Genomic DNA, 111,191 nt, shown 5'->3' with positions numbered 1-111,191 from the left:
CTGGCCGAGGGCAAGCGCACGCTGCTAGTCGCGCTCGGCATGCAGTTCGGCGCCGATATATTGGATATCGCTCTGGGCAAGCCCGACCTCGACCTCGACACGGTCGAGGAGGTCCGGCGTGCGCTCGTGAAAGTCGGCGCCGTCGACGCCGTCGAGGAACGCATCGAGGAGCTGACGAAGAGCGCGCTGGCCGCCCTCGACGACGCTCCCGTGGCCGAACCGGCCGCCGCCAAGCTCGCCGACCTCGCGATCAGCTCGACCAGGCGCGTATTCTGAAGTTGATCACCTTCTCCCGTCCAGCGGGTTGATTAAGTCCACGTGACCAGTGTGGCCCGTTGCTTGCTGAGGCTTCGGCGCCTTGTGCAACGATGTTCGGGCGATGGCAGCAACTCCGTCCCTCCCCCGCACGAGCTCCGAGGCATCTCCACAGGAGCTTGATCCAGTCGTGCGCACGAACACCTACGCCATCCCCATCCGCACGACCATGCTCGGCCTGCTGGGCGTGGCGCTGATCGCGCTCGGGGGCATGGGTGCCGGCGCGATCCTCGAGCGCGACCCGCTGCTCGCCCAGGTCGGGCTGAGCTGGCTGCGCTACGGCCACGGCCGCGACCTCGCGAGCATGGTCCTGTACCTCGGGCTGGGCCTCGTCATCTGGGCGTGGATCCGGCTCGGCCGCCTCGTGCGGTGGGGCGAGATCGGCGACTTCGCGGTGCTGGTCGCGGTGACGGTCTGGACGTTGCCGCTGCTGTTCGCGCCGCCGCTGTTCAGCAAGGACATCTACAGCTACCTGGCGCAGGGCCAGCTGGCACTGAGCGGCTACGACCCGTACACGGTCGGGCCCGCCGTCCTGCAGAGCACCCTGTCCGAGAACGTCAGCTGGGTGTGGCAGCACACGCCGGCGCCGTACGGGCCGTTGTTCATCCTGGTCGCCAAGGCGATCGTGTGGGCCACGGACGCGAGCGTCATCCTCGGCGTCGTCGCCATGCGCTTCTCCCTCGCGGGCGGGCTGGTGCTGCTGTGCTGGGCGCTGCCGGGCCTGAGCAGGCACCTGGGCGGCAAGTCGGCGATCGCGCTGTGGCTGGTCGCCGCGAACCCGCTGGTGCTCGTCCACCTGATCGGCGGCGCGCACAACGACCTGCTGATGATCGGGCTGATGGCGGCCGGTGTGCTGCTGGTGCTCGACCGCAGGCACGTGCTCGGCTTCGTGCTGCTCGCCCTCGCGTTCTCGGTGAAGGCGACGGCGGTGGTGATCGTGCCGTTCCTCGTCTGGATCTGGGCTGCGCGCCTGGACGGCGACAAACGCGCCCAGTTCCGCAAGGCGCTGATCCCCGCCCTGGCCGCGTTCCTCGGGACGTTCGTCGTGTGCACGCTGGTCGCCGGGGTGAGCCTCGGCTGGATCCCTGCGCTGCGCAGCTCGTCGATGATCATCAACTGGTTGTCGCTGCCGAGCGCGGTCGGCGACTTCGTGCGCATGGTCGTGAACTGGTTCGTCTACGTCGACGGCGGCATCTTCATCGGCGTGGCGCGCGCGCTGGGCTCCGTGGTGCTGGTGTGGATCGCGTACACGCAGTGGTGGGCGTCCCGCGATGGCGAGGTGCGCAACGCCGTCCGGCGGGGCGCGCTGACGTTGCTGGCCGTGGCGCTGCTGTCCCCCGCGACGCTGCCCTGGTACTTCACCTGGGCGCTGGCATTGGCCGCCGCGTTCGCGTGGAGCACGGGCGCGCTGGTCACGGTGACGACCGCGTCGCTGTTCCTGCTGCTCGTGACGTTCCCGAACGGCGACACGGCGCTGTACTCGTGGGGCTACCTGTTCTTCGCGCTGGCGGTGTCCGCACTCGCGGCGCGGTCGCTGGTGAAGCCGGACCCGTTCGGCCTGTCCTCTCGTTACGAATGAGTCCGGGGACTGTGGACCTGGGCTCCGCCTATGCCGCCTGCCGCCGCGTGAACGCGCGGTACGGCAAGACGTTCTTCCTGGCCACGATGCTGCTGCGGCCCGAGCAACGGCCCGCGGTGCACGCGCTGTACGCGTTCGCGCGCTGGGCCGACGAGATCGTCGACGCAGCCGGGGTGGCCGACCGCGCCGGTGAGCTCGACCGGCTGGAACGACTCCTGGAGAAGGCCCCGTCGAACCCCGTCCTGCACGCGCTGGCGGACACGACGAACCGCTACGACATCGACAGGTCGCTGTTCACCGACTTCCTCGCGTCGATGCGGATGGACCTCGACGTGACCGAGTACGCGGACCTCGACGCGCTCGGCGTCTACATGCACGGCTCGGCGGAGGTCATCGGGCTGCAGATGCTGCCGGTGCTCGGCACCGTCGTGCCCCGCGAGGAGGCCGAGCCGTACGCGGCACGGCTGGGAACGGCGTTCCAGCTCACGAACTTCCTGCGCGACGTCGGCGAGGACCTCGACCGCGGCCGGGTGTACCTGCCGCAGGACGTCCTCGCGGCGCACGGCGTCGACCGCGACCTCTTGCAATGGTGTCGTTTGCATCGCCGCGCAAACGAGCGGGTGCAACGGGTTCTCGACGACCTCGTCGCGCACTCATATGCGATATATCAGTCTGCGGAGCCGGGCGTCGACATGCTGTCGGCGTCGTCGCGGCCCTGTGTGCGGACGGCGTACACGCTGTATCGCGACATCCTCGGGCTCGTCGGCTGCGAGGTGCTGTGGCGGCGTGTGGCCGTGCCGAACTGGCGGCGGCTCGCCGTGGCGGCACCTGGCGCCGCCCGCGCTCTCCTGGCTCGTGTGACGTCACCAGGGGCTTCGGGGTGAGCCCCGCTCTTTTAGCCTCACGCAGAGGCCCCAGACGTCCCTCACCTGCGGAGACGTCTGGAACCCCTGCGACTGGCGAACTAGAAGCCCATGGCCTGCGCGCGGCGCTTTACCTCACGCCCACGGTCTCCGCGCAATGCTTCGATCGGAGTGCCAGGGAGGCTTTCGTCCTCCGTGAAGAGCCAGCGCAGGATCTCGTCCGTGGAGTAGTTCTGGTCCCGCAGCACCGTGATGGTGCCGGGGAGACCCTTCACCACGCCTCCGGCAGCGAGGAACGCCTCGGGGACGACGAGAACGCCGGCCCGCCGCTCGGCGAGCAGTTGCCCGTCGCGCAACATTTGGTGGACCCGGGTGACCGGAAGTCCCATTCGGTCGGCCACCTCGGGGAGAGGAAGAACCTCCAGGTCGGCAGCCAATACATCCGCAGCGGCAGGAATCGCACTCACGGGGGTCACGATGCCATAACCGAACTGGGAACGCCCTTCCGCCAACCGGGTCATCCTGAGCTTTACCATCTCGCACTGTGGAGAGGTCGGTTTCGAACGTGATGGGTGGACTGCTCGAGCAGCGCTACCGGGTGGACTCCGTGCTCGCGCGCGGCGGCATGTCCACCGTCTATCGAGGTCGTGACACTCGCCTCGATCGCGATGTGGCCATCAAGGTGATGGATCCGCACCTGACGGCGGACCCGTCGTTCGTGCTGCGCTTCGAACGTGAGGCTCGCGCGGCGGCCCAGTTGCATCACCCGGCCGTGGTGTCCGTGCACGACCAGGGCGTCGACGGTGACCAGGTGTACCTGGTGATGGAGCTGATCGACGGCGGCAACCTCCGTGACCTGCTCAACCAGCGCGGCAAGCTCGCTCCCGCCGTCGCGTTGAGCGTTCTCGGACCGGTGCTGTCGGCGTTGGGCGCTGCCCATCGCGCCGGACTCGTGCACAGGGACGTGAAGCCGGAGAACGTGCTGATCGGACCCGGTGGCCAGGTCAAGGTCGCGGACTTCGGACTGGCCCGTGCGATCGGCGAGAACGGCGTCACGAGCGACAGCGAGATCCTGGGCACCGTCGCCTATCTATCACCCGAACAGGTGGAGACGGGTGCCGCGGACGCGCGCAGTGACGTCTACGCGGCCGGGATCGTGCTCTACGAGATGCTGGCGGGTCAGGCGCCCTATCGCGGCGAGACGGCCATCTCAGTGGCCTATCAGCACGTGAACTCGGACGTCCCGTCGGTTCCGGAGATCCCGCTGGCGCTCGACACTCTGGTGCGCAAGGCCACGCGACGCGACCCGGTGCTGCGTCCCGCGAACGCCGACGCGTTCCTGGGCGAACTCGAGCGCGTGGGCACGGACCTGGGCCTCACGCCGCAGCCGGTGCCCGTGCCCGGTTCGGCACCCGAGAACGACAGGACGGTCATCATGCGGCCGGTCCCCGTCGCTGTCGGCGCCACGCCGCCGTCCGCGGCCGAGCTGACCAGGCCGGTGGTGCCGAAGCCGTCGATGAACGCGGCGGCGATGACGACGGTGAACACGGGCCCGCCGACGCCGCCCCCCGGCATGGCCGGAACCCGCACGATGCAGCGGCCGGAGCCGCCGCGCCGCCGTCCCCCGCAGAAGCGCAAGCCGAAGGTCGACCCGGTCGAGGAAGAGCGCAAGAGGCGCAAGAAGCTCTTCACGATCTGGGGTTCCGTGGCCGTCGTGGTGGCGCTCCTCGTCGGGCTCTTCTCCTATTACGCCTCCGCGGGCCGCTACACGGAGATGCCGTCGGTGGCCGGGCAGTCCGAGCAGAACGCCATGCTCCTGCTCTCGAAGGCGGACCTGACCGGCCTGGTCGAGAAGGTGCCGTCCAACGACGTGCCCAACGGCACGGTCATCAGCGCCGACCCCGGTCCTGGCACGGAACTGCGCAAGAACGAGCAGGTGAAGCTCGTCGTGTCGCGCGGCAGGCCCGTGGTGCCGTTCATCACGGCCGGCGCCGAGGTGGCCGCCGCGACGAAGGAGATCCAGACCGCGGGCCTGAAGGTGGCCACGGACCCGACGAAGGACGCGTTCCACGACACCGTGCCGATCGGCAAGGTCGTGGGCCTCGACCCCCGTCCCGGCACGGCGCTCGCCCTCGACGCTCCGGTGACCCTCATCCTGAGCAAGGGACCGCCGCCGCGCCTGCCCGTGCCGAACGTGACGGGCAAGACGAAGGACGAGGCGACCGCTGAGCTGCAGCGCGCCGGCCTGGAGGCGGTCGACGCGAGCGGTGAGGACGCGCCGAAGAACGGTGGTTCGCGCGTGGTGCGGACGGATCCGCCCGCGGGCACGGTGCTGGACCCGACGCAGAACAAGCGCGTCACGCTCTTCTACCAGAACAACGAGGAGATCGAGGTCCCCGACGTCACCAGGCAGAAGGTGCGGGAGGCCAAGGAGCAGCTCGAACGGGCCGGCCTGAAGGTGCGGGTCGAGTTCAACAAGAGCAACAACGCGACCGTGGTCAACCAGTCGATCCCGCCGCGCTCGCGGGTGAAGCGAGGAACCGAGATCACGATCGTCGGCCTCTGATCAGCACAAAGCGAAGGGCCCCGCGTTCTCGACGCGGGGCCCTTCGCTCTTCAGCCGATCTTCAGGAACGCTGTTACGACCGGAGCATCTCGGCGACGAGGAACGCGAGCTCGAGCGACTGCTGCGTGTTCAGGCGCGGGTCGCACGCCGTCTCGTAGCGGCCGGCGAGGTCGTCGTCGGAGATCTCCTGGGCGCCGCCGAGGCACTCGGTGACGTCCTCACCCGTGAGCTCGATGTGGATGCCGCCGGGGTGCGTGCCGAGACGGCGGTGCACCTCGAAGAAGCCCTGGACCTCGTCGACGATGCGGTCGAAGTGCCGGGTCTTGTAGCCGGTCGACGACTCGTGCGTGTTGCCGTGCATCGGGTCGCACTGCCAGATGACCTTGTGGCCGCTGGCCTCGACCTTCTCGATGATGGCGGGCAGCACGTCGCGCACCTTCTGGTTGCCCATGCGCGAGATGAGCGTCAGGCGGCCCGGCTCGTTGCGCGGGTCGAGGCGCTCGACGTACTCGACGGCCATCTCCGGCGTCGTCGTCGGGCCGATCTTGAGACCGATCGGGTTCGACAGCATCTCGGCGAACGCGATGTGCGCGCCGTCGAGCTGACGGGTGCGCTCACCGATCCACACGAAGTGCGACGACAGGTCGTACAGGCGGGGCTCGTCGCGCGTCGTGTCGAGGCGCAGCAGCGCGCGCTCGTAGTCGAGGAGCAGCGCCTCGTGCGAGGCGAAGATCTCCGTGCCGTGCAACGACTGGTCGGTCACGCCGCACGCCGACATGAACTTCAGGCCGCGGTCGATCTCGCCGGCCAGGGCCTCGTAGCGCTCGCCAGCGGGCGAGGTGCGCACGAAGTCGCGGTTCCAGTCGTGCACGCGGTGCAGGTCGGCCAGACCCGCGCCGGTGAGGGCGCGCAGCAGGTTCATGGCCGCGCCGGCGTTCGCGTAGGCGCGGATCATGCGGCCGGGGTCGGCGACGCGGGCTTCGGGCGTCGCGACCAGGGAGTTGATGATGTCGCCGCGGTAGGACGGCAGGCCGAGGGCGTCGATGCCCGACGAACGCGGCTTGGCGTACTGGCCGGCGATGCGGCCGACCTTCACCACCGGAAGGCTCGCGCCGTAGGTCAGCACCACGGCCATCTGCAGCAGGGTCCGGATGTTCGCGCGGATGTGCGGCTCGGTGTTGTCAGCGAACGTCTCCGCGCAGTCACCGCCCTGCAGGAGAAATGCCTCACCGTTCGCGACCTGCGCCAGTTGCGTGTGCAGCCGGTCGATCTCGGCGGGCACGGTGATCGGCGGCACGCTCTCGAGCACGGTCCGCACGCGACGCACCTGTTCGGCGTCGGGCCAGTCGGGCTGCTGGGCTGCCGGGCGCGACAGTGCGTCGTCCAGGCGCTTGCGCATCTCGGGAGGCAGCGGCGGAAGCTCGGGAAGCGTGTCGATGGGCACGTCCACGGTCCAGTTCACGCTGCTCATCCTAGTTGTCCCACACTGAGAGACCGGGCCGGGCCTGTCAGCGGTTCCAGGCGCGCCGGCCAGGGCGGCATCCGGCGCAGGGCCCGCTACCTCCTGCGGGGTGAAGTCTGTTACTTGTCAACTACCGACCTCTGCCCTGTTGAGATGTCTCCCTGCATGATGTGGGCCATGAACGCCACCCGATTGGATGACAGCACCGCGACCCGGCTGCTGGGCGTCGCGGTCGACAACATCCAGCGCGACCACCCGGTGCACTGGTCGCACGTCATCGACGGCGACAACCGGCTGGTACCGCAGCGGGTGCTGCATCCCGTGTTCGCCGGGTCGTTCGACTGGCACTCGTGCGTGCACCAGACGTGGCTGGCCGTGCGCCTGCTGCGACTGCGCCCCTCGCTCGCCGGAGCGGACACGGCCCGCAACGCCCTCGACAAACTCATCACGCCCGACAACTGCGCCACCGAGGCCGCGTTCTTCGCCTCCCCTGCCGGAAGGCACTGGGAGCGGCCCTACGGCTGGGCGTGGCTGCTGCTGCTCGACGCCGAGCTGCGCACCTCCGGCCTGCCGTGGTCGGTGGCGCCGATCGCGGACGTGCTGCGCGACCGGTGGCTGGAGTGGGTCTCGGTGGCGCGCCTGCCGATCCGGACCGGCACGCACAGCAACACCGCGTTCGCGACCGGCCTGGTCTACGACGCCGCCCAGGCGACGGGCGACGCCGAACTGGCATCCGCGTGCGCCGAGGCGGCGCTGCGATGGCACCGGGGCGAGGTCGGATACGGCGGGTTCGAGCCGGACGCCGCCGACTTCCTCTCCCCCGCGCTGACGACGGCCGACCTGATGCGCCGTGCCCTGGGCACCGAGGAGTTCGCCGGCTGGCTCGACGCCTACCTGCCGGACCTCGAGTCGGAGCGGTGGCGCGTGCTGCGCGAGCCCTACCCGGTCGACGACCCCAGCGACCCCTACGGCTCGCACCTGGCCGGGCTCGCGTTGTCGCGCGCCTGGAACTGGGAGGCCATCGCGGAGGCGCTGCCTGCCGGGCACCGCTACGCGTCACTGGCCCGCACTGCGTCCTCGGCGCATCGCGACGCCGGGTGGACGTACGTGTTCGGTGGGCACGGCTACATGGCCGACCACTGGCTCGGCACGTTCGGCGCCTACCTCGACGTGAAGGCCTTCTGACCTGCGCTTACCCACCCCATTGCAAAAGACGTTTGCGGACGTCCGCAAACGTCTTTTGCATAACCGATATATCGGACGACTGATATATCGGATGTCAGGTGTCTGCCTCAGGAGCCGGCGGCCAGGCCCGCGCGCCGGATCAACGTCAGCGCGATGCCCGTCGCAGCCGCGTGCACCGACGCCGCGTGCGTGCGCGGATCGAACCGGGTGGTCGGCCCGGCGACGCTGACCGCGGCCACGACGGCGCCGTCGTGATCGAGCACCGGCGACGCCACGCAGGCGAGCCCGATCCTGGACTCCTCGAACTCGTAGGCCACGCCCGTCTGCCGGATCGTGGTGAGCTGGCGGCGGAGCATGCCGGGCGTGACGACGGTGCGGGGCGTGCGGCGGGCCAGCGGGGACCCGAGCACCTCGGTGCGCAGGGACGTCGAGGCGTGGGCGAGCAGGGCCTTGCCGATCGCGGTGGCGTGCAGGGGCATCCGACCGCCCAGGCGCGACGGGGAGGACGCCTGGCGGTGGCCGCCGATCTTGGCGGCGTAGACGACCTCGTGGCCCTCCAGGAGTCCCAGGTGGACGGTTTCGTGGGTGCGTTCGTAGAGGTCTTCGAGATACGGCGTGGACACCTCGACCAGGCGGCGTTCGACCGACGCGCGAATGCCCAGCTGGAACAGGTGGCCGCCCAGCCGGTAGCCGCGCGTGCCCCGGTCGAGCAGGCGGACCTCGGCCAGGTCGCCCAGGAGGCGGTGCAGCGTCGCCTTCGACAGGCCGGTGCGCCGGCCCAGTTCCGCGAAGCCGAGCTCGTCGTCGTCGGCCGCGAAGGCGTTCAGCACCGACATCACCTTGCCCAGCAGGGTGTTCGGCACCTCGGTCATCACCTGATCGTGCCACCGAGTTCCGGTGAGCGGAACTCCTGAGTGCCCACAACGCCGCGGGCACCGTCACGATGGGCGGCATGAACGAAGTCCTCATTGCAGCGGAGCGCCTGGCCACGGCGGCGCGCGAGAAGGTTCCGTGTGCGCCCGTGCGGGATCTCATCGGCGAGGCCGAGGCGTACGCGGTGCAGCAGCACAACGTCGCGCGGCGGGTCGCGGACGGCGCCGTCGTCGTCGGCCGCAAGATCGGCCTGACCTCGCCGGCGGTCCAGCGGCAGCTCGGCGTGGACCGGCCGGACTTCGGCGTGCTGCTCGACGACATGGCGTACGAGGACGGCGACGAACTGCCGGTGTCCGGGCTGCTGCAGCCGAAGATCGAGGCGGAGCTGGCGTTCGTGCTCAGGGCGGACCTCACCGAGGGCCCGTTCGACGAGGAGGTCGTCGCCAGGGCCGTCGGGCACGTCACGGCGTCGCTGGAGATCGTGGACAGCCGGATCAGCGGCTGGGACATCACCTTCGCCGACACGGTCGCGGACAACGCCTCGTCCGGGCTGTTCGTCCTCGGCACCGACCAGGTGGAGCTGGGCGAGGTCGTGCCGAAGGACGTGGAGATGGTGCTCAGCGTCAACGGCGTGGAGCGCTCGACGGGGACCGGCGCGGCGTGCCTGGGCGATCCGCTGACCGCGCTCGCGTGGCTCGCCACGACCGCCGCGGACCTCGGCGCCCCGTTGAAGGCGGGCGACGTCGTGCTCAGCGGCGCGCTCGGCCCCATGGTCGCGATCGAGGCGGGCGACCAGGTCGAGGCGACGATCACCGGACTCGGCACCGTGCGGGCCACGTTCGCGAAGGAGGGGTCGTGAAGGTCGCGATCATCGGGTCGGGCAACATCGGCACCGACCTCGTCATCAAGGTGCTCAAGCGGTCCACCACGCTGGAGGTGGCGGCGCTGGTCGGCATCGACCCCGCGTCGGACGGCCTCGCCAAAGCGAGAAAGCTCGGCGTTCCCACGATCGCGGACGGCATCGACGGACTCGTCGCGATGCCGGGGTTCGAGGACGTCGAGATCGTGTTCGACGCCACCTCCGCGGGCGCCCACGCGAAGCACGCCGAAATCCTGGCCGCACACGGGAAACGGGTCATCGACCTCACCCCGGCGGCGATCGGGCCGATGGTGGTGCCGACGGTCAACCTCGACGAACACCTGAGCGCGCCGAACGTCAACATGGTCACCTGCGGCGGCCAGGCCACGATCCCGATCGTCGCCGCCATCAACGCGGTCACCCCCGTGCCGTACGCGGAGATCGTCGCCTCGATCTCGTCGCGCAGCGCGGGTCCCGGCACGCGCGCGAACATCGACGAGTTCACCGAGACGACCTCGCAGGCCATCGTGGACGTGGGCGGCGCGCACCGCGGCAAAGCCGTCATCGTGCTCAACCCGGCCGACCCGCCGATCACCATGCGGGACACCGTGCTCGCCCTCGTCAACGCACCGGATCCCGAGACACAGCAACGGATCCACGCGTCCGTCGAGGACATGGTCACCCAGGTCGCGGCCTACGTCCCCGGCTACCGCCTCAAGCAGGCCGTGCAGATCGACCCGGTCGACCAGCCGCGCACGCTCACCGAGGAGCCGGTGACGCACCAGGTCACCGTGCTGCTGGAGGTCGAGGGCGCGGCCGACTACCTGCCTGCCTACGCGGGCAACCTGGACATCATGACCAGCGCGGCGCTGCGAGTCGCGGAGACCATGGCGGAGTCGGTGGTGCGCGCATGAAGATCTATCTCCAGGACGTGACGCTCAGGGACGGCATGCACGCCCTGCGGCATCGCATCGATCCCCAGAAGGTCACCGAGATCGCCAGGGCGCTGGACCAGGCCGGGGTCGACGCCGTCGAGGTCTCGCACGGCGACGGCCTCAGCGGCGGTTCGCTCGTCTACGGCCCCGGCAGCCACACCGACTGGGAATGGATCGAGGCGGCCGCGGAAGCGTTGACACAGGCCAAACTCACGACGCTGCTGCTGCCCGGCATCGGCACGCTCCACGACCTCAAGCGCGCCCACGGCCTTGGCGTGCAATCGGTCCGCATCGCCACGCACTGCACCGAGGCCGACATCTCGGCCCAGCACATCGCCGGCGCGCGCGACCTCGGTATGGACGTGTCCGGGTTCCTGATGATGAGCCACCTCGCCGAACCGCAGGAGCTCGCACGCCAGGCGAAGCTGATGGAGTCCTACGGCGCGAACTGCGTCTACGTGACGGATTCCGGCGGCCGGCTGCTCCCCCGCGACGTCCGCGACCGCATCCGCGCCTACCAGGACGTCCTCGACGAGAGCACCGAGATCGGCATCCACGCGCACGAGAACCTCTCGCTGTCCGTGGCGAACTCGATCACCGCGGTCGAGGAGGGCGCCACGCGGGTCGACGCCTCCCTGGCCGGACTCGGTGCCGGGGCGGGGAACTGCCCGATCGAACCGTTCGTCGCCGTCGCGAACCTCCAGGAATGGCAGCACAACGCCGACCTGTTCGCACTCCAGGACGCCGCGGACGACCTGGTCCGGCCGCTCATGGACCGCCCGGTCCGTGTCGACCGCGAGAGCCTCACGCTCGGCTACGCGGGCGTCTACGGCTCGTTCCTGCGCCACGCCGACACCGCCGCCCAACGCACGGGCGCCGACGTCCGGACCCTCCTGCTCGAGGCCGGACGCCGGCGCCTGGTGGGCGGTCAGGAGGACATGCTCACCGACATCGCCCTGGACCTCACGCGCTAGCCGTCACACGGGGAACGTGGTTCCGATGCCCATGCCGGTGATCCACTCCGGCACGGGCTCGTAACTCGTCCACACCAGCGGCAGGCCGACGGCGACCTGCCCGATGAGCCAGCAGCGGATCTCGTGCCCGCCGCTGCCGGCGTGGTCCTCCAGCGCCTCGTGCCCGATGGCGGCGATCTCACCGGCCGACCCCGCCGACAGCCGGTCGAGGAACCACCCGTCCCACACCGCGTTCACCTTCGCGTCCGGGTTGCCGCCCATCGCCTTCACCCGAGGCTCGCGCGCCGCGGCGAACTCCTTCGCGTAGGCCCGTCCCCTGATCAACGACTCGCGCCGCTCCCCCACCACGGACGGGTCGCGCGGGTCGTTGGACGGCAGCCAGTGCGACAACCCGCCGGAAGCGACCACCAGCACCCGTCCGGGAAACACCGACGACCGCAGCGCGGCACCCAACGCACGCCCCAGCTCCACGCACCGGTCCAGCGACGGCAACGGCGGCGCGGCCGTGTTGACCACCAGCGGCACCAACGGGAGCGTCGTGCCGCCGGTGATCATCTCGTAGCTCTGCACGATGCCGTGGTCGACGGTCAGCGAGTACGACAGCGACACGTCGAACCCCGCGTCCGCCAGCCCGCTGTGCGCCGACCAGGCCAGCGTCTGGGCCACCGGCAACGGCCCCGAGCTGCTGCCGAAGTCACCGAACCCCACCGCTTCCTCGACCCCGAGCACGAACGGCGGCATCACGTCGTAGAAGTTGGCGTGGAAGTGGTCCGGCCCGATCACGACGATCGCATCCGGTTCCAGCTTCTCCACGGCCAGCCGCACGCGGTCCGCGTCGCTCAGGAACACCGAGCCCGGCCCGTCCGAACCGTCCGGGGGCAGCAGCGTCGCGAACGGGCTGTGCGACATCCCCGCGAACCCGATGATCTCCGCCATCAGACCGGGTCCTTTCCGTGCAGCAACCAGGTGCGGTGCGTTTCGAGGAACTCCGAGACCTTCTCCCACTGCGGCCAGTGCCCCGCGTCGTCGATGACGTGCAACCGCGCGTCCGGCAGCCACTCCAGCAACATGTCGGCCTCGTCCAGCCCGCCCGTCGGGTCGTGGCTCGTCCACAGCAGCAGCGTCGGTGCCGCGACCTTGCCCACCCACGCCGGGTCCCACGCGAAGTCCTTGCGCACCACGGGGTCCTGCAGCACCAGCGTGTTGGTGATCGCCTGCACGAACCCCGGCCTCGAGTACACCTGACGGCGCAGGTTCACCAGCTCGTCGGTGACCATCTCCTTGTGGTGGAACAGGAACTCCACCCGCCGCCGCACGGTCTCCTCGCTCGGGTCGAGCACGGCGGCCATCGTGCTGTCCCGCATGCGTTGCATGACCTCGGGTTTGTTCGCGATGTTGCCCGGCGTGTTCAGCACGAGCCGGTCGACGCGCTCGGGGAAGTGCGCGGCGACCCACGCGACCACCCAGCCGCCCAGGGACTCACCGGACAGGTGCGCCTTCTCCACGCCCAGCGCGTCCAGCAGCCCGACGAGGTGCTCGGACAGCACGTCGATCGTGTACGGCAGGTCCGGCAGGTCGGACCAGCCGTGGCCGACCATGTCGTAGGCGGTGACGTGGAAGTCCTCCGCCAGTCCCGCGATGTCACGCGAGTAGGCCTCCAGGTGGCCGCCGGTGCCGTGCAGCAGCACGAGTTCCGGGCCGGAGCCCGCCTGCAGGATCCTGGTCCGCACGGTGTGGCCGCGCACGGGGACGTCGACGTGCCGCACGGTGTGGTCCACATGCGACAGTTCGCCCCAGATGCTGACGTGTTCGGGAATCACTGGTCCTCCCCAGATGTGGTGTCGAAACGGGCGCGGGCCTCGTCGAAGGTCGCGAGGCCGGCGCTCTGCCTGCGGGCGAGCCCGAACAGCGCGAGCAGTCGCGAGTTCTCGATCGTGAGGAACTCGACCGGCTCCGAGGTGGAGTCGTTGTAGTGGCGGTGCCAGGTCCACGGCGGCGTGTAGACGAACGAGCCGGAGGTCCACGTGACCGTCTCGAACTCCTCCTGCTCGGCGAGCTGGATCTCGCTGTGGCCGTCGCCGGAGATCACGAAGTGCACGGTCTCGTGGTAGTGCCGTTGCATGTCCGAGCTCTCCCCCGCCGGGATCACCTGGCGGAACAGCTCGAACGTCGACGTCGGCAGCCTGCCCGCGATCCGCAGCGTCGTCGGGTTCGGCACCGCGCCCGCCGGGATCGTCTCCAGCTCGTCGTCGTGCACGACCAGCGGACGCGCGCCGTCCGGCCGGACCGCGTGCGTGAGCGCCCCGAGGAAGTCGGTCATGGTGAAGTCGGGTCCTGAGGTGGCCAACGCGATCCCTTTCAGACGGAGAACTCGGTGCGGCCGCCGTCGACGGTCAGCACGGTGCCGTTGACGTACGAAGCCTGCGGTGATGCCAGGAACGCCACGGCGGCGGCGATCTCGGCGGGGTCGGCGGCGCGCCGGGCCGGGATGTCCGCCATGTCCTGGGCGGCCGCCGTCTCGAAGTCCACGCCCGCCGCCTCCGCCCTGCGCACCAGCACCTCCATCCGGCGAGGTGTCAGCGTCGCGCCGGGAGCGACGCAGTTGACCGTGACGCCGTCCGCCGCGAACTGCCGTGACGCCAGCTTCATCGCCGACGTCACGGCAGCGCGCAGCACAGTCGACGACGCCAAGCCGGGTTGCGGCTGCCGCACGGCCGTCGAGGTGATCGTGATGGCCCGCCCGAACCCGCGCCCTGCCATCGCCGGCAACGCCTCGCGCAGCAACGCGAGCGGGCCGAGCAACAACAGGTCGAGGTCTCGGTGCCACTGCGCGTCCGGGACCTCGAGAAGCCCGCCCGGCGACGGCCCGCCCGCGTTCACGACCAGCACGTCGAGCGACCCGAACCGGCGGGTGACCTCGCCCGTCACCGCGGTGGCCTCGGCCGGATCGGCGAGGTCGCAGACGACGTGGTCCGCGCCGAGGCGCGCGGCGGTCTCCTTCAGCGTCGACTCGGTGCGTCCGGCCAGCACGACGAGGTGCCCGCTCTCGACGAGCGCCGCGGCCGTCGCCGCACCGATTCCGCCGGCGCCGCCCCCGACGAGCGCGACCCGCGTGGTGTTTGCGTCCATGAGCTCCTACAGTCGCCGTGTGCGAATGGTTGACCAAGGATGAGTCCCAGTGACCGGGACTCGCAGTCGGGCGAGCCGAGCGGTTCACTCGAACGCGCGGCGGCGATCCTGGACGCCTTCGACGTCACGCACCGCGAGCTGGGTCTCGCCGAACTGGTGCGCAGGTCCGGGCTTCCGCGCTCGACGGTGCACCGGACGGCGGCGCGCATGATCGAGCTCGGCTGGCTCGACAAGCCGCACGACCGCTACCGGATCAGCACCGGCCTGTTCAAGCTCTCCGGCCTGGTGCCCGTGCGGCACGAGCTGCGCGAGGCCGTGATGCCGTTCCTGCAGGACCTCTACGCGGCCGCCCGCGTCACGGTCCAGCTCGGCGTGCTCGACGGCACCAGGGTGCTGGTCGTGGACAAGATCACCGGGCACCGGCCGATGCCGATGCTCGACCAGGTCGGCGGCGTGATCCCGGCGCACTGCTCAGGACTGGGCCGCGCCATGCTCGCCTACTCCGACCCGTCCACTGTGGACGCGGTGATCGCCGCCGGCCTGGAACGTCGCACACCCCGCACCATCACCAGTCCGACCACGTTGCGCCGTGAGCTCGCCGCCATCCCCGACCGGGGCTGGGCCTACGACCGCGAGGAGGGCATCGTCGGCATCAGCTGCATCGCGGCCCCGATCTTCAGTGCCGGTGGTGCGGTCGCCGCGGCGTTGTCCGTGACCGGCCCGAGTGCGGCGGTGCGGCCGGAACGGATCGGCCCCGCCGTGCGGATGGCCGCCTCGGCGGCGACACGCGCCTACTCGACGCGGCGCTGGGAGTCCCACTAGCCGGGACTTCTGGTTGGCCGCCGACACGGGGGCGCTCCACAGTGTGGTCCGTCACGTCCTCACCGAGGAGGCCCAGGATGCGAGTCGCGATCATCGGCGCCGGAGTCGCCGGCCTCACCACCGCGAAGGTGTTGCTGCAGGCAGGGCACGAGGTCGAGGTGTTCGACCGGACACCGGACGTCGGCGGCGTGTGGAGCCGCACCCGGCGCTACCCCGGTCTCACCACGCAGAGCCCGAAGGCCCAGTACTCGTTCTCCGACTTCCCGATGCCGAAGGACCTGCCGGAGTGGCCGACCGGCGAGCAGGTGCAGGCATACCTGGAGGCGTACACGTGGCACTTCGGTGTCGACGCGTGCCTGCGCCTGGAGACCACGGTGACGTCCGTCGTGCCCGTCGGCGGCGCATGGGAGCTGACCACGCACACGGGCACGACCTACCGCTACGACCGCGTCGTCGTGGCCAACGGCGTCTTCTGCGAACCCTCCGTGCCGGACTTCCCCGGCCGTGACGAGTTCGAGGCAGCGGGCGGGCGCGTGCTCGCGGGCACCGAGTTCCTCGACGTCGAGGAGGCGCGCGGCAAACACGCGCTCGTCGTCGGGTACGGCAAGTCGGCGTGCGACGTGACGGTGCCGATCAGCGGTGTCGCCGCGAGCACCGACATCATCGCGCGGCAGCTGCTGTGGAAGGTCCCGCGCAAGATCGGCGGTGTCGTCAACTTCAAGATGCTGCTGCTGACCCGCATGGGCGAGGCGCTGTTCCGCTACCGGTGGCTGCGCGGGTTCGAGAAGTTCCTGCACGGCCCGGCGAATCGGGTGCGGCGCTCGATGCTCAACTCGCTGGGGTCGGTGTCGGTGCGGCAGTTCGGGCTCGCGAGGCACGACCTGGTGCCGTCCGGGCAGATGGAGGACATCGTCAAGGGCGCGATCGGCCTTGCCACCGAAGGGTTCTTCGAGGGCGTCGAGTCTGGCGAGATCCGCGTGCACCGCGACAGGACCATCGCACGGCTCAAGGCCGGTGGCGCGGAGCTCTCGGACGGCGCGGTGCTGCCCGCCGACTTGATCGTGTGCGCCACCGGGTTCACCCAGGGCGTGCCGTTCCTGCCTTCCGAGGTGCAGGAGCGGTTGTTCGACGAACGCGGCAACTTCGCGCTGTACCGCCAGATCCAGCCGATCGGCGTGCCGGGCCTGTACTTCAACGGCTACAACTCGTCGTTCTTCAGCCCTCTCAACGCGGAGATGGCGGCGCTGTGGATCGCGGCCGACATCGTGGGAGCGCTCTCGCTGCCGGACGACCAGACGCGCCAGGCGGACGTGGCAGCACAGCTCGCGTTCATGGACGGCGCGACGAACACGCACCACTGCCGCGGCACGAAGATCATCCCGTTCTCGCTGAAGAACGCCGACGAGGTGCTGTCGGACCTCGGCCTGCAGATCGGCCGGATGACCCGCGCGTCGCACTGGCTCAACCCGGTGGCGCCCTCGGCGTACCGCAAGGTCACGCCCCAACTGCTCGCCCGTCTCAGTCGAATCGAGGTTGGAGACCATGGAAACCCCCGTGAAGCATCACGTCTACCGCAGCGGTGAGGGCGCGAACGTCGGCGCGATCGGCCTGGGCATCTACACCCGGCTGACCGGCGCGGACACCAAGGGCGCCTACTCGCTGTTCGAGTACGTGGTGCCGCCGAACCTCGGCGGGCCGCCCACGCACATCCACTCCCGCGAGGACGAGCTGTTCACGTGCGTGCAGGGACGGGTCGTCGTCGAACTGGACGGCGAGGAGCACGTGCTGGCGGCTGGCGACTCGCTGTTGATGCCGCGCGGGGTGCCGCACATGTTCCACAACCCCTTCGACGAGGAGACGCGCGTGGTGGCCGTCGTGTCGCCGCCGGGGCTGGAGAACTACTACCAGGCGTTGTCCGAGCTGCCGCCGGGGCCGCGGGACATGAAGCTGGTCGCGGAGATCATGGTGCAGCACGGTCTTTCGCTGCAGAGGAAGCCATGACGCGCCCTGCTGTTGACCGCACCGACATGGTGCGGCAGATGTGTGCCGCGGTCGACTCCGGTGACGCTGAGGCTTTCGGCGCTTGGTTCGCTGCTGATGCCACTTACGTCTTCGGCAACAACGAACCGTTGATCGGCCGTGCCGCTGTCGTTGCGGCGACGGCGGGTGCGGCCGGTGCGCTGCCGTGGGTGCGGCACGTGGTCGACCAGGTCGCGGAGGTCGGCGACCAGTTGTTCTGCCGGTTCACCATCGAGACCGAGGCGCCGGACGGGAAGCCGCTCGCGTTGCCGTGCGTGACGGTGATCTGGATGTCCGGCGAGGAGATCGTGGACTATCGCGTGCACATGGACATATCGCCCGCGATGGCGTGAGAAAGGGGCCCGGTTCGCCGGGCCCCTTCTCGTCATGCCGCCTGGACCTGCTGCCTGGCCGGTCGGCGCACGGTCGCGAGGAACCGCCGGCAGGCCTCGAAGTCGAGCTCGTCACAGCGCCAGGCGACGTGGCCGTCCGGGCGGATCACGTACAGGGCCTGGGAATCGGGTTCGGTGAGACCGAAGTGCTCGAACACCTGCGGCGAGTCGGCCCGGTGCACGCGCTCGTCCTGCCTGGCCTCGACCCGTGCGACGAGGTGGCCCGGGACGCCGAGCCCGGCGAGACCTGCCGTGTGCTCGTTGATCTCGGCGGTGGTGAGGTGCTTGCGGGACAACGCGATGACGTGCAGCCGGTAGTCCCGCAGCAGATCGAACACCTGCTCGCGGTCGTTGATCCGGGCGTTCGGGACGCGCTGGCCGGCGAGCGGGCCTTTGAGGGAGTAGAGCAGCTCGTTGACGTTGATCTCGCTGGGCCGGTAGCCGAGGCTGATCTGCGAGAGGCGCTGGAACGACTTGCGGTGCGGGATCGGCGCCGCCGACATCCGTCCGATCAGGAACGGTCCCGCGGTGTCACGCAGCCACGCCTGCCAGCCGCGCAGGCCCGCCGCGACCCGGTAGAGGCGGTCGGTGAACTTCAGCAGCCTGATGCCCGCCGGGTGCCGTTCCGCGGAGTAGGTGTCGAGCAGGTCGACGTCCTCGTTGATCGCCGCCGCGAGCTTCCACGCCAGGTTGGCGGCGTCGTGCAGGCCCGTGTTCATGCCCTGGCCGCCCGCCGGGGAGTGGATGTGGGCGGCGTCGCCGACGAGGAAACCCCTGCCGCGCCGGTAGTCGTCGACTCCGCGCAGGTGGACCTGGTAGCGGCTGGTCCAGATCGGGGCGCTGAGGGTGACGGGCAGGTTCATCGCCCTGCGCAGCTCGTCCTGCAGCTGCCCGAGGTCGAACTCCGCTCCCTGCTCGCCGAAGTCGGTGACCATCACGCGTGAGGTCTCGGATCCGTTGAGCGGCAGGAACAGGCCGATGCGGTCGCGGTTCATGAACACCCGGAAGTGCGCGTGGTCGAGCGGCCACTCGACCTTGCAGTCGGCCAGGAGGTAGCGCTGGCCGTACTTGTCGCCGTCGAAGCGGAGCCCGAGCTGCTGCCGGACGGTGCTGTGGGCGCCGTCCGCGCCGACGACGTACTGGGCGGTGATCGTGCGCTCGCCGAGCACCGCGGTGACGGCGTCCTCGGTCTGGCGGAGTCCGGTGAGCCGGGTGCCCCGGCGGACCGTGACGCCGTGCCGCGCGAGGTCCTGGAGCAGCACCTCCTCCACTTCGGACTGCGGCGCCATCAGGATGAACTGGTACGGCGTCGTGGCCGCCCTGGCGCGGTCGAAGTCGAGGCCGCCGACGTGCCTGCCCCTGATGTGGAAGCGGATGCCGGTGGTGGCGATGCCGCGGCCGAGCAGCTCGTCGGCGAGTCCGATGCTCCTGAACAGCTCGATCGTGCGGGCTTGGACGGCGAACGCCCTCGACTCGGTGGCGGGACCGGCGTTGGCGTCGACCACGCACACCTTGACGCCCTGGCGGACCAGCAGTGCCGCCGTCATCAGGCCGCTCGGGCCGGCACCGACGACGAGCACGTCGCAGTCGTAGCGGGCCAGCCTCGGTCCGGCGTTCCTCGGTGGGGCGACCGTCGGTTTCGGGCGCGTCCTCGACTTGCCGAGGCGGGCCAGGAAACCGCTGCCGGGGCGCGCGGTGACCTGGGGCAGCGGGTTGCCGGTGAGCCTGCCCCACATCCTGCGGGTGAGCAGGAACAGCAGGGTGACGACGGCGAAGATCAGCAGACCCACGGTTCACCTCACCGCCGGCAGGTCGCTGGACATCCGCAGGAACTGCTGACGCAACGGGCCGTCGACCAGTGGCTGGATGGCGCGACGGAACTCGTGGACGTACGGCTCGGCGAGGTGCTTCTCGAGGTCCTGCTTCGACCGGAACATCTCGTAGATCACGAACTGCGACCGGTCGGCCCGGTCGCGGTGGACGTGGAACTCGATCGAGCCCTCTTCCGCGCGCAACGGCTCGACGAGACCGAGGATCAGCGCCTCGACCTCGTCCTCGTGGCCTGCCTTGGCCGTCGCGAAACCCAGGTGGGTGTAGGGCCCTGTCTCGTCGGCGTCCGGCTCGGGCAGGACGACTCGCGCGTCGCTCATGAGGTCTCCCTTGACTGCTCAACGGATGATGAATTCACCATCGCAGTCAGCGGGAGAGCGATCACAGCGAGAGTCCCAGCGAGCGGGACCACCCCTTATGCAAAAGACGTTTGCGGACGACCGCAAACGTCTTTTGCATAACTGATATATCGGATACTGGATATGAGCCCAGGACCAGGTCCCGGGATCAGGCCCAGAGATCAGGCCCAGAGATCAGGCACCGAAGAAGACCTCGGCCTCTTCGTAGCGCTCGGTCGGAACCGTCTTGAGCTCGGCCGTCGCCTCCGACAGCTTCACGCGGACGATGTCCGTGCCGCGCAGCGCGACCATGGTGCCGAAGTCGCCGGCGGCGACGGCGTCGACGGCGTGCAGGCCGAAGCGGGTCGCGAGGACGCGGTCGTAGGCGGTCGGCGTGCCACCGCGCTGGATGTGGCCGAGGATGGCCGCGCGGGACTCCTTGCCGGTGCGGTCCGCGATCTCCTCCGCGAGCCACTGGCCGACGCCACCGAGGCGGACGTGACCGAAGGCGTCGCGCTCACCGGAGTGCAGCATCTCGGCGCCGCCCTCGGGGATCGCGCCCTCGGCGACGACGATGATCGGCGCGAACTCGCTCTCGAAGCGGCGCTCGACCCAGCCGACGACCTTGTCGACGTTGAACGGGCGCTCCGGGACGAGGATGACGTTCGCGCCACCGGCGAGACCGGAGTGCAGCGCGATCCAGCCGGCGTGGCGGCCCATGACCTCGACGACGAGCGCGCGGTGGTGGGACTCGGCCGTGGTGCGCAGGCGGTCGATGGCCTCGGTCGCGATGTGCACGGCCGTGTCGAAGCCGAACGTGTAGTCCGTGGCGCCGAGGTCGTTGTCGATCGTCTTCGGCACACCCACGACGCCGATGCCGTCGTCGGTCAGGCGCTTCGCGACACCGAGGGTGTCCTCGCCGCCGATCGCGATGATGGCGTCGATGTTGTTCGCCGCGATGGTCTCGCGGATGCGGTCGACACCGCCCTCGACCTTGTAGGGGTTCGTGCGCGACGAGCCCAGGATGGTGCCACCGCGGGTGAGGATCTCCTCGACGTCCGCGAGGCCGATCTCCTTGGTGAGGTTCTCGATCGGGCCCTGCCACCCGTTGCGGAACCCGACGATCTCCCAGCCGTGTGCCTTGATGCCCTTGCGGACCACGGCCCGGATCACGGCGTTCAGACCGGGGCAGTCACCACCGCCAGTGAGCACACCGATGCGCATCTGCTTCCCCATCTCTCGTGTTCTGTGTCACGCAGACTTTCACGAGCTGTATCGGTGCAGCAACGCGGGTCTCACTTACCGGACAGGAAACCCGATTTTCCGCCGCTGCTCCTCGATCACCTTCCACCGTGCGAGGTTGTGCCGCGCGTCGGCGAGGGCGTCGTGCGCGTCCGCGGGCGGGGCCGGCAGCTTGGGGCGGCCGACGTCGTCCCAGCGTTGCCGCAGGTCGCGCGTGAAGCGGGGCAACGCGCGCGGCAACGCCGGCATCGCACCCCACAGCTGCGCCAGCGCCACGTGGTCGTAGGCGGCGAACCACGCCCACAGCTCGACCTCGTCACGCGCCGCGTTGCGGGCGCCGAGGAAGTCGAGCAGGTCCTCGCGGATGCGCTCGCGGCCGCGCCACGCCTTGTCCGCGGGCGAGGGCAGCTGGTTGAGGACGTTCTGCCGCACCCACGGACCCGCTCGATCGGGATCGAACTCGGTGGACACGGCGTAGAACTCGCGGCCTTCCTCGTCGACCACACCGATCGACACGAGGTCGATCGTCAGCCCGTCCTCGATGAACTCACAGTCGTAGAAAAACCGCACCGCGACACCCTAGGGGTGCGGTCAGCTCGCCTTCTTCTCGGGCACCCGGTCGTCCGGCTTGCCCTGCTTCGGCACGTCCGGCGTCTGCTCCTTGGCCTTCGCCGCGTAGACGTCGACGTACTCCTGGCCGGAGAGCTCCATCAACGCGTACATGATCTCGTCGGTGATCGAGCGCAGCACGAACCTGTCACCCGACAGGCCCTCGTAGCGGGAGAAGTCGAGCGGCTTCCCGATCTTGATGCGGATCGGGTACGGCTTCCACATCCGGGAGCCGATGGGGTTGGCCTTGTCCGTGCCGAACATCGCGACGGGGATGACCGGCGCACCGGACTCCAGCGCGATCCACGCGACACCGACCTTGCCCTTGTAGAGGCGGGCGTCGGGCGACCGCGTGCCCTCGGGGTAGATGCCGAGCAGCTTGCCCTCGCGCACGATCCGCACACCGGTGTCGAGCGCTCCCTGCGCGGCGGACGCGCTGGACCGGTCGATCGGCACCTGGCCGACGCCGGAGAAGAACCACTTCTGCAGCTTGCCCTTGATCCCCGTGCCGGTGAAGTACTCGATCTTCGCCGGGAACGTCACTCGCCGCGACAGCATCAGCGGCAGGAAGAACGAGTCGGAGACGGCGAGGTGGTTGCTCGCCAGGATGGCGCCACCGTCCTTCGGGATGTTCTCGGCGCCCTCGATGATCTTCGGCTGGAAGAACAGCCGCAGAATCGGCCCCAGGAGGACGTGCTTCATCAACCAGTACAGCACCTTGGGAAGCGCCTCCCTTAAGACCCCGCGAACCTTGATCCCGACAATCAGCCTACGGAGCCGACCGCACCTCACACAACGAGTCCCGGCTTAGTGCGTCACGGCCGTGACGCGAGAACCCGCCGACGACCGCCGCCGGAACGTCATGAGGGCCATCACTAGGCCGACCGCCGTAACCCGCAACACATCCCACCCGTGCAACGATGTGGGGTCAGAGGGTGGCGGCACGTGGGAGAGGCTCTGGATGAACGCCCGGCGCGACTCGACCGACGGACCGGAGAACGTCGACGAGCTCTTTGCCGAGATCGTCGCGGGTCTCGAACGGGACGGGGTCGGCAAGGACTGGCTCGACCTCGACGAGGCGGGCCCGCAAGACCCGGAACCACGCACGGTCGTGGCCGACGAACCGGAACCGGACCCCGCTGACGAGCCAGAAGCCAGGGATCCGGCCGACGAGGACCACTACGTCCCGCCGGAGCCACCGCCGTTCCCGGTGCTGCGCGCCTCCACGCTCGCGGCGCTCGGCCTGTTCGTGCTGGGCATCCTCCTGCTGGTCGCACCCGGCATCTTCGGACTGCAGGCACGCATCGGCACGCCGCTGTCGCTGGTCGCCCTGTGCGCGGGCGTCGGCTGGCTGATCCTGCGCATGCGCAACACCCCTCCGCCCGACTCGGGATGGGACGACGGCGCCCAGGTGTGACGCGTCACGTCTTACTTGGTAACGACGTGATAACGGCCACTCAAACCTTCAGATAACGATTCGGTCGTGCTTACCGTGTCGCCCATGGACCAGATGCAGCACCTGATGATGGCCCGCGCCATGGCGACCCTGAGCAAGAAGGACGCGGAGCGCGCCAAGCGCCGCCCGCGCATCCTGCGCCTGCTCGGCCGCTAGATCTGGGTCCGGTCCTTCGCGACCGGTCGTTGGAGCTGGATGTTCGCGGCGGGTGAACAACCCCGACACACCCGCCGCGACATTCCCCAACCGATATATCAGCCCCGCTGACCAGCACCTTTGCAACAGGTCTTTTGACTTCGTCCGCAAACGAGTTGGTGCAAAGCTGCCCGGCAGCAGGTCAGCCGGACGTCGAACGCCGGCGCAGCGCGGACGGCTTGTGCACCGCGTCCTTACCGCTCTTGGCACTACGCACGCGGTACTGCGGTTCGTCCTCGGAAGCCTTCACCTTGCGCCCGGCGGCGCGCGTCTCGCTGGTGATCTCCTCTTCGACCTCGCCGTGGGTCCGCGATCCGTGGCTCGACCACTCGACCTGATCACCCGGCTCGTACGGATGCTTCGTCATCGGAGCCTCCTCACGTCCGCTTCGCCGATCTCTGTCAGGTACCCGAGCCCGCGCCGCCCGACACCTCCCCGAACCCCTTTGCAATGAGTCTTTTGCGGACGAAGTCCAAAGAGTCATTGCTAAGCAGCAGGTCAGCGGCACCGCAGGAACTGATATATCGGCGCGGCCGGTATATCAGTGCGGGGATGCGGCAGCGGGTCAGGAGCGGCGCGAGTGGTTCTTGGCCGCCCGTGAGTTCGTCTGGGAGTTCGTTTGGGAGGCCGTCTGCGAAGTCATCGACGTGGCCATCTCGCGGGCCAGGGTCGCCGCGCCCACGATGCCCGCGTCGTCGCCGAGCTGGGCGGTGCGGATCCGGGCCAGCGGCCGATGGCCCGCTCCCGTCACCACGGCCGAGTAGCGCTCGCGGGCGTCGTCGAGGAACAGCGGCGCCGAGGTCGACACGCCTCCCCCGATGACGATCACCTCGGGGTCGTAGACGTCGGCGACGAGCGCCAGGCCCTCGCCGAGCCAGCGGGCCAGGTCGGCCATCGCGCGCTTGGCCAGCGGGTCGCCGTCGCGGGCGGCGCCTGCCACCCGGCGGCCGGTCACCGCGCGGGAGTCGCCGGCGGCCTCGCGGGCCAGGACGGTCGAGACGCCAGGGTGCTTGGCGAGCAGTTCGACGGCGGTGGCGCTCAGGGCCGTGCCGCTGCAGTAGCGCTCCCAGCAGCCGTTCTTGCCGCACGGGCAGGGGCGGCCGTCCGGCACGACGCGCAGGTGGCCCAGTTCGGGAGCCACGCCGTACGCGCCGCGGAAGACCTCGCCGTTGAGCAGCAGCGCGGCGCCGATGCCCGTGCCGATGGCGACGAGGACCGCGGTCTTGGCGCCTCGGGCCGCGCCGAAGCGGTGTTCGGCGAGGGCGGCGGCGTTCGCGTCGTGTTCCAGGACGACCGGCATGCCCAGGCGGTCGCTCATGCGGTCGGCGACGTCCGCCTGCCGCCACGCCAGGTGGGGTGCGAAACGGACCGTGCGGCGGTCCGAGGCGATGAAACCCGCCACGGCCAGGCCGACGGCGTTCACGGCGTGGCGGTCCGCCACCTCCTCCACGGCGGCGACGATCGCGTCCTCGAGCGCGCGTTCGCCCGCCGGGGTGGGGGCGCGTGAGGTGTCCAGCACCGAGCCGCGCGGGTCCACGACGCCCGCGCGCACGCTGGTGCCGCCGATGTCCACTCCGACCGTGAGCACTAGTCGGTCTTCCTGACGACCTTGATGTGCTGCACGCGCTGGCCGGCGTCGGTGGTCGGCTCCTCCGCGGCACTCGCGGGAGGCGGCGTGCCGGGCTCGCGCAGTGCCGCCCGCAGCACGGCGACGAGGCCTGCCGCGTGTTCGGCGGCCTTCGCGGCCAGTTCGGAGCGGTCGCCGCGCAGCAGCGCCACGCCGTTGCACAACGGGCACCAGCCGCACGTCTCGGGCGTGTGCGCGCCGTCGCCCGCCTCGGAGACGCGCTGCAGCCACGGCTGCATGCGCTCGGCGGCCGTGTCGATGAGCAGCCGCAGCTCCTCGGCGAGCTTGCCGGTGTTGTCCTGGGTCATCTACAAGCTCCTGATCAGCGCCCCGGTCAACGCCACAGTGAAGGGTCCGGGCGGAACCCCACCGTCACGCCACCCGAGTCCATCTCGGCACCGGTGACGATGCAGCGCCTCAACAACGACGGCAGCGCCACGAGCCGACGCCGGCCGTCCACGGTCAGCGCCAGGTCGTCGCCCACGCGCGCGAGGTCCAGCTCCGTGTCGTCGGTCAGCGGCAGCGCGATGCGCAGCGAGTATCGGGCGTCGAGCCCACGCCCGCTGCCCGACACCTCCAGCAACGACTCCGAGAGGGCCGCGCCCGGCAACGGGTCCGAGTCGCCGTAGAGCTGCTCGGCGACCTCCAGCAGCGCCGTCACGCCCACGGGCTCCGACGCGCGGTGGTCGACCGTGCGGATCTCACCGATCCCGGTCAGCTCGGCCAGCACCGCGTCCTGCTCCTGGCGACGCGTGCGCAGCCACGAGGCAGCGGCACCGCGCGCCGCACCGGGCGAGGGCACCAGGCGGTTCGCGATCACGCTGTCGACCCGGATCCTCTGCAACGCCAACGCGGTCAGCGTGCGCCGGGTCTCGGCGGCGACGACGCGTTCGGGCGTCAGCACCAGCCGCACCGAGCACGACGAGGAGTCCGCGAGCATCGAGCGCAACGCGTCCAGCCGCTCGGCGAGCCGGCTCAGCGCGTCGGCCGTGGCGTCCCACTTCTCGACGGTCCCGGTGCCCGCGACGCCCGCGAGGAGCCCGCGCACCACGCGCCGGTGGGTCGGGAAGAGCCGTTCGAGATAACCGGCGAACGCCTCGGGCAGCGACAGCAGCCGCAACGTCTCCGCGGTCGGCCCGCAGTCGACGACCACGACCTCCCACGGCCCGGACGCCGCGAGCCGCCGCACCTCCGCCAGCGCGAGGAGCTCCTCGACACCGGGCAGCACGGTCAGTTCCTCGGCGTCGAGCTCGTCGACACCGGCGCCCGCCAGCACGGTCCGCAGGTGCCCGCGCAGGTCGCCCCACGCCTCGTCGACGAGGCCGCGCGGGTCGATCTGGCAGGCGAACAGCCCGTCCGAACCGTCCACTTCGGACGGTTCGGCGCCGAGACGCACGTCGAGCGCGTCGCCCAGCGAGTGCGCGGGATCGGTGGAGACCACGAGCGCCTTGCGGCCGTGCGCGGCCAGCGAGGCCGCCGTGGCGGCCGACAGCGTCGTCTTGCCGACCCCGCCCTTGCCGGTGAAGAGCAGGACCCGGCTCAAGCCGCCTTCTCCGCGCGCTTCTTGAGTTCCTTGAGCGCGGTGTCGAGGATCATCTTCTCGGCCTTGCGGCGGAACAGGCCGATCATCGGGATGACCAGCTGCACCGACAGCGTGTAGGTGACCTTGGTGCCGGTGCCGGACGGCGCGAGCACGTAGCTGCCCTGCTGCGCCTTCTGCATGGTGCCCTTGACGAGCGCCCACTTCACCGACAGACCGTCGGCGGCCCAGTCGTACTTCAGGGTGTACTCGTCCTTCACGGGACCCTGGTCGATCGCGAACCGCACCTGCTCGGCACGGCCGTCGGGGAGGGAGTCGAGGACCTCGACTTCCTTCATCCCGTTCGCCCAGTCCGGGTACGACGGGAAGTCCGCGATGATCGCCATGATCTTCTCAGGCGGAGCGTCGATGACGATGGACTGAGTGGACTCGTCGGCCATGAGTGAGGAGGTTACTCGCGTCTTTACCAGTTGAGGACGTGAGGCTTGCCGCTGCGCTGGAAGTGCCCGACGTTGATGCACTCGGTGTAGCCGACGCGCACGCGCCTGGCCAACGGCTGGTGCACGTGCCCGAACACCGACCAGCGCGGCCGTTCGCGCTCGATCTTGTCCAGCGCGGCCCGTGATCCCCATTCGGGACGGCGCGCGACGACGTCGTAGGTCAGCTCCGGCACGAGCGGCGGGATGTGCGTGCACAGCACGTCGACCTGCCCCATCCGGTCCAGGGCGGAGGCCATGTCCTGCTCCGTGCGCAGGTACGGGAACCACGGCGCGTTGGGGTTGCGGACCAGCCCTGGCACCATCAGTCCACCGCCCGCGAAGCCGAACCTCAGCCCGCCGATCTCCGCGGCCTCGCCGTCGAGGACGTGCACGCCGTCTCCGGCGAACTGCGGCCACAGGTGCGGACTGTCCACATTGCCCGGTGTCGCGTACGTCGGCGCGGACATCGCGCTGAACAACGCGTGGTACTGCTCCAGCACCGCTTCCTCGACCACGGAACGGGCGTCGGCGAGCCCGTCCCACAGCGACCGGATGTAGCTCGCGGTGTCCGCGCGCCTGGTGCCGCGTCTCAGCTCGGCGAAGATCCCGACCTTCTCCGCGCCGAAGACGCGGCCGAGGATCCCCCTGGAGTGGTCGTGGTAGTCGACGAAGTCGATCAGGTCGCCGAGCACCACGAGGGCGTCCGCCCCCTCACCGGCGCGCGCCAGAGCCTCCGCGTTGCCGTGCACATCCGAGACCACGTGAACCCGCACGGTTCCAACCTAGTTGACGCCGCATGGGGGTGTTCCCCGAGACGGGCGTCGAGCAAGATCACCCTGCCGGCGGGCAGCCGGCCGGGCGACCGTCCTCCAGAGTCAGCTTGAGCCCCAGTGCGACGGACTTCGCGTCGAGCTGACGGCGCTGCACCTCACGGCGGGCGTTGCGCGGCGTGAGCGGCCCGGCGGGAGAATCAGCGCGGAGGAAGTAGTGCAGCACAGTGCCGTCGAGCATCGGTTCGAGCCAGATCTCCATCGTGCCGACGAGCGCGCCGCCGACCGTCCAGCGCAGGCCTTCTTCGCCCCTGTCGGCGTAGACGTCCAGGTCCAGATCAGGCCAGAACGCCCGCCACGACGAGGGCGGTGCGAAGGCGGCGGCGACCACTCCGGGTGGTACCGCCAGGAAAGTCTCGTCGACGACGTCCACGCTGGCCATGAGGACAAAAGGTAACGGAAGGGCGTACCGACCTTTGTATCGCCGGAATCACACGCTAAGTTTCCCCACCAGTAACAAATCACCGTACGGAGGTTGACGTGCGCGAGTTCAGCGTCCCCGCCACGGCCGCAGTGGCTCCGGAGGAGAACCTCACCGACATGGTGTGGGCCAACGCGGAGCGCTTCGGCAACGCCGTCAGCTTCCGCAGGCAGGTCGACGGCACCTGGGTCGACATCACCGCGCGTGACTTCGCCGCGCAGGTGATGGCAGTCGCGAAGGGCCTGGTAGCAGCAGGTCTGGAGCTCGGAGACCGGGTCGGCCTGGTGTCCAAGACGCGCTACGAGTGGTCGTTGCTCGACTTCGCCATCTGGGCGGCGGGCGGCGTCGTGGTGCCCATCTACGAGACGTCGTCGGCGGACCAGATCGAGTGGATCCTGTCCGACTCCGGCGCGAAGGCGGTGTTCGTCGAGGCGTCGTCGCACCGCGCGATGGTCGACGACGTCGTCGGCACGCTGCCCGAGCTGCGCCACGTGTGGCAGATCGACGGCCCGGCAGCCGCGGTCGACGAGCTGACCGCGCTGGGTGCCGAGATCACCGACGAGCAGGTCCACGAGCGCCGCGGGCAGGCGAAGGCCGACCAGACGGCGACGCTGGTCTACACGTCCGGCACCACCGGCCGTCCCAAGGGCTGCACGCTGACGCACCGCAACCTGCTGTCCGAGGTGCGTTCGGCGCTGTCGCGGTTCCCCGAGATCCTCACCTCGGGCAACTCGCTGCTGCTGTTCCTGCCGCTGGCGCACATCCTGGCGCGTGCCCTGGCGCTGGCGTGCGTGTACTCGCGGGTGACCGTGGGGCACACGGCGGACGTGAAGAACCTCGTCGAGGACCTCGGCCAGTTCCGCCCGACGTTCGTCGTCGCGGTGCCGCGCGTGTTCGAGAAGGTCTACAACGGCGCGAAGCAGAAGGCGCACGCCGGCGGCAAGGGCAAGATCTTCGACGCCGCCGAGGCCACGTCGGTCGAGTACAGCACGGCGCTCGACAACGGTGGTCCAGGCCTCGGCCTGCGGATCAAGCACGCGGTGTTCGACAAGCTGGTGTTCACGAAGCTGCGCGCCGCCCTCGGTGGCCGCGCGATCGCGGCGGTCTCCGGTGGCGCGCCGCTGGGTGACCGGCTGTCGCACTTCTTCCGCGGCGCGGGCATCCCGGTCTACGAGGGCTACGGCCTGACCGAGACGTCGGCGGCGGCGTGCGTGACGTTCCGCGGCCAGGAGAAGGTCGGCACGGTCGGCCTCCCGGTGCCCGGCACGTCGGTGAAGATCGCCGAGGACGGCGAGATCCTCATCAAGGGCGAGATCGTGTTCACCGGGTACTGGAACAACGAGGCCGCCACCAAGGAGGCCTTGGAGGACGGCTGGTTCCACACCGGTGACATCGGCGAGCTCGACGGCGACGGGTTCCTGAAGATCACGGGCCGCAAGAAGGAGATCATCGTCACCGCCGGTGGCAAGAACGTCTCCCCCGCGCAGCTCGAGGACCGGATCCGGGCGCACCCGCTGATCTCGCAGTGCATGGTCGTCGGTGACAAGCAGCCGTTCATCGGTGCGCTGATCACGATCGACCCGGAGTTCTTCCCGTCGTGGAAGGAGTCGCACGGCAAGCCGGCGTCGGCCGAGGTCCCCGACCTGATCGAGGACGCGGACCTGCTGGCCGAGATCCAGGCCGTGGTGGACGAGGCGAACAAGTCGGTGTCCAAGGCCGAGGCGATCCGCAAGTTCCGGGTGCTGCCGGTCGACTTCACCGAGGCGGGTGGCGAGATGACGCCGTCGCTGAAGCTGAAGCGCTCCGTCGTGGCGACGACCTACTCGTCCGACATCGACGCGATCTACGCCAAGTAACAGCAGGTGGAATGCGCGAAAGGCCCAGGAGCTGAGAGAGTGCTCCTGGGCCTTTCGACCCCCAGCGATCGTGATCCGCGGAGACTTCCGCAGAACCCGAGAAGTTTGTTGCCCCGGCCCCCCGACCGGGACATGAAGAAGATTGCCGTACGGCGCTGACGTATCGCTGACGCGCCGATGTCACCCGGCGACAGTGCGCCAATAGGCTGTCGGGTGGACGGGGAAGATCTGGCTCGCACGAGGGGTAGGCGATGGCTTCGGGTCCGCAGTTCCGGCTGCTCGGCCCGATGGAAGTACGCCTGGAGAGCTCCTCCGTCGTACTGCGGGCGGGCAAGCACAGGGCGTTGCTGGCGGCGTTGCTGCTGCGGCCGAACCGCGTCGTTCCCGTGACGGAACTCGTCGAGCACGTGTGGGGGGACACACCGCCTGCGCGCACGCGTGGGACGTTGCAGACGTACGTGATGAGGCTGCGGGCGGCGCTGGGTGATCCGTCGCTGATCCAGACGGCCGCTGACGGCTACCGGATGCGGGTGGACCCGCTGGCCGTGGACGCGCATCGGTTCGCTGACGCGGCGGCTCGCGGCCGTGCGGCTGCTTCCGTTGATGACCTGGCCACGGCGCGGAAGGCGTTCGCCGAGGCGTTGGAGCTGTGGCGCGGGCCGGTGCTGTCGGACGTGCCCTCCGAGACTCTGTACGCCGAACACGCGCCGCGGCTGACCGAGCTGCTGATGACGGTGCACGAGCAGCGGATCGACGCGGAGCTCGCGCTGGGCAACCACGCGGACCTGGTGCCGGAGCTGTTCGCGCTGACGCGGGACCATCCGTTGCGGGAGCGGTTCTGGGCTCAGCTGATGCTCGCGCTGTACCGCTGCAGCAGGCAGGCGGAGGCGCTGGAGGCGTTCCGGCAGCTCGACCGGACGCTGGACGAGCAGCTGGGCATCGACCCGACGCTGGAGCTGCGGTCGTTGCACCAGGCGATCCTGGTGGGGGCGCCGGAGCTGGCGGCGCCGGTGGTGGCACGGGAGCCGGAACGCGCGCCGTCGTCGCCGATGCGGCTGCCGGACGACATCGCGGACTTCACCGGGCGGTCGTGGCACGTGGAGCGGGTCTCCGGGCTGATCACGGGCGGGTCGGTGCCGATCGTGACGCTGGCGGGGCCGCCGGGGGTGGGCAAGACGACGCTGGCGGTGCACACCGCGCACCTGCTGCGGGACCGGTTCCCGGACGGGCAGCTCTACGTCGACCTGCGCGGGTACGCCCTGAGGGCGCCGGCGGACGGGGTGGACGTGCTGTCGCGGTTCCTGCGGGCGCTGGGCGTGCCGCCGGACGAGATCCCGCCGGACGCGGACGAGCAGAGCACGATGCTGCGGTCGTTGCTGTCGGGCCGCCGGATGCTGCTGGTGCTGGACAACGCCTCCGCGCCGGACCAGGTGCGGCCGTTGCTGCCGGGGACGGCGTCGTGCCGGGTGATCGTGACGTCGCGGGACGACCTGCGCGGGCTGATCGCGATGAACGGCGCGCGGACCGTGCCGGTGGACGTGTTCCCGGCGGCGGAGTCGGCGTCGTTGCTGGCGAAGCTGCTCGGACCTGGTGACCACGCGGAGCTGGCGGCGCAGTGCGGGCACCTGCCGCTGGCGTTGCGGGTGGCGGCGGCGTACCTGGCCGGGCGGGACGACGTGACGATCTCCGGTTCGCCGATCGAGCTCGCCTACGCCGCGCTGCCTCCCGCGCCGCAGCGGTTGTTCCGGCTGTTGTCGCTGGTGCCGGGGCCGGACTTCACGCCGGAGGCCGCCTCCGCGCTGGCCGACGTCGATGCCGAGGGCCTGCTGACGGTGCTGGCGATCGCGCGCCTGGTCGTGCAGTCGGTGCCCGGTCGCTACCGGTTCCACGACGAGCTGGTCCGCTACGCCGCCGCGTTGAGCGAGGAGGCGGACAGCCCGTCCGAGCAGCAGACGTCGTGGGCGGCGCTGCTCAACCACTACCTGCGCGGCGTCGAACGCTGCGCCGAACTGCTCTACCCCGGCATCGTGCGCCTGCCGTCACCGGCCACCGGCCCGGCGCCGCGGATCGCGACCTCGGCCGAGGCGCTGGCGTGGCTCGACGCGGAACGCCCGAACCTGATCGCCGCCATCCGTCACGCCGCCGAGCACGGCCCCGCGGTGATGGCCTGGCAGCTCGCCGACGCGCTGCGCGGCTACCTCTGGATCGGCCAGCACGTCGGTGAGTGGCTCGCGACGGCGCACCACGGCCTGCAGGCCGCGCAGAAGTCCGCGCACCGCCCGGCCGAGGCCGCGATGCACGCGAACCTCGGCACCCTGTACCTGCGGCTGGGCGAGTACGCGCGCTCCGTCGAGCACCACGACCAGGCCGTCGAGCTGTACCGGGCGCTGGGCGACAAGGACGCCGAGGCGGGCGTGCTGAACAACCTCAGCCTCGTGCACCGCCGCTCGGGAGACCTGGTCGCCGCGAAGGACACGCTGCTGCGCTGCCTGGAAATGCTGCGCTCGGCCTCGGCCGACAGCGTCAGCACCGGCCTGTACAACCTCGGCCAGCTGGCCGTGGAACTCGGTGAGATCGACGACGCGGTCGACCACTTCTCGCAGGCACTGGCCCTTGCCCCGAACGCCGACAGTCACACCTACCTCGGCATGGCCCTGCGCCTGCAGGGCCGCCTCGACGAGGCCCGCACCCACCTCGAACGCGCCCTGGAGATCGGCAACGTCCCCGCCGGCGAGTCCGAGACCCTGGAGAACCTCGCCGCCCTCGAACTCGCCTCCGGCAACACCGACGCGGCCCTGTCCCTGGCGTCGCGCGCGCTGTCCCTCGTGGCCGACGGCGGCGACCAGCAGGTGGCGACGTCGGTCCTGATCACGCTCGGTGAGACCCGCCGCGCGCTGTCCGACTTCGACGCCGCCGCCGCGTTGTTCGAGCAGGCCCTCGCGACGGCCCGGCGGATCGGCTACGCCTCGGGCGAGGTCCGCGCGTTGATCGACCTGGCGGTGGTGCTGCGGGACCTCGGCCGTCACGCCGAATCCCAGGCCACCGCCGAGCAGGCCGTGCGGCGCGGCGCCGAGCTAGGACTGCGCGCCATGGAGAACCGGGCCCGCGAACTCGTCTGACCTGCGCCGATATCCACTTCACCAGCCCGCGATATCCCATATATCGCGGGCTCTGAACTACCGGTGTGCGCGCAGGGCGGCGGCGAGCCAGGTGAACGCGGGCACGCTGCGCGGCCCTGGTGGGCGATCGCCGATCAGGCCCAGCAGTTCCCAGTAGCGTTCGATGCGAGGCTCGGCCACCAGGTCCAGCCAGTCGAGCAGTGCCTGTGACTCGGTGTCGCCGAGATCGGCGGGAACGACGCGGTCGAGGATCGCACGGCCGGCGCCGGAGTCCGGTGGGATCTCCTTCTCGGCGGCCGGGCCCGCGTGCTCGAGAACAAGGGGCCCGACGTTGAGGCCGAACTCGATGCGGTCGCCAGATCCGCCGCGCTGCAGCATCTTCTGCATGGCACGTTGGAAGTCGCCGTCCGAGACGAGTTCGGCCAGCTCCACCCAGGCGTCCACCTGCGCCGAGGTCGGGTCGTCCGGCAGTTGTGGCATCTCCCGCATGAAGCCCGCGATGACCAGCGCATCCGCGTCTTCGACGCCGGCGAAGATCTTGTCGACGAAGCCGTCGATCAGGTCCTGCCGTTCCGGTGCCGGCAGCCGGGAGAGTTCGTGCATCAGGGACAGCCCTTCGGTCTTGGTGTCGCGGCAGATGGCGTGGTGAAGGACGGCACGGTTCAGCCGCAACATACGGATCTGGGCGTCCAGGGCTTCGACGTGGGCCGCGGCGACCTCGGCCAGCGTGGACTGCCGGTCGACCACCTTCCGCACCGAGTCCAGGCCGAGGCCGAGCTCGCGAAGTGTCCGGACCAGGCGCAGACGGCCGACCGCGTCCGCGCCGTAGACGCGGTAGCCACCTGAGTTCCGTTCCAAAGGCGGCACCACTCCGCTGTCAGACCAGAATCGGATCGTGCGCGCCGACAGCCCGGTGCGACGAGCCAGTTCCCCGATCGTGTAGCGGCCCATCTCTTCGTCCATGCCATCAACCTGCACCTTCCACCCGCTGGAAGGTCAAGCCGATTCCCATGGCCGCCGTGATGTACTGGATATCGGTCAGCCGATGAGGTTCTCGAGACGGTGAGCGAGCTGGTCCCAGCGCCAGTGGTCGCTGACCCACTCCCGGCCGGCGCGCCCCATCTTGGCCGCCGTCTCGGGATCGGCGAGCAACGAGGCGATGCGTGAGGCGACGTTCTCGACGTCGAGGCCGTCGACCACGTTGCCGGTGATGCCGTCCCGCACGGTCTCCGGAGCGCCACCGGACCGTCCGGCCACCACGGGCAGCCCGGTCGCCGAGGCCTCCAGGTAGACGATGCCGAGCCCCTCGACGTCGAGGCCGCGGCCGCGCGTGCGGCAGGGCATCGCGAAGACGTCGCCGGCGTTGTAGTGCGCGGGCAGTTCCTCCCACGGCACCGAGCCGGTCAGCACGATGTCACGCGACCCGCCGGCCAGCTTCTCGAGCGTCTTCCGGTACGGCCCGCCGCCGACGATGAGCAGGGCGGCGTCCGGCACCGAACGCTGGATCAGCGGCAGCGCGCGGATCAGCACGTCCTGCCCCTTGCGCGGCACCAGGCGTGACACGCACACGATCACCGGCCGCTCGCCCAGCCCGTACCGGCTGCGGATCTCGGCGCGCGCGGCGGGGTCAGGGCGATACTGCTCGGTGTCCACACCGGACGGAAGGTGTTCGAGCGCCGCCATCGGCCCGAACGCCGCCGCGAACCGCGAGCGGGTGTAGCGGCTGACGTAGGTCACGACGTCCACACCGGACCCGATCGCCCGCAGTGCCTGGCGCGCCACCGGCAGCATCGACCAGCCGACCTCGTGCCCGTGCGTGCACGCCACCGCGCGACTCAGTCCGAGCGACGGCGCCAGCAACGCCAGCGGTGCCGCCGCCCCGAACCACGCGGCCTCACACGACTCGGCGCGGGCGATGTCGCGGGCGCGGGCCAGGACGTCCGGCGTCGGCAGCATCAGCGACGTGGGGTGCCGCACCACCGGGAACGGCTGCGCGGCGTCGAACTCCTCCGCGCCCTTCCACTTCGGCGCGTATACGACGAGCGAGTCCGCAGGCAGTCGTGTCGCCAAAGCGTGCAGGTAGGACTGGATGCCACCGGGTCGGGGCGGGAAGTCGTTGGTCACCAGCAAGGTTCGGCGCACGAACTCAACGCTATCCGATGCTCGTTCTCAGGAACTCACGCCAGCCCGCCACGTCGACAGCACCCAAACCGGCGCCTGAGTCCACAGCAGACGTCGCCGCGTTCCGCAGGAAGAAGTCCACCACTCCCCGCTCCCCCAGCCCCGACTCTAGGTAGACCATGACCGAGTACGCCTGCTGGTACGCCAGATCACGCCCCGGCCCGCTGAAGTCGACCGGCAACGCCGACACGTCCGACGTCAGCAGCGGAGCGGCCTGACGAAGCGACAGCCCCATGCCGTGGAACGCCACCCAGTCCGCGAACCCCTCCACCAGCCACAGCGGGGCGGAGTCCGAGGTCAGGTCGCGCGTCGCGACGTGCGTGATCTCGTGCCGCAGCAGCACGCTCAGCTCCACGTCAGACAACGCCGAAGCGCGCACGCGGTTGATGACGACGCGCTGGCCGGATCCGTCGCGGATCGCGATGCCCGCCATGTCCGCGAACGCCGGCCCGACGAGCGACACGAGCTCGGTTTCCGAGGCCGGGACGACGATGTCGACCCGCCGACCCCACCCGATATCCAATATATCGGCCACCTCGCGCACCGAGGGGTCCACCAGCGCCACCACCCGCGACGCCAGCTCGCCATCACAGGAACTGCTGGTCACGGTGCCGAAAGCAGCCGTCAGCACGGTCTCATTGCAATGACGTGTTGCGGTCGGCGGCAACTCAACAGGCCGTAGTGCAACGCTGAGGCCCAGCACGAACGTCATGGCGACGGTGAGCGCCAGCAACGTCCGGAGGTGCCTCACCGGCGCAACGCTATCCCTCGATGCGCCGGATCACCGCGATGGGCCCGATGGCGTCGATCGGTGCGATCTTCACCGGCTGCCCCTCGGTGGAGGCGTGCACCGCCCGCGCGTTGTCGACGGCCATGGCGACGTGCGACCGGCTCGAGTAGTAGACGATCAGGTCGCCCGCACGGACCTCGCCGCGCGACACGGCACGCCCGACCCCGGCCTGTCCGCCCGACGTGCGCGGAATCGCGAACCCGGCGGCCGCGTAGGCCTTCATCGTCAGCCCGGCGCAGTCCCACGAGTTCGGCCCGGTCGCGCCGTACTGGTAGTCGTCCCCGCGCTGCCCCAGCGCGAAGTTCAGCGCGAGACCCGCTGCCCCGGAAGGCACGCTGACCTGCGAGCGGTCGCCAGGGTCGCGCAGCTTGTTCACGACGGGGGCAGGCAGCCGCGTCAGGGCCGTCCGCACCTCGGTGATCTGCGCCTGCAACGCCTGGTTGCGCCCGTCGAGGTCGCTCTTCAGCTTCTCGGCCGCCGCGGTGGTCTCCGCGGCGCGAGCGCGCGCGTTCTCCGCCACCTGATGCGCCTGCCGGGCCTTCTCCACCGCGCCGGACAGCCGCGCGAGCGACTCCGCCTTGTCGGAGGCCAGCACCCGCATCATCTCGAGGCGGTTCAGGAAGTCCTGCTGCGAGTCCGCCACGAGCAGCGCCGACAGCTGGTTGAACCGGGCACCCTCGAAGGACGCCTGGGCGATGAGGTCGACCTGCCCCTGGAAGTCGTCCTCGTCGTGCTTGGCCTGCCGCTCGATCTGCTGCGCCGCCGCCACTGTCGCGGTCGCGCGGTCGAGCTCGGCCCTGCGCTGGACGAGATCCTCCTGCGCGCGCAGGACTTCCTCGTTGAGCTTCGTCGCCTGTGCTGTCAGGTCCGCGTAGGCGCGCGCCGGATCGGCCGGCTGCGCGGCTGAAGACACGGCCGGAGCGACCGGAAGCAGCAGCAGGAGAACCACAAATACACGGGTGAAGTTGCGCGACATGAGGTCGCCGATCCCCTTCGCCAGAACATGCCCGTCAAGATCGACGGCGTCAGGCTACCGGGTGATCAAACACGCCCGAGACGGGCCAGCAACACTGCCGACGGCACCGGGTGCGCACCACGGCGACGCACCGAATCCGCGACCGCGCGATCCGACGTCACCACCACCACGGGCCGGCCTTCAGGCTCTGCTGTGACCAGCGCACGGATCACGTCATCGGCCAGAACACCGGGGTCGCTGAAGAGCACGCGCACGCCCCGAGGAGCCGCCGCGGGCACTGCCACCACTCCAGCGCCGTCGAACACCAACGTCACCTCGGCACCCGTGCGCGCGGCCAGCACCGCGAGCTGATGCACGAGCCGATCGCGTTGATCCGACAGCGACAACTCCGGATAGCCGGTCTTCGTGACGTTGTAGCCGTCCACCACCAGGTGCACCGCCGGCAACGCCAGCAGCCGGTCCAAGGCAGCCGGGTCCTCGACCCGTCCCACGGCCCCCTGCGACGCGCTGGCGCCCCGCACGAGGTCGGCGGGACGCGGCCCGGAGCCTTCCCCCAGGGCCAGCTCCCGGCGCAGACCGCTCACCGCACCGTGCAGGGTGTCCACGAGCAACGCGAGCCGCACCTCGTCGGCCTGCCTGGCCTCCCGTGCGGACTGCCGCGCCACCTCGGCGTCCGCGATGGCCCGCTGTGCCTTGCCGCGCTCGGTCTCGGCGCGGTCCCGCTCCCGGTCGCGTTCGGCGGACAGGCGCTTGACCTCGTCCGCGGTGCGTTCCTGGATCTTGTCGACCTCGGCGGCCGCGGCCTCGGCGGCGTCCTTCGCCTCGCGCAGCTTCACGCCCTGCTCGCGCAACCGCTTGCGCAGGCGTTCCAGCTCGACCTCGGCATCCGCGCGGACGCGTTCGGCGGCGCCGTCGAGCTGGGTGCGTTCGGCCCGCAGCCGCTCCAGCTCGCTTTCCAGGCGTTCCGCGCGCACGACGGCCGCGTCCCGTTCGGCCCGCAGCGACGCGTCGCCCACCCGCCGCGAGACCAGTTCCACGTAGTGCAGCGCGACGTCGTCACCGGTCAGCACCGCCGCCGCGGCCGCGGTCACCGGGTCCGGCGAGGTCACCTCCAGCGTCGACGGCCTGTTCTTGCGCAGCCACTCGACCACGGCGGTGCGGAAGTTCGCCGAGTTCCGCAGGCCCGCCACGACCTGCGCGCCACCCAGCCGGGCGCGTTTCGTCGGGGCGAACTTCGCCACCGGACGCAGGTTCTGCGGCACGTCGACCTTCGCCATCTCGCCCAGCGCGTCCGCGCCCAGTTCCGCGAGCCTCACCCTCAGCGGCTCCGGCAGCGCCGACCAGTCCACAGCAGATTCCTCTGAGGATTCCTCCGCGGACTCACCTGCCTCTTCTGCAGGCTGGTCGATCTCGGGCTCGGGCATCGGGTCGGGCACCACCACAGGCTAGAGCCCTCGCGCTCGAGCAGCGCATGGACGTGTCCGCCCTTCGGAACAACGATCTGGAAAAGATCACCCGAAGATCACTCCAACGGAGCAACCGCAGGTCAGGACATCGCCGACAACGCCTCCGAAAAATTGTCAGACCCCGTCGCTAACGTCAGCCACGTGACCGGACAACTGTCCTTCGACGAGCTCGGGACGCCCCTGCGCGACACGACGTTCGTCGTCTTCGACCTGGAGACGACGGGCGGCAGCGCCGAGGAGGACGCCGTCACCGAGATCGGCGCGGTGAAGGTGCGCGGAGGCCAGGTCATCGGCGAGTTCGCCACCCTCGTCGACCCCGAGCGCGGCATCCCGCCGATGGTCGCGCAGCTGACCGGCATCACGCAGCTGATGGTGACGGGCGCGCCGACCATGAAGACGGTGCTGCCCGCGTTCCTCGAGTTCGCGGCCGGCTCGGTCCTGGTCGCGCACAACTCGGGCTTCGACGTCGGTTTCATGAAGGCCGCCTGCGAACGGCACGGCTACCGCTGGCCGAAGCCGTCGGTCGTGTGCACGGTGAAGCTCGCACGCAGGGTGCTCAGCCGCGACGAGGCGCCGTCGTGCCGGCTGTCGGCGCTCTCGGACCTGTTCCACACGGAGACCAAGCCGACGCACCGCGCGCTGGCCGACGCCCGCACGACCGTCGAGGTGCTGCACGCACTGCTGGAGCGCGTCGGCAACGTGGGCGTGCACTCGCTGGAGGAACTGCTGGCGTACCTGCCGGAGGTGACGCCGGAACAACGCCGCAAACGTTCCCTGGCCGCCCACCTGCCGTCCGCGCCGGGCGTGTACCTGTTCCGCGGCCCGAAGGAGGAGGTCCTCTACGTCGGCACGGCGTCAGACCTGCGCCGCCGGGTCCGCCAGTACTTCACGGCCAGCGAGGGCCGGCGCAGGCTCCGCGAGATGGTCGCCCTCGCGGTGCGCGTCGACGCCGTGGAGTGCTCCCACCCGCTGGAGGCCGAGGTCCGCGAGCTCCGTCTCTTACGTGCGCACCGCCCCGCCTACAACCGACGCTCGAAGAACCCCCACCACGCCTGGTGGCTGACGCTGACCGACGAGCCGTTCCCGCGGATCTCGCTGGTCAAGATCCCCCGGGACGGCGCGCTGGGCCCGTTCCGCACGCGCAAGGCAGCCGAGTCGGTCGCGGACGCGCTGCTCGACGCCGTGCCGCTGCGCTCCTGCACCATCAAGATCCCCGCGGCGAACCAGCGCGCCTCCCCGTGCGCGCTCGCCGAACTCGACCGTTGCAAGGCTCCCTGCGCGGGCCGGCAGTCCGTCGAGGAGTACTCCCCCGCCGTCGTGGCCGTGCAGGACCTGGTCGTCGGCCGCAGTGCAGACCCGTTGCGCACGCTCATCGACCAGCTGGGCGGCCTGGCCTCAGCCGAACGCTTCGAGGAGGCCGCCCGCCGCCGCGACCGCCTGGCGGGCCTGGTCCGGTCCCTGGACCGCGCCCAGCGCCTGGCAGCCCTCGCCGCGCTGCCCCAGCTCGTCGCCGCCCGGCCGGACCGCGAAGGCGGCTGGGAGTTCTCGGTCGTGCGCTACGGCCGCCTCGCCTCCGCCGGGGTCGCCCGCCGTGGCACCCGCCCGATGCCGGTGGTCGACGCACTCGTCGCCTCGGCCGAAACGGTCATCCCGACGCCCGGCCCGTTGCGCGGCGCACCGCCGGAGGAAACCGGGGTCGTCCTGCGCTGGCTCGACCAGCCGGGCACCCGCCTGGTCTACGCGGACGAGCCGTGGTCCTCCCCTGCCGGAGCCGCCGCCGCATGGGTGCCGTGGGCCGAACAGGCCGCCAGCGCCCGCCCGATCCACGACCACTGGAACTGACCCCGCACGCCCCCTTGCACCACCCTTATGCAAAAAACGTTTGCGGACGTCCGCAAACGTTTTTTGCATAAGGGGCGTAAGCGCAGGTCAGCATGGGCGGCCGCAACCGATATATCAGTTGGGATGTCGACAAGGCGACATGCGCGGGGTGTGCACGGCTCGTACGCCAGGAGCGGCGACGTCCTCACGCCGGTGATCAGGCGGTAGGGCAGACTACGGGTGCTTGAGACACCGGAGCCCAGACCCGAGGAGGACGCCGTGGTCACCGCCATCGTGCTGATCCAGGCCGCCGCCGAACGCATTCCCGAGGCCGCGCAGGAGATCGCCGACATCGACGGAGTCACCGAGGTGTACTCCTGTGCCGGTGACGTGGACCTGATCGCGCTGGTGCGGGTCAGCAAGCACGAGGACCTCGCGGCCCTGGTGCCCGGCAAGATCAGCAAGGTCCAGGGTGTGCTGAACACCGACACGCACATCGCGTTCCGCAGCTACTCCAAGCGCGACGACGAGGCCGCGTTCGCCATCGGCCTGGACGACGCCCAGTAGCCCTCAGCGCCGTCACAGCGTCAAGACAGCGAAAAGCCCCCGTGAGGTTCACGGGGGCTTTTCGGTGCTTCGAACCGGAGATCAGGCCTTCGGGTCGGCAGGCTTGCCCGCGAGCTCGGCCGACTTCTCCTCCGCACCGGACTCCAGCAGGTGGTGGTGCTTCGCGTTCTCCAGGGCCACGGTCTCCTCGACCGGGTCCGGGGACCACGTGCTGCCGGCGACCGGGTGCCCGGCCGAGCCGAGCTTGTTCATCTTCTTCGGCACCGACGCGCCCTGGTAGGCCAGCGGGATCGGGTGACCGTGCTCGTCCACCGGGCCCAGCGGCTGGTGGATCTCGATGAACTCGCCGTGCGGCAGACGCTTGATGATGCCGGTCTCGACACCGTGCTCGAGCACCTCACGGTCACCACGCTGCAGACCGATGCAGATCCGGTACGCCACGAAGTACGCGATCGGCGGCAGGACCAGCATGCCGATCCGGCCCATCCACGTCGTCAGGTTCAACGAGATGTCGAACTTGTAGGCGAAGATGTCGTTACCGCCCATGAGCAGCAGCACCATGAAGTACGTGATCGCCATCCACCCCAGCGCGGTGCGGACCGGGACGTCACGCGGGCGCTGCAGCAGGTTGTGATGCGCGTAGTCCTTGGTCATCTTCTTCTCGATCCACGGATACACCGCCGCGATCCCGGTCAGCAGCGGCAGACCCAGGATGAACGGCAGGAACGCACCGGGGATCGTGTAGTTGCCCAGGTAGAACTCCCACGCCGGCCAGATGCGGACCAGGCCGTCGGTCCAGCCCATGTACCAGTCCGGCTGCGAGCCCGCCGAGATCTGCGCGGGGTTGTACGGGCCGAAGTTCCAGATCGGGTTGATCTGGAACACCCCGCCCATGATCGCGATGACACCCACCACGATCGCGAAGAAGCCACCGCCCTTCGCCGCGAACACCGGCATGATCCGGACACCGACGACGTTGGTCTCCTTGCGGCCCACACCCGGGAACTGCGTGTGCTTCTGGTACCACACCAGCGCCAGGTGCGCCGCGATCAGACCCAGGATGATCGCCGGGATGATCAGGATGTGCGCGGTGTAGAGCATCGGGATGATGTTCGTGCCCGGGAACTCCCCGCCGAACATCAACCAGTTGATCCACGTACCCACCACCGGGAACGAGATCAACAGAGCCGCCATCACCCGCAGGCCCGTGCCGGAGAGCAGGTCGTCGGGCAGCGAGTACCCGAGGAAGCCCTCGATCGCGCCCAGCATGAACAGCACGATGCCGATGACCCAGTTGATCTCACGCGGCTTGCGGAACGCACCGGTGAAGAAGATCCGGAACATGTGCACCACGATCGCCGCCATGAACAGCAACGCCGCCCAGTGGTGCACCTGACGCACGAACAGGCCACCCCGCGTCTCGAACGAGATGTCCAGCGTGGACGCGAACGCCCGCGACATCTCGATCCCGCGCAGGTTCTCGAACGACCCGTTGTAGGTGACCTCCGTCATCGACGGGTCGAAGAACAACGCCAGGTACGTACCCGACAGCAACAACACGATGAAGCTGTAGAGCGCGATCTCACCGAGCAGGAACGACCAGTGCGTCGGGAAGACCTTGTTCAGCTGTTTGCGCAGGCCAGAGGCCGCGTGAAACCGCTCGTCGGCAGCGTTGGCCGCCGCCCCTGCGACGCGCGCGGCCGCGTTGGCCGGCTTCGTCGGCGTGGTGATGGCACTCATGACTTCCGCTCCCAGAACGCCGGACCCACAGCCTCGATGAAGTCGCTGCGGGCAACCAAGTATCCCTCTTCGTCCACAGTGATCGGAAGCTGGGGAAGAGGACGGGTCGCCGGGCCGAAACGCGGCTTGGCGTACTCGAACACGTCGAACTGCGACTGGTGGCACGGGCAGAGCAGCAGACCGGTCTGCTGCTCGAACAGCGACGTCGGGCAACCCAGGTGCGTGCAGATCTTGGAGTACGCGTAGAGGTCGCCGTAGTTGAAGTCTTCCTGACCAGCGCGCTTGGTGACCGCCTGGTTCGGGCGCATGCGGATGAGCATGACCGGCGCGTCGGCCCGCTTGAGGGCCGCGACCAGGGCGTGCTCGTCCTCGCGCTCGGACTCCCTGAACGGGAACACCGTCTCGAAGCCGCCCGGCTCGACGTCCTCGGGACGCACCAGGGAGACCTCGTGGAAGTTGCCGGTGTGGCGGCGCAGGTAGACCTTCTCGCCCTTTTCGGCCTTCCAGCCGGTGTGCCACAGCGAGTCCTTGGTCTCGCTGTCCGCGTGCGGGTTCTTGATGAGCGCGCCCAGCGGGACGGCCGCGACGCCCAGACCCAGCACGCCGGCGCCGAGGCCCGCGGTGCGCTTGATCAGGCTGCGGCGCGCGATGCCACTGCGCTCACCCGCGTCGGCGAGCTCCGCGACCAGGGTGGCGCGGTCGACCTCGGACGACGGGCCGTCGTGCCGCTGCTGCACCGCGAGCTCTTCGGGGATGAACTTCTTCGTGTAGAGCAGCGCGGCGACGCCCAGCGCCACCACCGACAGGCCCAGGAACAGGCCGATCAGCGGGTTGTAGAGCATGTGCAGCAGGTGGCCGTCGGTGTGCGGGGCCTCGTACTGCCACGGCCAGAACAGGAACACGCCGAGGAAGGCCAGTCCGGACAGCGCGGAGATCACGAACCAGAGCGCGACAACGCGCTCGGCGCGACGCTCGGCACGCGTGCCGGGGACCGGGAACCTCTCCTCGTAGTGGACGAGCTCGACGCCGTCCATCTTCGTGCCGAGCCTGACGAGGTCGTCCCGGCTCATCTCCGCGAGCTCTGCCTCGCTGGGCAGCTCGGTCGGCTTGTCGCCGCTCATGCCTTGGCTCCGATCCAGAGGGTGACGCCGATGAGCGCGGCGATACCCACGATGAACGCGATCAATCCCTCGGAGACGGGTCCGAACCCGCCCAGGGGGTTACCGCCGGAGTTGTTGTTTCCGTCGGTGACCGACTTGACGTACGCGATGATGTCTTTCTTCTCTTCCGGCGTGAGCTGGCGCTCGCCGAACTTCGGCATGTTCTGCGGGCCGGTCAGCATCGCCGTGTAGATCTGCTCCTCGGTCACACCGTCGAGCTCCGGCGCGAACTTGCCGGACGACAGCGCGCCGCCACGGCCCGTGAAGTTGTGGCAGCTGGCGCAGTTGAGGCGGAAGAGCTCGCCACCGCGTGCCGGGTTGTCGCCGCGCAGGGCCTCACCGGACTCGGAGGGCTTCTTCGGGCCTTCGCCACCGTTCGCGGTGATGTAGGCCATCAGCGCGTTGATGTCCTCGGGCGAGAGCTTCGCCGGCTTGCGGATGGCCTGCGCCTCCTGCCGCGCCATGGGCATGCGGCCGGAGGAAGTCTGGAAGTAGACCGCGGCGTCGCCGACGCCGATCAGGCTCGGCCCGCGGTCCTTGACACCTTCGAGGGACAGGCCGTGGCAGCCCGCGCAGGTGTTCAGGTAGATCTGCTCGCCCTGGCGGACCAGGGCGTCCTCCTGCTGCGCCTGGGCGGTCTGGGCCTGGGGCGCGAACGCGGCGAACAGCATGCCGGCGCTCAGCAGGGCGAAGCCCAGCGCGAGCAGGCCTGCAACCCGGCGGCGCAGCTTCGTGCGGGCGCCGCGCGGGCGTTTCGTCGTGGTGGTCATGGTGTGCGGCAACCCTTGCTGTCAGTTCGGGAGCTCGTGGCTTTGGAGCAGGTCAGGGCACGATGTAGATGATGGCGAACAGCCCGATCCACACGACGTCGACGAAGTGCCAGTAGTACGACACGACGATCGCGGAGGTGGCCTGTGCCGGAGTGAACTTGCTGAGCTTCGTCCGGATCAACAGGTAGACGAACGCGATCAGACCGCCGATGACGTGCAAGCCGTGGAAGCCGGTCGTCAGGTAGAAGACCGTGCCGTAAGCCGAGGACGGGATCGTGGTGCCGTGCTCGACCAGCTCGATGTACTCGCCTGCCTGCCCGCCGACGAAGATCGCCCCCATGATCAGCGTCACGATGTACCAGCGACGCAGCCCGAAGACGTCTCCGCGCTCAGCGGCGAACACGCCCCACTGACAGGTGAAGGACGACGCGACCAGGATGATCGTGAAGACCGCCGCGTAGGGGACGTTCAGGTGCGTGGGTGGCGGGGGCCAAGGTCCCTCGTTCTGGGCCTTCACCGTGAAGAACATGGCGAAGAGGCCAGCGAAGAACATGAGCTCGCTGGACAGCCAGACGATCGTGCCGACGCTGACCATGTTCGGGCGGTTCAGCGAGTGCACGCGCTGGCCGATTGAAGGCGCTGCCGTGGTCACGCGCAGCATTATTGCCTGCGGAATTTCCGTCCGCCCATCGGGTCCTGCGCGGATCATGGGTCGGCCGGGTCACACGGCGAGTGATCGCGAGGAGATCAACGAATGGGCTTGCTGGGCCGATTGCGGGACATGCTGCACCGACAGGACGAGCCGACGTTGTCGATCGACGACCCGGCGCTCGTCGTCGTGGTCGAGGTTTTCGACTTCGCGGAGGCCGATTCCGCCGCCCTGGCCCGGTCTCCGCAGTGGCGCGCCGACGAGCTCGCGGTGCTCCGGCATCACGTGCGCATCCCCGCTGACCAGGTAGAACGTGCGCGGGAGCTGCTCACGCCCGACGGCTGGACTGTGTCCGCTTCTGGAGTCGCTGGTGATATATCGCATATCAGTCGGGTGCAGAAGCTGGACGCGTTGCACTGCGCTCAGGAGCGGTCCCGGATGGCCTCGTTGGCGCAACGACTCGGCGGTGACGCCCTGGGGTGGGACGCCCTGCAGAAAGCACAGGAACCGGCCCGATAGCATCACGGCGACCTTGGTCACTTTCTTCAGGACCGCAGTCGGCAGTCGCAGCGGAGGATCCAGAGATGAGCACGCAGACCACGAAGATCCTGGTGTTCAGCCACCGGCCCGAGGTGCGTGAGACGATCATCACTGCGGTCGGCCGCCGTCCGGCGCCGGACCTCGCGCGGGTCGACTACGTCGAGGCCGCGACGATCGCGGACGTCCTCTACGAGGCGGACGCCGGCACCGTCGACCTGCTGATCCTCGACGGCGAGGCGCAGCCGACCGGTGGCATGGGCCTGTCCCGCCAGCTCAAGGACGAGATCACCAACTGCCCGCCGATCGTCGTCGCGGTGCGCCGCAAGGACGACAGGTGGCTCGCGACGTGGTCGCAGGCGGACGCGGTGCTGGTGCACCCGCTGGACCCGCTGGCCGCCGCCGAGACCGTGGCCGAGGTGCTGCGGGGCTCTGCTGTGCCCGTCGTCAAGGGCTGATCGCGCCATGAGCCAGCGCACCTGGCCCTCGCTGCTCAACCGGCTGCTCGACGGCGTCGACCTGACCGCGGACGACACGGCCTGGGGTATGGACCAGGTGATGTCCGGCGAGGCGACCGCGGCGCAGATCGCGGCGTTCGTCGTCGCGCTGCGCGCGAAGGGCGAGACGCCGGAGGAGGTCGACGGCCTCGCGACGATGATGCTCAACCACGCGAACCGGTTCACGGTGGACGTGCGGGCGGCCGACATCGTGGGCACCGGCGGTGACCATTCCGGTTCGGTGAACATCTCGACGATGGCCGCGATCATCACGGCGGCCGCGGGCGTGCCGGTGGTCAAGCACGGCAACCGCGCGGCGTCGTCGCAGTGCGGCACGGCCGATGTGCTGGAGGCGCTGGGCGTCGCGATCGACCTACCTGCCGCCGGCGTGCGGGAGACGGTGCGCGAACTGGGCATCGGTTTCTGCTTCGCGCCGGTGTTCCACCCCGGCTTCCGGCACGCGGGCCCTGTGCGCCGCGAGATCGGCATCCCGACGTCGTTCAACCTGCTCGGCCCGCTGACGAACCCGGCTCAGCCCACCGTCGGCCTGATCGGCTGCGCGCGGGCGGCGGCGGCACCGCTGATCGCCGGCGTGTTCGCGCGGCGCCGCAACACCGCGCTGGTGGTGCGGGGCGACGACGGCCTCGACGAGATCACCACGACCACGACGACGTCCGCGTGGCTCGCGCAGGACGGCGTGGTGCGCACGGAGACCATCGACCCGGCGGTGCTCGGCGTGAAGCCCGCGCGCGAAGAGGACCTGAAGGGCGGCGACTCGTCGCTCAACGCCCAGGTGGTCCGCGACCTCGTGGCCGGCAAGACGGGTTCGGTGCGGGACGCGGTGCTCGTGAACGCCGCGGGGGCCATCGCGGCGTACGGCGGGTTCTCCGACGACCTGCACGCCGACCTGAGCGCCTCGCTGAGCCGCGCGGCCGGCGCGATCGACTCAGGTGCCGCGTCGACCTTGCTGAACCGCTGGGTGGAGCTCTCACAGGCCCTGAAGGCGTCTCCGAAGTAGCAATCCAAAGGCTCGGAAGGTGGTTTCGGTCACGCGTCGTCGCCGACGCGTGACCCTGCTCGCACGGTGGCCGCATCGGCGTAGTCCGAGCGAGTGATGGGCCAGAGATGCGCACCACGTGGTAACGCCGTGGCAATCGCCACCTGGAATGCTGGTGACATGGCCCTCCTCTACCCGGTGATGAAGCACGTCGTCGCTCGCGCAGCCCGTCTGGTCTACCGCCCAGTGGTGGACGGTCTGGAGAACATCCCCACCGACGGCCCCGTCATCCTGGCGGCCAACCACCTCAGCTTCATCGACAGCGTCGTGATCCCGATGGTCGTGCCTCGCCGAGTGTCGTTCCTCGCGAAGGCCGAGTACTTCACGGGCACCGGCCTCAAAGGCTCGCTGTCGCGCTGGTTCTTCTCCTCGCTCGGCCACGTGCCGGTGCACCGCGGCAAGGGCCGTGACGCCCGCGCCGCGCTCGACACGGCGGCCGACATCCTGGCGCGCGGCGACGCGTTCGCGATCTACCCCGAGGGCACGCGCTCGCTCGACGGCAAGCTGCACCGCGGTCGCACCGGTGTGGCCCGCATGGCGCTCGAGTCCGGGGCCCCGGTGATCCCGGTCGGCATCGTCGGCACGGACAAGGTGCAGCCCGTCGGCAGCAGGTTCCCCAAGATCGTCCCGGTGACGGTCCGCTTCGGCGAGCCGCTCGACTTCAGCCGCTACGACGGCATGCAGGAGTCGCTGCCGGTGCTGCGCAGCGTCACCGACGAGATCATCTACCGCATCCTGGACCTGAGCGGCCAGGAGTACGTCGACGCGTACCAGAAGACGCCGGAGAAGGTTTCCGCCGCCGCTTAGAGCTTCCATCGGACGTTCAGAGGACCTGCGAAGAGCCCTTCCCACCAGCACGACGGGAAGGGCTCTTTCGCGTGCTGATATCCAGCATGTGACACATCGCATACTGGATATCGGTGCCGGAAACGTCGAAGGCCCTCTCCACGCGGGAGAGGGCCTTCGACGAGACTGCGTGATGTCCGATGTACCGGATATCGGATGTCAGTCGTGGTTGGGACCGGTGTGGTACTCGAACACCAGGCCGCCGACCATGATCAGCACCATGACGATGGCGATCACGAGCAGCCACACGTGCCAGAACGCCACCGCGACACCCGTGGTCGCCGCCGCCGCGGCGAGACCGACCGGCCAGTACGAGCCGGGGCTGAAGAAGCCCAGCTCACCGGCGCCGTCGGACACCTCGGCGTCGGGGTTGTCCTCCGGTCGCACCTCAATGCGGCGGGCGACGAACCGGAAGTAGGTGCCGGTGATGAGGGCCAGGCCGCCGGTCAGCGCGAGCGCCACCGTGCCGGTGGGCTCGACGTGGCCGGTCGCCAGGTGCGTCCAGTAGCCGTACACGACGGCCATCAGGAACGAGAAGGCCATCACCAGGTCGAATACGCGAGCTTCGATCTTCATCGCGAGGCGTTCCCTACTTCTGGCCCGCACCGGAGGCTTCGCGCGCCGTCCGGTCGGTGTTGAACGGGGTAGTCGTCGTGGCCAGCGGTGAGCACCACTTGTCACAGTTCACCTGAGAAAGGGCCTCGGCCGTGGTGTACGGCTTGCCCGTCTTCTCGTTGACCTGCTTGCGCAGCTCGATGTACTTCTCGAAGTCGGCTTCCTCCAGGGCGCGGACCTCGAAGTTCATCACCGCGTGGTACGAGCCGCAGAGCTCGGCGCAACGGCCGACGAACGCGCCAGGACGGTCGATCTGGTCGATCTGGAAGACGTTGTCCTGGTTGTTCTTCTCCGGCATCGGGAAGACGTCCCGCTTGAAGTGGAACTCCGGCACGAAGAACGAGTGGATGACGTCCGTCGAGCGCAACGTGAACTGGATGCGCTTGCCTGCCGGCAGCACCATGACCGGGACCTCACCCGAGGTGCCGACCGTGCTCACGACCTTGCCCTCTTCGGTCTTGTGGTCCGGGTACTGGAACTCCCAGTTCCACTGGAACGCGATCACGTCGACGTTCACGTCGGGCTTGCCCGACTTGTCCGTGACGTAGTTCTGCGTGACAGCGGTGAAGTAGAACAACACCGCCACGATCACCGTCGGCACGACGATGAGCACGATCTCCAGCGGGAGGTTGTACGCCGTCTGACGCGGCAGTTCCTCGGACTTCTTGCGGTGGAAAACCACCGACCACAGGATCAGACCCCACACGATGACGCCGACGACGAGCGCGGCGACCACGGACCAGGTCCAGAGCTCGCGCATCTTCTCGGCCTGCGGCGTGACGGCCTGCGGCCATCCGAAGCGCAGCACCTCGTCCGTGGAGCAACCGGTGGCCCCGATGCCGACCAGGCCTACCAGCCCAGCGGTCTTCACCAGCCGGGATGCCCTGGTGCCCTCCTTCAGGCCCACTGCTCGCCCGCCTCCTCGTTCCATGCCAACGGATCAAGCGGGAGCGTAGCCCAGCGCAACGGCGCTCACCCCTCGGGGGCACCGCCGCTGCGGTGCAGTTTCGGTCACACAGAGCGCCTTCGGCATACTGAGGACTTCCCCGTGGTCTTCCCCTTCGTGTTTCTTGAGAGGTGCGAGAGCCTTGTGCGGCCTGGCAGGACTTGTATGCCCTAGCGAGAACGAGGCCGAGAACGCGCGCCCGGCCGTGGAGGCGGCGCTGCGCTGCATGCGGCACCGCGGGCCGGACGAGAGCGGCACCAGGCGGGTCGACGAGGTCGTGTTCGGCTTCAACCGGCTCGCCATCATCGACATCGAGCACTCCCACCAGCCGTTGACCTGGGGTCCGGCGGAGTCGCCGAGCCGGTACACGATCAACTTCAACGGCGAGATCTACAACTACCTGGAGCTGCGGGCCGAGCTCACCGAGAAGCACGGCGCGGTCTTCCACACCGACGGCGACACCGAGACGATCGTCGCCGCGTACCACTACTACGGGCCTGCCGCGATCACGAAGCTGCGCGGCATGTTCGCCTTCATCATCTGGGACTCCGAGCGCGAGCTGCTGTTCGGCGGCCGCGACCCGTTCGGCATCAAGCCGCTGTACTGGGCGCAGGGCCAGAGCGGTGTCGCGTTCTCCAGCGAGAAGAAGATCCTGCTGGAGATCGCCTCCTCGATCGGCATCGCCCCGAAGATGAACGTCAAGGGGCTGCAGCACTACCTCACGCTGCAGTACGTGCCGGAGCCCGCCTCGCTGCACGACCAGATCTTCCGCGTCGAGTCCGGCCACTCGTTCACGCTGGTACCGGGCGAGTCGCCGAGGTTCGAGCGCTACTTCCCGGCGAACTTCAAGGTCCGCACGGTCCGCAGCGAGGGCGAGGCCGAGGCGCTCTACGACGAGATCACCGCCGCACTGCGCGACTCGGTCGCCAAGCACATGCGCGCGGACGTGACGGTCGGCTCGTTCCTGTCCGGCGGCATCGACTCGACGGTGGTCGCGGCGCTGGCCAAGGAGCACAACCCGGACCTGATCACGTTCACGACGGGCTTCGAGCGCCAGGGGTTCTCCGAGGTCGACGTGGCCGCGGAGTCGGCGGCGCTGATCGGCGTGAAGCACGTGGTCCGCACGGTGAGCGCGCAGGAGATGATGGACTCCCTGCCGCTGATCACCTGGTACCTCGACGACCCGGTGGCCGACCCGGCGCTGGTGCCGTTGTGGTTCATCGCACGTGAGGCGCGTCAGCACGTGAAGGTCGTGCTGTCCGGTGAGGGCGCGGACGAGCTCTTCGGCGGGTACACGATCTACCGCGAGCCGTTGTCGCTGGCGGGGTTCGAGAAGGTGCCGGGCGCGCTGCGCAAGGCCATGGGCAAGGTCTCCACGAAGATCCCGCACGGCGTGCGCGGCAAGGACCTGCTGCGGCGCGGGGCTTTGACGCTGGAGGAGCGCTACTACGGCAACGCGCGCATCTTCCTCGACGACCACCTGCAGCAGGTGTTGCGCACGTACGACCCGGCGGTGTCCCACATGGACGCGACGGCCCAGCCGTACCGGGAGTCGCGCAACTGGGACCCGGTGACGCGCATGCAGCACGTCGACCTGTTCACGTGGCTACGCGGGGACATCCTGGTCAAGGCGGACAAGATGACCATGGCGAACTCGCTGGAGCTGCGCGTCCCGTTCCTCGACCCCGAGGTCTTCAAGATCGCGTCGCAGATCCCGAGTGAGTTGAAGATCACGAAGGACACGACGAAGTTCGCGCTGCGCAAGGCGATCCGCGACATCGTGCCGGCGCACGTGCTGAACCGCCGCAAGCTCGGCTTCCCGGTGCCGATCCGGCACTGGCTCAAGGACGAGATGCACGACTGGGCCGTCGGCATCGTGCGCTCCTCGCAGACCGACCAGTACATCGACAAGACCGCGGTGCTGCGGCTGATCGAGGAGCACCGCTCCGGCGTGCTCGACCACAGCCGCCGCATCTGGGCGCTGCTGGTGTTCATGATCTGGCACGGCATCTTCGTCGAGTGCCGCATCCAGCCGGTGGTGCCGGAACCGCACTACCCGGTCAAGCTCTAGCGGAAAGGGCCCCTCTCCGGAGGGGCCCTTTCCCGTTACCGGCGACCCTGGGCACTGCAGATCGCGTACGAGCTGACGACGGTGTCCGGGGACGCCATCAGTTCCAGGTAGCGCGCGAACTCGTCGTCGGTGAGCGGGAGCTTCGGGCGCATCAGCCGCGCGGTCGCGGCCAGCAGGCGGCAGCCAGCCGACCCGCCCTCCCACTCCTGCACCTCACGGGAGCCGCTGACGTCGTTCAGCCCGACGTCGAGCAACGCCTTCTCGATGCGCGCGCCCCACGCCAGCTCGGCGCCCGCGTGGTCGAGCAGCGTCAGCAGGGCGTTCTTCACCCGCATGATCAGCTTCGCGTCCTCGGGCGTGCCGGAGGCTCCCACCGTGAGGACTTCGAGGGGGAGGCAGTCGAACTCGTCGAGCACGAGCCATCCGCCGGGACGCAGCGAGTCGCGCAGCTTGCGCAGGACGAGGTCGCGGGCGGGGAGGTAGAAGAGCACCAGGCGGGCGTGGACCAGGTCGAACGCGTTGCCGGGCAATATATTGGATACTACGTCGTGCTCCAGGACCGTGACGTTGTCGCGTTCCTCGAGCCTCGTGACGTCGATGTCGGTGACCGTCACGTGGCCGGACGGGGCGACGACGTCGGCCAGCCAGTTCGTCACCGATCCCCCGCCACCCCCGACCTCGAGGCAGCGCCAGCCATCCGCGACACCCAGCTGCTCGACGCGGGCGAACGTGCCCGCGTCGAGCAGAGAGCTCAGCGCGTCGAACTTCGGGTCGAGCGACTCACCGGTGTCGCCGAACAGGTACGTCCCCATTGTCCGATCATGGCAGGACGGGGGCGATCTCCTCAGCGGCTTCTGCACCAAACGCGCCACGAATGCGGGCGAGCGCCGACTCGCGCTCGATCACCCACTCCTGCGTGCCCACGGTCTCGAGCACCTCGACCGCGATGAACGAGCCGAGCTGCGCGGAGCGCTCGATGCTCAGACCCGAGGTCAGGCCGGCCAGGAACCCTGCGCGGAAGCCGTCACCGACACCGGTCGGGTCGGTCTTCGCGACCTCGGGGACGGCGGGGACGTGCAGCGCGAAGCCGTCGCGGTCGACGATCTCGACACCCTTGGCACCGAGCGTGGTGACGCGCTTGCCGACGCGGGCGAGGACGTCGGCCTCGGTCCAGCCGGTCTTCTGCAGCAGCAGTTCCCACTCGTAGTCGTTGCTGAAGAGGTACTCGGCGCCGTCGATGAACGCGCGCGCCTGCTCGCCGTCCATGCGGGCGAGCTGCTGCGACGGGTCGACCGCGAACTTGTAGCCGCGCTGACGGCACTCCTCGGCGTGACGGAGCATCGCCGCGGGGTCGTCCGGGCTGATGATGACGAGCTCGAGGTTCTCGACGCGGTTCGCGATCGGCGCGAGCTCGATGTTGCGCGACTCGGCCATCGCACCGGCGTAGAAGGAGGCGATCTGGCACATGTCGTCGTCCGTCGTGCAGACGAACCGCGCGGTGTGCGCGATCTCGGACACGTACACACCGGACGTGTCGACGCCGTGCCGCTCGAGCCACGAGCGGTAGTCGTCGAAGTCCTTGCCGACGGCACCGACGAGCACCGGCCGCACACCGAGCACACCGAGGCCGAACGCGATGTTCGCCCCGATGCCACCGCGACGGACTACGAGGTCGTCGACCAGGAAGCTCAGCGACACGCGGTCGAGACGCTCCGCGACCAGCTGGTCCGCGAAACGACCCGGGAAGTGCATCAGATGGTCGGTCGCGATGCTGCCGCACACGGCTAGGGGCACGTCGGCTCCTCTTTTCTTGTTGCGCTACGTGACTACTCACCCGGACGAGTACCGCTGTGAAGACTACTGTTTGGTAGGTCTACCGCAGGTCAGACCACCGTCATACGGTCGGAAGGTGACGATCCCAGAAGCGACCACGATGAGTGAACTGATCGAGGACTGCGCGCAGCTCCCCTTCGCTCTGACCCACCCCGAGCACCCCCTTCCCGCCCCGCGCGACGCCGCGCCCTGGCAGGTCGACGAGCGGTGCACCCACCAGGTCGAAGGTCTCGCCGAGTACGGCGTCTAGCCTCCGGTCCGGTTTCCCAGTCTGTCCGGGTGATACCTGGCAGATTTCCTGGTCCACACGCGGAGAGGCCGCGTTCCCGGCTATGCGGGAACGCGGCCTCTCCGCGTGTTCGCCTTAGTGGAACGAGTCGCCGCAGGCGCAGGACCCGCCGGCGTTCGGGTTGTCGATCGTGAAGCCCTGCTTCTCGATCGTGTCCACGAAGTCGATGACAGCACCTTCGACGTACGGGGCGCTCATGCGGTCGACGGCGACCTTCATGCCGTTGAAGTCGACCATCGCGTCACCGTCGAGCGCGCGCTCGTCGAAGAACAGCTGGTAACGAAGGCCGGCGCAGCCACCGGGCTGGACGGCGATGCGCAGGTGCATGTCATCGCGGCCCTCCTGGTCGAGCAGCGCCTTCGCCTTGACGGCGGCCGCATCGGTCAGCGTCACGCCGTGGCTGGGCGCCTCAGTGGTCGAAGCGGCATCCTGAGCGGTCGTCATGGCTCTCCTAAGAGGTCCTTTGCGGGCGGTTCACCCATCAACAACACGGGCGTTCCCCGCCTTGTTCCGCTTCCCATCGTCCCACAACGGCGGGCCGCACCGCCTCAAGTGTCGACTGTCACGTAGACCACGCTCAAGCCAACCGATATATCAGCTGGCCCCCAGCCATGTCACCGTCACGTCCCTGCCTCGACTCTGCGGTGACTCCTAGCGCGACCACTGGCCGGCCACGTGCCTGGCCGTTGCAATGAGACTTTTGCGGGCGTCCGCAATCGACTTTTGCACAGAGCCGACGTGTTCGGACACCGAGTAGGCGGCCTGGACGCCGGCGGCGCCCATCTCGCGGCGGCCGACGCTGACCTGGCCCGCGACGGCGATGCAGGGGATGCCGCGTTCGGCGGCGCCCCCGGCGACGGCGGTGATGAGCTTGCCGCGCAGTGACTGCCAGTCGAAGCTGCCTTCGCCGGTGATGACGACGTCGGCGTCGTCGAGGGCGGCGTCGAGGCCGGTGAGCTCGCGGACGAGGCCTGCGCCGGACGTCACCGTCGCGCCCAGTGAGAGGAGCGCGGCGCCCAGGCCGCCCGCCGCTCCCGCACCCGATATATCGGCTACGGGTGTGAGGACGTCCATGGCTGCGAGCTTTGCTTCGAGGCGTTCGACGGCTTCCGGGGACGCGCCCTTCTGCGGGCCGAACGTCCGCGCGGCGCCGTGCGGGCCGAGGAGCGGGTTCTCCACGTCGGACGCGGCCACGAGCGATATATCAGTCAGGTCGACGTGGGCGAGGGCGGCGAGCATGCCGGCGCCGCCGTCGGTCGTGCCGGAGCCGCCCAGGCCGATCGTGATGACATCGTTGTCAGCCGCCGCTGCCGCGATGAGCTCACCGACACCTCGTGTTGTCGCCGTCTCGCAGGACTCCACGCGGCGGTCCGCCGGGATGAGGTGCAGGCCGCACGCCTCGGCGGACTCGATGTATGCAACGCGTCGACCACCTGTGTGCGCCCCACCTGGTGGAAGGCTGAGCCAGCGGGCTTCCACGGGCGTGCCCAGCGGGCCGGTGACGGTGATACATCGGATATCGCCGCCGGCCGCGGCGTGCAGGACGTCGACGAAGCCGGGGCCTCCGTCGGCCAGCGGGCGTTGGACGACGACGTCGTCGGGCTTGGCCTCGTGCCAGCCGGTGGCGATGGCGTCAGCGGCCTCGCGGGCGGTCAGGGTGCCGCCGAAGCAGTCCGGAGCGATGAGTACGCGCACCTCGCGAAAGGTACAGAAGAACCACTGTCCTACCCTGTCGTCGTGAGGTTCCTGCGCCGCAACGCCGCCGACACCGATGCCCCGGCCACCGAGTCGACCGACGAGGTCGCCGACTCCGCCCGTTCCGCGGGCAAGGGCAGGCCGACGCCCAAGCGGCGTGAGGCGCAGGGCAGGCGTTCCGGCCCGGTGCCGCCGCCTCCCCGCACGCAGCGCGAGGCGTTCAAGCGCATGCGCGGCAACAAGGTGAGCAAGGAAGAGCGCCGTGCCGCGGCCACCGAGCGCCGTCAGCGCATGATGGCGGGCGACGACAAGTACCTGCTGCCGCGCGACCGCGGGCCGGTCAAGGCGTACATCCGCGACCTCGTCGACTCGCGGCGCAACCTCATGGGCCTGTTCATGCCGCTCGCGGTCCTCGTGTTCGTGGCGCTGCTGACGCCGTCGCTGGCCGTGCAGCGGTACGCGACGCTCGCGACGACGTTCATGCTGATCGCGATGGTCATCGAGGGCATCGTGCTCGGCCGCCTCGTGACGCGGAAGGTGCGGGCGAAGTTCCCGACCGAGCCGATCAAGGGCCTGTCGATCGGCTGGTACTCGTTCATCCGCGCGAGCCAGATCCGCAAGCTGCGCGTGCCCAAGCCGCGGGTCAAGCCGGGCGACGCCATCAAGTAGCGAGCGGTCCTTCGGGCGCGTTCCACGGTGTGGCACGCGCCCGAAGTTCATTAGCAGCACGAACGAGTTCGGGTTTAAGCTCCGATGTATGAAGTTCCGTCGACTCGGCCGCAGCGGCCTGTCCATCAGTGAGATCTCGTACGGCAACTGGCTCACCCACGGCTCCCAGGTCGAGGAGGAGCAGGCCCACGCCTGTGTGAAGGCGGCGCTGGAGTCGGGGATCACCACCTTCGACACAGCCGACGTCTACGCCAACACGGCCGCGGAGTCGGTGCTCGGCCGGGCGTTGCAGGGGCAGCGGCGCGAGTCGCTCGAGATCCTCACCAAGGTCTACTGGCCGACCGGTCCCGGCGGCCCCAACGACCGCGGGCTCGGCCGCAAGCACATCATGGAGTCGGCCAACGCGTCGCTGAAGCGCCTGCAGACCGACTACGTCGACCTGTACCAGGCCCACCGGTACGACTACAGCGTCCCGCTGGAAGAGACGATGCTGGCGTTCGCCGACCTCGTCCGCCAGGGCAAGGTCCTCTACGTCGGTGTCTCCGAGTGGACCGCCGAGCAGATCACCCGCGGTGCCGCGCTGGCCCGCGAGCTGAACGTCCCGTTCGTGTCGCACCAGCCGCAGTACTCGATGCTGTGGCGGGTCATCGAGCCGCAGGTCATCCCGGCGTGCGAGCGCGAGGGCCTGAGCCAGATCGTCTTCTCCCCCGTCGCGCAGGGCATCCTGACCGGCAAGTACCTGCCGGGCGCCGAGGTGCCCGAGGGCTCCCGCCTGGCCGACGCGCGTGGTTCGCAGATGATCGCGCGCTGGATGCGCGACGACGTGCTCAACGCCGTGCAGCAGCTCAAGCCGATCGCCGAGGAGGCGGGCATCACGCTCGCGCAGCTCGCTGTCGCGTGGGTGCTGAAGAACCCGAACGTCGCGTCCGCGATCATCGGCGCGTCGCGTCCGGAGCAGGTCTTCGAGAACGTCAAGGCGATCGACATCGAGCTCGGCGACGACGCGCTCACGCAGATCGACAAGGTCCTCGAAGGCGTCATCACCGACGACCCGAGGCTCACCGCCCAGGGCTGAGGCCCCTACTGGACCGGGTGCAGGCTCATCGGGCCGTACACCTCGGATTCCGAGCGCAGCAGCGTGACCTGTTCGACCCCGGCGTCGAGCAGGTCGCGCCACCCGGCGCTGAACCAGTCCTCGGCCTCGGTCTGGTCCGCGAACATCACATCCGGGCCCACGACATCGCGTCCCTGTGCATCCTGGTAACGCCAGCGGTATTCCACGGACGAAGGCTAACTCTCTTGTCATCTCGCACGCTCGTGCTCGGCGGAGCACGTTCGGGCAAGTCAGCGCATGCGGAAGGTCTGCTCACCGAAGCGACCGTGACCTACGTCGCAACCGCGCGCCGCTATCCCGACGACCCCGACTGGGATGCGCGCATCGCGCTGCACGTCGCGCGGCGTCCGTCCACTTGGCACACGGTCGAGGCGTCCTCGCCCGCCGATCTGCCCGCCCTGCTCACCGCGACGCAGTACGAGGACCCGCCGATCCTGGTGGACGACCTGTCGACGTGGCTGGTCGGTGTGCTCGACGACGCCGACGCGTGGGAGAACCCCGACGTGAACGTCATCGAACGCCACGCCGACCAGCTCGTGCGCTCGGTCGCCACGTGCCGGGCGCGGCTGGTGCTCGTGACGGCGGAGGTCGGCCTCGGCGTCATTCCGTCGACGCGCTCTGGCAGGCTCTTCCGCGATCACCTCGGTGCGCTCAACGCGCGCGTCGCCGAGGTGTGCGACGAGGTCACACTCCTCGTCGCCGGCATCCCGCTGAAGCTGCGCTGAAGAGCGACGCCGACAAACGACACTGAGACGACAGAGTTGAGGAGCGACCAGGTGAGCACCGAGTTCCCGCCGGTTGAACCGCCGGACGAAACCGTTCTGCGCGAGGCCGAGGCCCGGCACGCGGTGCTGACGAAGCCGGTCGGCTCGCTCGGGCGGCTCGAGGAGCTGGGCAACTGGATCGCGGCCTGCCAGGGTGTCGTGCCGCCGAAGCCGTTCGTGCGGCCGCGGGTCGTCGTGTTCGCGGGCGACCACGGCATCACCGCGCAGGGCGTGTCGGCGTTCCCGAGCGAGGTGACCGGCCAGATGGTCGCGAACTTCCTGACCGGCGGCGCCGCGGTGAACGTGCTCGCGCAGGTCGCGGGCGCCACGGTGCGCGTGGTCGACATGGCCGTCGACGCGGACACCCCGGCCGCGGTCAGCCAGCACAAGGTGCGGCGCTCGTCCGGGTCGATCGACCGCGAGGACGCGCTCACCCGTGAGCAGTGCGAGCTCGCGATCGCGGCCGGCCGTGCGATCGCCGACGAGGAGATCGACTCGGGTGCCGACGTGCTCGTCGCCGGCGACATGGGCATCGGCAACACGACGCCCGCCGCCGTGCTGATCGCGTCGCTGACCGGGTCTGAGCCCGTCTCGGTCGTCGGGCGCGGCACCGGCATCGACGACCAGGCGTGGATGCGCAAGACGGCGGCGATCCGGGACGCGCTGCGCCGGGCCCGCCTCGTGATCAGCGACCCGGTCGCCTTGCTCGCCACGGCCAGTGGCGCCGACATCGCCGCTATGGCCGGGTTCCTGGCGCAGGCCTCCGTGCGCAAGACGCCGGTCGTGCTCGACGGCGTCGTCGTCGGTGCGGCTGCTGTCGTCGCCGAGGAGCTGGCACCGGGTGCGCGCGAGTGGTGGGTGGCCGGGCACCAGTCGGCCGAGCCCGCGCACGCGATCGCGCTCGGGCACCTCAACCTCAAGCCGCTGCTGGAGTTCGACATGCGGCTCGGCGAGGGGTCCGGTGCCGTGGCGGCGCTGCCGTTGCTGATCTCGGCGGTGAAGGTGCTCGCGGAGATGGCGACGTTCGAGAGCGCCGGCATCACCAACCGAGAAGACGCGACTGGGTGAAGCTCGCGTTCTCCTGGCTCACCGTCCTGCCGCTGCGCGTCGACGACGTCGACCGCAAAGCGGCGGGGCGGGCCATTGCCTGGACACCGTTCGTCGGCGTCGTGCTCGGCGCGTTCGTCGTCGGTGTGCTCGAGCTGCTGGCGATATCCGATATATCGGCGCTCGTGGCCGGGTTCCTGGTCGTCGGCGTCGTCGCGTTGTCGACACGCGGTATGCACCTCGACGGGCTTGCCGACGTCGCCGACGGGCTCGGTTGTTACGGGCCGCCGGAGCGCGCGCTCAAGGTCATGAAGGACGGCGGCGCCGGGCCGTTCGGTGTGGTGTCGCTGATCGTGGTGCTGGGCGCGCAGGCCGCCGCGCTCCCCCACGCTCACTGGGGTGTCGTGCTGCTCGCGTTCGCGACGAGCCGGGCCGCGTTCGGCATCTGTTGCATGCGCGGTGTGCCCGCGGCACGGCCCGAGGGGCTGGGTGCGCTCGTTGCGGGCACACAGCATCCGTTGATGGTCATCGGCACGTGGGTGGTGCTCGCTGCCGCGGCGGTTCCGCTCGGGTGGCGCGCGGTCGTCGCCGTCGTCGTCGCGTTCGCGCTCGTGTGGGTGCTGGTGAAGCACACCGGAAAGCGTTTCGGCGGCATCACCGGTGATGTGCTCGGTACTGCCGCCGAAATCGCGCTTCTGGCCGTGCTGGTGATCGCCTAGGAACGAAGTGTCGTCATCCAGCCGTGGGTGTCGGCGACGTGGCCGTGCTGGAGGCCGGTCAGGCGCTCGCGCAGCTGCTTCGTCACCGAGCCGGTGCCGCCGTCGGCGATGTCGAACTCGCCACCGGCGTGCTTGACGTGGCCGACCGGCGTGATGACCGCCGCCGTGCCACAGGCGAAGACCTCGGTGAGCTCACCGGAGGCGTTGGCCTTCTCCCACTCCTCGGTCGAGATGCGACGCTCCTCGACGGACAGGCCGAGCTCGGAGGCGAGCTCCAGCAGCGAGCTGCGCGTGATGCCGGGGAGCAGCGTGCCGGTCAGCTCGGGCGTGATCACCTTGTCCCCGAAGACGAAGAACAGGTTCATGCCGCCCATCTCCTCGACCCAGCGGCGTTCCACCGCGTCGAGCCAGACGACCTGGTCGCAGCCCTTCTCGGCGGCCTGCGCCTGCGCCACGAGGGACGCGGCGTAGTTGCCGGCGAACTTGGCGGCGCCGGTGCCACCGGGAGCGGCGCGGACGTACTCGGTCGAGAGCCACACGCTCACCGGGCGGACGCCGCTCGCGAAGTAGGAGCCGGCGGGGGAGGCGATCAGCACGTAGAGGTACTCGGTCGCGGGTCGCACGCCGAGGCCCTTCTCCGTGGAGATCATGAACGGCCGCAGGTAGAGGGACTCCTCCTCGGCCGAGGGCACCCAGCGGTCGTCGACCGCGAGGATCTGCCGCACGGACTCCAGGAAGAGCTCGTCGGGGAGTTCGGGCATCGCCATGCGGCGGGCCGAGGCGCGGAAGCGCTCGGCGTTGGCCTCAGGGCGGAAGGACGCGATCGAACCGTCGGGCTGCCGGTAGGCCTTGAGCCCTTCGAAGATCGCCTGGCCGTAGTGCAGCACCATTGCCGCGGGGTCCAGTGCGAGGGTGGAGTACGGGCCGACCTCAGCGTCGTGCCAGCCCTGCTCGCGGTTCCAGCGGATCGTCACCATGTGGTCGGTGAAGTGCTGCCCGAAGCCCGGCTTGGCAAGTACCTCCGCTACGCGCTCCGGGGTCGCCGGGTGCGGGTGGGGAGTCCGGGTGAAAGGCAACGCGCTCGTCATGAGAGCACGGTAACCCGCAGGTGGGGATACGGAAAATCCTCTTCCCAAAACTCGGACGTCCTACTAAGTGAACCTCGATAGAGTCCCCGGCCATGACCGAGCCGCAACGATCTTCAACGGGTGCCGACGTCCGCACCGTCTTACAGGCAGCACTGCTCGTTCTGGGCACCGGCATGACGCTTCTCGACGGCTGGGTGCTCGGTGGCGTGGGCGGCGTCGTGGGGGCCGTGTTCGCCGCCGGGATCTTCCTGGTCTGCTACTGGGCGATCGCCAAGGAGAAGCCGTCCAGCAACGGCCGCATCATCGGGCTTGCGGTGTGTGTTGGCGTGACGCTGCTCGTCTTCCTCTCAGTGACGCTGTCAGGCCAATGAGCCCGGTGCCGATGCCGAGTCCCGCGATGGAGATCAGCATCGCGGGGATCGGCATGCTCATGGCGAGCAGCACCGAGAGCCCGAGCCCGAGGCAGGCCGTGCGCATGGGCCACGTGCGGTCGTTCTGCAGCAGCACCCGGGCCGACGCGTTCGTGAAGGCGTAGTAGAACAACGTCCCGCAGGCCGCGACCCCCAGCGCCGTGCCGAACGGCATGAGCACCAGGGCGAGCGCGGAGGCGACGACCACGACGAGTGACAGCGCGGCGGGCTTGAGGCGGGTCGGCAGGTCGCCGTCCTCGGCCAGCCCGGTCAGCGTGCGGTGTGCTGACGCGAGGACGAAGTGCAGCGCGGCTACTCCCGCCACCGCGGCGGCGATCTGCACCAGCGGCACCAGCGCCGCCGAGTCCGCCGCGACGAGCGCGTCCCGCAGCGGGGCGGGCGACAAGGCGAGGCGCGCGCTGCCGAGCTGACGGAGCACTCCGGCGCCCACGGCCAGGCTGACCACGAAGGACAGTCCGATCAGGACCGGAATCGCGATCCTCAGCACGGCCACCGGATGCGGCTGCTCACCTCGCTGCGGCGCGGTGATGCGTTCGAAGCCCGCGAACGCCATGAACATCAGGCCGGCGACGCCGACGAGCTCGTTGACCGTGCCCGCCTCCCCCGCCGACGGCACGGGTGCGATCGAGAAGCTCGCCGCGACCACGAGCGCCAGCACGCCGAGGACGATCACCGAAACGAGAACGCTGACGCCGGTGGTGAACCGGAACCCGGCCGCGCCGAGCAGCGCCGTCGCGACGACGAGGGCGAGCGCGCCGATCACCGGCTGGTCCGGCACCACGTACGCGCCGAACATCAACGCCACCGCGGCCGCCATGGCGGACCGGCCCAGCAGGTGTGCGCTCGCTGTCATCCGTGCGGGCCACACACCGAGCTGCGCGCGCACATATCCGTAACCACCGCCGACGTCCGGGTAGGCCCGTGACTGGTCGGCGGTCGAGAAGGCGGAGCACAGGGCTGCGATCGCGGAAATGGCCAGCGCCGGGAGCACCCACCAGCCCGCAAGGCTTGCGGCTGGGGCGAATCCGGCGAAGACCCCCGCTCCGAGCACCGCGGGAAGACCGAGCGCGACCGTCGTGACGATCTCGCGAGGCGTGTGGGTCACGGGGTACACGTTCTCAGATACGGCAACCGGCCGTAACCACCCGGTCGACTGATGCGTGAAACGGGCGAATCGCCACTGTGCGCAACTGTCAACGTCACGGATTGCGGCGAACGTGGCGGGGCTGGGCATTAGTGGGACAGTCCGACCTTTAGCATGGGTCACGATTCCGAGCCCCGCCCGCAACAACCCTGGAGCAGCACGTGACAGCCCCGAAGCTGGCCCTCACCGAGGGTGACCTGAGCACCACCGCCGCGGACGCAGTCGTCGTGGGCACCCTGCAGGGTGCGGACGGTCTGGAGCTCGCCCCCGGTGCCGAAGCTGTCGCCGCCGCGTTCGACGGCGCGCTGCTCGACGTGCTCGGCACGCTGCGCGCGTCCGGCAAGGCCGACGAGCTCGTGAAGGTGCCGACGTTCGGCAAGATCGCCGCCCCGCTCGTGCTGGCAGTCGGCCTCGGCAAGAGCGCCGAAAGCGGTCCCAGCGAGGAGCAGGTGCGCCGCGCGTCCGGTGTGGCCGCCCGCGCGCTGGGTGGCAAGAAGCGCGCGATCAACACGCTCGCCGCGCTGCACGTCGGTGCCGCCGCCGAGGGCACGCTGCTCGGCGCCTACTCGTTCACCGAGTACAAGTCCGACAAGGGCGAGGGCCCGGTCGCGAAGGTCGACCTGCACGCCGCCGGTTCCAAGGAGAACAAGGCAGCGCTGAAGGCCGCGGTCGCGATCGCCGAGTCCGTCGCCATCGCGCGTGACTTCATCAACACGCCGCCGAACGACCTCTACCCCGCCTCGTTCGCCGACCGCGCCGCCAAGCTCGCCACGGCCGCCGGTCTCGACGTCGAGATCCTCGACGAGAAGGCGCTGAAGAAGCAGGGCTTCGGCGGCATCCTGGGCGTCGGCGTCGGTTCGACGCGCCAGCCGCGCCTCGTGCGCATCTCGTACAAGGGCACGAAGGCCGTCAAGAAGGTCGCGCTCGTCGGCAAGGGCATCACGTTCGACACCGGCGGCATCTCGATCAAGCCGGCCGCGGGCATGGACGAGATGACCTCGGACATGTCGGGTGCCGCCGCGATCGTCGCCACGATGGTGCTCGCCGCGAAGCTCAAGTACCCGCTGGAGATCATCGCGTCGATCCCGATGGCGGAGAACATGCCGTCCGGTGACGCGTACCGCCCCGGCGACGTGCTGACCATGTACGGCGGCAAGACCGTCGAGGTGCTCAACACCGACGCCGAGGGCCGCCTGATCCTGTCCGACGCCATCGTGCGCGCGTGCGAGGACGGCCCGGACTACCTGATCGAGACCGCGACCCTGACCGGCGCGCAGGTCGTGGCGCTGGGCAAGCGCACCTCGGGTGTCATGGGCTCCGACGAGTTCCGCGACCGCGTGGCCGCGATCGGCACCGCCGTCGGCGAGTCGGCATGGCCGATGCCGCTGCCCGAGGAGCTGCGCGCGGACCTCGACTCGCGCCTCGCGGACCTCGCGAACGTCACCGGGCACCGCTGGGGCGGCATGCTCGCCGCCGGCCTCTTCCTCCGCGAGTTCGTGGCCGAGGGCGTGCAGTGGGCGCACATCGACATCGCGGGCCCGGCGTTCCACACGGGTGGCCCGTACGGCTACACCGCCAAGGGTGGCACCGGTGTTCCGGTGCGGACCATCGCGGCCGTGCTGGCGGACATCGCGGCCAACGGCTGAGTCCTGCTTTTCACCGAGCGGGCGGAGATCCTTCGGGGTCTCCGCCCGCTCGAGCTTTTCGCTCACTTTCTCTTGCGCATTTCCGGTGGTTTTCCGGGTATTCCACAGGGCGTTCTCAGTCACCATTTCCAGGCCACGGAAGAATGGTGAGCGTCGGCCATTGCTGACGCCATCTCGCTGTTTTCGTCTCGTAGACGTGCCGTGGAGCCAGCACGGGATTCGGGCGCACGACGAGATCGAACACGTCCGCCAAACCATGCGGTGCGTAGACCCGCCACCGTCCGCCATCGACCCTCACGCCGACGCAGCACGTCGTCGCGGCGAACGAGTCGATGGCCGACTCGGTGGAGTCGTGAGGCGGGCACGGGACGCCGAACTTCTGCTCGTACCAGAGGTGGACGCGGGCCTCGTTGCGGATCTCGACGGCCGCGGGCACGTCGGCGAAACGCGCTCGACCAGCCCGGATGACGGCGTCCTCCGCCTCCCAGGACAGGTCGGACGCGTCGAAGTAGAACAGGTCGTAGTCGAGGATTCCCTCGGTCGCGGGCCGGCCGGTCACGACGTTCCACACCGTCTGGACCACGCACCCGGCCGTCAGGTACCAGCCCGGCAGACGCAGGCCGGCCGCTCCGGCGAGGACGTCGTTCAGCACCTCGTTGCGCCCGAGGATCTCCCGCAACGCCTCGACCTGTTCGTCGATGTACAGCCGGCCAAGTCGCACGTTCGCTCCCTCACGTCGCCGCTCTCCGACGGCCTTTGCAATGGGTCGTTTGCGGACGAAGTCCAACGAGTCATTGCTAGGGCCCAGGCGGGGCGGCGTGTCGTCCGATATATCAGTTGGATGGGTGGGGAATGTGGTGAGGCTTCAGCGGATAAAGCGAATCGCTTTCACTTCGTGATTCTTGCCGGAGACGCGGACGGTGGGCGGCTGAACGGAGACGCGTGTCTCGCGGGGCTAGGTCCACCGGGCGGGTGAGAGGAGTATTTCCACATGGGGACGCATCAGTACGAGGCCGACGTCGCCTGGACCGGGAACACCGGGAGCGGGACCTCCGGGTACAAGTCCTACGAGCGTGCGCACGAGGTCCGGGTCGAGGGCAAGGAGACGATCCTCGGGTCGTCCGATCCGTCGTTCCGGGGTGATCGCGGCCGGTACAACCCCGAGGAGTTGCTCGTCGCGTCGCTGTCGCAGTGCCACATGCTCTGGTACCTGCATCTCGCGTCGACCAACGGCGTCGTCGTGACCGACTACCGCGACCACGCCACCGGCGTCATGGCCGAGCACTCCGACGGGTCCGGGCGGTTCACCGAGGTGGTGCTCAACCCCGTCGTGACCGTCGCCGATCCCGCCACCAAGGAGACGGCACAGGCGTTGCACGAGAAAGCGCATTCGATGTGCTTCATCGCGGCGAGCGTCAATTTCCCCGTCCGGCACGAACCGACCGTGCGGATTTAGAGTTCACCGGAAGCCTTTTTGCGCGCGGTGTAGTCGCGCATGCGCTTCGGGTAACCGACGATGCCCGCGTCGTAGATCGGCATGCCGAGTTTGCGTGCGAACGACCTCGCGGCGTCCGGCGAGGCGACCCTGCGGCGGGTCCACTCGCCGTCGTGGGCGACCAGGACCACAGTGGTTTCGGTCACCGTGGTCTTCGGCTCCACATAGGCCTCGACGCCGTGACGGCTCTTCGTCCACTGTTCGAGGTGGCTCGTGTCCTGGTTGGAGGCCGTCCTCAGCACCCCTGCGCGCGGCTTCCTGCGAAAACGGTCGAACAGCCCCATCGAGCACCTCCTGCGCTTCCCTCCACCATGGTGCCAGGTAAGGGTGTTATGAGTAGGTGAATGATCAGCACCGGGCGTGGTCTCCTATGCCGGATCACCGCGCTCGGGCAACTAGTGACAAGATGGCCGCGTACCTCGCGCGCACCCGCGCGTAGTAAGTAATCCCGAGGAGATCCGAAGTGACTTCGCCGGAACTGGAGTCGGCCACCAACGCCGATCTCGTCATCCTCGGCGGTGGTTCAGGAGGCTATGCCTGCGCGTTCCGCGCGGCCGAGCTCGGCCTGTCCGTCGTCCTGGTCGAGAAGGACAAGCTGGGTGGCACCTGCCTGCATCGCGGTTGCATCCCGACCAAGGCGCTGCTGCACGCGGCCGAGGTCGCGGACAACGCCCGCGAAGGCGACCAGTTCGGTGTGAAGAGCTCGCTCGAGGGCATCGACATCGCCGGTGTCAACTCGTACAAGGACGGCGTGATCTCCCGGCTCTACAAGGGCTTGCAGGGACTCGCGAAGGCGAACAAGGTCACCCTCGTCGAGGGTGCGGGCACCTTCGTCGGCCCGAACACCGTCGAGGTGAACGGCCGGCGCTACGTCGGCAAGAACGTGGTCCTCGCGACCGGTTCGTACGCCCGCAGCCTGCCCGGTCTGGAGATCGGCGACCGGGTCATCACCAGCGACCAGGCGCTCAACCTGGACTTCATCCCGGAGAAGGTCGTCGTCCTCGGTGGCGGCGTCATCGGCGTGGAGTTCGCGAGCGTGTGGCGTTCGTTCGGCGCCGACGTGACCATCGTCGAGGCCCTGCCCCGCCTGGTGCCCGCCGAGGACGAGTACGCGTCCAAGCAGCTGGAGCGCGCGTTCCGCAAGCGCGGCATCAAGTTCAAGACCGGCGTGAAGTTCACCGGCGCCACCCAGACCGACTCGAGCGTGTCGATCACGCTGGAGAACGGCGACGTCCTCGACGCCGACCTGCTGCTCGTCGCGGTCGGCCGTGGCCCGAACAGCGCTGGCCACGGCTACGAGGAGGCCGGCGTCAAGATCGACCGCGGCTTCGTCATCACCGACGAGCGCCTGCGCACGAACCTGCCGAACGTCTACGCCGTCGGCGACATCGTGCCGGGCCTGCAGCTCGCGCACCGCGGTTTCCAGCAGGGCATCTTCGTGGCCGAGGAGATCGCGGGCCAGAACCCGAAGGTGATCGACGAGGCGGGCATCCCGCGCGTCACGTACTGCAAGCCCGAGGTCGCCTCGGTCGGTCTCTCCGAGGCCGCGGCCAAGGAGAAGTACGGCTCTGCCGAGGTCTTCATCTACGACCTCGCGGGCAACGGCAAGAGCCAGATCCTCAAGACCGCCGGTGGCGTGAAGCTCGTGAAGGCCCCCGACGGCCCTGTCGTCGGCGTCACCATGGTCGGCGAACGCGTCGGCGAGCTCATCGGTGAAGCACAGCTGATCTACAGCTGGGAGGCTTACCCGGAGGACGTGGCTCCGCTGATCCACGCCCACCCGACCCAGACTGAAGCCCTCGGCGAGGCGTTCCTCGCCCTGGCCGGCAAGCCGCTGCACGTGCACGGCTGACCGTTCCCCACACAAAGTCAGCCACACGAGAGCACGAGGAGTCAGCGAACAATGGCCTTCTCCGTCCAGATGCCCGCACTCGGTGAGAGCGTCACCGAGGGCACGGTCACCCGGTGGTTGAAGCAGGAAGGCGACCGGGTGGAGGTGGACGAGCCGTTGCTCGAGGTGTCCACCGACAAGGTCGACACCGAGATCCCGTCCCCGGCGGCCGGCGTCCTGCAGAAGATCGTCGCGCAGGAGGACGACACCGTCGAGGTCGGTGGCGAGCTCGCGGTCATCGGTGACGGCGACGCCGCCCCCGCCGCCGCGCCCGCCCCCGAGCAGGAGGCTCCGGCGCCCGCGAAGGAAGAGGCTCCTGCCGCTCCCGCCCCGGCCCAGGAAGAGGCGCCCGCCGCCCCCGCACCGGCACAGTCCGGTGGTTCGGCGGAGGGCACCGACGTCACGATGCCCGCGCTCGGCGAGTCCGTCACCGAGGGCACCGTCACCCGCTGGCTCAAGCAGGTCGGCGACAGCGTCGAGGTCGACGAGCCGCTGCTCGAGGTCTCGACCGACAAGGTCGACACCGAGATCCCGTCGCCGGTCGCGGGCACGTTGCTCGAGATCAGCGCCGGTGAGGACGAGACCGTCGAGGTCGGCGGCAAGCTCGCCGTCATCGGTTCGGGCAGCCCCGCGCAGTCCGCGCCCGCCCCGGAGACCAAGCCCGAGCCGAAGCAGGAGGCGCCCCAGCAGGCGGCTCCGGCCCCGGCTCCGCAGCAGGCAGCCCCGGCGCCCGCTCCGGCTCCGGCCGCACCGGCTCCGCAGGCCGCTCCGGCCGCCGCGCCCGCCACGTCCTCGTCCGACGACGCGAACGGCTCGCCGTACGTCACCCCGCTCGTGCGCAAGCTCGCGTCGGAGAACAACATCGACCTGGGCTCGCTCAAGGGCACCGGCGTCGGTGGCCGCATCCGCAAGCAGGACGTGCTCGCCGCCGTCGAGGCCAAGAAGGCCCCGGCTCCGGCACCGGCCGCCGCTGCTGCTCCTGCCGCGCCCGCCGCTCGCACCGCTGCCCCGGTCGCGGTCGACAACTCGGGCAAGCGCGGCACCGTGCAGAAGCTCCCGCGCCTGCGTCAGATCGTCGCGCAGCGCACGCGTGAGTCGCTGCAGATGTCGGCCCAGCTCACCCAGGTGTTCGAGGTCGACGTGACCAAGATCGCCCGGCTGCGCAACCAGGCCAAGAAGGCGTTCGAGGCTCGTGAGGGCGCGAAGCTCACGTTCCTGCCGTTCTTCGCCAAGGCCGCCATCGAGGCCCTCAAGGCCCACCCGGTGCTCAACGCGTCGATCGACGAGGAGCGCAAGGAGGTCACCTACCACGGTGCCGAGCACCTCGGTCTGGCGATCGACACGGAGCGCGGCCTGCTCAACGCCGTGATCCACAACGCCGGTGACCTGAACCTGTCGGGCATCGCCCACAAGATCGGTGACCTGGCGGCGCGCGCCCGCTCGAACAAGCTCACGCCCGACGAGCTCGCCGGCGGCACGTTCTCGCTGACGAACCTCGGCAGCAACGGCGCCCTCTTCGACACCCCGATCATCCAGCAGCCGCAGGTCGGCATCCTGGGCGTCGGCGTGGTCAAGAAGCGCGCGGTCGTCATCACCGACGAGGACGGCGGCGACACCATCGCCATCCGCTCGATGATGTACCTCGCGCTCACCTACGACCACCGCCTGGTCGACGGTGCCGACGCGGGCCGTTTCCTCACGACGGTCAAGAACCGTCTCGAGGAAGGCGCGTTCGAGGCCGACCTCGGTCTCTGACAGCCGCTGAGCAGCACTGATATCCGATATATCGGATATCGACGCAACAGTGTGACCTGAAGGCCACTCCGGTTTGCCGGGGTGGCCTTCGGCACATCCTGGGTCCGGTATGCGAGTTATGGCTGTGCAGGCAATGACGCAGTGGGGAACGATCTAGGTATGCGGGTTGTCATCGCGGGATCGTCGGGCCTGATCGGAACGAGCCTGGTGGCGTCCATGCGCGCCGCCGGTCACGAGGTGCTGCGGCTGGTGCGCCGCAAAGCCGCCGCGCCCGACGAACGCGGCTGGGACCCGTACGCCGGACGGATCGACGAGGGGACGTTCGACGGCGTCGACGCCGTCATCAACCTGTGCGGCGCGGGCATCGGCGACAAGCGGTGGGACGACGCGCGCAAGCAGGTGCTGCACGACAGCCGGATCGTTCCGGCCGAGGTGCTGTCGGCCGCGGTCGTCGAGCACGGCGTGCCTGCGCTGGTGAGCTCGTCGGGCGCCCACTTCTACGGCGACACCGGGTCGCGCCTCGCGGACGAGGACGCGCCGGGCGGCCACTCGTTCATGTCGCGGCTGACCCAGGACTGGGAAGCGGCGACGTCCGCGGCCCAGGAAGGCGGCGTGCGTGTCGTACTAATGCGCACCGCTGTCGTCATCTCTCCCTCCGGTGGTGTGTTCGGCCGGTTGAAGCCGGTCTTCCAGTTCTTCCTCGGTGGCAAGCTCGGCTCCGGGGACCAGTTCTTCCCGTGGATCTCGCTCGACGACGTCGTGTCCGCGTACCGGTTCGTCGTCGAGCACGACGACATCCGCGGTCCGGTCAACGTCGCCGGTCCGACGCCGGTGACGAACGCCGAGTTCACCAAGGCCGTCGGCACCGCGCTGCACCGGCCGACGCCGTGGGCGGTGCCGGCGTTCGCGCTCAAGACGTTGCTCGGCGGTGAGATGGCGGAGGAGCTGCTGCTCAGCGGTCCCGGCCTGACACCGAAGGTGCTGGAGAGCCACGGCTTCCACTTCCTGCACCCGGCGCTGCCGGCCGCGCTCAACGCGGCGGTCGCGTGACCCGAGTCGTCGCAGCCCTGCTCCTGATCTCGTGGGTTCTCCTGGGACTCCCCGAGATGACCGGGCTCGACGTCTGGGTGCAGAACGGGCTGCCGCGCCCGGAGTGGCTGCAGACGGCGGCGTTCGCGGTGGGCCTGGTGCTCGGGCCGACGATCGGCTGGGCGTTCGCGGCGGTGTTGTTCGTGCTGGCCTGGCGGCGGCGAGACCCGCGGCTGTGGAAGGCGCTGGCGATGCACGGGTTGTGCTGCGCGACCGTGTTGACGAGGTTCCTGTTCGACCGCGTGCGGCCCATCGAGTACCACCTGCCGAGCTACCCGAGCGGGCACACGGTGGCGGTGGCGTCGACGGCGTTCACGCTGGTCGTGCTGCTGCGCCGGACCACCTGGCACGTCGCGTTGTGGGCGGTGCTGGCAGTGCTGGTGGGCGGCTTCGCCAGGGTCGTGCTGGAGATGCACTGGGTCACCGACGTCATCGGCGCGGTGCTGGGTGTGACGGGCGTTGGACTCGTGGCAGCACTCGCTCTGGGGTTGGTAACGTCGGGTCGTGAACTCGTGCCGCACCTCGTCAGACCCCGTCGTGATCCGTGAGCTGGGGCTCATCGACTACATGGCGGCGTGGGACCTCCAGAAGGAGATCGCGGAGGCACGCGCGGGCGGCACGAGCCCGGACACCCTGCTGCTGCTCGAACACCCGCCCGTCTACACCTGCGGCCGGCGCACCCTCGACGAGGAACGCCCGCGCGGCGGCAGCACCCCTGTCATCGACGTCGACCGCGGCGGCAAGATCACCTGGCACGGACCCGGCCAGCTGGTCGGCTACCCGATCGTCGCGCTGACCGAGCCGATGGACGTCGTCGACTACGTGCGGCGCATCGAGCAGGGCCTGATCGACGTCTGCGACCGGCTGGGCGTGCACACCGGCCGGATCGAGGGCCGCAGCGGCGTGTGGCTGCCCGCCGACGACCGCGGCCCGGAGCGCAAGGTCGCCGCCATCGGCATCCGCGTGCAGCGCGGTGTGACCATGCACGGCTTCGAGATCAACTGCAACGCGAGCCTCGACGCGTTCGGCGACATCATTCCCTGCGGCATCAAGGACGCGGGCGTCGCTTCCCTCTCGCACGAACTGGGCCGCGACGTCACCGTCGCCGAGGTGCTGCCGCTCGCCCGTGACGCTGTGCTCGCGGCGCTCGACGGCACGCTCCCCCTGTCGGACCGCACTTTGACCCGCACTGGCCCCGTCGCTCCGGGTATCACCTTCGCTAGCATTCCGTAGCTCCCCGGCGGGGACCTGTGGAGTTCCCTGGGGAAATTCGGAGGAGGGTGCGTCGTGAGGTTGTCCCGACGCCAGTTGTTCACGGCTGCCGGCATAACGGCGCTGGCAGGTGGAATCAGTTCGAACGGGACGGTGGCGGCGGCCGCGCCCGTTCGGACGTGGAGCGGTGAGATCCAGGTCAGCGACTGGGAGCAGTACTACCTCGGGCTGGATGGCGGAGCGCACCAGAAGGCGCTCAGCGCGTTGGACATCGCATATCGCGACGGCGTCCGCGCCGATGAGCAGTACCTGGTGGTGCCGGTCGAGTCAGTTCGTCGCGCTGCGTTGGAGTTCGGCGATCACGCGGCGGCCGATGTGTTGCGTGACCGCTTCGGCCTCGACTCGCCGTCGATGCTCGGACGCGGGTTGAAGCTGGTGTTCGGGCAGGACGGGCTGGAACGCCGCTATCTCGACGATCCCGCGCTGCAGCTCCGATATATCGGATATCGGCGGCGGTACGCGAACTACGTCATGCCGATGCCGGCGGCAGTGCGCAAAGCGCTCGCCTGATATCCAATATCCGATATACCGGACGCTGATATGCCAAATATCGGCGTTTTGGATATCGGATACTGGATATCAGGGCTGGCACTTCTCAGCGCTGGAACGTCCCAAGGGCCGCGATATATCAGCGCGGCGACATATCAGAGCTGGGGCGCGACGTCCGACGCGATCTCGGTGATGTGGTCGAGGTCGGCGAGGTCCAGCGTCTGCAGGTACACGCGCTGCACACCGGTCGCGTCCCGCCACGCGCCGATGCGGTCGACGACCTCGGCGGGGGTGCCGGCCAGGCCGTTCTCCTTGAGCTCGGAGACCTCGCGGCCGATCGCGGCGGCGCGGCGGGCGACGTCGGCGTCGGTGCGGCCGACGCACGCGACGAGGGCGACCGAGCGGATGATCTCCTTCGGGTCGCGGCCGGTCTCCTCGCAGGCGGCGTCGACACGGGCGAACTGCTCGACCGCGGCGTCGATGCCGACGAACGGCAGGTTGAACTCGGTGGCGTAGGACGCGGCCAGCGCGGGCGTGCGCTTGGCGCCCATGCCGCCGATCAGCAGCGGGACGCGCTCCTGCGCGGGCTTCGGCAGCGCGGGCGAGTCGACGAGCGTGTAGTGCTTGCCCTCGAACGAGAAGGTGCCGCCGACCGGGGTGTCCCACAGGCCGGTGATGATCGCGACCTGCTCCTCGTAGCGCTCGAAGCGCTCCCCCAGCGCCGGGAACGGGATGCCGTACGCGGTGTGCTCCGCCTCGTACCAGCCGGCGCCGATGCCGAACTCCACGCGGCCGCCGGACATCTGGTCGACCTGGGCGACGCTGATGGCCAGCGGTCCGGGGTGGCGGAACGTCGCGGCGGTCATCAGCGTGCCCAGGCGGATCGTGGACGTGTCGCGGGCCAGGCCGGCGAACGTGATCCACGGGTCGGTCGGGCCCGGCAGGCCGTCGGCCGAGCCCATCTGGAGGTAGTGGTCGGAGCGGAAGAAGGCGCCGTACCCGGCGTCCTCGGCCGTCCTGGCCACCCGGAGCAGGTCGTCGTAGCTCGCGCCCTGCTGGGGTTCGGTGAAGATTCGCAGTTCCACGAACGCAATCTAGTCCGCGGAAAAGCGCGGTGCAGGAACGGCCGCACCCTCCGCGGTGAACACCCCGCGGGCCATCAGGTGCGGGTGCGAGACCGCCTCCTCCAGGGTCAGCACCGGCGTCACGCAGGCGTCCGAGGCAACGAACACCTCCGACCACTCGTCGCGCGTCCGCGTCAGGAACGCCTCGGCGAACGCCTTGCGCAGCAACGGCCAGGAGTCGCGGTCCATCTGCTCGGGCAGGTCGGCGGCGTCCAGCCCCAGCCCCGCCAGCAGCAGGGCGTAGAACTGCGGCTCCAGCGACCCCACCGCGACGCATCGGCCGTCCGCGCACTCGTAGATCGAGTAGAACGGGCACCCGCCGTCGAGCAGGTTCGAGTCCGGCGAGTCCTCCCAGACGGCCTGCGCCTTCATCGACCAGATCATCTGTGCCAGCGACGCCACCCCGTCGACGATCGCCGCGTCGACGACCTGGCCGAGGCCGGTGCGCTGCCGTTCCCACAACGCCGCCAGCACGCCCAGCACGAGGTACAGCGAGCCACCGCCGAAGTCACCGACGAGGTTCAGCGGTGGCTTGCCGATCGCGTGCAGCACGCCGGTGACCGACAGGTAGTTGATGTCGTGGCCGGCGCGCTGGGCCAGCGGCCCCGACTGGCCCCAGCCGGTCATCCGCGCGTAGATCAGGCCGGGGTTGACCGCCAGGCAGTCGGAGGGACCGAGCCCGAGCCGTTCCAGCACACCGGGGCGGAAGCCCTCGATCACCACGTCGGCCGCCGAGATCAGCGCCAGCACCGAGGCACGGCCGGAAGCCGACTTCAGGTCCGCCGACACCGAACGCCTGCCGCGCAACAGGAAGTCGCGGGAGGCGTCCGGCACCACGGACAGCCCGCCGGACGGACGCTCGACGCGCACGACCTCCGCGCCGAGGTCCGCCAGCAGCATCGCGCCGTGCGGTCCGGGACCGATGCCGCCGAACTCGACGACCTTCAGCCCGTCGAGCGGACCCATCAGGCTTCGAACGAGAGACGCGGGTTGAAGATCGCGCCCGTGGACTCGGCCAGGCCGCGCATCGCTTTGGCGTGGTTGCCGAAGTCCGGGTGACCGAGGGCCGCGCGCAGGGCGTCGGCGCTCTCCCACAACGCGATGTTGATGTACGAGGCCGGGTCGTCCAGCTGCCGCGACAGCGTGTACCTGATCAGGCCCGGCTGCTCGCGCAGGAACGCGGCCGTCTCGTCGAAGGCCTTCTCGAACTCCTCCGGGTCACCGGTGAGCGTGAAGCGGTTGAGGAAGGTGATCATGAGGTGGCTCCTCCAGAAACGGTGTCAGGCCAGTGGTGTGGCCCGGAACGTCGCCGGGGGAATTCGCGGTCAGACGGGTGCATCGCGGTGTCGCCCCCACGTCCTCGTACTGGTTGTACGGGGGCGTGGGGGCGACACCACGAGGCGCCCTGCTGAGCGTGGATCACCTCGCCAACGTTCCGGGTCGCGCCACTGGAAAACCATGCACACCGCGTCTTGAGACGTGCTCAAGGAACGCCCGCCAAGCTCGGACGCATGCGCATCATCGATCTGTCTTCCCACATTGACGCATCCGCGTACGAAGCGGACCCGGTGACGCACGAGGTGCTCACGGCCGCCCAGGGTGCCGAACACATGGCCGAGCAGCTCAAGGCGCGGCTCGGCATCGAGTTCGACGTCTCCGTGCTGCGGGACTCCGAGTTCCTCACGCTGGACCGGATCAGCCTGACCTCCCACACCGGCACCCACGTGGACGCGCCGAGCCACTACGGCTCGAAGACCACGTACGGCAACGGGATCCCGCGCCACATCGACGAGATGCCGCTGGAGTGGTTCCACAACCCCGGCGTGAAGCTCGACGTGCGCGGCCACGGCACCGGCGTCATCGGCGTGGAGGTGCTGGAGAAGGAGTTCGCCCGCATCGGCTACACGCCGAAGCCGATGGACATCGTCATCCTCGACACCGGCGCCGCCGAGCACGCGGGCACCCAGACCTACTTCACCGACTACACCGGACTCGACGGTCCCGCCACGAACTTCCTGCTGGACCTGGGGGTCAAGGTGATCGCCACCGACGCGTTCAGCCTCGACGCGCCGTTCCCGGACATCGTCAAGCGCTACCTGGCGACCAAGGACGAGAGCGTGCTGTGGCCCGCGCACTTCGCCGGACGCGACCGCGAGTACTGCCAGATCGAGCGCCTCGCGAACCTGGAGGCGTTGCCGGACTTCGGGTTCACCGTCGTCGCGTTCCCCGTCAAGATCAAGGGTGCCGGTGCGGGCTGGACGAGGGCCGTCGCGCTGCTCGACGACTGAGCCAGACGACCGGCTCTCAAGTGAGAGCTGAATCACGGTACCTACCTTCGTAGGTATGGACACCAGCGAAATATGGCCACCCGAGAACGAAGACCACATCGTCCGCGGCATCGACTAGAGACCGCCAAAGGGCCGCCCTCCCGAAGAGGGCGGCCCTTTTATATTGCTGTCACACCAGACGAGCGAGTGAGGTCGCCACGGTGTCCGCCGCGTCCAGCATCGGCAGCACCTGCGAAGCACCCGAACGCACGGCCTTCGTCCTGCGCGCGAACGACGTCAAAGTCTGGCCAGGACCGGCTTCCACCAGCAGCACGTCGTACATCGCCACGAGCTCGTTCAGCGCCGGTCCGAAGTAGACGGCGTCGGTCAGCTGACGCGTCCAGAACCGCGCGGACAAAGCGTCTTCGGGAGTCATCAGCTTGCCCGTGTACCCGGAGTACACCGGCATCTGCGGCGCCCGCGGGGAAGCGCTCCACGTGGCCAGGGCCTCGTCCACGGCGGGCTGCATCGCCGGGCTGTGGAACGGCGTCGACGCCGGCACCGTCACGACGATGTACTCGTCCGCCTCCAGCCGCGCCCGCACCCGCGCCAACGGCTCGTCGGACCCGGCCAGCATCGTCTGCCGCGCGGAGTTCACCGCCGCGATCGCCACGTCGCCTTCCAGGTACGGCAACAGATCCGCCTCCGACGCGGCGACGGCCAGCATGCCGCCGGACGGGATCGGCACGGCCGACAGCACCCGGTCCCGCACCAGGGACACGGCCTCCTCCAGCGTGAACACCCCGGCGATCGTCGCCGCGACGACCTCGCCCGCGGAGTGCCCGATCAGCGCGACGGGCTTGACGCCCCACGACAGCACGGTGCGCCCCAGCGCGTAGTCGACCGCGAACAGCAACGGCTGCGCACGGGACACGTGATCGATGTCGGCCCCGGAAAGCCAGTCCTCACAGGCGAGTGAGCCGACCTCGCCGAACAGCTCGAACACCTCGTCGATCACCGAGGTGAACACGGCATCCGTGCCGTACAGGGACGCCGCCATGCGCGGGTACTGCGATCCCTGGCCCGGAAACATCAGTGCTACGTCCACAACACGCCTCCAGAAACGGCTCAAGGCCGTGAAGGGGACACCTTCACGGCCTTGAGGCACATGACATCTACCTGTACTCGCGAACCACCATGGCGGAGTTGAAGCCGCCCTTGCCGCGCCCGAGCACCAGTGCGGCCTTGATCTTGCCGTGCCGCGCCTCGTTCAGGACGAGGTCGAGCTCGTACTCCGGCACGACGTTCTCGACGTTGACGGTCGGCGGGATCGCGCTCCAGTAGATGGAGAGGATCGCCGACGCCACGTCCAGCGAGCCACCACCGGCGAACAGACGGCCGGTCATGGTCTTCGGGGCCGTCACCGGCACACCGAACGGCCCGAAGATGCCCTTGATCGCCTCGGCTTCCGCCTTGTCGAGCTCGGGGATGCCCGCCGCGTCGGCGAACACCACGTCGATCTCCGAGGCGTCCATGCCGGCGTCGCGCAGCGCCAGCTCGGCCGCCCGCTTCAGACCCGGCTCCCGCGACGGCATCTTCGAGTCGAACGTCGAGGCGTACCCGACGATCTCACCGTAGATGCGCGTGCCAGGACGCCCCGCCGCCGACTCCGGCGTCTCGACGACCATGATCGCGCCACCCTCGCCAGCGACGTACCCGGAGGCGTCGCGGTCGAACGGCAGGTAGGCGCGCTTCGGGTTGTTGTTGCGCGACAGGCAACCCGACGCCTGGTGCGCCACCCACGCCCACGGGCACAGCGACGAGTCCATGCCGCCTGTCAGCGCGAGCTGGACTCCCTTGCGCAGCTGGCGCCGGGCGTGACCGATGGAGTCGATGCCACCGGCCTGCTCGGACACCACCACCGCGCCGGGACCGCGCGTGCCGTGACGGATGGAGATCTGGCCCGTGTTGACCGCGTAGAACCACGCGAACGACTGGTACGCCGAGACGTACTCCGGACCCTGGTGCCACAGCTTCTGCAGTTCGCGCTGACCGAACTCGTACCCGCCGGCCGTCGCCGCGGTGATGACCGCGATGTCGGTGTCGGGGATGTCGTTCGGCTGCACACCCGCACCACGCAACGCCCAGTCCGTGCCGACCAGTGTCAGCCGCGTCATGTGGTCCGTCTGCGGCAGCAGGCGACCCTGCAGGTGCCGCCCTGCCTCGAAGCCAGGCACCTCACCGGCGATCTTCGCCCAGTAGTTGGCGCTGTCGAACCGGGTGATCGGCTTGATCGCCGCCTCACCGTGCAGGGTCGCCCGCCAGTACGCGGTCGGCCCCAGTCCGTTCGGCGACGCAATGCCGATTCCCGTCACCACCGCCCGAGTCACCGGCCTGCCCCTTCCACCTTTTTGAGCACCATGGCGCTCTGGAATCCACCGAAACCGCTGCCCACGGTCAGGAGCGTGTCGACCTTCTTCTCACGCGCCACCAGTGGCGTGTAGTCGAGGTCGCACTCCGGGTCCTGCTCGTGGAGGTTCGCCGTCGGCGGAATGAGGTCCTGCTCGAACGCCAGCAAGGAGCCGACGATCTCGAGCGAACCGATCGCGCCCAGCGAGTGCCCGATCATCGACTTGAAGCCGGAGACCGGGGTCTTGTACGCGTGCGCACCCAACGAGCGCTTGAAGGCGGCCGTCTCGTGCAGGTCGTTCTGCTTGGTGCCCGACCCGTGCGCGTTGATGTAACCGACGTCCGTCGCATCCGCACGCGCCTGCTTCAGCGCGATGTTGATGGCGTCGGACATCTCGATGCCCTCGGGGTGCAGGCCCGTCATGTGGTAGGCGTTGCACCGCGAGGCGAAGCCGGCGACCTCACCGTAGATGTGGGCACCGCGAGCGCGGGCGTGCTCCAGCTCCTCGAGCACGATGATCGCGCAACCCTCGCCCAGCACCAGGCCGTCGCGGGTCTTGTCGAACGGCCGGCACGCCGTTGTGGGGTCGTCGTTGCGGGTGCTCGACGCACGGATCACGTCGAAGCAGACCACGGTGATCGGGGAGAGCGGGGCCTCGGTGCCGCCGGTGACGACGACGTCCGCGGAGCCCTCCAGGATCAGGTCGGCCGCGTAACCGACCGAGTCGAGACCCGAGGTGCAGCCCGTGGAGACCACGGAGACCGGTCCCTCGGCGCCCACTGTCCACGCCAGCTCCGTCGCCATCGAGGACGGCGTGAAGTAGTCGTAGAGGTGCGGGACCGCGTAGGACTGGTCGACCTCCCAGTACTTGCCCCGGTCGGAGCCGACGATGAACTCGCGCTCCAGCGAGGTCGTGCAACCGACCGCGGTGCCGAGCGAGACACCGATGCGGCCGGGGTCGAGCTGGTCGAACTCGATGCCGGAGTCCGCCATCGCCTCACGACCCGCGACGACCGCGAACTGCGCGGCCCGGTCGAGACGGCGGATCTCCTGCGGCGTCAAGCCTTCGCGCACTGGATCGAAATCTGCTTCCCCCGCCATGCGGGAGCGGTACGGAGACGCGTCGAAGTGCGTGATGTTCCGAGTCGCCGTACGCCCTTCGGACAGCAGTTGCCAATACGCCTTCGTTCCGATGCCACCAGGTGCGACCACGCCCACCCCGGTGATGACGGCGCGACGACTCATCGGACACCTCCAATCGCCTTCTGTGCGGACACGGTCTGCTCCAATCTCGGACAGGGCACGGGAGCGATACCTGTCTCTGCCGAATGAACCGATGGTGAATCGACCCGATCGAGGCCACCTTGAACGACGGCGTAGGACCCCTGTACGAGTCCGGCCCCCGCATCGGCCGCGAACAGCTGTTTCGCGGCCGAGCCGCCGTCCTCGTGACAACCGAAACCAAGGGGCACACCGGTTTCCGCGACCGCCTCGACGATCTCGCCGATCTGGTCCGGCCACAGCTTGCCCGCTGTATCGTGCAGCAACACGGTTTCCGCCCCAGCCTCCGCGGCAGTCAGCACGACCTCCAAAGCGTGTTCGGGGTCGATCAGCCAGCCGTCGAAGAAGTCCCGCGCCTCGACGATCACTCGTCTCTCGGCGCGCACGAGTTGACGCACGGCCTCCCGGACCACCGAGAAGCCGTGCCCTTGGACAACTATCGCCACCGCGGGGGTTTCCGCGGCGATGAGTGCGGTGAGGTCCTCCGCACCGCCGGAGGCGATGAGGGTGGCGGCCCGCAACCGGAGCTCGATCGCCGCCCGGTGGTAGAACGACCGGGCGGGCCTGCCTCCGTCGACGAACGCGACCCCGAGCGCGTCGAGGCGCCGCGCCGCGACCAGTCTGTCCGAAATGGACAGGCTGGTGCGGCGCAGCGAGATGTCGTAGAGCTTCATCAGAACCCCGACAGCAGTACTCGGGAGGCCTCGATCTCATAAGCACAGGGCGCCACGTCCGAAGAGGGACAACCCTTGCGCTGATGCTCGACCGCGGCCTTCTCCAGGTACATGGAGACCACGTAAAGTCCGTTGCGGCTTGCAGCGCGTGCTGCGGCGGTCAGTAGTTCCGCGCCACCCAACCCCATCGCGTCACCTCACCCGTTCTCGGCGAATTCCTTGGCGTGCCGGAGCGTCGTGAGGCTGTTGGTGCCCAGTGCGTGACGGATGAGCTCACGAGCGCGCTCGATCGTCCCGTCCGCCCCCAGCACCTCGGGGATGACCTCGGGCCGGATGACGACGGTGTGGTGCGACGTCGCCTCGATGCCGGCCTCGATGCCGTCGCCGATGTCCCTGAACGTCCACCGGCCGACGTGCGCCGCCATGATCGGCGGTGTGTGCGTCTGCTTGTAGACGATGCCGTCGTACGGGGTGCAGACCCGCACCGAGTGCGTGGTGTGGATCGACCCGTCCGGGCTGCGCGTGTCCATCTCCATGGACTGCACGCCGGTGACGGCCTCCGTCAGGTCCAGCCGCGCGACGTGCGGCAGGCGCTGCGGCCAGAGGTCCGACCGGTACAGGAACTCGTAGACGTCCTTGCGGCTCGCGTGGATCGTGATGCTGTCCGAGAACGACAGCACCAGCTTGTCGTAGTCGTCGCCGTACTCGGCCGCCCGCTTCAGGGCGGCGAGCTCGGCGTCGCTGTTGTTGTTGACGGCGTTCAGGATGAGGTCGACCGCCTCCGGCTGCGCCGCGGTGAAGTGGTGGAGCAGATCGACCCGGGTCGCCGAGTCGGCGATCGGGACGATCCGCCACTCCCCACCCATCGTCTTCACCGGTGCCGCCGAGCGTTCCTGCTCGAAGGAGATGTGCAGGTTCGCCGGGTCGAGCTCTCGCCGGGACGTCCACGTGCGCACGTCACCGTTGGCGAACGCGTGCAACCGCAACCGTTCCGTCGAGCCGTCCCGTTCGAACACCTCGGCCTGGACCGTGGGTCCGAAGATGTACGGCCAGGTCGTCACGTCCGCGACCAGGTCGTACACCACCTTGGCGGGAGCCCCGATCATGACCGTGTGCGTGGTGGTGTGCGTCATGTCCGTCTCCGTATCCCGAGTCGCCGGCGTCAGGCCGCGATCTGTCCGTTGACCTTGTCCAGCAGCTGACGCGGCGTCTCGATGTACGCCAGCTCGTCGTCGGCGATGGCGGCACCGTGCTTGCGCTTGATCAGCGCGACCGTCTCCAGCAGGGCGAGGGAGTCGAAGCCCAGCTCGAGGAACGGGATGTCGAGAATGTCCTGGCCGGGCTTGAACGAGTCGTCGTCGCCCGCGGCCTCGTTGAGGATCTCCTTGAGACCCTCGATGGTCAGTGCGCTCACGGCTAGCTTCCTTTCCTCCAGCGGGCGATTTCCGCGCGCCCACGACTGAGGTTGCCACCGCACGCCTGTAAGCCGGTGGAGAGATTCTCGAAGAAACCGTTGCACGACAAGCAAAAACGGCCCGCGCCACAGTGTGGCGCGGGCCGCTGGAGAGATGCTCAGGCCAGCAGGCGTTGCAGCTGACGGGTTTCCGCGCTGTCGAGCCGCGGATCGGATGTCAGGATCGCGTGCTGCAGCGTCTGCAGTCGCGACGAGGGCTCGACGCCGAGCTCCTCGATCAGGGTGTTGCGCAGGCCCTTGAACGCGTCGAGCGCCTGCCACTGCCGGCCGGCGCGGAACAGCGAGACCATGTACTGCGCGCACAGGTTCTCGTTCATCGGGTTCTGCACCGTCAGCACGGACAGCTCGCTGAGCAACGCCTTGTGCTTGCCCATCCGCAGCTCGGCGTCGATGCGCGCTTCGAGCACGCCCAGCCGGGCCTCCTCCAGCCGCACGATCTCGATGCCGAGCGGCATGCCCGGCCGCACGTCGACCACGGCGGCGCCGCGCCACATGTCCAGGGCCTGGCGCAGCAGCCGGGAGGCCGAGGCGTGGTCCTCGACGTCGTAGGCCTGCTGGCCCGCGCGGGCCAGCCGTTCGAACTCGTGCACGTCGACGGCCTCCGGCGGCACGTCGAGCAGGTAGCCGCCGTAGCGGGTGACCAGCACTTCCTTCGCCGCGCCCTCACCGGACGTGGCCAGGGCGTCGCCGATGAGCTTGCGCAGCTGCAGGATGTAGGTCTGCAGGGTGGTGCGGGCACTGCGCGGCGGGCGGTCCCCCCACAGCTCCTCGATCAGCGTGGGAACGGACACCACCTGACCGGAGTGCAGTGCGAGCAGCGCCAGGATCTGTCGTGGCTTGGCCGCGGTTGGCGTCACCGAGCGACCGTTCACCTTGGCCTCAACGGGCCCCAGGACCTTGATCTGCATCGCGACCCCTCCTTCGGTTCCAAGCACGGGATTAGTCTGCTCGGCCCAACGGCGGGGCGTTAGTGCACAGGCCATCGATGTCAGGTGAGTTCTGCCCGTGCCGGGTATGAAAACTTCATACGAGGGCGCATTAGCCGGTAACTACCGATCCATTACCGCTGGTCCGCATCATTACCCGTATCAAATGACTCGCAAACATCGGAGATGCACATGTACCCCACCGTCACCGTGGAGCACTTGTCTTCCGTCACCACCGCCACAGACGACTCCGACGACATGAAGATCTACCAGTTCGACCGTGAGGCCTCGATGGACTGGCTGTTCCCGTGGGGCTGGTGCACCACCACCGGTTCGGGCAAGGGCTGCGTCGCTTACGACGAGGTCCTCGCGGCATGAGACCCGAACTGGCCGAACCCGGCGAACAGAGAATCGGGTTCAAACGCCATCTCCGCCCGCAGATCGTGCAGGGGGAGGCCGTGTACCTCATCGGCGAGTCCGGGGTCACCGCGATCCAGGGCAGCCACGTCGAAGCCTTGGCGCCGTTGCTCGACGGCACCAGGGACCTCACGGCACTGCTGCGGGACGTGCCCGCGGGACTGTCCGCGGACAGGGTCGAGCGGATGCTCACCCGGCTCGCCGCGGCCGGCCTGATCGGCAGGCGCGGCACGGAGGACGGTTCGGCCACGACAGAGGCCTCGCTCGCGTACTGGGACGCGGCCGGCCTCGACCCCGCGGACGCGGTGGCGGCGACAACGACGTCGCTCGTCTCCGTCGTCGCGATCGGCGACATCGATCGCGACGCGCTCGCGGAAACCTTGCACCGCAACGGACTCACGGTCACCTCGGGGAGTGGTGACCTGACGGTCGTGGCGTGTGCGGACTACCTGGAACCGGAACTTCGCACGATCGACGAGGACCACCGCGCGTCCGGCACACCGTGGTTGCTGGTCAAGCCGGTCGGCGCGCAGGTCACCGTCGGCCCGTTCTTCACCCCCGGCGACGGCCCGTGCTGGCGTTGCCTCGCGACCCGCCTGTCCGCGAACCGGACGGCGGAGGCGCACGTGCGGGCGCGGTGCGGGCAGAAGGGCCCGGCGCCCCGCCCCCTCATCGGCCTGCCGTCGCTGCACGCCATGGCGATGGAGATCGCGTCGGTCGAGGCGGCCAAGTGGCTCGCCGGGATCCGGCACGAGACACAGCGCTCCATCTGGAGCTACGACAGTCTGAGCATGAAGGTCACCCAGCACGAGGTGCGGCACCGTCCGCAGTGCGGCGGCTGCGGTGACCAGGAAGTTGTCGCGCGCAGAGCGTTCGAGCCGGTCGAACTCGCGAGTCGCGTGAAGCGCTCCTGCGACGGCGGCGGGCATCGCTCGTCGCCGCCGCAGGAGGTGCTCGACAACTACCGCCACCTCATCGGCCCCGTCACCGGGGTCGTGCGGGAGATCCGCCGCGCGGAAGGCCCCGCGTTCTTCAACTCCTACCGCTCCGGCGCGAACATCGCGGCGGGCGGCGAGGGCATCGAGGGGCTGCGGTCGGCGTTGCGCGCGGACACCGGCGGCAAGGGCGTGACCGCGCTCGACGCCGAGGTCGGTGCGCTGTGCGAGGCCGTGGAACGCCGCAGTGGCGCGTACTTCGGCGACGAGGCCCGCGTCCGCGCCAGCCTCTCCTCGCTCGGCGACCGCGCGATCCACCCCGACACCGTGCAGCAGTACCACCCGCGGCAGTTCGAGGACCGCGACACGTGGAACGCCCAGCACGCCGACTTCCAGTACGTCACCACGCCGTTCGACGAGCACGAGGTGATGGACTGGACTCCGTTGTGGTCGCTCACCGAGCAGTGCCACAAGTTCCTGCCCACCGGCATGGTCTACTTCGGCGCCCCCTGTCCGCCGAGCGTCGTGTCGAACTCCAACGGCTGTGCCGCCGGCAGCAGCGTCGAGGACGCGGTCCTGCAGGGACTGCTCGAGCTGATCGAACGCGACGCCGTCGCGATCTGGTGGTACAACCGCACCCCCATGCCCGGCATGGACCTCGACTCGTTCCACGACTCGTGGATCCGCGAACTGCGTGAGGTGCACGCGGGACTCGGCCGCGAGGTGTGGCTGCTCGACGTCACCTCGGACCTCGGGGTGCCGACGATGGTCGCGGTGTCGCGGCGCACCGACGGCCCCCGCGAGGACATCATGCTCGGCTGCGGCGCGCACCTGGACCCGCGCCTGGCAGCCCGCCGCGCGCTCGCCGAGCTCAACCAGTGCATGCCGATGGTGTGCGGGCCGATGGACCTCGCCACGTTCGACGTCGACATGCGGCGCTGGTTCGAGACCACCAGGCTGGCCGAGCAGCCGTGGCTCGCCCCCGACCCGTCCGCACCGCCGCGGGACGTCTTCCACCACGGCTACGTCTTCCGCAACGATCTGACCGACGACGTCCGCGCACTCCAGCGCCTCCTGGAGCAACGCGGGATGGAGGTTCTCGTGCTCGACCAGACCAGGCCCGACATCGGACTACCGGTGGTCAGGGTCGTCGTGCCCGGGCTGCGGCACTTCTGGTCGAGGTTCGCTCAAGGGCGCCTCTACGACGTCCCTGTACAACTGGGGCGACTGGCACGACCCAGAAGTTACGAAGAGCTCAACCCGATCCCGCTGTTCATGTGATGCACACCTGCCAGAGCGGAGGCGCCGTGGTGCCCACGCAGTCGCACGTCCCGGCCGGCCGGCCGCTGTGGTCGTTGCTGGAGGACGCCTTCGTCGACGAGGGCGTCGAGCACCTGACCGTGCACGGCAGATGGGGTGCGATCGAGATCGCCGACACGAGCCCGCTCGTGCGCGAGGCGTTGCACCGCATGAGCCTCGGGCCGGTGGCGCTGGAGAACATCTCCGCCCTGCACGAGAACTTCGTGCGGTGGAAGACCGGCTCCGGCCCGTGCCTGATCTGGCGCAAGCTGAAGAACACGCTCGACCAACTGGGTGGTTGTGTCGTGCCCTCGCTCGGCCTCAACGACGGCGCCGGCCCGATCCTGTCGGTCGTCGCCGTCACCCGTGACGCCGTGTTCGCGTTGCCGCACGTCGCGGACGACGCGGTCGTCACCATGCGGCCGCGCACCGAGATCGAGCGCCTCAACGGAGACCAGGCGCTCGCGTGTCCAGGACTCTCCTATCAGGTGATCCTGCACAGCGCGCCCGCCACCGAGATCGCGAAGTCGTTGCTGCACACGGAGAGCACGATCGCTCAGGTGGCGGAGTCGTTGCAGGTGGAGAAGACGCTGGTCGGGGATGTCGTCGCTTATCTGGCGGGGGCCGGACTCGTCGTCGTCCAGAGGTGTTGAGCCATCGCCATGTTGCTCCGATCGCGGATCGCAAAACGCGAGACTTCCCAGGAAGCGCCCGTATCATGGCCGCGTCCCGACCCTCGCGTGGGAGCTGCTGCTGTGACGCAACGACAGGAACGCTCATCGGTCTCCCGTCGTTTGGCGTACGTCGTGATCAGCGTGGTGTTCGCCAACTACCTCGGCAACGCCTTCTTCTACGTGCTGCAGGTCTCGGCCACCCTGCCCCGGATCGCGTCCTCGCTCGCCTGCCTGCTCGCCATCGGGTTCCTGCAGCTGCGGGTGTTCTCGCGGCCGGGCTCGGATCTGCGCTCGGGCAGGGCATACCTGGCGCTGGGCGCGCTGGCGTGCCTCGTCTACGTGCCGATGTACTTCTTCCCCTCCGCGTGGCCGGGCATGCCGGGCTTCCTCGCGGGCAGCGCGTTGCTGGTGCTGCCGAACCGCGTCCGCTGGTTCGCGTTCGGTCTCGTGGCGCTGAGCAACGGCGTGATCCAGACCGCGTTCCTGCCGTCGCTGCCGCTGCTCGGCCAGGTGTACTACGTGGTGACGCCCATGGTCGCCGGCCTGGTCGTCTACGGCCTGTCGCGGCTGCCGTCGCTCGTGCTGCAGCTGGAGACGGCCCGCTCGGAGCTCGCCGAGCTCGCGGTGTCGCAGGAACGGCTGCGCTTCGCCCGTGACCTGCACGACCTGCTCGGCTTCAGCCTCTCGGCGATCACGCTCAAGGTGGAGCTGGCCCGCAAGCTGATCGGCGAGCACACCGACAGGGCGTTGCGCGAGCTCGCGGAGATCCTCGGCATCGCCCGCGAGGCACTGACGGACGTTCGTGCGGTCGCGTCGAGCTATCGCGAGCTGTCGCTGACCGACGAGATCGAGTCGGCCAGGTCCGTGCTGACGGCGGCCGGTGTCGCCACGACGATCGAGACGGACCACGCGGAGCTGTCGCCGAGATCGCGGACGGCGCTCGCCACCGTGCTGCGCGAGGGCGTCACGAACCTGCTGCGGCACAGCGACGCGACCACGTGCTCGATCACGATCAGCGGCACCGACCGGTTCATGTCGATCGACATCGTCAACGACGGGGCGCCCGCCGAGGTCGGCACCGACCGGGGCAGCGGCCTCACCAACCTCGCCACCAGGACCACCGCGATCGGCGGCTCGCTGCTCGCCCAGGCCAACGCCGACGGCACCTACCGCCTGCACGCCGAGGTGCCGGTCGACCCTGCGCCGGAGGAACCGTCGGGACGCCGCCGCCTGGCGGGCCCGACGATCGCCACGAAGTTCGCCCAGGTGCTGGTCACGTCGGTGGTGGTCGGTTACGTCGTCACGACGTCGACGCTCGTGCTCAACGAGTACGTCCGCATCGGCGCGACCGGGATCGCGCTGGCCTCGGCCGGTGTCGCCGGCACCGCGGCGCTCGTGCTGGGCCTGGTGAGCCGCCCGCGCGTCCGGCTGAGCATGGCCAAGCGCTTCGGGGTGCTCGCGGCGCTCGCCGTGTGCGTGTACGTGCCCCAGGTCGTCTACGGCAACCCGTACCTCGGCCTGCCGGGCTTCCTCGCCGGGTCCGCTGCGCTGATCCTGCCGATGCGCGCGGGCTGGCCCGCCGCCATCGCGGTGGTCGCCGGGCAGGGCGTCATCTTCGGCGCCTACGGGTTCGGCGCGGTGGACATCGCCTACGGAGTCATGGCCACGACGAACCACGGGCTGGTGCTCTACGCGTTGTCCCGGCTGCGGTCGATGGTGACGGAGCTGCACGAGGCCCGCGAGGAGCTGGCGACGGCGGCGGTCACCCAGGAGCGGCTGCGGTTCGCGCGCGACCTGCACGACCTGCTCGGCTACAGCCTGTCCGCGATCACGTTGAAGAGCGAACTGACGCACCGGCTGGCCACGCTCGACCCCGGCAGGGCCCGCCAGGAGCTCACCGAGGTGCTGGAGATCTCCCGGCAGGCGCTGGCGGACGTCCGGTCGGTGGCCCTGAGCTACCGCGAGCTGTCGTTCGACGAGGAGACCCAGTCGGCGCAGGCGTTGCTGTCGGCGGCCGACATCGAGGTCACCGTCAAGATCGACGCCTGCGACCAGCTGCCCAAGGAGGTGACGGTGACGCTCGCGACGGTGCTGCGCGAGGGCGTCACGAACCTCCTGCGGCACAGCAAGGCCGAGCACTGCGAGATCATGCTCTCCAGCTCGCGGGACCTGGTCACGATGGACATCGTCAACGACGGGATCCCCACGATCGAGCGGAAGTCCCGCGACGGCAGTGGAATCGGCAACCTGACCACCCGTGTCCGGGCCCTCGGCGGGGACCTGCAGGCGGGACTCACGCCCGAGCACACCTACCGGCTGCGCGCCGAGATCCCGCTGCCGTTCAACTGAGGCCATCCCGGAACGCTTGAACCCCCAGGTCGCGTGCCTATCATGCCGCCGTGACGCGACGCCAGGAACACTCATCGGTGTCGCGCCGCCTTGCGTACGGCGTGATCAGCGTGGTGTTCGCCAACTACCTCGGCAACGCGTTCCTCTACGTCCTGGACGGCGATCCGACGCCGGCGCAGGTCGTGGGTGCGCTCGTCTGCCTGCTCGCGATCGGGTACCTGCAGCTGCGGGTGTTCTCCCGGCCGGGCACCGATCTGAGGTCCGCCAAGGCCTACCTGGCGCTGGCCGCGCTGGCACTGCTGGTGTTCGTGCCGGTGCCGTTCTTCCCCGTCGCGGCCTGGGCCGGCATGGCCGTCTTCCTCGCGGGCAGCTCCCTGCTGGTGCTGCCGGGGCGGGTGCGGTGGGTCGTGTTCGGTGCCGTGGCGCTGGCCAACGCGCTGATCAGGACCGGCCACGGCGTCCCCACCGGCGTGCTGGGCTACTACGCCGCGTCGGCGCTGGTCGCGGGGCTGGCCGTGTACGGCCTGTCCCGGTTGCCCGCGCTGGTGAGGCAGCTCGAGTCCGCGCGTTCCGAGCTCGCGGGTCTCGCGGTGGCGCGGGAGAGGCTGGGGTTCGCCCGCGACCTGCAGGAGCTGCTCGGCTTCAGCCTCACCACGATCACGCTGAAGGCAGGTCTCGCCCGCGACCTGGTCTGTGACCGCACCGCCGCGGCGCTGGGCGAGATCACGCAGGTCCTCGGCATCGCCCGCGAGGCGCTGACGAACGTGCGCGCGGTCGCGTCGAGCTACCGCGAGCTGTCGCTGGCCGACGAGATCGACTCGGCGCGGTCCGTGCTGACCGCCGCGGGTGTCACGACCACGGTCGAGGTGGACGACAGCGCGCTATCTCCCAGGTCGCGGACCGCGCTCGCGAAGGTGCTGCGTGAGGGCGTCACGAACCTCCTGCGGCACCGCGACGCGACCACGTGTTCGATCACGATCAGCGGTACCGGCCGGATCGACGTCGTCACGGACGGCACGTACCGGCTGCACGCCGAGGCGCCGGCCCTCCCGGAGGCGCCGCGTTCATCTGGTGCCCCGATCCCGACGCGGTTCGCCCAGGTGCTGCTCACGGCGGTGGTGATCGGGTACGGCGTGATGGCGACGCTGCTGGCGTCGTACGACCCGGCGACGAGCCTCGCCGAGCTCGCGGTCTGCGCGGCGAGCTGTGCCGTGATCGCGGCACTGGTGCTGGGTGTCGTGAGCCGCCCACGGGTGCCGTCACGTCCGATGCCCGGTTACCTGGCGCTCGCCGGGATCGCCGCGTGCGTGTTCGTCCCGCAGTTCGTGTTCCAGGACCCGTACCTCGGCGGCGTTCCCGGCTTCCTCGCGGGTGCCGCGGCGCTGGTCCTGCCGCGGTGGCCTGGCTGGGCCGCGTTCGTCCTGGTCGTCGCCGGGCAGGGCGTCATCCACACGGTGCTCGACTCCATCGCCTCCGACGTGGTGTGGAGCCTGATGGCGACGACGAACCACGGGCTCGTGCTGTACGCGCTGACCCGGCTGCGGTCGATGGTCACCGAACTGCACGAGGCCCGCGAGGAACTGGCGACCGCGGCCGTCACCCAGGAGCGGCTGCGGTTCGCCCGCGACCTGCACGACCTGCTCGGCTACAGCCTGTCCGCCATCACGTTGAAGACCGAGCTCACGCACCGGCTGGCCACGCTCGCCCCGGACCGGGCCCGCCAGGAGCTCACCGAGGTGCTGGAGATCTCCCGGCAGGCGCTCGCTGACGTGCGGTCGGTGGCGCTGAGCTACCGCGAGCTCGCGCTCGACGAGGAAACCCGTTCGGCACAGGCGTTGCTGGCCGCGGCCGACATCGAGGTGACGGTCAAGATCGACGCGTACGAGCTGCCCAAGGAGGCGGAAGTCGCCCTCGCGACGGTGCTGCGCGAGGGCGTCACGAACCTGTTGCGGCACAGCAAGGCCGAGCACTGCGAGATCGTCCTCGCCAGCTCACCGCACCTCGTCCGGATGGACATCGTCAACGACGGGATCCCCGCGGCCGAGCGGAAGTCCCGTGACGGCAACGGGATCGGCAACCTCACCACCCGCGTCCGTGCGCTCGGCGGCGACCTGCACGCCGGCCTCACACCCGAGCACACCTACCGGCTGCGCGCCGAAATTCCGCTGCCCGTCACAGCATCTCGATGACCGCGCATCCCCAGCTGTAGCCGGCGCCGACGCCGAACATCACGATCCGCTGGCCCGGCGTCGCCTTACCGGTCTGCACCAGGTGGTCGAAGCTCGCGAACTGGTCGCCGGCACCGAGGTGCCCGACCGTGCGGCTCCACTCCCACGTCGTGCGCTCCGGCTCGATGTCGTACGGGCGCAGGTAGTTCACGTCCAGCCGGCGGCGGCCGAAGTGCGGCAGGATGATCCAGTCCGCGTCACCGATCTTCATGTCGGCGTCGGACAGCGCCTGCTCCACGGCGAGCGCCTGGCCCGCGTTGGCCTTGTTGATGCCGTAGGAGAGCCCGAACTCGCGGCTGAACGTGTGCTTGGCCTCCTCGAAGTCCACCGGGATGCGGTGCGAGAACGGCGCGAGGCCGAACGGCACGTCGCCGCGGTGCAACGGTTCGAGATCGCTGTCCGCATTGATAGCCAACGAAAGCAGCTTCGCGTAACCACCCCGGGTGGACAGCACGAGAGCCGACGCACCGTCGCCGTAGGGCGTGCCGGGATCGGTCTTCCAGCGGTCGATTCCCGGCAGGCAGAAGCGATCTGAGGACGTCAGGAGGGCATCCCTGCCGGGACGGGCGATCAGGTAGGACACGGCGAGGTCCATCGCGGCCAGCCCGCCGTTGGACATCTGCCGGATCTCCAGCGCCAGGCAGGAGTTCCTGACCGTCTCGCGCTGGATGTAGGAGCCGACCGGCCACAGGTCCTGGCCCTGGTGGTAGGTGGTGGCGTGCAGGATCAGGTCGACGTCGTCTGGCTGCGATCCCGCCCGTGCCAACGCGACCCGTGCCGCCTCGACCGCCATCTCGGCCGCGGACTCGTGCGGGGAGACGGACACGGACTCGACGTCCGTGCGCGAGACGAGCTTCGGCTCGCACTCCCCCGACGCGATCGCGTCCGCGACGTTCAACGTCGAGGGCAGGCGCACGCCGCTGCCGTTGACGAAAACATCCTTCACTCGCACCGCGGTCAGACCTCCTTCAGCGCACGTGCGACGCGCACGACGCGTTCCGCCTGGATCTGGGCCGCCTGCAACGCGATCTCGTCGACCGGCAGGTTGTCCGCGCCCAGTACGTGAGAGGTGCCGTAGGGATTCAGGTTTCCTCCCGGCGGCACGATGATCCCGCCGAAGTGGCAGACCATGTTGTAGATCGACACGAGCGTGGTCTCCATGCCGCCGTGCAGGCTGCCGCCCGAGGTGAAGGCGCTGTACACCTTGTCGGCCAGCAGTCCGCTGAACCAGGCCGGTCCCAGCGTGTCGATGAACTGCTTGAGCTGCGCGGACACGTTGCCGAAGCGGGTCGGCGTGCCGAAGACGACGGCGTCGGCCCACAGCACGTCGTCGACCGAGGCGACGGGGACGTCCGCGGTCTCCTCCAGGTGCGCAGCCCAGGCGGGCCTGGACCGCCACGCCGCCTCGGGCGCCAGCTCCGCAGCCCGCACCAGCCGCACCTCGGCGCCGTGCTTCTCGGCCGTCTCGGAGATCTCCGAGGCGATCCGGTGAATCGTTCCGGTCGAGGAGTAGTACACGACTGTCACGTTGACGCTGCGTTCCATGACGCATCCCTTCGCGAGGCAGCTCGGTCCACCTTGGCCAGGCCGCCTCGATGTGGCGTGGAGCGCGACATGAACGTTGGGAGATATGGTGTCGCGCGGAGGGGCGCGATGATCAGGGTTCTGCTCGCGGAGGACATGCACATGGTGCGCGGTGCTCTCATCGCGCTGCTCAACCTCGAACCGGACATCGAGGTCGTGGCCGAGGTGAGCTCCGGTGACAAGATCGTGTCGGCCGCTCGCCAGCACGGTCCCGACGTCTGCGTGATCGACATCGACCTGCCGATCCTCGACGGGCTCAGTGCCGCGTCGACGATCCGCGAGACGATGCCGCAGGTCAGGACGTTGATGCTGACGTCGCTGGGCCGTCCGGGAACGTTGCGCAGGGCGTTGGCGGCCCGCGTGGACGGGTTTCTGCTCAAGGACGCGCCGCCGACGGAGCTCGCCGATGCGATCCGCAGGGTCGCCGCCGGGGAACGCGTCGTGGACAGCCAGCTCGCCCTGGCCGCGTGGGACCGCGGCGAGTGCCCGCTGACCGACCGCGAGCTGGAGGTCCTCCGGCTCGCGGCGAACGGTGCCGACGCTCCTGACATCGCTGTCGCGCTGTCGCTTTCGGTCGGCACGGTCCGCAACTACATGACGACGATCATGACCAAGCTCAACGGCCGCAACCGGGTGGACGCCATCCGCATCGCCGAGGAAGCCGGCTGGTTGTGACGCGGACGGCATCCGTCAGGCTGCCTTCTGCTGGCTCGCGCGCAGGTCGAAGCCCGGCCTGGCGACGATCTCCGGCGTGAGCGCGTTGCCGCCCTCGAGGATCCGGCGGCCCATCAGGAAGTCGATCGGCCGGTTGTAGGCCTCGATTCCAATCAACTTGTCATTCTTGAAGCAGAACACCGAGAACCTGCCCTCGGCCGGGTCACCGACGAGGACAGTGCGGTCGTGGCCGTTGGTGAGGCCCGCGGTCTGCAGCTTCACGTCGTACTGGTCGCTCCAGAACCACGGCAGGGCGGTGTAGGGCTCCGCGCTGCCCATGATGGCCGCCGCGACCGTGGTGGCCTGGTCGGTGGCGTTCTGCACCGACTCCAGGCGGATCAGGCCGCCTGCGTGCGTGCTGGCGAACCGCGCGCAGTCACCGACCGCGTAGATCCGCGGGTCGACCGTGCCGAGGTGTGCGTCGACGACGATGCCGTTGTCGACCGCGAGTCCGGCGCGCTGGGCGATCTCGGTGTTCGGGATGACGCCGATGCCCGCGACCACGAGGTCGGCGACGAGCACCGTGCCGTCCGTGAGCTCCACCAGGCCTTCCCTGACGGCACCGACGCCCGTTCCGGTGAGGATCTGGACGCCCTCGCTGCGGTGGCGGTTGACGAGGTGCTGGGCCGTCTCCGCGGACACCGCCCGTTGCATCACCTGGCCCTGCGCCTCGACGACGGTCACCTCGTGGCGCAGTTTCCTGACCACGGCGGCGAACTCGAGGCCGATGAACCCTCCGCCGATGACAACGACGTCGAGCCCGATCTGGCCTTCGAGCCGTTCCCGGATCGCGTCCGCGTCGGCGACCGTGCGCAGGTTCAGCACGTGCTCGGCGCCGGGGATGGGCAACGGCCGAGGCCGCGCGCCCGTCGCGAACACCAGGTGGTCGTAGCCGACCGTGCGGGCACAGCCCAGCACCGCGACCCGTGCCTGGCGGTCGACCCCGATCACCCGCTCGTTGCGGACGAGCTTGATGCCGTGGTCGTCGTAGTAGGAGTCCTGCCTGAGCGCCAGCCCGGCGAGGTCGGTCTCCCCCGCCAGGTAGGCCTTCGTGAGCGGAGGCCGCTGGTACGGCGCGGCCTGTTCGTCACCGATGAGCGTGATGGGGCCGCGGTGTCCCTGCTCGCGCAGGGACACCGCGACCTGGCAGCCCGCCTGCCCGGCCCCGACGACGACTACCGACTCGCCGCGCATGTCAGTAGTTGCCCAGCCCGCCGCAGACGTTGAGCGCCTGTGCGGTGATCGAGGACGCGGTGTCCGTCGTCAGGTACGTCACGAGACCGGCGACCTCTTCCGGCGTGCTGTACCGACCCAGCGGGATCTTGGCGTTGAACTTCTCGAGGACCTCTTCCTCGGAGACACCCCAGTGGTTCGCGTACCCCTGGCGCACCCGGCCGGCCATCGGCGTCTCGACGTAGCCGGGGCACACCGCGTTGACGGTGATGCCGGACTTCGCGAGCTCGATGCCGACGGCCTTGCTGAAGCCGACGACGCCGTGCTTGGACGCCGAGTAGGGCGCGGCGAACACGACGCCCTGCTTGCCGCCGGTGGAGGCGATGTTGATGATCCGGCCCCAGGACTGCTCCACCATCTTGCCGGTGCTCAGCACCTCTTTGGTGAACCGGAAGACACCGTTGAGGTTGGTGTCGATGACGTCCAGCCAGAGGTCCTCGTCCAGCTCGGCGGTGATGCCGCCGCCACCGCGACCCGCGTTGTTCACGAGGATCTCGATGGGACCGAAGACCTCGACGGCCTTCTGGACAGCGGTGCGGATGTCCTCTGTGGACGTGACGTCGGAGGCGGCGCCGTCGGCCTCGATGCCTTCCTCGCGCAGCTGCTTCACCGTGGTCGAGACGTTCTCGGCGTTGCGGGCCACGACGAAGACCGCGTGCCCCTCCCTGCCGAGGCTGCGGGCGACCTCGAGACCGATTCCGCTGGTGGCACCCGTGACCAGGGCGACCCGTCGCTTGCTCATGCTTCTCTCCCTCAGAGTTGCTTCTCAGGCATGTGCACGACGAGCCCGTCCTGCTCCTCGGTCACGGGGATCTGGCAGCTCAGCCGGCTGTTCTCCTTGCGCTCGCAGGCGGTGAAGTAGAGCAGCTCGTCCTCCACCTGGTGCATCTGCGAAAGCGGCTTGGTGTTCTCCGGGTCGACGTACACGTGGCACGTACCGCACGAGGCCCCACCACCGCACTGGGCGACGATTCCCTTGATGCCGTTGAGAACCGCGCCGCGCATCACGGAGTCGTTCTGGGCAACGTCGACAACGGTCTCGATGCCGTCGTGCGAAACGTAAGTGATCTTTGGCATGGCAGTTCTCCCACGGATCTGCGGCTCGCCGGACGTGGTTCACCTTGAACGTCATCGCTTTGCACGTGGTGGAGACCACCTTGAGCGTTCATGGTCTTGCTGGAACGGCAAGTTCGCGTGCGTTCCGCTCCGGAGCGACCGAGAATCGAGCCATGCCAGGGAAACGTGACCAGCCGCCGCCCAGGACCGGTGGAAGTGAGACCGAGGTCCTGCGCGGGTTCCTCGACTACCTGCGCACCGCGGTGGTCGCCAAGGTGGAAGGTGCGCCCGAACCCCAGGTCCGGACCGCGATGGTCCCATCGGGAACGAACCTGCTGGGGTTGTTGCGTCACCTCACGTTCGTGGAGCGGGCGACGTTCCTCGGCAGGAAGCCGCGGAGCTGGCAGGCGACGTTCCACGTGCCCGGCGGGGACAGCGTCGCGGACGTCGTGGCGGGCTACCGGGAGGCGGTGAAGCAGGCTGACGAGGTGCTCGACGCCAGCACCGCGGAGGACGTCCGGTGGCGGCTCGCGCACATGATCGAGGAGACCGGCCGGCACGCCGGACATGCCGACATCATCCGGGAGTTGATCGACGGCCGGACCGGGCGCTGAGTTCCGGGTTCCAGGGCCGTTCGAGCAGGTGTTGCGACTCTGCGGTGTCGGCGTACACCCACACGCGGAGGTTCCACCGTGCCCCTCAAGGAGTTCTACGACCAGCAGGTGAACTGGTCACCGCCGTTCGAGGACGGCCTTGAACGCGCGACGGTCGTCGTGCCACGCGACTATTCCGACCCGGACGGTCCCAAGCTCACCATCGCGATCGCCCGTCTCAAGGCCACGGACAAGGCCAAGCGCCGCGGTGTGCTGCTGGCCGTCAACGGCGGCCCCGGAGGCGACGGCGGCGACGGCCTCGGGCTGATCAAGCGCCTCGGCAGCAGGGTTCGGACGGCCTACGACCTCATCGGGTTCGACCCGCGCGGGTACGGCGAGTCCACCAAGCTCTACGCCGAGGTGACGATCCCCAAGGCGCCCTTCGACTCCCGGCCCCCGGACTCGCTCTTCGAGCAGCTGGCCGAGGACATGCGGTTGCGCGAGCTGGGTTGTGAGAAGGGTGGCGGCGACCTGCGTCCGCACATCACGACCCGCAACACAGCACGGGACATGGACCTGATCCGCGTCGTGCTGGGCGAGGAGAAGATCTCGTTCGTCGGGTACGCGTACGGCGTGTACGTCGGCGCCGTCTACGGCACCATGTTCCCGGAGAACCTCGACCGCACGGTCTTCGACTCGTGCATCAATCCACAGTGGACCTGGCGTGAGCAGTTCGTCACCCAGGCGGAGGCGGTCTACCGCAACGTCGCGCTGTGGGCGGACTGGACCGCCGAGCGCGACGGGCACTTCCACCTCGGTAACACCCCGGCAGCCGTCATCGCCGAGATCGAGGCCGTGGTCGCGAAGCTCGAAGAAGGCGACCAGATCCAGCTCCGCACGCTGTTCGACGGCGCGGTGGGCACGCGGGCCACGGACCGCGGGCAGTGGGACTCGCTGGGCTACCTCGTCGGCGACCTGCGCACCACGTTGCAGGACGCCAACTTCGAGAAGGCACGGGCGTTGATCGTCGGGCAGGCCACCTGGCGGCCGCAGGACTCGGAGGGCGACCTGCGGGTCGGCGTGCTGGAGGCCATCACGCTGGAGACCTACTGGCCGCAGGACCTGGAGGTCTACTACGCCGACGTCCGCAAGCACCGCGCCGAGCACCCGTACGGGTACGGCGTGCTGCGGGCCCAGCCCTGGGTCGGCGCGTTCCGGACGTTCGAAAGCCTGGAGCCGCCGACGAAGCTGGCGCAGCCCGGTTACCCCAAGGGGCTCGTCGTGCAGGCGGACGGCGACCCGATGGACCGCGTCGAGGGCGGCATCGAGCTGGCCGCGCTGCTGGACCACCCGCTCGTCCTCATCGAGGACTCCGGCGACCACGAGGTGTACGGGTTGGCGGGCAACGAGGTGCTCGACTCGCTGGTCGACGACTACCTCGTCGACGGTGTGCTGCCGGCGAGCAAGCACACCAGGGTTCCCGGGCACGTGCAGCGCCCGAACATCCCGAAGGACTGACAGCACAACGCAAAGGGGCCCCGCACCGAGGTGCGGGGCCCCTTCTCGTGAAGCTCAGTCCTCGGCGGGGATGTCCCACGTGACCGGCAGCTCCCACAGGCCGTAGATCACGGCGCCCTCCTTGCGCGGGATCTCCAGGAACGGCTTCGCGAGCCGCAGCGAGGGGATCCGCTGGAACAGCGTCGACCACACGAGCTGCATCTCCAGGCGCGCCAGGTCGGCACCGATGCAGTGGTGCAGGCCGTGCCCGAACCCGAGGTGCTTGCGGGTGCCGCGCTCCAGGATCAGCTTCTCCGGCTCCGGGAAGATCTCCGGGTCGCGGTTGCCGTTGAGGCCCAGGCACAGGATGCCGTCGCCGGCCTTGATGGTCTTGCCGCCGATCTCGATGTCCTCCAGCGCGACGCGCGGGATGGCGGTGTCACCGATGGTGGCGAGGCGCACGAGCTCCTCGACGGCCGGCTCGATCATGCCCTCGGGGTCGTCCAGCAGCAGCTTGAGCTGGTCGGGGTTCTCCAGCAGCGCGGCGGTGCCCAGCGACAGCATCGAGGCCGTGGTCTCGTGGCCGCCGTTCATCAGCAGGCGGATCATGTTGAACAGGTCGCGGCGCGTGTACTCCTCGCCGGACGCGGCGTACTCCGCCATCGCCCGCGAGAGCAGGTCCTCGCCGGGCTCCTTCTCCTTCAACGTGATCAGCTTGTCGACGTAGGCGTTCACCTCGACGATCGCGGCCTGGCGCTGTTCCGGCGTCGAGTGACCGCCCAGCAGACAGGTGCCGTGCTCGATGAAGAAGTCGTGCTCGTCCTGCGGGATGCCGAGCAGCTCGCAGATGACCGTCATCGGCACGGCGAGGGAGAACTCGCGGTGGAAGTCGATCGGCGGCGTCATCGTCAGGATCTTGTCGATGTACTCGTCGACGATCTCCTGGATGCGCGGGCGGAGCCGCTTCACCTGGCGGTTGGTGAACGTCACGGCCGCCTTGCGCCGGGTCTTGGTGTGCTCCGGGTTGTCGTAGCCGATGAACGACGTCTCGGTGCGGAACTCCGGCGGCGCGATGAAGTAGAACGGGAAGTTGTCGTGCTTGCGCGACGCGCTGATCCGCGGGTCCGTGAGGAGCTGCTTGATCGTGTGGTAGCCGCTGATCGTCCAGATCCGCAGACCGGACCCGGTCAGCGTAACCTCGACGACGTCCTCCTCGGCCATCTGCGTGTACTGCGCGGGCGGCGTGAACGGGCACGTGCGCTTGTAGGGGAACGTGTCCACACCCGGCTCGGCGGTGCTGGTCATCTGGGTCTTCCTCCTAGTCGAAAGGTTGGCTCACGCCAGATCAGCGCCGCCATCGAGCGTGATGACTTGACCGGTGACCCACGAGCTCGCGGGCTCGGCGAAGCGGGTGATCCACGGAACGACGTCGTCGACCTCGCCGGTGCGCCCCAGGGGCGTCTGCGAGGCCTGGAAGCCGAAGTAGCCCTCGACCTCCTCGGGGCTCAAACCGTTGGCCGCGTAGACCTCCGTGCGCACCGCTGCGGGCGCGACCGCGTTGACGCGGATGCCCTGCGGCGCCAGTTCGAGGGCCCAGCTGCGCACCAGGCTGTCCACGGCGGCCTTGCTGGCGCCGTACACGCCACCGCCCGGCACCGCGATGTGCCCGGCATTGCTGGAGACGAACACGATGCTGCCGCCGGGCGAGGTCAGCTGCGGCAGCAGCTTGGCGGTCAGCACCAGCGGGCCGACCAGGTTGGTCTCCAGCACGTCGCGCGCGGTGGCGAGGTCGAACCCCGCGACCGGCGTGAACCGGAAGATGCCGGCGTTGTGCACGAGCACGTCCACCTTGCCGCCGCCCAGCTTCACGGCGTCGGCGATCTTCTGCGCGCCTTCGTCCGTCGTCACGTCCGCGACGACCGCGGTGATCGCGGGGTGCAGGGCGACGACCTCGGTGAGCCGGCTCTCGCGGCGGCCTGTGATGATCACGTTCGCGGCGCCGAGGTCGGCGAACGCCAGCGCCGCCGCGCGGCCGATGCCGGTTCCCCCACCCGTCACGACGACCTGCTGTCCGGCAAATGGTGCGTCCGACATGACGCCTCCAGCTTCTTTCCACTCGGTAGGGCAGTCGACGTCAACCCTGCTGGGTGTTCCTTGAGTCCAGGTCTAGCTGGGACGGAAACCCTGGGGAGCATGGGAACTCTTGCGGTGGGCAGGTGGCGCGCCCGAGTCGGCAGACCCGGTGGCCACACGGAGAGCGAGTTCGAGTTCGCGCGCGACGGCACAGCGATGCTGGTCGTGGGCGGAACAGGATCCGGGACGTGGACCCAGACGGGGCCCGACACGTTCAGCTACCGGATCAACGAGGAGTTGACCGAGGCACCAGGGACGATCGAGATCGCCCAGGACGCCGTGCTGCGCGGCGACGAGTTCGTCAGCAACGGCAACGCCGTGGTGCGCCTCGCAAATGGCACCACAGCAAGGGAAGCCGCGATCAGCATCACGGCTCAACGCCTCGGGTGAGAACACCTCGAAGGGGGCGCCAGCGAAGGCGCCCCCTTCTCCACGAGCGCGCGTCAGGAGATCTTGACCGTCACGTTGCCGGTGTACTTGCCGGCCAGCAACGACAGCAGAGCCTGCGGCGCGGTCTTGACCCCACCCTCCACGATGGTGTGCGGGAAGACGAACTTCCCCTCCTGCAACCACTGTCCGAAGTGGACGACCCAGTCCTGGATCTGCTCCGGCAGGTGGTAGCAGGCGAACGGGCGGATCTCCAGGTGCTTGGTGATCGCCGTCATCAGATCGATCCGCGGGTGCTCGGCGCCGTCGTTCTGGTTGGACAGCTCGCCGCACAACGCGAACCGGGCGTGCGGACGTGCCGCCTGGATCGCGGCCTCGAACTGCTCGCCACCGACGTTGTCGAAGAACACGCTGATGCCGTCCGGCGCCAGCTCGCGCAGCCGGTCGCTCACCGGGCCGTCCTTGTAGTTGAACGCGGCGTCGAAGCCGAGCTCGTTCACCAGCCAGTCGACCTTCTCCTGGCTGCCGGCCGAGCCGATCACCTTGGCACCGCGTGCCTTCGCGATCTGCCCGGCCAGAGACCCGACACCACCGGCGGCACCGGTGACGAACACGACGTCGCCCTCACCGGCCTGCGCGATGGTCGCCATGCCGTAGTACGCCGTCGGTCCCTGCGACAGGAAGTAGACCGGCGAGGGCACGTAGTGCGGGTTCTGCTTGATGAACTGCTGCGCGGGACCGACCCAGTACTCCTGCCACGGGCCGAACGACTGCACGAGGTCGCCGACCTCCAGGTCGGGGCTGTTCGACTTCACGACGGTGCCGACACCGCCCCCACCCGCGGGGTCGCCGACCTTCCACGGCGGCACGCCGGGGATCTGGCAGTCGGACCTCATGAACTCCTTGAAGGCGGCGGCCACCGACACGTAGTCGACGCGCACCAACACCTCACCGTCACCGGGCTCGGGGACGGCCACCTCGACGACGTCGAAGTGCTCGAGGGTCAGGTCGTCCTCGACGTGCTTGGCGAGCCTGACCTCCCACTGCTTCTCGGGGATGCTCATGGCTCTCCTTCTATCTATCCCCAGGTGACGGGGAGGCTGACGAGTGAGTGGTTGATTTCGCCCTGGTGCCACTTCAAGTCCTCGTAGGGCACCGCGAGCCGGAGGTCCGGGAATCGGCGGGTCAGACCTTCGATGGCGATCGCCATCTCCATGCGCCCCAGCTGCTTGCCGAGGCAGTAGTGCACGCCGTGCCCGAACGCGATGTGCGGGTTCGAGGCCCGGTCGATGTCGAGCTGCTGCGGGTTCTCGAAGACGTCCTCGTCGCGGTTGGCCGACGACAGCACGAAGAACACCGCGTCGCCCTTCGCGATCTTCTGCCCGCCGAGCTCCAGGTCCTCCGCCGCGATGCGGTGGAAACCCGTGGTGTCGGTGGCGAAGAGGTTGACGTGCCGCAGCAGTTCCTCGACGGCCGCCGGGATCAGCGACGGGTCGGCGACGAGCCGCCGCCACGTGTCCGGGTGGTCGTGCAGCAACGCCAGCACGGAGTTCGAGATCTGGTTCGCGGCGGTGTCGAAGCCGGCGCCGATGAGGGTGAACGCGAACGTCACCAGCTCCTGCTCGCTCAGCTTGTCGTCGTTGTCCCGCGCGGAGATCAGGTCGGACAGCATGTCCTGGCCAGGCTTCTCGCGCTTCTGTGCGATCAGGCCCATGACGTACCCGGCGAGCCTGCCGAACGCCCGCATCGGCGCCTCGGGGTCGTTCTCGTCGAACGTCGCGAACGCCCGCGCGTCCGTCTCGAAGATCTTCAGGTCCTCGGTCGGCACGCCGAGCAGGTCGCCGATGATCGTCAACGGCAGCGGAACACAAAGCGCCTCAACGAGGTTGACCGGAGCGCCTTTGAGCTCGACGGCGTCGAGCAGCTCGTCGGCCACCTTCTGCACGCCCGCGCGCATCGCCTCGACCTTGCGGACCGTGAACGCGCCCATCACCAGCTTGCGCAGCCGGGAGTGCTCCGAACCGTCCAGCGAGATGATCATCTCGGGGGTGGTGGTCATGGCGCCGCCGACCTGGGGAGCACCCTCGACGCACGTCAACGCGCGGCTCAGCCTGGGGTCGGCGAGCCCGGCGCGGACGTCCTCGTACTTGGTGATCACCCAGGTCGGCGTGCCGGAGTTGGTGGGCACCTTGGCCACCGGGCACTCGGCGCGCAGCCTGTCGTACTTGGGGTCCGGGCCGCGGTAGGAGGAACCGCTGAACGGGAACTCCTCGTCCAGTTCAAGGGGCAGCACGGGAACACCTCCGGGGGATCACATCGGCCTGGCCTCGCGCCGAACAGTGCTACGCGCACCTCGAAGGCGGCTCGAAACCTGGATGTCGACCGGGATTTGAGCCCCCGTACCTACCTTCGCGCCATGGACACTGCACTCGTGCCGTTCCGGGTCGAGGTTCCCGACTCCGAACTGGCGGACCTCACACGGCGGCTGGCAGCGACCAGGTGGCCGGACGCGGAGACCGTGGACGACTGGTCGCAGGGCATGCCCCTGGCCTATGCCAAGGACCTGGCCGAGTACTGGGCGAACGTCTACGACTGGCGCGCCACCGAGGCGAAGCTCAACGCCATCCCCCAGTTCAAGACGGAGATCGACGGCGTCGGGATCCACTTCCTGCACGCGCGCTCCCCGCACCCGCAGGCGAGGCCGTTGATGCTCACGCACGGCTGGCCCGGTTCGGTCGCGGAGTTCCTCGACGTCATCGAGCCGCTGACCAACCCGCCGGACCCTGCCGACGCCTTCCACGTCGTCGCGCCCTCGTTGCCCGGCTACGGTTTCAGCGACAAGCCGACCGGAACCGGCTGGACGCTGGAACGCATCGCCGCGTCGTTCGTCACGCTGATGGGCCGCGCCGGCTACGACAAGTTCTACGCGCACGGCAACGACTGGGGCTCGTTCATCACGGGCATCCTCGGCCACATCGCGCCGGACCACGTCGAGGCGATCCACCTCGTGATGCCGTTCGCCTCCGCCCCTGAGGCCGAAGTCCAGCTGACGCAGGAGGACTACAAGGGTCTCGGTGCGCTCAAGGAGTTCGCCGCCAAGGAGTCCGCGTACGCGGCGGTGATGAACACCAAGCCGCAGTCGCTCGCCTACGGCCTCACCGACTCCCCCATCGGCCAGCTGGGCTGGGCCGGCGAGAAGTACTGGTCGTGGAGCGACCACGACGGTGACGCGGAGAAGATCATCTCCCGCGACCGGATCCTCGACATGGTCTCGGTGTGCTGGTTCACCGCCACGGCCGCGTCGTCGGGCCGGTTGTACTGGGAGAGCTACAACAAGTCCCCGCTCACCCAGGTCGATGTGCCGACCGGGTTCTCGGTGTTCCCCGCCGACGCGCGGATGCCCAAGGTGTGGGCCGAGCACCGGTTCACCGATCTGCGCTACTGGAAGGAGATGCCGTCCGGCGGCCACTTCCCCGCGCTGGAGAACCCCGTCGTGCTCGTCGAGGAGCTGCGGACGTTCTTCCGGCTGGTGCGCTCATGACGGCCACGCTCAGCAAGCCGGGAGCCAAGCTCGGCCTCGTGCTGGCCGTGTGCTGCCTGGCGCAGTTCATGAACGTGCTGGACGCGTCGGTCATGAACGTCGCCCTGCCGTCGATCTTCGAGGACCTGAAGTTCGAACGGCACGATCTGCAATGGGTCAACAGCGCGTACACGATCGCGGTGTGCGGCTTCCTGCTGCTGGGCGGCCGGCTCGCCGACCTGTTCGGGCAGCGCAGGGTGTTCTTCTTCGGTGCGGCCCTGTTCACGGTCGCGAGCGCGGTCGGTGGCATGGCGACCTCGCCGGGCACCCTGATCGCGGCCCGTGGCTTCCAGGGCCTGGGCGCGGCCGTGATGGCGCCGGCGTCGCTCACCGTCCTCGGCACCACGTTCCGCGATCCCACCGCCCGCGCGAAGGCATTCGGCTGGTGGAGCGCGGTGTCCGGCACGGGTGGCGCGGTTGGCGTGCTGCTCGGCGGCATCGTCACCGAGTCGCTCGGCTGGCGCTGGGTGCTGCTCATCAACGTGCCGCTCGGCATCGCGCTGGTGGCCATGATCCGCAGCGCCGTGCCGGAGACGCCGAGCAACGGCGGCCGCAAGGCACTCGACGTCCCCGGCGCGTTCACCGTGACGATCGGCCTGATGGCACTGGTCTACGGCATCGCGCAGTCGCACGAGCTCGGCTGGGGTTCCTGGCAGGTCGCCGGTTCGCTGACGCTGGCGCTGGTCCTGTTCGCGTTCTTCCTGCGCCAGCAGACGGTGTCCGCCCACCCACTGATGCCGCTCGGCATCTTCCGCAACCGCGCGGTGACCGCGACGAACATCGTGGCGTTCTTCGCGATCGCCGCCCTGTTCAGCACCTTCTACTTCCTGACCCTGGTGCTGCAGCAGGTGATGGGCTTCAGCGCGTTGCAGACCGGCCTCGGTTACCTGCCTTTGTCGATCGGCATCGCGCTGGGCGGCTTCGGCGTGGCGCGGATCGTGCCGAAGATCGGCCCGCGGCCGGTGCTGATCGCCGGTCTGCTCACCGCGACCGCCGGCCTGATCTGGGTGTCCACAGCGGACGAGACGTCGACGTTCCTCGGCTCGATCCTCGTCCCGACCACGTTGCTGGGCCTGGGAATGGGCGCCGTCCTCAACGCGACCACGAACGCCGCGACGTCCGGGGTGCCGCGCGAACAGGCTGGTCTCGCGTCCGGTCTGCTCAACACGATCCGTCAGATGGGCAGCGCGATCGGCCTGGTCGTCCTCGCCACGATGTCGTCGGCGCGGGCGGACTCCCTGCTGGCACAGGGCGAACCGCTGCGGCACTCGCTCGGTTCCGGCTTCGGGCTCGCGTTGTTCGGAGCCGCCGTCTTCACCTTCTGCGGCGCGCTGGCCGCGATCGCCGTGCCCCGCAAGAAGTAGTCCGCACAGCACAAGGCCCCCGGTTGATCCCGGGGGCCTTCGGTGTTTCAGAAACCCTTGCCGTGCAGGTCGACCGGCAGCGCGACGAGCCGGTGGTTCATGTCCGCCTTCTGCCACTCCAGGTCCTCCTCGGCGACGGCGAGCCGTGCGGCCGGGAAGCGCCGGGTCAGTTCCTCGAACGCGGTGGTCAGCTCGATGCGCGCGAGCGGGGCGCCCAGGCAGCGGTGGATCCCGTACCCGAACGCGAGGTGCGCGTTGTCGGTCCGCGCGAAGTCGAGCGCGTCGGGATCGGTGAACAGCGTCTCGTCGCGGTTCGCCGAGTTGGTCGACACGAACACCGCGTCACCCCGGGGAATCGTCACGCCGAACAGCGTCACGTCCTCGGTGGCGATCCGCGGGAGACCGGTCGTGTCGTTGGTGGACAACGTGATCCAGCGCAGCAGCTCCTCGACCGCAGCCGGCACCTCGCCGGGCCGCTCCCCCAGCCGCACCCACACGTCGCGGTGATGTCCCAGCAACGTCAGGACCGAACTGGCCAGGTGACAGGCCGTGGAGTCGCCGCCCGCACCGAGCAGCGTGTATCCGAGGCCGATGAGCTCGCCGACCTCCAGCTTGTCGTCACCGATCCGGGCCTCGGTCAACGCCGACAGCACGTCGTCGCCGGGCGCCGCCATCTTCCCGAACACCAGCCCCGCCATGAACTCGCCGAGCTGCTCGCCCGCCGCGGCCGCCAGCTCCGGCGCGTCGACGGCGGCGAACTCCCTGATCAGTCGCGCGAACGTGTCGCGGTCGCCGGCGGGCACACCCAACAGGTCGCTGATCGCGATGATGGCCAGGGGGAACGTGAACCTGCCGAGCAGATCTACGGGTCCCTCGAGAGCCTCTTCGTCGGCCTGGTCCAGCAACTCTGTCACGAGCTGCTGGATTCTCGGTCGCATGGACTCGATGCGGTCGACCGAGAACGCCTGCGACACGAGGTCGCGCAACCGGGTGTGGGCGGGCGGGTCCAGCGAGATGATCATTCCGGGCGGCGCCTGGAACAGTCCGGGAAAGGTCGGCGCGGTCGGTTCGTAGGACGCGGCACGGGAGAACCGCACGTCGTCGAGCACCACGCGGACCGAGTCCTGCGTGGTCGCGATCCAGCAGTGACCGCCGCCGTTCGCGGGCAGTCGCACGACTGGGCTCGACGCGCGGAACCCGGCGAACTCCGGCGCGGGACCGCGGTAGCTGGATCCGGGAACGGGAAAGGAGACCACCGTGCGCTCCTCGCGGGTCTGGGCAATGTTTTCGCAGGTTAGGAGCCCTGACCTGAACCCCGATCTAGTGCCGTTCGAGTGACCGGGTGAACGCTGAGCGTGATCGGCCATCCAGGCGAACCACCCAATTCGGGAGATCCACATGACCATCCTCGTCACCGGGGCGCGCGGCAACGTCGGCCGTCGCGTGCTCCAGCGGCTTTACGCGGCGGGTCACAGCCTCCGCGCGTCCGGCCGAAATCCCGCGGAGCTCGACGTCCCGGACGGTGTCGAAACCGTCGCGCTCGACCTCAACGACCCGCAGACGTTCGTCGCGGCCCTCGCCGGTGTCTCCAAGGTGCTGCTCTACGCGGAGCCGGACGGCATCGTGAAGTTCCTCGACGAGGCCGAGAAGGCCGGCGTCGAGCAGATCGTGCTGCTGTCGTCGAACACCGTCGGCCTGCCGGGCGCGGACCAGGACCCGTTGGCGCACCACCACCTGCTCGTCGAGGAGGCGGTGGTCAGCTCGGGCCTGAGCTACACGATCCTGCGGCCGGGCGCTTTCATGAGCAACGCGTTCGGCTGGAGCTACTCGCTGCAGGCAGGCGACACGATCGACCAGGTCTTCCCCGAGGCCCAGGTGGCACCGGTGCACGAGGATGACATCGCTGACGTAGCGGTCATCGCGCTGACCGAGAAGAAGATCCAGGACGAGATCGTCGACCTCACCGGTCCGGAGTCGCTGACGTTCCGCCAGGAGCTGGAGATCGTCGGTGAGGTGCTCGGCCGCAAGCTCGTGATCAACGGCCTGACCCGCGAGGAGGGTGAGGCGCAGATGAGCAACTTCGTGCCGCCGCCCGTGCTGACCTCGCTGCTCAACCAGTGGGAGGCCGCGGTCGGCGTCGTCGCGGACACCAGCGCCACTGCCGAGCGGATCACCGGCAAGCCGGCCCGCACGTTCCGCCAGTGGGTGGAAGAGCACGCCTCGTTCCTGGCGTGACCCGCACGGGAACGGAGCCGGGATGAGGGCGGCGGACCCGTCCCGGCTCCGTCCGTGCGCGGGATCTACACGCGGGTCATCGTGAACGTGATGTTCGAGGTGCCCAGGTTCGTGCCGTCCGCGAGGAAGAACGTGGACGGGCCGGAGCTGGTGAAGTTGTCCGGTCCACTTTGGACGGCGTCCTGGTCGAAGTCGACGTAGGCGAAGTAGGCGCCGTTCTCGTCGTAGACCTTCTCGCCGCGGAACTTGAAATGGAACTTGTTCACGCCGGTGACCCACCAGGTGCCCTGCGTGGTGGTGTTCTGCTCGTTGGTGACGAACACCTTGCCGTTGGCCTTGAACTGCAGCTTGGTCGGGTGGTCGCCATCCGTCCTGGTCACGTACCCGGTCCAGCTGCCCACCGGTGTGCAGGTCGCGTTCGCCGCGGTCGCCATGCCGGATAAGGCAAGCAGGACCACGGCCGTGACCGCCCCTATGCGCGCGAAGACGGCCGAACGTTTCGGAGTGAACGTCTGCATCTGTGTGGCTCCCAATCCCGGTTGCGTGCGACGGACGCGCGCAACCGTGGGCGACAGCCCTCGACGCAAACCTCAGAACGGCTCGAACACGCGGTTTTCCGCTGCGGCACAAGCTCACCTCGACTCGGGTAACGCAAAGTTTTCGTTACTCATGAGCTGACAGGGAGGACGCCGTGGCCGAACGGGAGACAGAGCTCTGCGAGCTGTTCGGGGAGGTGCTCGGGGTACCGGGGATCGAACCGGAGGACCACTTCTTCGATCTGGGAGGTCACTCGCTGCTCGCGTCGAAGCTGGTCAAGCAGGTCCACGAGCGGTACGGCGTCCGCGTCCCGTTGCGCAGCTTCTACGAGGACCCGACGGCGCGCGCCGTCGCCAAGCACCTGGACCAGGCAGCCTAGGAGTTCGAGATGCGATGGAATGACCTGTACATCGCCGGTGTGGGCACATATCTGCCCGAGCAGGTCGAGACGGTGGACGACGCCATCGCGGCCGGCCGGTACACAGAAGAGAAGAAGGCCATGAACGGCTATCGGGAGCTGCGGGTCGCCGCTCCCGGTGAGACCGGACCCGTCATGGCGTCGAAGGCCGGCCTGGAAGCGGTGGAGCGCTCCGGTCTGAGCCCGCTCGACTTCGGCTTGACCGTGCACGCCTCTCTGTCCCACCAAGGACTCGACCTGTGGACGCCCGCGAGCTACGTGCAGGCCAACACGGTCGGCGGCACCGGGCCCGCGTTCGAGGTCAAGCAGGGCTGCAACGGCTTCATGGCCGCGGTGGACCTGGCCGCCTCGTACCTGGCCTCGCACAAGGACCTGCCGGCGGCGCTGGTGACCGCGGGCGACGCCTTCCACCTTCCCTACTTCGACCGGTGGGCCTCGGAGGAGCAGAACGTCAACGGCGACGGCGCGGGGGCGCTCGTCCTGTCGAACCGTTCCGGCTTCGCCCGGATCCGCTCGATCCACTCGCACGCGGACTCGACGCTCGAGCAGATGTCGCGCGGCTTCCAGCCGTGGACCACGGGGCCGTTCGCGGACGGCCAGACGCTGCAGCTCAACAGCGGCGTGGAGGACTTCCTGCAGAACGCCGACGTCGACCTCGACGACATGATCGCGCGCATCGGCGGCGGAGTGCGGCACTCGCTCAAGATGGCGCTGTACGAGGCGGAGATCGAGCTCGCCGACGCACGCTTCTTCCTGCACCAGCAGCTCGCGGAAACCATTGTCACGCACGGCATTTGCGGATTGCTGGGCGTCGACCGCTCCACCACCACCTACGACTGGGCCAAGCAGTACAGCATGGTGGGCACCGCGGACATCGCCATCGGTCTCGACCACGTGCTGGCCGAGCGCGACCCGAAGCCCGGTGACCTGATCGTCCTGCAGTCGTCCGGCGCGGGGTACGTCTGGACCGCGGCCGTGATCGAGATCCTCGAAGTTCCCTCCTGGGTCTAGAGAACGTGCAGAAAGGGCGGGCCCTCCTTGCGGGCCCGCCCTTTTCGCGTTCGTTCAGATGTACAGCGACTTCGAGTTCCAGTCCGGCTCCGGCAGCGCCTTGCGGTCGGTCTTGCCGTTGCTCGTGATCGGCAGCTCGTCCACGACGACGAACCCGGCCGGCACCATGTGCTCGGGCATGGCCGCGCGCATGTAGGCCTTCAGCGCCCGCTTGTCGAGCTCCTCACCGGACTTCACGACCCACGCGATCAGCCTGCGGTCACCACTGGGGTGCGTGCGGAGGCTGACCGCCGCCGTGCGCACCTGCGGGTGCTCGGTCAGCGCGTTCTCGACCTCGCCCGGTTCGATCCGGAACCCGCGCAGCTTGAACTGGTCGTCGATGCGGCCGAGGAACTCGACGACACCGTCCGCGCGCTTCCGCGCCTGGTCACCGGTGCGGTAGTAGCGCTCGCCGTTCCAGCCGCCGCGCACGAACTTCTCGTCCGTGAGATCCGGCCGCTTCCAGTAGCCGCGACCCACCTGCGCGCCGCCGATCCACAGCTCGCCGGGCGTGCCGGGCTCGGCCTGCTTCCCCTCCGCGTCAACGACGACGACCTCGACGTTCTGCAGCTGCGTGCCGATCGGCACCGCGCCGCCCAGGTCCTCGTCCGCGCCGATCCGGTGGCAGGTCGCGAACGTCGTGGTCTCGGTCGGGCCGTAGCCGTTGACGATCTGCAGCTCCGGCACGGCTTCGCGCAGTCTCCGCACGTGCGGCACCGACACGACGTCCCCGCCGGTCAGCACGGTGTGCAGGCCCTTGAACGCGTCCACGTCGACGTCGATCTGCCGGTGGAACAACGCCGCGGTCAGCCACAGCACGCTGATCTCGTTGGTGCGCAGGATGTCGCCGAGCTCCTCGGCCTGCACCACGCCGGGAGGGGCGAGCACGACGCGGGCGCCGTTGAGCAGCGCTCCCCAGATCTCGAACGTGGCCGCGTCGAACGCGACCGGCGCGAGCTGCAGGATCCGGTCGTCCGGCGTCACGTCGACGTAGTTGGCCCCGGTGACGAGGTTCGTGATGTTGCGGTGCTCGATCATCACGGACTTCGGCTTGCCCGTCGACCCCGAGGTGTACATGAGGTAGGCGAGGTCCTCGGGAGCGACCTGCGGAAGCTCCACAACGGACCCGTTGGACGCCGGCGGCACCTTGACCGTGGTGAAGCCGGGGAAGAACTGGCCCACGACGAGGGACACCTCGGCGTCGGCGAGCATCATGGAGACCCGGGACTCGGGGTCCTCCGGGTCGATCGGCACGTACGCCGCGCCGGCCTTGAGCACCCCCAGCAGTGCCACGACGAGCTGCGGCGACCGTTCCAGGCACACCGCCACCCGGTCACCGGGCCGCACTCCGGACTCGACGAGCTCACCGGCCAGGGCGTCCGACCACCTGTCCAGCACCGCATAGCTCAGGGACCCCTGCTCCGCCGACAGCGCCACCGCGTCGGGCGTTCTGGCCGCCCGGCAGCGGAACGCGTCGGTCACCGTTGCAGACATGCGCCAGCTCCTCTCATTTCGCCCATCCTCCGCAACCGGCCTCGAAGTCCCCTCGGGTCACAACTGGCGCTACAGGGGTGTTTGAGCTGCCCGAACAACACTCAGCGCGTCCGCTGCCCCACCTCACCGGAGGCGAAATCCCCCATGAACGCTCGCAAGAAGGCACTGGCCGTGCTGGCCACGTGCGTGCTCGCAGTTCCCGTCGTCGCCGCCTCGGGCGCGACGGCGGGCCCCAGGCAGGACGCAGGGCTCATCGGCAAGTGGGACCTCACGGTGACCATCCACATCGAGGAACCGCCGCTGATCACGCCGCTGTTCTGCGACTTCACCGGGGACTACCGGCTGCACTGCGTGACCAAGCCCGGCTACCCGGACCCGTTGGAGGGCAACGGGATCTGGACGGTCGGCAAGGACGGCGTCTTCAGCTTCTGGATCACCCACCACGCCCACCGCGACGAGAACGGCAACCCGGTCGGCTCGATCAACGCGAGCCACCTCGGCAAGCTGACCAACAACAACAAGAAGTTCAGCACCAAGGCGCACACCTACATCGACATGCACGACGGCACCCCGTGGATCGGGCCCGTCGACATCGAGATCGCCGCCAAGCGCATCTGAAGCCCG

The 111,191-nt window shown here is 69.3% G+C and carries 116 protein-coding genes (1 of these 116 cut by a window edge); 54 read left to right on the top strand and 62 right to left on the bottom strand.

Annotation, left to right across the window (positions count from 1 at the left end; translation table 11 throughout):
- From ACSHWB_RS24630 to ACSHWB_RS24620, 3 genes are all read left to right on the top strand, one after another.
- Positions 1–276, top strand: the final stretch of a protein-coding gene (locus ACSHWB_RS24630) for a polyprenyl synthetase family protein (protein ID WP_439664340.1). Its footprint begins 792 nt before the window's first position; only the last 276 of its 1,068 coding nucleotides appear in the window; its start codon lies beyond the left edge, outside the window; the stop codon is at positions 274–276.
- A 169-nt stretch (positions 277–445) separates the two neighbouring features.
- On the top strand, positions 446–1,894 hold the full coding sequence (mptB, locus tag ACSHWB_RS24625) for a polyprenol phosphomannose-dependent alpha 1,6 mannosyltransferase MptB (protein ID WP_439664339.1): 1,449 nt from the start codon (positions 446–448) through the stop codon (positions 1,892–1,894).
- 11 nt (positions 1,895–1,905) lie between these two features.
- Complete coding sequence (locus ACSHWB_RS24620) at positions 1,906–2,778, top strand: phytoene/squalene synthase family protein (protein WP_439664338.1); 873 nt, start codon at positions 1,906–1,908, stop codon at positions 2,776–2,778.
- Between the two features lie 80 nt (positions 2,779–2,858).
- Here the strand turns inward: ACSHWB_RS24620 and ACSHWB_RS24615 are convergent, their stop codons facing one another.
- Positions 2,859–3,224 (bottom strand): Rv2175c family DNA-binding protein, encoded by a 366-nt coding sequence (locus ACSHWB_RS24615; protein ID WP_030474641.1) that lies wholly within the window; start codon positions 3,222–3,224, stop codon positions 2,859–2,861.
- A 101-nt stretch (positions 3,225–3,325) separates the two neighbouring features.
- On the opposite strand from ACSHWB_RS24615, the gene pknB reads away from it, so the two are divergent.
- Positions 3,326–5,323 (top strand): Stk1 family PASTA domain-containing Ser/Thr kinase, encoded by a 1,998-nt coding sequence (gene pknB, locus ACSHWB_RS24610; protein WP_439664660.1) that lies wholly within the window; start codon positions 3,326–3,328, stop codon positions 5,321–5,323.
- A gap of 73 nt (positions 5,324–5,396) precedes the next feature.
- Here the strand turns inward: pknB and ACSHWB_RS24605 are convergent, their stop codons facing one another.
- Positions 5,397–6,785 carry a class II 3-deoxy-7-phosphoheptulonate synthase gene (locus tag ACSHWB_RS24605; RefSeq protein ID WP_439664337.1) on the bottom strand — a complete coding sequence of 463 codons (1,389 nt, stop codon included), beginning with the start codon at positions 6,783–6,785 and terminating at the stop codon, positions 5,397–5,399.
- Between the two features lie 177 nt (positions 6,786–6,962).
- Here ACSHWB_RS24605 and ACSHWB_RS24600 point away from each other — a divergent pair, with 177 nt between their 5' ends.
- The gene (locus tag ACSHWB_RS24600; RefSeq protein WP_439664336.1) at positions 6,963–7,970 is read left to right on the top strand and encodes a DUF2891 domain-containing protein; all 1,008 of its coding nucleotides are present in this window, start codon (positions 6,963–6,965) and stop codon (positions 7,968–7,970) included.
- 107 nt (positions 7,971–8,077) lie between these two features.
- Here ACSHWB_RS24600 and ACSHWB_RS24595 read toward each other — a convergent pair whose 3' ends face one another.
- Positions 8,078–8,842 (bottom strand): IclR family transcriptional regulator, encoded by a 765-nt coding sequence (locus ACSHWB_RS24595; RefSeq protein ID WP_439664335.1) that lies wholly within the window; start codon positions 8,840–8,842, stop codon positions 8,078–8,080.
- Between the two features lie 80 nt (positions 8,843–8,922).
- Between ACSHWB_RS24595 and ACSHWB_RS24590 the strand changes: the two genes are divergently transcribed.
- Genes ACSHWB_RS24590 through dmpG form a run of 3 tightly spaced genes read left to right on the top strand, consistent with a single transcriptional unit; the run spans position 8,923 to position 11,611 of the window.
- The gene (locus tag ACSHWB_RS24590) at positions 8,923–9,702 is read left to right on the top strand and encodes a 2-keto-4-pentenoate hydratase (RefSeq protein ID WP_439664334.1); all 780 of its coding nucleotides are present in this window, start codon (positions 8,923–8,925) and stop codon (positions 9,700–9,702) included.
- Complete coding sequence (locus tag ACSHWB_RS24585) at positions 9,699–10,616, top strand: acetaldehyde dehydrogenase (acetylating) (RefSeq protein WP_439664333.1); 918 nt, start codon at positions 9,699–9,701, stop codon at positions 10,614–10,616. The genes ACSHWB_RS24590 and ACSHWB_RS24585 overlap by 4 nt, the downstream gene beginning before the upstream one ends.
- Entirely contained in the window at positions 10,613–11,611 is a 999-nt protein-coding gene (gene dmpG, locus ACSHWB_RS24580; RefSeq protein WP_439664332.1) for a 4-hydroxy-2-oxovalerate aldolase, read from the top strand. The genes ACSHWB_RS24585 and dmpG overlap by 4 nt, the downstream gene beginning before the upstream one ends.
- Positions 11,612–11,614: 3 nt before the next feature.
- On the opposite strand, the gene ACSHWB_RS24575 is transcribed toward dmpG, so the two are convergent.
- Genes ACSHWB_RS24575 through ACSHWB_RS24560 form a run of 4 tightly spaced genes read right to left on the bottom strand, consistent with a single transcriptional unit; the run spans position 11,615 to position 14,740 of the window.
- Positions 11,615–12,547, bottom strand: a complete 933-nt coding sequence (locus ACSHWB_RS24575) for a 2,3-dihydroxyphenylpropionate 1,2-dioxygenase (protein ID WP_439664331.1) — start codon at positions 12,545–12,547, stop codon at positions 11,615–11,617.
- The gene (locus ACSHWB_RS24570; RefSeq protein ID WP_439664330.1) at positions 12,547–13,431 is read right to left on the bottom strand and encodes an alpha/beta fold hydrolase; all 885 of its coding nucleotides are present in this window, start codon (positions 13,429–13,431) and stop codon (positions 12,547–12,549) included. The genes ACSHWB_RS24575 and ACSHWB_RS24570 overlap by 1 nt, the downstream gene beginning before the upstream one ends.
- Positions 13,428–13,931, bottom strand: a complete 504-nt coding sequence (locus tag ACSHWB_RS24565; protein WP_439664329.1) for a cupin domain-containing protein — start codon at positions 13,929–13,931, stop codon at positions 13,428–13,430. The genes ACSHWB_RS24570 and ACSHWB_RS24565 overlap by 4 nt, the downstream gene beginning before the upstream one ends.
- A gap of 38 nt (positions 13,932–13,969) precedes the next feature.
- Positions 13,970–14,740 (bottom strand): SDR family oxidoreductase, encoded by a 771-nt coding sequence (locus ACSHWB_RS24560; protein ID WP_439664328.1) that lies wholly within the window; start codon positions 14,738–14,740, stop codon positions 13,970–13,972.
- 39 nt (positions 14,741–14,779) lie between these two features.
- Between ACSHWB_RS24560 and ACSHWB_RS24555 the strand changes: the two genes are divergently transcribed.
- The 4 genes from ACSHWB_RS24555 to ACSHWB_RS24540 all read left to right on the top strand — a co-directional run bounded on the left by ACSHWB_RS24555 (position 14,780) and on the right by ACSHWB_RS24540 (position 17,934).
- Positions 14,780–15,562, top strand: coding sequence for an IclR family transcriptional regulator (locus ACSHWB_RS24555; RefSeq protein ID WP_439664327.1), 783 nt, complete (start codon positions 14,780–14,782; stop codon positions 15,560–15,562).
- 77 nt (positions 15,563–15,639) lie between these two features.
- Positions 15,640–17,145: a flavin-containing monooxygenase gene (locus ACSHWB_RS24550; RefSeq protein ID WP_439664326.1), complete on the top strand. Its 1,506-nt coding sequence runs from the start codon at positions 15,640–15,642 to the stop codon at positions 17,143–17,145.
- Complete coding sequence (locus ACSHWB_RS24545; RefSeq protein ID WP_439664325.1) at positions 17,105–17,563, top strand: cupin domain-containing protein; 459 nt, start codon at positions 17,105–17,107, stop codon at positions 17,561–17,563. Before ACSHWB_RS24550 ends, ACSHWB_RS24545 begins: the two co-directional genes overlap by 41 nt.
- Positions 17,560–17,934: a nuclear transport factor 2 family protein gene (locus ACSHWB_RS24540; protein ID WP_439664324.1), complete on the top strand. Its 375-nt coding sequence runs from the start codon at positions 17,560–17,562 to the stop codon at positions 17,932–17,934. Before ACSHWB_RS24545 ends, ACSHWB_RS24540 begins: the two co-directional genes overlap by 4 nt.
- A 32-nt stretch (positions 17,935–17,966) precedes the next feature.
- Here ACSHWB_RS24540 and ACSHWB_RS24535 read toward each other — a convergent pair whose 3' ends face one another.
- From ACSHWB_RS24535 to ACSHWB_RS24515, 5 genes are all read right to left on the bottom strand, one after another.
- Entirely contained in the window at positions 17,967–19,763 is a 1,797-nt protein-coding gene (locus ACSHWB_RS24535) for an FAD-dependent monooxygenase (RefSeq protein ID WP_439664323.1), read from the bottom strand.
- Between the two features lie 3 nt (positions 19,764–19,766).
- A complete protein-coding gene (locus tag ACSHWB_RS24530) occupies positions 19,767–20,123 on the bottom strand; it encodes a putative quinol monooxygenase (RefSeq protein WP_439664322.1) in 357 nt (118 codons plus the stop codon).
- A gap of 213 nt (positions 20,124–20,336) precedes the next feature.
- Complete coding sequence (locus ACSHWB_RS24525; protein WP_319978683.1) at positions 20,337–21,365, bottom strand: 6-phosphofructokinase; 1,029 nt, start codon at positions 21,363–21,365, stop codon at positions 20,337–20,339.
- A gap of 75 nt (positions 21,366–21,440) precedes the next feature.
- On the bottom strand, positions 21,441–21,953 hold the full coding sequence (locus ACSHWB_RS24520; RefSeq protein WP_439664321.1) for a polyadenylate-specific 3'-exoribonuclease AS: 513 nt from the start codon (positions 21,951–21,953) through the stop codon (positions 21,441–21,443).
- A 21-nt stretch (positions 21,954–21,974) separates the two neighbouring features.
- A complete protein-coding gene (locus tag ACSHWB_RS24515) occupies positions 21,975–22,709 on the bottom strand; it encodes a lysophospholipid acyltransferase family protein (RefSeq protein ID WP_439664320.1) in 735 nt (244 codons plus the stop codon).
- Positions 22,710–22,953: 244 nt separating this feature from the next.
- Here ACSHWB_RS24515 and ACSHWB_RS24510 point away from each other — a divergent pair, with 244 nt between their 5' ends.
- The gene (locus tag ACSHWB_RS24510) at positions 22,954–23,409 is read left to right on the top strand and encodes a hypothetical protein (protein ID WP_439664319.1); all 456 of its coding nucleotides are present in this window, start codon (positions 22,954–22,956) and stop codon (positions 23,407–23,409) included.
- Between the two features lie 66 nt (positions 23,410–23,475).
- On the top strand, positions 23,476–23,604 hold the full coding sequence (locus ACSHWB_RS24505; RefSeq protein WP_319978376.1) for a hypothetical protein: 129 nt from the start codon (positions 23,476–23,478) through the stop codon (positions 23,602–23,604).
- Between the two features lie 181 nt (positions 23,605–23,785).
- On the opposite strand, the gene ACSHWB_RS24500 is transcribed toward ACSHWB_RS24505, so the two are convergent.
- The 7 genes from ACSHWB_RS24500 to ACSHWB_RS24470 all read right to left on the bottom strand — a co-directional run bounded on the left by ACSHWB_RS24500 (position 23,786) and on the right by ACSHWB_RS24470 (position 28,501).
- Positions 23,786–24,010 (bottom strand): DUF2945 domain-containing protein, encoded by a 225-nt coding sequence (locus tag ACSHWB_RS24500; RefSeq protein WP_439664318.1) that lies wholly within the window; start codon positions 24,008–24,010, stop codon positions 23,786–23,788.
- Positions 24,011–24,208: 198 nt separating this feature from the next.
- The gene (locus tag ACSHWB_RS24495; protein WP_439664317.1) at positions 24,209–25,231 is read right to left on the bottom strand and encodes an ROK family glucokinase; all 1,023 of its coding nucleotides are present in this window, start codon (positions 25,229–25,231) and stop codon (positions 24,209–24,211) included.
- Positions 25,231–25,578, bottom strand: coding sequence for a hypothetical protein (locus tag ACSHWB_RS24490; RefSeq protein WP_439664316.1), 348 nt, complete (start codon positions 25,576–25,578; stop codon positions 25,231–25,233). Before ACSHWB_RS24490 ends, ACSHWB_RS24495 begins: the two co-directional genes overlap by 1 nt.
- Before the next feature lie 26 nt (positions 25,579–25,604).
- Positions 25,605–26,813, bottom strand: a complete 1,209-nt coding sequence (locus tag ACSHWB_RS24485) for an ArsA family ATPase (RefSeq protein ID WP_439664315.1) — start codon at positions 26,811–26,813, stop codon at positions 25,605–25,607.
- Positions 26,810–27,250 (bottom strand): SRPBCC family protein, encoded by a 441-nt coding sequence (locus ACSHWB_RS24480; protein ID WP_439664314.1) that lies wholly within the window; start codon positions 27,248–27,250, stop codon positions 26,810–26,812. Before ACSHWB_RS24480 ends, ACSHWB_RS24485 begins: the two co-directional genes overlap by 4 nt.
- A gap of 23 nt (positions 27,251–27,273) precedes the next feature.
- Positions 27,274–28,062: a metallophosphoesterase family protein gene (locus ACSHWB_RS24475; protein WP_439664313.1), complete on the bottom strand. Its 789-nt coding sequence runs from the start codon at positions 28,060–28,062 to the stop codon at positions 27,274–27,276.
- Between the two features lie 58 nt (positions 28,063–28,120).
- Positions 28,121–28,501: a polyketide cyclase / dehydrase and lipid transport gene (locus tag ACSHWB_RS24470; RefSeq protein ID WP_439664312.1), complete on the bottom strand. Its 381-nt coding sequence runs from the start codon at positions 28,499–28,501 to the stop codon at positions 28,121–28,123.
- Between the two features lie 98 nt (positions 28,502–28,599).
- On the opposite strand from ACSHWB_RS24470, the gene ACSHWB_RS24465 reads away from it, so the two are divergent.
- Entirely contained in the window at positions 28,600–30,396 is a 1,797-nt protein-coding gene (locus ACSHWB_RS24465) for an AMP-dependent synthetase/ligase (protein WP_439664311.1), read from the top strand.
- Between the two features lie 251 nt (positions 30,397–30,647).
- Positions 30,648–33,515, top strand: coding sequence for a BTAD domain-containing putative transcriptional regulator (locus tag ACSHWB_RS24460; RefSeq protein WP_439664310.1), 2,868 nt, complete (start codon positions 30,648–30,650; stop codon positions 33,513–33,515).
- 57 nt (positions 33,516–33,572) lie between these two features.
- Here the strand turns inward: ACSHWB_RS24460 and ACSHWB_RS24455 are convergent, their stop codons facing one another.
- From ACSHWB_RS24455 to ACSHWB_RS24435, 5 genes are all read right to left on the bottom strand, one after another.
- A complete protein-coding gene (locus tag ACSHWB_RS24455; protein WP_439664309.1) occupies positions 33,573–34,478 on the bottom strand; it encodes a MerR family transcriptional regulator in 906 nt (301 codons plus the stop codon).
- A gap of 75 nt (positions 34,479–34,553) precedes the next feature.
- Complete coding sequence (locus tag ACSHWB_RS24450; protein ID WP_439664308.1) at positions 34,554–35,657, bottom strand: glycosyltransferase family 4 protein; 1,104 nt, start codon at positions 35,655–35,657, stop codon at positions 34,554–34,556.
- Positions 35,658–35,667: 10 nt separating this feature from the next.
- Entirely contained in the window at positions 35,668–36,447 is a 780-nt protein-coding gene (locus ACSHWB_RS24445) for a hypothetical protein (protein WP_439664307.1), read from the bottom strand.
- A 10-nt stretch (positions 36,448–36,457) separates the two neighbouring features.
- Positions 36,458–37,399 carry a C40 family peptidase gene (locus tag ACSHWB_RS24440; RefSeq protein WP_439664306.1) on the bottom strand — a complete coding sequence of 314 codons (942 nt, stop codon included), beginning with the start codon at positions 37,397–37,399 and terminating at the stop codon, positions 36,458–36,460.
- Positions 37,400–37,527: 128 nt separating this feature from the next.
- Positions 37,528–38,886 carry an NYN domain-containing protein gene (locus tag ACSHWB_RS24435; RefSeq protein WP_439664659.1) on the bottom strand — a complete coding sequence of 453 codons (1,359 nt, stop codon included), beginning with the start codon at positions 38,884–38,886 and terminating at the stop codon, positions 37,528–37,530.
- Between the two features lie 183 nt (positions 38,887–39,069).
- Here ACSHWB_RS24435 and ACSHWB_RS24430 point away from each other — a divergent pair, with 183 nt between their 5' ends.
- Together ACSHWB_RS24430 and ACSHWB_RS24425 are read left to right on the top strand one after the other, a co-directional pair.
- A complete protein-coding gene (locus tag ACSHWB_RS24430) occupies positions 39,070–40,770 on the top strand; it encodes a DEDD exonuclease domain-containing protein (RefSeq protein ID WP_439664305.1) in 1,701 nt (566 codons plus the stop codon).
- Positions 40,771–41,028: 258 nt separating this feature from the next.
- On the top strand, positions 41,029–41,316 hold the full coding sequence (locus tag ACSHWB_RS24425) for an Lrp/AsnC family transcriptional regulator (RefSeq protein ID WP_439664304.1): 288 nt from the start codon (positions 41,029–41,031) through the stop codon (positions 41,314–41,316).
- An 81-nt stretch (positions 41,317–41,397) separates the two neighbouring features.
- On the opposite strand, the gene qcrB is transcribed toward ACSHWB_RS24425, so the two are convergent.
- From qcrB to ctaE, 4 genes are read right to left on the bottom strand one after another with little or no spacing between them, the layout of a single operon-like run.
- Positions 41,398–43,056, bottom strand: a complete 1,659-nt coding sequence (gene qcrB / locus ACSHWB_RS24420) for a cytochrome bc1 complex cytochrome b subunit (RefSeq protein WP_439664303.1) — start codon at positions 43,054–43,056, stop codon at positions 41,398–41,400.
- Complete coding sequence (gene qcrA, locus ACSHWB_RS24415) at positions 43,053–44,177, bottom strand: cytochrome bc1 complex Rieske iron-sulfur subunit (protein ID WP_439664302.1); 1,125 nt, start codon at positions 44,175–44,177, stop codon at positions 43,053–43,055. Before qcrA ends, qcrB begins: the two co-directional genes overlap by 4 nt.
- Complete coding sequence (gene qcrC, locus ACSHWB_RS24410; RefSeq protein ID WP_439664301.1) at positions 44,174–44,986, bottom strand: cytochrome bc1 complex diheme cytochrome c subunit; 813 nt, start codon at positions 44,984–44,986, stop codon at positions 44,174–44,176. The genes qcrA and qcrC overlap by 4 nt, the downstream gene beginning before the upstream one ends.
- Before the next feature lie 52 nt (positions 44,987–45,038).
- On the bottom strand, positions 45,039–45,647 hold the full coding sequence (ctaE, locus tag ACSHWB_RS24405) for an aa3-type cytochrome oxidase subunit III (RefSeq protein ID WP_439664300.1): 609 nt from the start codon (positions 45,645–45,647) through the stop codon (positions 45,039–45,041).
- A gap of 93 nt (positions 45,648–45,740) precedes the next feature.
- Between ctaE and ACSHWB_RS24400 the strand changes: the two genes are divergently transcribed.
- The 4 genes from ACSHWB_RS24400 to ACSHWB_RS24385 all read left to right on the top strand — a co-directional run bounded on the left by ACSHWB_RS24400 (position 45,741) and on the right by ACSHWB_RS24385 (position 48,533).
- On the top strand, positions 45,741–46,154 hold the full coding sequence (locus ACSHWB_RS24400) for a hypothetical protein (RefSeq protein ID WP_439664299.1): 414 nt from the start codon (positions 45,741–45,743) through the stop codon (positions 46,152–46,154).
- Between the two features lie 65 nt (positions 46,155–46,219).
- A complete protein-coding gene (locus ACSHWB_RS24395) occupies positions 46,220–46,630 on the top strand; it encodes a hypothetical protein (protein WP_258950729.1) in 411 nt (136 codons plus the stop codon).
- A gap of 7 nt (positions 46,631–46,637) precedes the next feature.
- On the top strand, positions 46,638–47,687 hold the full coding sequence (gene trpD, locus ACSHWB_RS24390; protein ID WP_439664298.1) for an anthranilate phosphoribosyltransferase: 1,050 nt from the start codon (positions 46,638–46,640) through the stop codon (positions 47,685–47,687).
- A gap of 159 nt (positions 47,688–47,846) precedes the next feature.
- A complete protein-coding gene (locus ACSHWB_RS24385) occupies positions 47,847–48,533 on the top strand; it encodes a lysophospholipid acyltransferase family protein (RefSeq protein WP_439664297.1) in 687 nt (228 codons plus the stop codon).
- 198 nt (positions 48,534–48,731) lie between these two features.
- Here ACSHWB_RS24385 and ACSHWB_RS24380 read toward each other — a convergent pair whose 3' ends face one another.
- Together ACSHWB_RS24380 and ctaC are read right to left on the bottom strand one after the other, a co-directional pair.
- Positions 48,732–49,148: a cytochrome c oxidase subunit 4 gene (locus ACSHWB_RS24380; protein ID WP_191303177.1), complete on the bottom strand. Its 417-nt coding sequence runs from the start codon at positions 49,146–49,148 to the stop codon at positions 48,732–48,734.
- A 13-nt stretch (positions 49,149–49,161) separates the two neighbouring features.
- Positions 49,162–50,094 (bottom strand): aa3-type cytochrome oxidase subunit II, encoded by a 933-nt coding sequence (gene ctaC, locus ACSHWB_RS24375; RefSeq protein WP_439664296.1) that lies wholly within the window; start codon positions 50,092–50,094, stop codon positions 49,162–49,164.
- Between the two features lie 181 nt (positions 50,095–50,275).
- Here ctaC and asnB point away from each other — a divergent pair, with 181 nt between their 5' ends.
- Positions 50,276–52,204 (top strand): asparagine synthase (glutamine-hydrolyzing), encoded by a 1,929-nt coding sequence (gene asnB / locus ACSHWB_RS24370; protein WP_439664295.1) that lies wholly within the window; start codon positions 50,276–50,278, stop codon positions 52,202–52,204.
- 35 nt (positions 52,205–52,239) lie between these two features.
- Here asnB and ACSHWB_RS24365 read toward each other — a convergent pair whose 3' ends face one another.
- Together ACSHWB_RS24365 and ACSHWB_RS24360 are read right to left on the bottom strand one after the other, a co-directional pair.
- Positions 52,240–53,016 (bottom strand): class I SAM-dependent methyltransferase, encoded by a 777-nt coding sequence (locus ACSHWB_RS24365; protein WP_439664294.1) that lies wholly within the window; start codon positions 53,014–53,016, stop codon positions 52,240–52,242.
- A gap of 7 nt (positions 53,017–53,023) precedes the next feature.
- On the bottom strand, positions 53,024–53,956 hold the full coding sequence (locus tag ACSHWB_RS24360) for a carbohydrate kinase family protein (RefSeq protein ID WP_439664658.1): 933 nt from the start codon (positions 53,954–53,956) through the stop codon (positions 53,024–53,026).
- A gap of 157 nt (positions 53,957–54,113) precedes the next feature.
- On the opposite strand from ACSHWB_RS24360, the gene ACSHWB_RS24355 reads away from it, so the two are divergent.
- Positions 54,114–54,287, top strand: a complete 174-nt coding sequence (locus ACSHWB_RS24355) for a hypothetical protein (protein WP_439664293.1) — start codon at positions 54,114–54,116, stop codon at positions 54,285–54,287.
- 114 nt (positions 54,288–54,401) lie between these two features.
- On the opposite strand, the gene ACSHWB_RS24350 is transcribed toward ACSHWB_RS24355, so the two are convergent.
- Together ACSHWB_RS24350 and ACSHWB_RS24345 are read right to left on the bottom strand one after the other, a co-directional pair.
- Entirely contained in the window at positions 54,402–54,770 is a 369-nt protein-coding gene (locus tag ACSHWB_RS24350) for a HesB/IscA family protein (protein ID WP_030474606.1), read from the bottom strand.
- A gap of 207 nt (positions 54,771–54,977) precedes the next feature.
- Positions 54,978–56,021 (bottom strand): glycerate kinase family protein, encoded by a 1,044-nt coding sequence (locus ACSHWB_RS24345; RefSeq protein WP_439664292.1) that lies wholly within the window; start codon positions 56,019–56,021, stop codon positions 54,978–54,980.
- 42 nt (positions 56,022–56,063) lie between these two features.
- Between ACSHWB_RS24345 and ACSHWB_RS24340 the strand changes: the two genes are divergently transcribed.
- Together ACSHWB_RS24340 and ACSHWB_RS24335 are read left to right on the top strand one after the other, a co-directional pair.
- Complete coding sequence (locus ACSHWB_RS24340; RefSeq protein ID WP_439664291.1) at positions 56,064–56,690, top strand: DUF3043 domain-containing protein; 627 nt, start codon at positions 56,064–56,066, stop codon at positions 56,688–56,690.
- A gap of 88 nt (positions 56,691–56,778) precedes the next feature.
- Positions 56,779–57,765 carry an aldo/keto reductase family protein gene (locus tag ACSHWB_RS24335; RefSeq protein WP_439664290.1) on the top strand — a complete coding sequence of 329 codons (987 nt, stop codon included), beginning with the start codon at positions 56,779–56,781 and terminating at the stop codon, positions 57,763–57,765.
- 5 nt (positions 57,766–57,770) lie between these two features.
- On the opposite strand, the gene ACSHWB_RS24330 is transcribed toward ACSHWB_RS24335, so the two are convergent.
- On the bottom strand, positions 57,771–57,971 hold the full coding sequence (locus tag ACSHWB_RS24330; protein ID WP_439664289.1) for a hypothetical protein: 201 nt from the start codon (positions 57,969–57,971) through the stop codon (positions 57,771–57,773).
- 18 nt (positions 57,972–57,989) lie between these two features.
- Between ACSHWB_RS24330 and cobU the strand changes: the two genes are divergently transcribed.
- Genes cobU through cobS form a run of 3 tightly spaced genes read left to right on the top strand, consistent with a single transcriptional unit; the run spans position 57,990 to position 60,334 of the window.
- Complete coding sequence (cobU, locus tag ACSHWB_RS24325; protein WP_439664288.1) at positions 57,990–58,529, top strand: bifunctional adenosylcobinamide kinase/adenosylcobinamide-phosphate guanylyltransferase; 540 nt, start codon at positions 57,990–57,992, stop codon at positions 58,527–58,529.
- A gap of 51 nt (positions 58,530–58,580) precedes the next feature.
- Positions 58,581–59,636: a nicotinate-nucleotide--dimethylbenzimidazole phosphoribosyltransferase gene (gene cobT / locus ACSHWB_RS24320; RefSeq protein ID WP_439664287.1), complete on the top strand. Its 1,056-nt coding sequence runs from the start codon at positions 58,581–58,583 to the stop codon at positions 59,634–59,636.
- The gene (gene cobS / locus ACSHWB_RS24315; RefSeq protein ID WP_439664286.1) at positions 59,633–60,334 is read left to right on the top strand and encodes an adenosylcobinamide-GDP ribazoletransferase; all 702 of its coding nucleotides are present in this window, start codon (positions 59,633–59,635) and stop codon (positions 60,332–60,334) included. Before cobT ends, cobS begins: the two co-directional genes overlap by 4 nt.
- On the opposite strand, the gene ACSHWB_RS24310 is transcribed toward cobS, so the two are convergent.
- Positions 60,331–61,422: a branched-chain amino acid aminotransferase gene (locus ACSHWB_RS24310; RefSeq protein ID WP_439664285.1), complete on the bottom strand. Its 1,092-nt coding sequence runs from the start codon at positions 61,420–61,422 to the stop codon at positions 60,331–60,333. The genes cobS and ACSHWB_RS24310 overlap by 4 nt on opposite strands.
- Positions 61,423–61,514: 92 nt before the next feature.
- On the opposite strand from ACSHWB_RS24310, the gene ACSHWB_RS24305 reads away from it, so the two are divergent.
- Complete coding sequence (locus ACSHWB_RS24305; protein WP_439664284.1) at positions 61,515–61,793, top strand: hypothetical protein; 279 nt, start codon at positions 61,515–61,517, stop codon at positions 61,791–61,793.
- Here ACSHWB_RS24305 and ACSHWB_RS24300 read toward each other — a convergent pair.
- Positions 61,723–62,958: an APC family permease gene (locus tag ACSHWB_RS24300; protein WP_439664283.1), complete on the bottom strand. Its 1,236-nt coding sequence runs from the start codon at positions 62,956–62,958 to the stop codon at positions 61,723–61,725. The two genes, ACSHWB_RS24305 and ACSHWB_RS24300, sit on opposite strands and share 71 nt — an antisense overlap.
- A gap of 200 nt (positions 62,959–63,158) precedes the next feature.
- Between ACSHWB_RS24300 and ACSHWB_RS24295 the strand changes: the two genes are divergently transcribed.
- Positions 63,159–64,643, top strand: a complete 1,485-nt coding sequence (locus ACSHWB_RS24295; protein WP_439664282.1) for a leucyl aminopeptidase — start codon at positions 63,159–63,161, stop codon at positions 64,641–64,643.
- Between the two features lie 115 nt (positions 64,644–64,758).
- Here ACSHWB_RS24295 and ACSHWB_RS24290 read toward each other — a convergent pair whose 3' ends face one another.
- Positions 64,759–65,364: a nucleotidyltransferase family protein gene (locus ACSHWB_RS24290; RefSeq protein ID WP_439664281.1), complete on the bottom strand. Its 606-nt coding sequence runs from the start codon at positions 65,362–65,364 to the stop codon at positions 64,759–64,761.
- Between the two features lie 270 nt (positions 65,365–65,634).
- Here ACSHWB_RS24290 and ACSHWB_RS24285 point away from each other — a divergent pair, with 270 nt between their 5' ends.
- Positions 65,635–66,099, top strand: coding sequence for an OsmC family protein (locus tag ACSHWB_RS24285; RefSeq protein WP_439664280.1), 465 nt, complete (start codon positions 65,635–65,637; stop codon positions 66,097–66,099).
- On the opposite strand, the gene ACSHWB_RS24280 is transcribed toward ACSHWB_RS24285, so the two are convergent.
- Positions 66,096–66,422 carry an oxidoreductase gene (locus ACSHWB_RS24280; RefSeq protein ID WP_319978418.1) on the bottom strand — a complete coding sequence of 109 codons (327 nt, stop codon included), beginning with the start codon at positions 66,420–66,422 and terminating at the stop codon, positions 66,096–66,098. The genes ACSHWB_RS24285 and ACSHWB_RS24280 overlap by 4 nt on opposite strands.
- A gap of 179 nt (positions 66,423–66,601) precedes the next feature.
- On the opposite strand from ACSHWB_RS24280, the gene lpdA reads away from it, so the two are divergent.
- From lpdA to ACSHWB_RS24250, 6 genes are all read left to right on the top strand, one after another.
- Complete coding sequence (gene lpdA, locus ACSHWB_RS24275) at positions 66,602–67,990, top strand: dihydrolipoyl dehydrogenase (protein WP_439664279.1); 1,389 nt, start codon at positions 66,602–66,604, stop codon at positions 67,988–67,990.
- Between the two features lie 51 nt (positions 67,991–68,041).
- Positions 68,042–69,784: a 2-oxoglutarate dehydrogenase, E2 component, dihydrolipoamide succinyltransferase gene (gene sucB, locus ACSHWB_RS24270; RefSeq protein ID WP_439664278.1), complete on the top strand. Its 1,743-nt coding sequence runs from the start codon at positions 68,042–68,044 to the stop codon at positions 69,782–69,784.
- 159 nt (positions 69,785–69,943) lie between these two features.
- Positions 69,944–70,834, top strand: coding sequence for a TIGR01777 family oxidoreductase (locus ACSHWB_RS24265; RefSeq protein WP_439664277.1), 891 nt, complete (start codon positions 69,944–69,946; stop codon positions 70,832–70,834).
- Entirely contained in the window at positions 70,831–71,421 is a 591-nt protein-coding gene (locus ACSHWB_RS24260; RefSeq protein ID WP_439664276.1) for a phosphatase PAP2 family protein, read from the top strand. Before ACSHWB_RS24265 ends, ACSHWB_RS24260 begins: the two co-directional genes overlap by 4 nt.
- Positions 71,378–72,106, top strand: coding sequence for a lipoyl(octanoyl) transferase LipB (gene lipB, locus ACSHWB_RS24255; RefSeq protein ID WP_439664275.1), 729 nt, complete (start codon positions 71,378–71,380; stop codon positions 72,104–72,106). The genes ACSHWB_RS24260 and lipB overlap by 44 nt, the downstream gene beginning before the upstream one ends.
- 54 nt (positions 72,107–72,160) lie before the next feature.
- On the top strand, positions 72,161–72,655 hold the full coding sequence (locus ACSHWB_RS24250; RefSeq protein ID WP_439664274.1) for a hypothetical protein: 495 nt from the start codon (positions 72,161–72,163) through the stop codon (positions 72,653–72,655).
- 134 nt (positions 72,656–72,789) lie between these two features.
- On the opposite strand, the gene ACSHWB_RS24245 is transcribed toward ACSHWB_RS24250, so the two are convergent.
- From ACSHWB_RS24245 to ACSHWB_RS24235, 3 genes are read right to left on the bottom strand one after another with little or no spacing between them, the layout of a single operon-like run.
- Positions 72,790–73,719, bottom strand: coding sequence for an LLM class F420-dependent oxidoreductase (locus ACSHWB_RS24245; protein WP_439664273.1), 930 nt, complete (start codon positions 73,717–73,719; stop codon positions 72,790–72,792).
- Positions 73,720–73,728: 9 nt separating this feature from the next.
- Positions 73,729–74,727, bottom strand: a complete 999-nt coding sequence (locus ACSHWB_RS24240) for a CaiB/BaiF CoA transferase family protein (RefSeq protein WP_439664657.1) — start codon at positions 74,725–74,727, stop codon at positions 73,729–73,731.
- A complete protein-coding gene (locus ACSHWB_RS24235) occupies positions 74,724–75,014 on the bottom strand; it encodes an antibiotic biosynthesis monooxygenase family protein (protein WP_439664272.1) in 291 nt (96 codons plus the stop codon). Before ACSHWB_RS24235 ends, ACSHWB_RS24240 begins: the two co-directional genes overlap by 4 nt.
- Before the next feature lie 255 nt (positions 75,015–75,269).
- On the opposite strand from ACSHWB_RS24235, the gene ACSHWB_RS24230 reads away from it, so the two are divergent.
- The gene (locus ACSHWB_RS24230; protein ID WP_266043462.1) at positions 75,270–76,046 is read left to right on the top strand and encodes a cyclase family protein; all 777 of its coding nucleotides are present in this window, start codon (positions 75,270–75,272) and stop codon (positions 76,044–76,046) included.
- 169 nt (positions 76,047–76,215) lie between these two features.
- Here the strand turns inward: ACSHWB_RS24230 and ACSHWB_RS24225 are convergent, their stop codons facing one another.
- The 8 genes from ACSHWB_RS24225 to ACSHWB_RS24190 form a co-directional block, all read right to left on the bottom strand.
- Positions 76,216–77,133 (bottom strand): acyltransferase domain-containing protein, encoded by a 918-nt coding sequence (locus ACSHWB_RS24225; RefSeq protein ID WP_439664271.1) that lies wholly within the window; start codon positions 77,131–77,133, stop codon positions 76,216–76,218.
- 67 nt (positions 77,134–77,200) lie between these two features.
- Complete coding sequence (locus ACSHWB_RS24220; RefSeq protein ID WP_439664270.1) at positions 77,201–78,415, bottom strand: ketosynthase chain-length factor; 1,215 nt, start codon at positions 78,413–78,415, stop codon at positions 77,201–77,203.
- Complete coding sequence (locus ACSHWB_RS24215) at positions 78,412–79,680, bottom strand: beta-ketoacyl-[acyl-carrier-protein] synthase family protein (protein WP_439664269.1); 1,269 nt, start codon at positions 79,678–79,680, stop codon at positions 78,412–78,414. Before ACSHWB_RS24215 ends, ACSHWB_RS24220 begins: the two co-directional genes overlap by 4 nt.
- Positions 79,677–80,390 (bottom strand): hypothetical protein, encoded by a 714-nt coding sequence (locus ACSHWB_RS24210; RefSeq protein ID WP_439664268.1) that lies wholly within the window; start codon positions 80,388–80,390, stop codon positions 79,677–79,679. Before ACSHWB_RS24210 ends, ACSHWB_RS24215 begins: the two co-directional genes overlap by 4 nt.
- On the bottom strand, positions 80,390–80,578 hold the full coding sequence (locus tag ACSHWB_RS24205) for a hypothetical protein (RefSeq protein WP_030474577.1): 189 nt from the start codon (positions 80,576–80,578) through the stop codon (positions 80,390–80,392). Before ACSHWB_RS24205 ends, ACSHWB_RS24210 begins: the two co-directional genes overlap by 1 nt.
- Positions 80,579–80,587: 9 nt before the next feature.
- The gene (locus tag ACSHWB_RS24200) at positions 80,588–81,523 is read right to left on the bottom strand and encodes an aromatase/cyclase (protein ID WP_439664267.1); all 936 of its coding nucleotides are present in this window, start codon (positions 81,521–81,523) and stop codon (positions 80,588–80,590) included.
- A gap of 29 nt (positions 81,524–81,552) precedes the next feature.
- Positions 81,553–81,804, bottom strand: a complete 252-nt coding sequence (locus ACSHWB_RS24195; RefSeq protein WP_093600032.1) for an acyl carrier protein — start codon at positions 81,802–81,804, stop codon at positions 81,553–81,555.
- Between the two features lie 158 nt (positions 81,805–81,962).
- On the bottom strand, positions 81,963–82,772 hold the full coding sequence (locus ACSHWB_RS24190) for an AfsR/SARP family transcriptional regulator (protein WP_439664266.1): 810 nt from the start codon (positions 82,770–82,772) through the stop codon (positions 81,963–81,965).
- A gap of 210 nt (positions 82,773–82,982) precedes the next feature.
- On the opposite strand from ACSHWB_RS24190, the gene ACSHWB_RS24185 reads away from it, so the two are divergent.
- From ACSHWB_RS24185 to ACSHWB_RS24165, 5 genes are all read left to right on the top strand, one after another.
- Positions 82,983–83,168 carry a hypothetical protein gene (locus tag ACSHWB_RS24185; RefSeq protein WP_439664265.1) on the top strand — a complete coding sequence of 62 codons (186 nt, stop codon included), beginning with the start codon at positions 82,983–82,985 and terminating at the stop codon, positions 83,166–83,168.
- A complete protein-coding gene (locus tag ACSHWB_RS24180) occupies positions 83,165–85,423 on the top strand; it encodes a TOMM precursor leader peptide-binding protein (protein ID WP_439664264.1) in 2,259 nt (752 codons plus the stop codon). Before ACSHWB_RS24185 ends, ACSHWB_RS24180 begins: the two co-directional genes overlap by 4 nt.
- A gap of 26 nt (positions 85,424–85,449) precedes the next feature.
- Positions 85,450–86,094, top strand: a complete 645-nt coding sequence (locus tag ACSHWB_RS24175) for a hypothetical protein (RefSeq protein WP_439664263.1) — start codon at positions 85,450–85,452, stop codon at positions 86,092–86,094.
- A gap of 102 nt (positions 86,095–86,196) precedes the next feature.
- Entirely contained in the window at positions 86,197–88,464 is a 2,268-nt protein-coding gene (locus ACSHWB_RS24170; RefSeq protein ID WP_439664262.1) for a sensor histidine kinase, read from the top strand.
- Between the two features lie 50 nt (positions 88,465–88,514).
- Positions 88,515–90,653, top strand: a complete 2,139-nt coding sequence (locus ACSHWB_RS24165; protein ID WP_439664261.1) for a sensor histidine kinase — start codon at positions 88,515–88,517, stop codon at positions 90,651–90,653.
- Here ACSHWB_RS24165 and ACSHWB_RS24160 read toward each other — a convergent pair.
- Both ACSHWB_RS24160 and ACSHWB_RS24155 read right to left on the bottom strand, forming a co-directional pair.
- Complete coding sequence (locus ACSHWB_RS24160; protein WP_439664260.1) at positions 90,637–91,644, bottom strand: ketoacyl-ACP synthase III family protein; 1,008 nt, start codon at positions 91,642–91,644, stop codon at positions 90,637–90,639. The two genes, ACSHWB_RS24165 and ACSHWB_RS24160, sit on opposite strands and share 17 nt — an antisense overlap.
- A 5-nt stretch (positions 91,645–91,649) precedes the next feature.
- Positions 91,650–92,237 carry a flavodoxin family protein gene (locus ACSHWB_RS24155; RefSeq protein ID WP_319978439.1) on the bottom strand — a complete coding sequence of 196 codons (588 nt, stop codon included), beginning with the start codon at positions 92,235–92,237 and terminating at the stop codon, positions 91,650–91,652.
- Between the two features lie 108 nt (positions 92,238–92,345).
- Here ACSHWB_RS24155 and ACSHWB_RS24150 point away from each other — a divergent pair, with 108 nt between their 5' ends.
- The gene (locus ACSHWB_RS24150) at positions 92,346–92,951 is read left to right on the top strand and encodes a response regulator transcription factor (RefSeq protein ID WP_439664259.1); all 606 of its coding nucleotides are present in this window, start codon (positions 92,346–92,348) and stop codon (positions 92,949–92,951) included.
- Positions 92,952–92,966: 15 nt separating this feature from the next.
- Here the strand turns inward: ACSHWB_RS24150 and ACSHWB_RS24145 are convergent, their stop codons facing one another.
- Genes ACSHWB_RS24145 through ACSHWB_RS24135 form a run of 3 tightly spaced genes read right to left on the bottom strand, consistent with a single transcriptional unit; the run spans position 92,967 to position 95,300 of the window.
- The gene (locus tag ACSHWB_RS24145) at positions 92,967–94,184 is read right to left on the bottom strand and encodes an NAD(P)/FAD-dependent oxidoreductase (RefSeq protein WP_439664258.1); all 1,218 of its coding nucleotides are present in this window, start codon (positions 94,182–94,184) and stop codon (positions 92,967–92,969) included.
- Between the two features lies 1 nt (position 94,185).
- Complete coding sequence (locus ACSHWB_RS24140) at positions 94,186–94,965, bottom strand: SDR family NAD(P)-dependent oxidoreductase (protein WP_439664257.1); 780 nt, start codon at positions 94,963–94,965, stop codon at positions 94,186–94,188.
- A gap of 11 nt (positions 94,966–94,976) precedes the next feature.
- Positions 94,977–95,300: a 2Fe-2S iron-sulfur cluster-binding protein gene (locus ACSHWB_RS24135; RefSeq protein WP_093600065.1), complete on the bottom strand. Its 324-nt coding sequence runs from the start codon at positions 95,298–95,300 to the stop codon at positions 94,977–94,979.
- A gap of 152 nt (positions 95,301–95,452) precedes the next feature.
- On the opposite strand from ACSHWB_RS24135, the gene ACSHWB_RS24130 reads away from it, so the two are divergent.
- Both ACSHWB_RS24130 and ACSHWB_RS24125 read left to right on the top strand, forming a co-directional pair.
- Entirely contained in the window at positions 95,453–95,893 is a 441-nt protein-coding gene (locus ACSHWB_RS24130; RefSeq protein WP_439664256.1) for a DinB family protein, read from the top strand.
- Between the two features lie 78 nt (positions 95,894–95,971).
- A complete protein-coding gene (locus tag ACSHWB_RS24125; RefSeq protein ID WP_439664255.1) occupies positions 95,972–97,390 on the top strand; it encodes an alpha/beta fold hydrolase in 1,419 nt (472 codons plus the stop codon).
- 54 nt (positions 97,391–97,444) lie between these two features.
- On the opposite strand, the gene ACSHWB_RS24120 is transcribed toward ACSHWB_RS24125, so the two are convergent.
- Complete coding sequence (locus ACSHWB_RS24120; RefSeq protein WP_319978445.1) at positions 97,445–98,674, bottom strand: cytochrome P450; 1,230 nt, start codon at positions 98,672–98,674, stop codon at positions 97,445–97,447.
- 30 nt (positions 98,675–98,704) lie between these two features.
- Positions 98,705–99,463, bottom strand: a complete 759-nt coding sequence (locus ACSHWB_RS24115) for an SDR family NAD(P)-dependent oxidoreductase (RefSeq protein ID WP_439664254.1) — start codon at positions 99,461–99,463, stop codon at positions 98,705–98,707.
- A gap of 99 nt (positions 99,464–99,562) precedes the next feature.
- On the opposite strand from ACSHWB_RS24115, the gene ACSHWB_RS24110 reads away from it, so the two are divergent.
- A complete protein-coding gene (locus tag ACSHWB_RS24110) occupies positions 99,563–99,892 on the top strand; it encodes a hypothetical protein (protein ID WP_439664253.1) in 330 nt (109 codons plus the stop codon).
- A gap of 53 nt (positions 99,893–99,945) precedes the next feature.
- On the opposite strand, the gene ACSHWB_RS24105 is transcribed toward ACSHWB_RS24110, so the two are convergent.
- Positions 99,946–100,953, bottom strand: coding sequence for an NADP-dependent oxidoreductase (locus tag ACSHWB_RS24105; RefSeq protein ID WP_360042308.1), 1,008 nt, complete (start codon positions 100,951–100,953; stop codon positions 99,946–99,948).
- 14 nt (positions 100,954–100,967) lie between these two features.
- Complete coding sequence (locus ACSHWB_RS24100) at positions 100,968–102,182, bottom strand: cytochrome P450 (protein WP_439664252.1); 1,215 nt, start codon at positions 102,180–102,182, stop codon at positions 100,968–100,970.
- 123 nt (positions 102,183–102,305) lie between these two features.
- Between ACSHWB_RS24100 and ACSHWB_RS24095 the strand changes: the two genes are divergently transcribed.
- Positions 102,306–103,430 carry an epoxide hydrolase family protein gene (locus ACSHWB_RS24095; RefSeq protein ID WP_439664251.1) on the top strand — a complete coding sequence of 375 codons (1,125 nt, stop codon included), beginning with the start codon at positions 102,306–102,308 and terminating at the stop codon, positions 103,428–103,430.
- Positions 103,427–104,833 carry an MFS transporter gene (locus tag ACSHWB_RS24090; protein ID WP_439664250.1) on the top strand — a complete coding sequence of 469 codons (1,407 nt, stop codon included), beginning with the start codon at positions 103,427–103,429 and terminating at the stop codon, positions 104,831–104,833. The genes ACSHWB_RS24095 and ACSHWB_RS24090 overlap by 4 nt, the downstream gene beginning before the upstream one ends.
- Positions 104,834–104,880: 47 nt before the next feature.
- Here ACSHWB_RS24090 and ACSHWB_RS24085 read toward each other — a convergent pair whose 3' ends face one another.
- Positions 104,881–106,089, bottom strand: coding sequence for a cytochrome P450 (locus ACSHWB_RS24085; protein ID WP_439664249.1), 1,209 nt, complete (start codon positions 106,087–106,089; stop codon positions 104,881–104,883).
- A 142-nt stretch (positions 106,090–106,231) separates the two neighbouring features.
- Between ACSHWB_RS24085 and ACSHWB_RS24080 the strand changes: the two genes are divergently transcribed.
- Positions 106,232–107,068 (top strand): NAD(P)H-binding protein, encoded by an 837-nt coding sequence (locus ACSHWB_RS24080; protein WP_439664248.1) that lies wholly within the window; start codon positions 106,232–106,234, stop codon positions 107,066–107,068.
- Positions 107,069–107,133: 65 nt separating this feature from the next.
- Here ACSHWB_RS24080 and ACSHWB_RS24075 read toward each other — a convergent pair whose 3' ends face one another.
- Positions 107,134–107,502: a hypothetical protein gene (locus ACSHWB_RS24075; RefSeq protein ID WP_439664247.1), complete on the bottom strand. Its 369-nt coding sequence runs from the start codon at positions 107,500–107,502 to the stop codon at positions 107,134–107,136.
- Between the two features lie 257 nt (positions 107,503–107,759).
- Here ACSHWB_RS24075 and ACSHWB_RS24070 point away from each other — a divergent pair, with 257 nt between their 5' ends.
- Positions 107,760–107,984: an acyl carrier protein gene (locus ACSHWB_RS24070; RefSeq protein ID WP_439664246.1), complete on the top strand. Its 225-nt coding sequence runs from the start codon at positions 107,760–107,762 to the stop codon at positions 107,982–107,984.
- A 9-nt stretch (positions 107,985–107,993) separates the two neighbouring features.
- Complete coding sequence (locus ACSHWB_RS24065) at positions 107,994–109,034, top strand: ketoacyl-ACP synthase III family protein (protein WP_439664245.1); 1,041 nt, start codon at positions 107,994–107,996, stop codon at positions 109,032–109,034.
- Positions 109,035–109,088: 54 nt separating this feature from the next.
- Here the strand turns inward: ACSHWB_RS24065 and ACSHWB_RS24060 are convergent, their stop codons facing one another.
- Positions 109,089–110,567, bottom strand: coding sequence for an amino acid adenylation domain-containing protein (locus tag ACSHWB_RS24060; protein WP_439664244.1), 1,479 nt, complete (start codon positions 110,565–110,567; stop codon positions 109,089–109,091).
- 144 nt (positions 110,568–110,711) lie between these two features.
- Here ACSHWB_RS24060 and ACSHWB_RS24055 point away from each other — a divergent pair, with 144 nt between their 5' ends.
- Positions 110,712–111,185: a hypothetical protein gene (locus tag ACSHWB_RS24055; RefSeq protein WP_439664243.1), complete on the top strand. Its 474-nt coding sequence runs from the start codon at positions 110,712–110,714 to the stop codon at positions 111,183–111,185.
- Positions 111,186–111,191: the final 6 nt, after the last annotated feature.

It is taken from the genome of Lentzea sp. HUAS TT2, from assembly GCF_051853195.1.
Classification (GTDB): Bacteria; Actinomycetota; Actinomycetes; order Mycobacteriales; family Pseudonocardiaceae; genus Lentzea.
This window is presented reverse-complemented; position numbering and strand designations above follow the sequence as displayed.

Coding starts and splice junctions, on each gene's coding strand:
- ACSHWB_RS24595 (WP_439664335.1), bottom strand. CDS start 8,842: ATGACCGAGGTGCCGAACACCCTGCTGGGCAAGGTGATGTCGGTGCTG.
- ACSHWB_RS24455 (WP_439664309.1), bottom strand. CDS start 34,478: ATGGACGAAGAGATGGGCCGCTACACGATCGGGGAACTGGCTCGTCGC.
- ACSHWB_RS24540 (WP_439664324.1), top strand. CDS start 17,560: ATGACGCGCCCTGCTGTTGACCGCACCGACATGGTGCGGCAGATGTGT.
- qcrC (WP_439664301.1), bottom strand. CDS start 44,986: ATGACCACCACGACGAAACGCCCGCGCGGCGCCCGCACGAAGCTGCGC.
- ACSHWB_RS24565 (WP_439664329.1), bottom strand. CDS start 13,931: ATGACCGACTTCCTCGGGGCGCTCACGCACGCGGTCCGGCCGGACGGC.
- ACSHWB_RS24110 (WP_439664253.1), top strand. CDS start 99,563: ATGGGAACTCTTGCGGTGGGCAGGTGGCGCGCCCGAGTCGGCAGACCC.
- ACSHWB_RS24145 (WP_439664258.1), bottom strand. CDS start 94,184: ATGCGCGGCGAGTCGGTAGTCGTCGTCGGGGCCGGGCAGGCGGGCTGC.
- ACSHWB_RS24115 (WP_439664254.1), bottom strand. CDS start 99,463: ATGTCGGACGCACCATTTGCCGGACAGCAGGTCGTCGTGACGGGTGGG.
- ACSHWB_RS24305 (WP_439664284.1), top strand. CDS start 61,515: ATGACCGAGCCGCAACGATCTTCAACGGGTGCCGACGTCCGCACCGTC.
- ACSHWB_RS24395 (WP_258950729.1), top strand. CDS start 46,220: ATGAGCACGCAGACCACGAAGATCCTGGTGTTCAGCCACCGGCCCGAG.
- ACSHWB_RS24435 (WP_439664659.1), bottom strand. CDS start 38,886: ATGCCCGAGCCCGAGATCGACCAGCCTGCAGAAGAGGCAGGTGAGTCC.
- ACSHWB_RS24140 (WP_439664257.1), bottom strand. CDS start 94,965: ATGAGCAAGCGACGGGTCGCCCTGGTCACGGGTGCCACCAGCGGAATC.
- ACSHWB_RS24555 (WP_439664327.1), top strand. CDS start 14,780: ATGAGTCCCAGTGACCGGGACTCGCAGTCGGGCGAGCCGAGCGGTTCA.
- ACSHWB_RS24060 (WP_439664244.1), bottom strand. CDS start 110,567: ATGTCTGCAACGGTGACCGACGCGTTCCGCTGCCGGGCGGCCAGAACG.
- ACSHWB_RS24130 (WP_439664256.1), top strand. CDS start 95,453: ATGCCAGGGAAACGTGACCAGCCGCCGCCCAGGACCGGTGGAAGTGAG.
- ACSHWB_RS24075 (WP_439664247.1), bottom strand. CDS start 107,502: ATGGCGACCGCGGCGAACGCGACCTGCACACCGGTGGGCAGCTGGACC.
- ACSHWB_RS24385 (WP_439664297.1), top strand. CDS start 47,847: ATGGCCCTCCTCTACCCGGTGATGAAGCACGTCGTCGCTCGCGCAGCC.
- ACSHWB_RS24205 (WP_030474577.1), bottom strand. CDS start 80,578: ATGGGGTTGGGTGGCGCGGAACTACTGACCGCCGCAGCACGCGCTGCA.
- ACSHWB_RS24460 (WP_439664310.1), top strand. CDS start 30,648: ATGGCTTCGGGTCCGCAGTTCCGGCTGCTCGGCCCGATGGAAGTACGC.
- ACSHWB_RS24545 (WP_439664325.1), top strand. CDS start 17,105: ATGGAAACCCCCGTGAAGCATCACGTCTACCGCAGCGGTGAGGGCGCG.
- ACSHWB_RS24285 (WP_439664280.1), top strand. CDS start 65,635: ATGGGGACGCATCAGTACGAGGCCGACGTCGCCTGGACCGGGAACACC.
- ACSHWB_RS24530 (WP_439664322.1), bottom strand. CDS start 20,123: ATGAGCGACGCGCGAGTCGTCCTGCCCGAGCCGGACGCCGACGAGACA.
- ACSHWB_RS24105 (WP_360042308.1), bottom strand. CDS start 100,953: ATGAGCATCCCCGAGAAGCAGTGGGAGGTCAGGCTCGCCAAGCACGTC.
- ACSHWB_RS24215 (WP_439664269.1), bottom strand. CDS start 79,680: ATGAGTCGTCGCGCCGTCATCACCGGGGTGGGCGTGGTCGCACCTGGT.
- ACSHWB_RS24550 (WP_439664326.1), top strand. CDS start 15,640: ATGCGAGTCGCGATCATCGGCGCCGGAGTCGCCGGCCTCACCACCGCG.
- ACSHWB_RS24575 (WP_439664331.1), bottom strand. CDS start 12,547: ATGGCGGAGATCATCGGGTTCGCGGGGATGTCGCACAGCCCGTTCGCG.
- qcrA (WP_439664302.1), bottom strand. CDS start 44,177: ATGAGCGGCGACAAGCCGACCGAGCTGCCCAGCGAGGCAGAGCTCGCG.
- ACSHWB_RS24185 (WP_439664265.1), top strand. CDS start 82,983: ATGTACCCCACCGTCACCGTGGAGCACTTGTCTTCCGTCACCACCGCC.
- sucB (WP_439664278.1), top strand. CDS start 68,042: ATGGCCTTCTCCGTCCAGATGCCCGCACTCGGTGAGAGCGTCACCGAG.
- ACSHWB_RS24210 (WP_439664268.1), bottom strand. CDS start 80,390: ATGAAGCTCTACGACATCTCGCTGCGCCGCACCAGCCTGTCCATTTCG.
- ACSHWB_RS24490 (WP_439664316.1), bottom strand. CDS start 25,578: ATGACCCAGGACAACACCGGCAAGCTCGCCGAGGAGCTGCGGCTGCTC.
- ACSHWB_RS24350 (WP_030474606.1), bottom strand. CDS start 54,770: ATGACGACCGCTCAGGATGCCGCTTCGACCACTGAGGCGCCCAGCCAC.
- ACSHWB_RS24065 (WP_439664245.1), top strand. CDS start 107,994: ATGCGATGGAATGACCTGTACATCGCCGGTGTGGGCACATATCTGCCC.
- qcrB (WP_439664303.1), bottom strand. CDS start 43,056: ATGAGTGCCATCACCACGCCGACGAAGCCGGCCAACGCGGCCGCGCGC.
- ACSHWB_RS24365 (WP_439664294.1), bottom strand. CDS start 53,016: ATGGGGACGTACCTGTTCGGCGACACCGGTGAGTCGCTCGACCCGAAG.
- ACSHWB_RS24120 (WP_319978445.1), bottom strand. CDS start 98,674: ATGACCAGCACCGCCGAGCCGGGTGTGGACACGTTCCCCTACAAGCGC.
- ACSHWB_RS24180 (WP_439664264.1), top strand. CDS start 83,165: ATGAGACCCGAACTGGCCGAACCCGGCGAACAGAGAATCGGGTTCAAA.
- dmpG (WP_439664332.1), top strand. CDS start 10,613: ATGAAGATCTATCTCCAGGACGTGACGCTCAGGGACGGCATGCACGCC.
- ACSHWB_RS24235 (WP_439664272.1), bottom strand. CDS start 75,014: ATGATCACCTTCCTCAACCGCTTCACGCTCACCGGTGACCCGGAGGAG.
- ACSHWB_RS24095 (WP_439664251.1), top strand. CDS start 102,306: ATGGACACTGCACTCGTGCCGTTCCGGGTCGAGGTTCCCGACTCCGAA.
- ACSHWB_RS24510 (WP_439664319.1), top strand. CDS start 22,954: ATGAACGCCCGGCGCGACTCGACCGACGGACCGGAGAACGTCGACGAG.
- ctaE (WP_439664300.1), bottom strand. CDS start 45,647: ATGCTGCGCGTGACCACGGCAGCGCCTTCAATCGGCCAGCGCGTGCAC.
- ACSHWB_RS24135 (WP_093600065.1), bottom strand. CDS start 95,300: ATGCCAAAGATCACTTACGTTTCGCACGACGGCATCGAGACCGTTGTC.
- ACSHWB_RS24190 (WP_439664266.1), bottom strand. CDS start 82,772: ATGCAGATCAAGGTCCTGGGGCCCGTTGAGGCCAAGGTGAACGGTCGC.
- ACSHWB_RS24400 (WP_439664299.1), top strand. CDS start 45,741: ATGGGCTTGCTGGGCCGATTGCGGGACATGCTGCACCGACAGGACGAG.
- ACSHWB_RS24590 (WP_439664334.1), top strand. CDS start 8,923: ATGAACGAAGTCCTCATTGCAGCGGAGCGCCTGGCCACGGCGGCGCGC.
- ACSHWB_RS24525 (WP_319978683.1), bottom strand. CDS start 21,365: ATGCGCATCGGTGTGCTCACTGGCGGTGGTGACTGCCCCGGTCTGAAC.
- ACSHWB_RS24080 (WP_439664248.1), top strand. CDS start 106,232: ATGACCATCCTCGTCACCGGGGCGCGCGGCAACGTCGGCCGTCGCGTG.
- ACSHWB_RS24360 (WP_439664658.1), bottom strand. CDS start 53,956: ATGCACTTCCCGGGTCGTTTCGCGGACCAGCTGGTCGCGGAGCGTCTC.
- ACSHWB_RS24090 (WP_439664250.1), top strand. CDS start 103,427: ATGACGGCCACGCTCAGCAAGCCGGGAGCCAAGCTCGGCCTCGTGCTG.
- ACSHWB_RS24480 (WP_439664314.1), bottom strand. CDS start 27,250: ATGGCCGACGAGTCCACTCAGTCCATCGTCATCGACGCTCCGCCTGAG.
- ACSHWB_RS24600 (WP_439664336.1), top strand. CDS start 6,963: ATGAACGCCACCCGATTGGATGACAGCACCGCGACCCGGCTGCTGGGC.
- ACSHWB_RS24055 (WP_439664243.1), top strand. CDS start 110,712: ATGAACGCTCGCAAGAAGGCACTGGCCGTGCTGGCCACGTGCGTGCTC.
- ACSHWB_RS24560 (WP_439664328.1), bottom strand. CDS start 14,740: ATGGACGCAAACACCACGCGGGTCGCGCTCGTCGGGGGCGGCGCCGGC.
- ACSHWB_RS24150 (WP_439664259.1), top strand. CDS start 92,346: ATGATCAGGGTTCTGCTCGCGGAGGACATGCACATGGTGCGCGGTGCT.
- ACSHWB_RS24380 (WP_191303177.1), bottom strand. CDS start 49,148: ATGAAGATCGAAGCTCGCGTATTCGACCTGGTGATGGCCTTCTCGTTC.
- ACSHWB_RS24310 (WP_439664285.1), bottom strand. CDS start 61,422: ATGACGAGCGCGTTGCCTTTCACCCGGACTCCCCACCCGCACCCGGCG.
- ACSHWB_RS24470 (WP_439664312.1), bottom strand. CDS start 28,501: ATGGCCAGCGTGGACGTCGTCGACGAGACTTTCCTGGCGGTACCACCC.
- ACSHWB_RS24265 (WP_439664277.1), top strand. CDS start 69,944: ATGCGGGTTGTCATCGCGGGATCGTCGGGCCTGATCGGAACGAGCCTG.
- ACSHWB_RS24280 (WP_319978418.1), bottom strand. CDS start 66,422: ATGGGGCTGTTCGACCGTTTTCGCAGGAAGCCGCGCGCAGGGGTGCTG.
- ACSHWB_RS24200 (WP_439664267.1), bottom strand. CDS start 81,523: ATGACGCACACCACCACGCACACGGTCATGATCGGGGCTCCCGCCAAG.
- trpD (WP_439664298.1), top strand. CDS start 46,638: ATGAGCCAGCGCACCTGGCCCTCGCTGCTCAACCGGCTGCTCGACGGC.
- ACSHWB_RS24155 (WP_319978439.1), bottom strand. CDS start 92,237: ATGGAACGCAGCGTCAACGTGACAGTCGTGTACTACTCCTCGACCGGA.
- ACSHWB_RS24500 (WP_439664318.1), bottom strand. CDS start 24,010: ATGACGAAGCATCCGTACGAGCCGGGTGATCAGGTCGAGTGGTCGAGC.
- pknB (WP_439664660.1), top strand. CDS start 3,326: ATGGGTGGACTGCTCGAGCAGCGCTACCGGGTGGACTCCGTGCTCGCG.
- ACSHWB_RS24230 (WP_266043462.1), top strand. CDS start 75,270: ATGCGCATCATCGATCTGTCTTCCCACATTGACGCATCCGCGTACGAA.
- ACSHWB_RS24335 (WP_439664290.1), top strand. CDS start 56,779: ATGAAGTTCCGTCGACTCGGCCGCAGCGGCCTGTCCATCAGTGAGATC.